102 protein-coding genes, 1 tRNA gene and 2 pseudogenes (2 of these 105 running past the window's edge) are annotated in these 114,858 nt (G+C 62.4%); 59 read left to right on the top strand and 46 right to left on the bottom strand.

Annotated features, from left to right (window positions below; genetic code table 11):
* The 7 genes from EN859_RS14330 to puuE form a co-directional block, all read right to left on the bottom strand.
* On the bottom strand, window positions 1-933 hold the 5' portion of the coding sequence (locus EN859_RS14330) for an ABC transporter permease (RefSeq protein ID WP_127853454.1). 27 nt of this gene lie to the left of the window's left edge; the window shows 933 of its 960 coding nt (coding positions 1-933); the start codon lies at window positions 931-933; the stop codon falls past the left edge of the window.
* Between the two features lie 16 nt (window positions 934-949).
* Window positions 950-2,536: an ABC transporter substrate-binding protein gene (locus EN859_RS14325; protein WP_127853455.1), complete on the bottom strand. Its 1,587-nt coding sequence runs from the start codon at window positions 2,534-2,536 to the stop codon at window positions 950-952.
* 154 nt (window positions 2,537-2,690) lie between these two features.
* Entirely contained in the window at window positions 2,691-4,676 is a 1,986-nt protein-coding gene (locus EN859_RS14320) for a CocE/NonD family hydrolase (protein ID WP_127853456.1), read from the bottom strand.
* An 84-nt stretch (window positions 4,677-4,760) separates the two neighbouring features.
* Window positions 4,761-5,354 (bottom strand): nucleoside deaminase, encoded by a 594-nt coding sequence (locus EN859_RS14315; RefSeq protein ID WP_127853457.1) that lies wholly within the window; start codon window positions 5,352-5,354, stop codon window positions 4,761-4,763.
* Entirely contained in the window at window positions 5,354-5,857 is a 504-nt protein-coding gene (locus tag EN859_RS14310) for an ureidoglycolate lyase (RefSeq protein WP_127853458.1), read from the bottom strand. Before EN859_RS14310 ends, EN859_RS14315 begins: the two co-directional genes overlap by 1 nt.
* Complete coding sequence (locus tag EN859_RS14305; protein WP_127853459.1) at window positions 5,854-6,717, bottom strand: bifunctional allantoicase/(S)-ureidoglycine aminohydrolase; 864 nt, start codon at window positions 6,715-6,717, stop codon at window positions 5,854-5,856. Before EN859_RS14305 ends, EN859_RS14310 begins: the two co-directional genes overlap by 4 nt.
* A 49-nt stretch (window positions 6,718-6,766) precedes the next feature.
* A complete protein-coding gene (puuE, locus tag EN859_RS14300) occupies window positions 6,767-8,200 on the bottom strand; it encodes an allantoinase PuuE (protein ID WP_127853460.1) in 1,434 nt (477 codons plus the stop codon).
* 174 nt (window positions 8,201-8,374) lie between these two features.
* Between puuE and uraH the strand changes: the two genes are divergently transcribed.
* From uraH to xdhC, 4 genes are all read left to right on the top strand, one after another.
* Window positions 8,375-8,749 (top strand): hydroxyisourate hydrolase, encoded by a 375-nt coding sequence (gene uraH, locus EN859_RS14295; protein WP_127853461.1) that lies wholly within the window; start codon window positions 8,375-8,377, stop codon window positions 8,747-8,749.
* 3 nt (window positions 8,750-8,752) lie between these two features.
* On the top strand, window positions 8,753-10,234 hold the full coding sequence (xdhA, locus tag EN859_RS14290; protein WP_127853462.1) for a xanthine dehydrogenase small subunit: 1,482 nt from the start codon (window positions 8,753-8,755) through the stop codon (window positions 10,232-10,234).
* Window positions 10,234-12,585: a xanthine dehydrogenase molybdopterin binding subunit gene (gene xdhB / locus EN859_RS14285; RefSeq protein ID WP_127853463.1), complete on the top strand. Its 2,352-nt coding sequence runs from the start codon at window positions 10,234-10,236 to the stop codon at window positions 12,583-12,585. Before xdhA ends, xdhB begins: the two co-directional genes overlap by 1 nt.
* Window positions 12,586-12,662: 77 nt before the next feature.
* Window positions 12,663-13,658: a xanthine dehydrogenase accessory protein XdhC gene (xdhC, locus tag EN859_RS14280; protein ID WP_127853464.1), complete on the top strand. Its 996-nt coding sequence runs from the start codon at window positions 12,663-12,665 to the stop codon at window positions 13,656-13,658.
* A 12-nt stretch (window positions 13,659-13,670) separates the two neighbouring features.
* Here the strand turns inward: xdhC and dps are convergent, their stop codons facing one another.
* From dps to EN859_RS14260, 4 genes are all read right to left on the bottom strand, one after another.
* Entirely contained in the window at window positions 13,671-14,159 is a 489-nt protein-coding gene (gene dps, locus EN859_RS14275; RefSeq protein ID WP_127853465.1) for a DNA starvation/stationary phase protection protein Dps, read from the bottom strand.
* Window positions 14,160-14,320: 161 nt separating this feature from the next.
* The gene (locus EN859_RS14270) at window positions 14,321-15,589 is read right to left on the bottom strand and encodes an LLM class flavin-dependent oxidoreductase (protein WP_127853466.1); all 1,269 of its coding nucleotides are present in this window, start codon (window positions 15,587-15,589) and stop codon (window positions 14,321-14,323) included.
* On the bottom strand, window positions 15,586-16,668 hold the full coding sequence (locus EN859_RS14265; RefSeq protein ID WP_245525572.1) for an LLM class flavin-dependent oxidoreductase: 1,083 nt from the start codon (window positions 16,666-16,668) through the stop codon (window positions 15,586-15,588). Before EN859_RS14265 ends, EN859_RS14270 begins: the two co-directional genes overlap by 4 nt.
* A complete protein-coding gene (locus EN859_RS14260; RefSeq protein ID WP_127853467.1) occupies window positions 16,665-17,585 on the bottom strand; it encodes a LysR family transcriptional regulator in 921 nt (306 codons plus the stop codon). Before EN859_RS14260 ends, EN859_RS14265 begins: the two co-directional genes overlap by 4 nt.
* Window positions 17,586-17,822: 237 nt before the next feature.
* Between EN859_RS14260 and EN859_RS14255 the strand changes: the two genes are divergently transcribed.
* From EN859_RS14255 to EN859_RS14240, 4 genes are all read left to right on the top strand, one after another.
* Entirely contained in the window at window positions 17,823-19,040 is a 1,218-nt protein-coding gene (locus EN859_RS14255; protein ID WP_127853468.1) for a urate hydroxylase PuuD, read from the top strand.
* Between the two features lie 4 nt (window positions 19,041-19,044).
* The gene (guaD, locus tag EN859_RS14250; protein WP_127853469.1) at window positions 19,045-20,355 is read left to right on the top strand and encodes a guanine deaminase; all 1,311 of its coding nucleotides are present in this window, start codon (window positions 19,045-19,047) and stop codon (window positions 20,353-20,355) included.
* Between the two features lie 156 nt (window positions 20,356-20,511).
* The gene (locus EN859_RS14245) at window positions 20,512-21,015 is read left to right on the top strand and encodes a heme-degrading domain-containing protein (protein WP_127853470.1); all 504 of its coding nucleotides are present in this window, start codon (window positions 20,512-20,514) and stop codon (window positions 21,013-21,015) included.
* The gene (locus tag EN859_RS14240; RefSeq protein WP_127853471.1) at window positions 21,012-22,271 is read left to right on the top strand and encodes a glycerate kinase; all 1,260 of its coding nucleotides are present in this window, start codon (window positions 21,012-21,014) and stop codon (window positions 22,269-22,271) included. The genes EN859_RS14245 and EN859_RS14240 overlap by 4 nt, the downstream gene beginning before the upstream one ends.
* Window positions 22,272-22,273: 2 nt before the next feature.
* Here the strand turns inward: EN859_RS14240 and EN859_RS14235 are convergent, their stop codons facing one another.
* The 5 genes from EN859_RS14235 to EN859_RS14215 form a co-directional block, all read right to left on the bottom strand.
* A complete protein-coding gene (locus EN859_RS14235) occupies window positions 22,274-22,975 on the bottom strand; it encodes a UdgX family uracil-DNA binding protein (protein ID WP_281015612.1) in 702 nt (233 codons plus the stop codon).
* A 60-nt stretch (window positions 22,976-23,035) separates the two neighbouring features.
* Entirely contained in the window at window positions 23,036-24,421 is a 1,386-nt protein-coding gene (locus EN859_RS14230) for a glutamine synthetase family protein (protein ID WP_189501962.1), read from the bottom strand.
* A gap of 32 nt (window positions 24,422-24,453) precedes the next feature.
* Window positions 24,454-25,836: an aspartate aminotransferase family protein gene (locus tag EN859_RS14225; RefSeq protein ID WP_127853474.1), complete on the bottom strand. Its 1,383-nt coding sequence runs from the start codon at window positions 25,834-25,836 to the stop codon at window positions 24,454-24,456.
* A gap of 180 nt (window positions 25,837-26,016) precedes the next feature.
* A complete protein-coding gene (locus EN859_RS14220) occupies window positions 26,017-26,991 on the bottom strand; it encodes a WD40 repeat domain-containing protein (RefSeq protein ID WP_127853475.1) in 975 nt (324 codons plus the stop codon).
* A 169-nt stretch (window positions 26,992-27,160) separates the two neighbouring features.
* Entirely contained in the window at window positions 27,161-28,195 is a 1,035-nt protein-coding gene (locus EN859_RS14215; protein WP_127853476.1) for a GTP-binding protein, read from the bottom strand.
* Between the two features lie 178 nt (window positions 28,196-28,373).
* Here EN859_RS14215 and EN859_RS14210 point away from each other — a divergent pair, with 178 nt between their 5' ends.
* Window positions 28,374-29,099 carry an intradiol ring-cleavage dioxygenase gene (locus EN859_RS14210; RefSeq protein WP_127853477.1) on the top strand — a complete coding sequence of 242 codons (726 nt, stop codon included), beginning with the start codon at window positions 28,374-28,376 and terminating at the stop codon, window positions 29,097-29,099.
* Between the two features lie 205 nt (window positions 29,100-29,304).
* On the top strand, window positions 29,305-29,775 hold the full coding sequence (locus tag EN859_RS14205) for a MarR family winged helix-turn-helix transcriptional regulator (protein ID WP_127853590.1): 471 nt from the start codon (window positions 29,305-29,307) through the stop codon (window positions 29,773-29,775).
* Between the two features lie 9 nt (window positions 29,776-29,784).
* Here the strand turns inward: EN859_RS14205 and EN859_RS14200 are convergent, their stop codons facing one another.
* Window positions 29,785-30,657, bottom strand: a complete 873-nt coding sequence (locus EN859_RS14200) for an AraC family transcriptional regulator (RefSeq protein ID WP_127853478.1) — start codon at window positions 30,655-30,657, stop codon at window positions 29,785-29,787.
* Window positions 30,658-30,708: 51 nt separating this feature from the next.
* Between EN859_RS14200 and EN859_RS14195 the strand changes: the two genes are divergently transcribed.
* The 5 genes from EN859_RS14195 (at window position 30,709) to EN859_RS14175 (ending at window position 34,883) form a co-directional block, all read left to right on the top strand.
* Window positions 30,709-31,116 (top strand): DUF2000 family protein, encoded by a 408-nt coding sequence (locus EN859_RS14195; RefSeq protein ID WP_127853479.1) that lies wholly within the window; start codon window positions 30,709-30,711, stop codon window positions 31,114-31,116.
* Window positions 31,117-31,360: 244 nt separating this feature from the next.
* Window positions 31,361-32,245 carry a DMT family transporter gene (locus EN859_RS14190; RefSeq protein ID WP_189501960.1) on the top strand — a complete coding sequence of 295 codons (885 nt, stop codon included), beginning with the start codon at window positions 31,361-31,363 and terminating at the stop codon, window positions 32,243-32,245.
* Between the two features lie 71 nt (window positions 32,246-32,316).
* Window positions 32,317-33,339, top strand: coding sequence for a LacI family DNA-binding transcriptional regulator (locus EN859_RS14185; protein ID WP_127853481.1), 1,023 nt, complete (start codon window positions 32,317-32,319; stop codon window positions 33,337-33,339).
* The gene (locus EN859_RS14180) at window positions 33,336-34,316 is read left to right on the top strand and encodes a 2-hydroxyacid dehydrogenase (protein ID WP_127853482.1); all 981 of its coding nucleotides are present in this window, start codon (window positions 33,336-33,338) and stop codon (window positions 34,314-34,316) included. The genes EN859_RS14185 and EN859_RS14180 overlap by 4 nt, the downstream gene beginning before the upstream one ends.
* A 177-nt stretch (window positions 34,317-34,493) precedes the next feature.
* Window positions 34,494-34,883: a hypothetical protein gene (locus tag EN859_RS14175; protein ID WP_189501957.1), complete on the top strand. Its 390-nt coding sequence runs from the start codon at window positions 34,494-34,496 to the stop codon at window positions 34,881-34,883.
* A 164-nt stretch (window positions 34,884-35,047) separates the two neighbouring features.
* Here EN859_RS14175 and EN859_RS14170 read toward each other — a convergent pair whose 3' ends face one another.
* On the bottom strand, window positions 35,048-35,575 hold the full coding sequence (locus tag EN859_RS14170) for a glutathione S-transferase family protein (protein ID WP_245525571.1): 528 nt from the start codon (window positions 35,573-35,575) through the stop codon (window positions 35,048-35,050).
* A 482-nt stretch (window positions 35,576-36,057) separates the two neighbouring features.
* Between EN859_RS14170 and EN859_RS14165 the strand changes: the two genes are divergently transcribed.
* The gene (locus EN859_RS14165; protein WP_189501956.1) at window positions 36,058-36,912 is read left to right on the top strand and encodes an rRNA adenine N-6-methyltransferase family protein; all 855 of its coding nucleotides are present in this window, start codon (window positions 36,058-36,060) and stop codon (window positions 36,910-36,912) included.
* 95 nt (window positions 36,913-37,007) lie between these two features.
* Here EN859_RS14165 and EN859_RS14160 read toward each other — a convergent pair whose 3' ends face one another.
* Window positions 37,008-37,781 (bottom strand): gamma-glutamyl-gamma-aminobutyrate hydrolase family protein, encoded by a 774-nt coding sequence (locus EN859_RS14160; RefSeq protein WP_127853485.1) that lies wholly within the window; start codon window positions 37,779-37,781, stop codon window positions 37,008-37,010.
* Between the two features lie 289 nt (window positions 37,782-38,070).
* Here EN859_RS14160 and EN859_RS14155 point away from each other — a divergent pair, with 289 nt between their 5' ends.
* Window positions 38,071-39,180: a TRAP transporter substrate-binding protein gene (locus EN859_RS14155; protein WP_127853486.1), complete on the top strand. Its 1,110-nt coding sequence runs from the start codon at window positions 38,071-38,073 to the stop codon at window positions 39,178-39,180.
* Between the two features lie 89 nt (window positions 39,181-39,269).
* On the opposite strand, the gene EN859_RS14150 is transcribed toward EN859_RS14155, so the two are convergent.
* From EN859_RS14150 to EN859_RS14135, 4 genes are all read right to left on the bottom strand, one after another.
* On the bottom strand, window positions 39,270-40,292 hold the full coding sequence (locus tag EN859_RS14150; protein ID WP_127853487.1) for a zinc-dependent alcohol dehydrogenase family protein: 1,023 nt from the start codon (window positions 40,290-40,292) through the stop codon (window positions 39,270-39,272).
* A 119-nt stretch (window positions 40,293-40,411) separates the two neighbouring features.
* Window positions 40,412-42,217 (bottom strand): TRAP transporter large permease subunit, encoded by a 1,806-nt coding sequence (locus EN859_RS14145; protein WP_189501953.1) that lies wholly within the window; start codon window positions 42,215-42,217, stop codon window positions 40,412-40,414.
* Window positions 42,214-42,819: a TRAP transporter small permease subunit gene (locus EN859_RS14140; protein WP_127853488.1), complete on the bottom strand. Its 606-nt coding sequence runs from the start codon at window positions 42,817-42,819 to the stop codon at window positions 42,214-42,216. The genes EN859_RS14145 and EN859_RS14140 overlap by 4 nt, the downstream gene beginning before the upstream one ends.
* 180 nt (window positions 42,820-42,999) lie before the next feature.
* A complete protein-coding gene (locus EN859_RS14135; RefSeq protein ID WP_127853489.1) occupies window positions 43,000-43,905 on the bottom strand; it encodes a branched-chain amino acid ABC transporter permease in 906 nt (301 codons plus the stop codon).
* A 149-nt stretch (window positions 43,906-44,054) separates the two neighbouring features.
* Here EN859_RS14135 and EN859_RS14130 point away from each other — a divergent pair, with 149 nt between their 5' ends.
* The 4 genes from EN859_RS14130 to EN859_RS14115 all read left to right on the top strand — a co-directional run bounded on the left by EN859_RS14130 (window position 44,055) and on the right by EN859_RS14115 (window position 51,349).
* A complete protein-coding gene (locus EN859_RS14130; RefSeq protein ID WP_127853490.1) occupies window positions 44,055-44,663 on the top strand; it encodes a CGNR zinc finger domain-containing protein in 609 nt (202 codons plus the stop codon).
* On the top strand, window positions 44,656-45,186 hold the full coding sequence (locus tag EN859_RS14125; RefSeq protein ID WP_127853491.1) for a hypothetical protein: 531 nt from the start codon (window positions 44,656-44,658) through the stop codon (window positions 45,184-45,186). The genes EN859_RS14130 and EN859_RS14125 overlap by 8 nt, the downstream gene beginning before the upstream one ends.
* A gap of 181 nt (window positions 45,187-45,367) precedes the next feature.
* Window positions 45,368-48,886, top strand: a complete 3,519-nt coding sequence (locus EN859_RS14120; RefSeq protein ID WP_348632922.1) for an indolepyruvate ferredoxin oxidoreductase family protein — start codon at window positions 45,368-45,370, stop codon at window positions 48,884-48,886.
* A 150-nt stretch (window positions 48,887-49,036) separates the two neighbouring features.
* Complete coding sequence (locus tag EN859_RS14115; RefSeq protein ID WP_127853592.1) at window positions 49,037-51,349, top strand: EAL domain-containing protein; 2,313 nt, start codon at window positions 49,037-49,039, stop codon at window positions 51,347-51,349.
* A 222-nt stretch (window positions 51,350-51,571) separates the two neighbouring features.
* Here EN859_RS14115 and EN859_RS39240 read toward each other — a convergent pair whose 3' ends face one another.
* A complete protein-coding gene (locus tag EN859_RS39240; protein WP_245525570.1) occupies window positions 51,572-51,925 on the bottom strand; it encodes a hypothetical protein in 354 nt (117 codons plus the stop codon).
* Between EN859_RS39240 and EN859_RS39235 the strand changes: the two genes are divergently transcribed.
* From EN859_RS39235 to EN859_RS14085, 6 genes are all read left to right on the top strand, one after another.
* Window positions 51,926-52,282, top strand: coding sequence for a hypothetical protein (locus tag EN859_RS39235; protein WP_245525569.1), 357 nt, complete (start codon window positions 51,926-51,928; stop codon window positions 52,280-52,282).
* Window positions 52,283-52,392: 110 nt separating this feature from the next.
* Complete coding sequence (locus tag EN859_RS14105) at window positions 52,393-52,542, top strand: DUF3096 domain-containing protein (protein ID WP_127853494.1); 150 nt, start codon at window positions 52,393-52,395, stop codon at window positions 52,540-52,542.
* Window positions 52,543-52,737: 195 nt separating this feature from the next.
* Entirely contained in the window at window positions 52,738-52,962 is a 225-nt protein-coding gene (locus tag EN859_RS14100; protein WP_127853495.1) for an aa3-type cytochrome c oxidase subunit IV, read from the top strand.
* A gap of 85 nt (window positions 52,963-53,047) precedes the next feature.
* Window positions 53,048-54,298, top strand: a complete 1,251-nt coding sequence (locus EN859_RS14095; RefSeq protein WP_127853496.1) for a Re/Si-specific NAD(P)(+) transhydrogenase subunit alpha — start codon at window positions 53,048-53,050, stop codon at window positions 54,296-54,298.
* Entirely contained in the window at window positions 54,298-54,720 is a 423-nt protein-coding gene (locus tag EN859_RS14090; RefSeq protein WP_127853497.1) for a proton-translocating transhydrogenase family protein, read from the top strand. The genes EN859_RS14095 and EN859_RS14090 overlap by 1 nt, the downstream gene beginning before the upstream one ends.
* Before the next feature lie 6 nt (window positions 54,721-54,726).
* The gene (locus tag EN859_RS14085; RefSeq protein ID WP_127853498.1) at window positions 54,727-56,124 is read left to right on the top strand and encodes an NAD(P)(+) transhydrogenase (Re/Si-specific) subunit beta; all 1,398 of its coding nucleotides are present in this window, start codon (window positions 54,727-54,729) and stop codon (window positions 56,122-56,124) included.
* A 96-nt stretch (window positions 56,125-56,220) separates the two neighbouring features.
* Here the strand turns inward: EN859_RS14085 and gyrB are convergent, their stop codons facing one another.
* Both gyrB and EN859_RS14075 read right to left on the bottom strand, forming a co-directional pair.
* On the bottom strand, window positions 56,221-58,692 hold the full coding sequence (gyrB, locus tag EN859_RS14080; RefSeq protein ID WP_127853499.1) for a DNA topoisomerase (ATP-hydrolyzing) subunit B: 2,472 nt from the start codon (window positions 58,690-58,692) through the stop codon (window positions 56,221-56,223).
* Window positions 58,693-58,986: 294 nt separating this feature from the next.
* Window positions 58,987-59,556: an NADPH-dependent FMN reductase gene (locus EN859_RS14075; RefSeq protein WP_127853500.1), complete on the bottom strand. Its 570-nt coding sequence runs from the start codon at window positions 59,554-59,556 to the stop codon at window positions 58,987-58,989.
* Window positions 59,557-59,738: 182 nt separating this feature from the next.
* On the opposite strand from EN859_RS14075, the gene EN859_RS14070 reads away from it, so the two are divergent.
* Window positions 59,739-61,112, top strand: coding sequence for a cytochrome P450 (locus tag EN859_RS14070; protein ID WP_127853501.1), 1,374 nt, complete (start codon window positions 59,739-59,741; stop codon window positions 61,110-61,112).
* An 18-nt stretch (window positions 61,113-61,130) separates the two neighbouring features.
* Here the strand turns inward: EN859_RS14070 and EN859_RS14065 are convergent, their stop codons facing one another.
* Together EN859_RS14065 and EN859_RS14060 are read right to left on the bottom strand one after the other, a co-directional pair.
* Window positions 61,131-62,105 (bottom strand): complex I NDUFA9 subunit family protein, encoded by a 975-nt coding sequence (locus tag EN859_RS14065; RefSeq protein ID WP_127853502.1) that lies wholly within the window; start codon window positions 62,103-62,105, stop codon window positions 61,131-61,133.
* A gap of 346 nt (window positions 62,106-62,451) precedes the next feature.
* Entirely contained in the window at window positions 62,452-62,904 is a 453-nt protein-coding gene (locus EN859_RS14060; RefSeq protein ID WP_245525575.1) for a GtrA family protein, read from the bottom strand.
* 107 nt (window positions 62,905-63,011) lie between these two features.
* Here EN859_RS14060 and EN859_RS39230 point away from each other — a divergent pair, with 107 nt between their 5' ends.
* From EN859_RS39230 to EN859_RS14045, 3 genes are read left to right on the top strand one after another with little or no spacing between them, the layout of a single operon-like run.
* Window positions 63,012-63,428, top strand: coding sequence for a hypothetical protein (locus EN859_RS39230; protein WP_135913532.1), 417 nt, complete (start codon window positions 63,012-63,014; stop codon window positions 63,426-63,428).
* Window positions 63,391-64,860 carry a GMC family oxidoreductase gene (locus EN859_RS14050; RefSeq protein ID WP_127853505.1) on the top strand — a complete coding sequence of 490 codons (1,470 nt, stop codon included), beginning with the start codon at window positions 63,391-63,393 and terminating at the stop codon, window positions 64,858-64,860. The genes EN859_RS39230 and EN859_RS14050 overlap by 38 nt, the downstream gene beginning before the upstream one ends.
* Window positions 64,861-65,925, top strand: a complete 1,065-nt coding sequence (locus tag EN859_RS14045) for an NAD(P)-dependent oxidoreductase (protein WP_245525568.1) — start codon at window positions 64,861-64,863, stop codon at window positions 65,923-65,925.
* Here EN859_RS14045 and EN859_RS14040 read toward each other — a convergent pair whose 3' ends face one another.
* Genes EN859_RS14040 through EN859_RS14030 form a run of 3 tightly spaced genes read right to left on the bottom strand, consistent with a single transcriptional unit; the run spans window position 65,926 to window position 69,092 of the window.
* Window positions 65,926-66,636 carry an HAD family hydrolase gene (locus tag EN859_RS14040; protein WP_127853506.1) on the bottom strand — a complete coding sequence of 237 codons (711 nt, stop codon included), beginning with the start codon at window positions 66,634-66,636 and terminating at the stop codon, window positions 65,926-65,928.
* 5 nt (window positions 66,637-66,641) lie between these two features.
* A complete protein-coding gene (locus EN859_RS14035; protein ID WP_127853507.1) occupies window positions 66,642-67,649 on the bottom strand; it encodes a UbiA family prenyltransferase in 1,008 nt (335 codons plus the stop codon).
* Between the two features lie 48 nt (window positions 67,650-67,697).
* Window positions 67,698-69,092, bottom strand: a complete 1,395-nt coding sequence (locus tag EN859_RS14030; RefSeq protein WP_127853508.1) for a glycosyltransferase family 39 protein — start codon at window positions 69,090-69,092, stop codon at window positions 67,698-67,700.
* Window positions 69,093-69,711: 619 nt separating this feature from the next.
* Between EN859_RS14030 and EN859_RS14025 the strand changes: the two genes are divergently transcribed.
* Window positions 69,712-69,987, top strand: coding sequence for a hypothetical protein (locus tag EN859_RS14025; RefSeq protein WP_127853509.1), 276 nt, complete (start codon window positions 69,712-69,714; stop codon window positions 69,985-69,987).
* A gap of 67 nt (window positions 69,988-70,054) precedes the next feature.
* On the opposite strand, the gene EN859_RS14020 is transcribed toward EN859_RS14025, so the two are convergent.
* The 5 genes from EN859_RS14020 to EN859_RS14000 all read right to left on the bottom strand — a co-directional run bounded on the left by EN859_RS14020 (window position 70,055) and on the right by EN859_RS14000 (window position 74,389).
* Window positions 70,055-71,056 carry an Ldh family oxidoreductase gene (locus EN859_RS14020; protein WP_189501966.1) on the bottom strand — a complete coding sequence of 334 codons (1,002 nt, stop codon included), beginning with the start codon at window positions 71,054-71,056 and terminating at the stop codon, window positions 70,055-70,057.
* Between the two features lie 21 nt (window positions 71,057-71,077).
* Complete coding sequence (locus EN859_RS14015) at window positions 71,078-71,887, bottom strand: ABC transporter permease (protein ID WP_127853511.1); 810 nt, start codon at window positions 71,885-71,887, stop codon at window positions 71,078-71,080.
* Window positions 71,887-72,552: an ABC transporter permease gene (locus tag EN859_RS14010; RefSeq protein WP_127853512.1), complete on the bottom strand. Its 666-nt coding sequence runs from the start codon at window positions 72,550-72,552 to the stop codon at window positions 71,887-71,889. The genes EN859_RS14015 and EN859_RS14010 overlap by 1 nt, the downstream gene beginning before the upstream one ends.
* Before the next feature lie 201 nt (window positions 72,553-72,753).
* Entirely contained in the window at window positions 72,754-73,548 is a 795-nt protein-coding gene (locus EN859_RS14005; RefSeq protein ID WP_127853513.1) for a transporter substrate-binding domain-containing protein, read from the bottom strand.
* A 52-nt stretch (window positions 73,549-73,600) separates the two neighbouring features.
* Window positions 73,601-74,389, bottom strand: coding sequence for an ABC transporter ATP-binding protein (locus EN859_RS14000; protein WP_189501951.1), 789 nt, complete (start codon window positions 74,387-74,389; stop codon window positions 73,601-73,603).
* Window positions 74,390-74,634: 245 nt separating this feature from the next.
* On the opposite strand from EN859_RS14000, the gene EN859_RS13995 reads away from it, so the two are divergent.
* From EN859_RS13995 to EN859_RS13985, 3 genes are all read left to right on the top strand, one after another.
* A complete protein-coding gene (locus tag EN859_RS13995) occupies window positions 74,635-75,486 on the top strand; it encodes an arginine deiminase family protein (RefSeq protein WP_127853594.1) in 852 nt (283 codons plus the stop codon).
* Window positions 75,487-75,548: 62 nt separating this feature from the next.
* Window positions 75,549-77,129, top strand: a complete 1,581-nt coding sequence (locus EN859_RS13990) for a 5-guanidino-2-oxopentanoate decarboxylase (RefSeq protein ID WP_127853515.1) — start codon at window positions 75,549-75,551, stop codon at window positions 77,127-77,129.
* Window positions 77,130-77,289: 160 nt separating this feature from the next.
* Window positions 77,290-77,997 carry an SDR family NAD(P)-dependent oxidoreductase gene (locus EN859_RS13985; RefSeq protein WP_127853516.1) on the top strand — a complete coding sequence of 236 codons (708 nt, stop codon included), beginning with the start codon at window positions 77,290-77,292 and terminating at the stop codon, window positions 77,995-77,997.
* A gap of 86 nt (window positions 77,998-78,083) precedes the next feature.
* Here EN859_RS13985 and rpsA read toward each other — a convergent pair whose 3' ends face one another.
* From rpsA to aroA, 3 genes are all read right to left on the bottom strand, one after another.
* Window positions 78,084-79,781: a 30S ribosomal protein S1 gene (gene rpsA, locus EN859_RS13980; protein WP_127853517.1), complete on the bottom strand. Its 1,698-nt coding sequence runs from the start codon at window positions 79,779-79,781 to the stop codon at window positions 78,084-78,086.
* Between the two features lie 203 nt (window positions 79,782-79,984).
* The gene (cmk, locus tag EN859_RS13975; RefSeq protein WP_127853518.1) at window positions 79,985-80,635 is read right to left on the bottom strand and encodes a (d)CMP kinase; all 651 of its coding nucleotides are present in this window, start codon (window positions 80,633-80,635) and stop codon (window positions 79,985-79,987) included.
* A gap of 281 nt (window positions 80,636-80,916) precedes the next feature.
* Window positions 80,917-82,275 carry a 3-phosphoshikimate 1-carboxyvinyltransferase gene (gene aroA / locus EN859_RS13965; RefSeq protein WP_127853519.1) on the bottom strand — a complete coding sequence of 453 codons (1,359 nt, stop codon included), beginning with the start codon at window positions 82,273-82,275 and terminating at the stop codon, window positions 80,917-80,919.
* Window positions 82,276-82,469: 194 nt separating this feature from the next.
* Here aroA and EN859_RS13960 point away from each other — a divergent pair, with 194 nt between their 5' ends.
* From EN859_RS13960 to EN859_RS13915, 10 genes and pseudogenes are all read left to right on the top strand, one after another.
* A complete protein-coding gene (locus tag EN859_RS13960; protein WP_127853520.1) occupies window positions 82,470-82,859 on the top strand; it encodes a TIGR02300 family protein in 390 nt (129 codons plus the stop codon).
* A 172-nt stretch (window positions 82,860-83,031) separates the two neighbouring features.
* Window positions 83,032-83,107, top strand: a tRNA-Ala gene (locus EN859_RS13955).
* 328 nt (window positions 83,108-83,435) lie between these two features.
* Window positions 83,436-83,645 (top strand): annotated as a pseudogene (locus EN859_RS13950) (sugar ABC transporter substrate-binding protein); the annotation flags it as partial.
* A 74-nt stretch (window positions 83,646-83,719) separates the two neighbouring features.
* Window positions 83,720-84,547: a phosphogluconate dehydrogenase C-terminal domain-containing protein gene (locus tag EN859_RS13945; protein WP_127853521.1), complete on the top strand. Its 828-nt coding sequence runs from the start codon at window positions 83,720-83,722 to the stop codon at window positions 84,545-84,547.
* 281 nt (window positions 84,548-84,828) lie between these two features.
* On the top strand, window positions 84,829-85,770 hold the full coding sequence (locus tag EN859_RS13940; RefSeq protein ID WP_127853522.1) for a D-ribose ABC transporter substrate-binding protein: 942 nt from the start codon (window positions 84,829-84,831) through the stop codon (window positions 85,768-85,770).
* A gap of 100 nt (window positions 85,771-85,870) precedes the next feature.
* A complete protein-coding gene (locus tag EN859_RS13935; protein WP_127853523.1) occupies window positions 85,871-86,515 on the top strand; it encodes a DUF2291 family protein in 645 nt (214 codons plus the stop codon).
* Window positions 86,512-88,068 (top strand): sugar ABC transporter ATP-binding protein, encoded by a 1,557-nt coding sequence (locus tag EN859_RS13930; RefSeq protein WP_127853524.1) that lies wholly within the window; start codon window positions 86,512-86,514, stop codon window positions 88,066-88,068. Before EN859_RS13935 ends, EN859_RS13930 begins: the two co-directional genes overlap by 4 nt.
* On the top strand, window positions 88,061-89,125 hold the full coding sequence (locus EN859_RS13925) for an ABC transporter permease (RefSeq protein ID WP_127853525.1): 1,065 nt from the start codon (window positions 88,061-88,063) through the stop codon (window positions 89,123-89,125). The genes EN859_RS13930 and EN859_RS13925 overlap by 8 nt, the downstream gene beginning before the upstream one ends.
* A gap of 2 nt (window positions 89,126-89,127) precedes the next feature.
* Complete coding sequence (locus EN859_RS13920) at window positions 89,128-90,162, top strand: Gfo/Idh/MocA family oxidoreductase (protein ID WP_127853526.1); 1,035 nt, start codon at window positions 89,128-89,130, stop codon at window positions 90,160-90,162.
* Window positions 90,159-92,093, top strand: coding sequence for a hypothetical protein (locus EN859_RS13915; RefSeq protein ID WP_127853527.1), 1,935 nt, complete (start codon window positions 90,159-90,161; stop codon window positions 92,091-92,093). Before EN859_RS13920 ends, EN859_RS13915 begins: the two co-directional genes overlap by 4 nt.
* Window positions 92,094-92,095: 2 nt before the next feature.
* Here the strand turns inward: EN859_RS13915 and EN859_RS13910 are convergent, their stop codons facing one another.
* A complete protein-coding gene (locus EN859_RS13910; protein ID WP_127853528.1) occupies window positions 92,096-92,809 on the bottom strand; it encodes a transcriptional regulator NanR in 714 nt (237 codons plus the stop codon).
* 187 nt (window positions 92,810-92,996) lie between these two features.
* Here EN859_RS13910 and oiaX point away from each other — a divergent pair, with 187 nt between their 5' ends.
* The 5 genes from oiaX to EN859_RS13885 all read left to right on the top strand — a co-directional run bounded on the left by oiaX (window position 92,997) and on the right by EN859_RS13885 (window position 98,483).
* A complete protein-coding gene (gene oiaX / locus EN859_RS13905; protein ID WP_127853529.1) occupies window positions 92,997-94,247 on the top strand; it encodes a 3-oxo-isoapionate-4-phosphate decarboxylase OiaX in 1,251 nt (416 codons plus the stop codon).
* A gap of 9 nt (window positions 94,248-94,256) precedes the next feature.
* Entirely contained in the window at window positions 94,257-95,591 is a 1,335-nt protein-coding gene (locus EN859_RS13900) for a four-carbon acid sugar kinase family protein (protein ID WP_127853530.1), read from the top strand.
* Between the two features lie 173 nt (window positions 95,592-95,764).
* Entirely contained in the window at window positions 95,765-96,250 is a 486-nt protein-coding gene (locus tag EN859_RS13895) for a hypothetical protein (RefSeq protein ID WP_127853531.1), read from the top strand.
* A gap of 174 nt (window positions 96,251-96,424) precedes the next feature.
* Window positions 96,425-97,864: an aldehyde dehydrogenase family protein gene (locus EN859_RS13890; protein ID WP_127853532.1), complete on the top strand. Its 1,440-nt coding sequence runs from the start codon at window positions 96,425-96,427 to the stop codon at window positions 97,862-97,864.
* A gap of 37 nt (window positions 97,865-97,901) precedes the next feature.
* A complete protein-coding gene (locus tag EN859_RS13885) occupies window positions 97,902-98,483 on the top strand; it encodes a DUF1349 domain-containing protein (protein WP_127853533.1) in 582 nt (193 codons plus the stop codon).
* A 47-nt stretch (window positions 98,484-98,530) separates the two neighbouring features.
* Here EN859_RS13885 and EN859_RS13880 read toward each other — a convergent pair whose 3' ends face one another.
* Window positions 98,531-99,283 carry an SDR family NAD(P)-dependent oxidoreductase gene (locus EN859_RS13880; RefSeq protein WP_127853534.1) on the bottom strand — a complete coding sequence of 251 codons (753 nt, stop codon included), beginning with the start codon at window positions 99,281-99,283 and terminating at the stop codon, window positions 98,531-98,533.
* A gap of 451 nt (window positions 99,284-99,734) precedes the next feature.
* Here EN859_RS13880 and EN859_RS13875 point away from each other — a divergent pair, with 451 nt between their 5' ends.
* Window positions 99,735-101,000, top strand: a complete 1,266-nt coding sequence (locus EN859_RS13875; RefSeq protein WP_127853535.1) for an O-antigen ligase — start codon at window positions 99,735-99,737, stop codon at window positions 100,998-101,000.
* Between the two features lie 234 nt (window positions 101,001-101,234).
* On the opposite strand, the gene EN859_RS13870 is transcribed toward EN859_RS13875, so the two are convergent.
* The 3 genes from EN859_RS13870 to EN859_RS13860 form a co-directional block, all read right to left on the bottom strand.
* Window positions 101,235-102,323, bottom strand: coding sequence for an acyltransferase (locus EN859_RS13870; protein ID WP_127853536.1), 1,089 nt, complete (start codon window positions 102,321-102,323; stop codon window positions 101,235-101,237).
* 149 nt (window positions 102,324-102,472) lie between these two features.
* On the bottom strand, window positions 102,473-103,633 hold the full coding sequence (locus tag EN859_RS13865; RefSeq protein ID WP_127853595.1) for a polysaccharide biosynthesis/export family protein: 1,161 nt from the start codon (window positions 103,631-103,633) through the stop codon (window positions 102,473-102,475).
* A gap of 227 nt (window positions 103,634-103,860) precedes the next feature.
* A complete protein-coding gene (locus EN859_RS13860) occupies window positions 103,861-104,538 on the bottom strand; it encodes a sugar transferase (protein ID WP_127853537.1) in 678 nt (225 codons plus the stop codon).
* Window positions 104,539-105,069: 531 nt separating this feature from the next.
* Between EN859_RS13860 and EN859_RS13855 the strand changes: the two genes are divergently transcribed.
* A complete protein-coding gene (locus tag EN859_RS13855; RefSeq protein WP_245525567.1) occupies window positions 105,070-105,417 on the top strand; it encodes an exopolysaccharide production repressor exox in 348 nt (115 codons plus the stop codon).
* 74 nt (window positions 105,418-105,491) lie between these two features.
* On the opposite strand, the gene EN859_RS13850 is transcribed toward EN859_RS13855, so the two are convergent.
* Window positions 105,492-105,674, bottom strand: coding sequence for a hypothetical protein (locus EN859_RS13850; protein WP_245525566.1), 183 nt, complete (start codon window positions 105,672-105,674; stop codon window positions 105,492-105,494).
* A 332-nt stretch (window positions 105,675-106,006) separates the two neighbouring features.
* On the opposite strand from EN859_RS13850, the gene EN859_RS13845 reads away from it, so the two are divergent.
* The 7 genes from EN859_RS13845 (at window position 106,007) to EN859_RS13815 (ending at window position 113,862) form a co-directional block, all read left to right on the top strand.
* Entirely contained in the window at window positions 106,007-107,020 is a 1,014-nt protein-coding gene (locus tag EN859_RS13845; protein WP_127853538.1) for a glycosyltransferase family 2 protein, read from the top strand.
* 126 nt (window positions 107,021-107,146) lie between these two features.
* Window positions 107,147-107,548, top strand: coding sequence for a hypothetical protein (locus EN859_RS13840; RefSeq protein WP_127853597.1), 402 nt, complete (start codon window positions 107,147-107,149; stop codon window positions 107,546-107,548).
* Window positions 107,549-107,701: 153 nt separating this feature from the next.
* Window positions 107,702-108,568 carry a family 16 glycosylhydrolase gene (locus tag EN859_RS13835; RefSeq protein ID WP_127853539.1) on the top strand — a complete coding sequence of 289 codons (867 nt, stop codon included), beginning with the start codon at window positions 107,702-107,704 and terminating at the stop codon, window positions 108,566-108,568.
* 67 nt (window positions 108,569-108,635) lie between these two features.
* Window positions 108,636-109,967 carry a UDP-glucose/GDP-mannose dehydrogenase family protein gene (locus tag EN859_RS13830; RefSeq protein WP_127853540.1) on the top strand — a complete coding sequence of 444 codons (1,332 nt, stop codon included), beginning with the start codon at window positions 108,636-108,638 and terminating at the stop codon, window positions 109,965-109,967.
* Window positions 109,968-109,998: 31 nt separating this feature from the next.
* Window positions 109,999-111,078 carry a glycosyltransferase gene (locus tag EN859_RS13825; RefSeq protein WP_127853541.1) on the top strand — a complete coding sequence of 360 codons (1,080 nt, stop codon included), beginning with the start codon at window positions 109,999-110,001 and terminating at the stop codon, window positions 111,076-111,078.
* 154 nt (window positions 111,079-111,232) lie between these two features.
* The gene (locus EN859_RS13820) at window positions 111,233-112,402 is read left to right on the top strand and encodes a glycosyltransferase (RefSeq protein WP_127853542.1); all 1,170 of its coding nucleotides are present in this window, start codon (window positions 111,233-111,235) and stop codon (window positions 112,400-112,402) included.
* Window positions 112,399-113,862 (top strand): lipopolysaccharide biosynthesis protein, encoded by a 1,464-nt coding sequence (locus EN859_RS13815; RefSeq protein WP_127853543.1) that lies wholly within the window; start codon window positions 112,399-112,401, stop codon window positions 113,860-113,862. Before EN859_RS13820 ends, EN859_RS13815 begins: the two co-directional genes overlap by 4 nt.
* 225 nt (window positions 113,863-114,087) lie before the next feature.
* On the opposite strand, the pseudogene EN859_RS13810 reads toward EN859_RS13815, so the two are convergent.
* A pseudogene (locus EN859_RS13810) lies at window positions 114,088-114,858 on the bottom strand (polysaccharide pyruvyl transferase family protein) (its annotated part continues 282 nt past the right edge of the window); the annotation flags it as partial.

Raw genomic sequence — 114,858 nt, 5'->3', positions numbered from 1 at the left:
GGCGACGATCGCCGCTATATCCGCAACGATGTTCAGGCTGATGTAGACGGCGGCGAAGATCAGGCCGACCGCTTGCACCACCGGCACATCACGCTTGGTAACGTGGTCGACCAGATATTGCCCCATGCCGGGGTAGACGAAGATCACCTCGACCACGACGACGCCGACGATCAGATAGGCGAGATTGAGCATGACGACGTTGATGATCGGCGCAATCGCGTTGGGGAAGGCGTGCTTGCGGATCACGGCGAATGCCGAGAGCCCCTTGAGCTCCGCCGTTTCCACATAGGCCGACTGCATGACGTTTAGGATCGCGGCGCGCGTCATGCGCATCATGTGCGCGAGCACCACCAGCGTCAGCGCCGTCGCCGGCAGCGCGATCGCTTGCAGGCGCTCGCCGAGAGGCATGCCATCATAGACCGTCGAAATGCCAGGGAACCATTGATGCTGCACAGCGAAGAAAAAGACCAGCACATAGCCGATGAAGAATTCGGGAAACGAGGTCGAGGCAAGTGCCAGCCCGGAGATCAGCTTGTCGACCCAGCCGTTGCGGTAGCGCACCGCGATCAGGCCGAGGATGATCGCCAGCGGCACCGCCACGATCGCCGCCCAGAAGGCAAGGAACAGCGTGTTCCACAACCGTCCCTTGATCGATGTCGCAATGTCTTGCCCGCTCGACATCGCGGTGCCGAGATCGCCGGTGAGCACACCGCCGAGCCAGCGGAAATAGCGGACAATAGCCGGATCGTTGAGGCCGAGCTGCTCACGTAGATTGGCGAGCGACTCCGGTGTCGCTGATTGCCCGAGAATGGCTTGCGCGACGTCGCCGGGCAGGATCTGGGTGCCGGCGAAGATCAGGACCGATACGGCCAACAGCAGCAGGATGCCCAGCGCGATGCGCTGGGCGACCAGTTTCACGATGGGTGAGGACATATCCGCAAGGCCGGGCTCAGGCTTCGAGCCAGCACTTCGCCAAAGCGTAGCCGTTGCACAGCTCCTGATGCGGATCTTCCACCCAGCCGGCGACCTTGGCGCCCGTCGCGTCGATGAACTGATTGAACATCGGCAGGATCAGGCCGCCCTCGTCGCGCACCATGACCGCCATGTCGTGGTATATCGCCTTGCGCTTGGCCTCGTCGAGCTCGGCGCGCGCCGCCAGCACCATCTTGTCGAAATCCGGGCGCTTGAAACGCGTGTCGTTCCAGTCGGCCGTCGACAGATAGGCGGTCGAATACATCTGGTCCTGGGTCGAGCGCCCGCCCCAGTAGGACGCGCAGAAGGGCTGCTTGTTCCAGACCTCCGACCAATAGCCGTCGCCTGGCTCGCGCTTGACCTCCAGCTTGATGCCGGCCTTGGCCGCGCTCTGCTGGTAGAGCTGCGCTGCGTCGACGGCTCCGGGGAAGGCGACATCCGAGGTGCGCAACAGGATCGAGCCGTCATGGCCCGACTTCTTGTAGTGGAACTTGGCTTTGTCCGGATCGTACTTGCGCTGCTCGATCTCGGTGAACAGCGGGTAGGAAGCGTTGATTGGGAAGTCGTTGCCGAGCGAGCCGTAGCCACGCAGCACCTTCTTCAGCATTTCCTCGCGGTCGATTGCCAACTTCAGCGCCATGCGCAGGTCGTTATTGTCGAACGGCGCCGTGTTGCAATGCATGATGAAGACGTAGTGGCCGGGTCCCGAATGGTTGCGGATGGTGACGCCAGGCACGCGCTTGATCAGGTCGACGATCTTCGGCTCGACGCGGTTGATCATGTTGACCTGGCCGCCCTGCAGAGCCGCGGTACGCGCGGTCGCGTCGTTGATGACGATGATCTCGATCTGGTCGGCATGGCCCATCTTGTCGCCCTGCCAGTAGTTGGCGAAGCGCTCGCCGCCATGGCGCACGCCGGGCTCGTTGGTGGTCACCTTGTACGGGCCGGCGGAGATGCCGGCGTCGGCCTTGTCCTTGCCGCCATTCGGCTGGACGATCAGGTGATAGTCGCTGAGCAGGTAGGGAAGGTCGGCATTCGGTTCCTTCAGCGTCAGCACGACTTCCTTGCCGCTGGCCTTGATGGTCTCGATGCCCTTCATGTAGCCGAGTGCGCCGGACTTCGACTTCTCGTCCGAATGGCGTTCGAGCGTGGCGGCCACGTCCTCTGCGGTCACCGTCTTGCCGTTGTGGAATTCGACACCGTCGCGGATCTTCAGCGTCCACACCTTGGCGTCGTCCGACGAGCCGATCTCCTCCGCGATGCGGTTCTCGAGTTTGCCCTCCGGGGAAAGCTCGACAATCATTTCGCCCCACATCTTGCCGAAGGCGAACGGCACCTGCGTCATGAACAGGGCCGGGTCGAGGCTGTTGGTGGATTCGCCACCGACCAGGCCGGCTTTCAGTGTGCCCCCCTTGACCGGACCGGCGGCGCGCGCTGCGCTTGAAAGCAGCGAGTTGGCGAAGGTCGCGGTGACGCCGAGCGCTGCCGCACGGCCGAGAAAATCGCGACGGCTCAGTTTGCCGGAAGCGACGCGATGGCTCAGAAATTCCAGTTCATTAGACATATTGAGTTCCTCACTCTGTTGGTGCGACCTTTTGGTCGTTTTTCTCGTTTCTTGTGAGGAGAATAATGACTGCAAGGGAAAGCGACAAGCAAGACCGAATGCGACATGCCGTGGCGTAAATCGCACGTCGCAATTGGACCAATCCCGTCAGGGCTCAAAGCAGGGCGCGGGCGACTTGCTCCTCGAAATTGCGCTCGAAAACTAGTTCCTCGCCTTCATAGGCCTCGATTCTGGCGGTCAGCACGAAGTTTTGTGCGTCGGAACGCATTTCGGCAAAGGTTTCGGTGCGCACCGACCATCCATTTCGCGACAGCGTCTGCGTCCAGTGCGTCTTGCCCGAGGCCGACAGCGGATCATCGGGATGGATCGACCAGGTCTCGCGGGCGATGCTGCCATTGGCGAGGCCGTGGGCCAGATCGCGCACCTCGCCGAAATCGTCGACGATGGAAAGCGTGACTATTCCCGTCTTCTCGTCGCGATCGACATGGCGCTCGGAATTGGCGGCGCGGACCGTCTCCGTCGCCCAGGGCGCGGCGGCCTCGGGCGTGGGGAACGCGACCTCGTCGCCTTCCGCCGGCGGGCGCAGCGGCAGCATCAGCGTCGCGGCCTTAAGCTCGAGCCGGACCGGCTCCGGCGATGGCCAAATCATCGGCCAGTAGGCGTTTGAAACGGCAATGCGCAGGCGGTGGCCGGCCGGCACGCGGTAGGCGCATTGGTCGAGCACGACCCGCGCCGGCACCGTATCGCCCGGCACCAGCGCCTCCGGGAATTCGTGCGACTTGTGGTGCGTGAGGTTGAGCACGCCGTAGGAGATCAGCTCCGAGGCGCCATCGGGATGCACGTCGCAGAGCCGCACCGCGATGTTGGCCTGGCGCCGGTCCGACGACACCCTCACCAGGACTTCGGGGGCGCCGACGATGTCAATCGCTTCGCTCAGTGCCGGTCGGTCGAAACACACCGACAGCGCATCGTCCGGGCGCTGGTCACCAGGCAGTTCCGGGCCGAAGGTGAAGGGAAAATATTCACCGCCGGCAAGGCCGCAGCTTTGCGGCGAGGCGACGATGGCGGGTTTGCCGTCCTTTGGGATAAGCTCGATCGCCTGCGTCTTGATATTGGCCGAGGGCCATACCGGCTCGGCGACCCAGCGGCCCGGCCGCTCGGGATGCCAGCGCGCGGGCCGAACGCTGTCCATCACATAGGCGCGATAGGCGGGATCGGTTTCGACGCCGGTGTCGGCGTCTTTCAGCCAGCGGTCCAACCAGCGCAACGCCTCCTGCAGGAAGCCGATGCGGGGTTCGGGCGCGGCGTAATGCGGGTATTTGTGGATCCACGGACCGACGATGCCTTTGACCGGCGCCTCGATATTGGTCGCGAGATGGGAGATGGTGTTGCGATAGCCGTCATGCCAGCCGCCGATCGACAGCACCGCGGCATGGATGGCTGAATAGTCCTCGCAGATCGAGCCCCGCGTCCAATAGGCGTCGCGATGCTGGTGGCTGAGCCACAGCGGCGCGAGAAAAGGCTGGTTCTCCAGCCGGGTCAGCCACAGGTCACGCCATCTGTTGTCACCGGCGATCAGCGGGTCCGGCGGCCGCGACGAATAGGACAGCATGGTCGAGGCCCAGCCGAAATTCTCGATCAGCAGGCAGCCGCCCTTGTAATGGATGTCGTCGGCATAGCGGTCGACGGTCGAGCACAGACTGATGACCGCCTTCAGCGCCGGCGGCTGCATTGCCGCCACCTGCAGGCAGTTGAAGCCGCCCCAGGAAATGCCCATCATGCCGACACTGCCGTTGCACCAGGGCTGGGCTGCCGCCCAGGCGATGACATCGCAGGCGTCCTGCAATTCCTGCTCGGAATATTCGTCGTCCATCAGCCCTTCGGAATCGCCGTTGCCGCGCATGTCGACGCGGATCGAGGCGTAGCCGTGGCCAGCGAAATAGGGATGCGTCAGCTGATCGCGATAAATCGTGCCGTCGCGCTTGCGATACGGCAAATGCTCGAGGATCGCCGGCACCGGATCGTCGGCGGCATCGACCGGCATCCACACCCGCGCCGACAGCCGGCAACCGTCCGGCATGACGATCCCCATATCCGGAAATTCGACGACCTTGCGGGGAAATTCAGTGACGGTTTTCATGCGGACGACTCCAAGGTCGCCAGATGATGGAGCCCATGCGATCTCGTCGTGGGCCAGCCAACGAATTCGGCTGGTCAATCCGCGTCAACTCAGCGGAATGTCGTTCTCGGCCTTGCTCGCCTGGTAGGCGTCGGACAGTTGGTCGTAGCGGGCGGAGATCTTGTCGATCCGCGCTTCCAGCCGCTGGCGCTCGGCCTCAGGTAGCGACCGCACCAGCCGGCGGATCGAAAAGCTCTTCCAGTAGGCGTTCTCGCCATTGTAGCCGCTGGGGTCGAGCGTGAAGACCTCCTTCAGGATCTTCAGGTCATGCGGGATGGCGAAACTGTCGCGCGAATCCTCATGGCTGAACAGATAGTAGAAATTGTCGAAACCGGTCCAGGTGATCGCCGACAGGCATAGCGAACAGGGCTCGTGCGTGGCGAGGAAGATGGCGTCCCTGGTGTCGACGCGCTCGGCCTTAGGCATTTCGTAAAAGCGCTTCAGGCAGTGTACCTCGCCGTGCCAGAGCGGGTTTTCGGTCTCGTTGTTGGTTTCGGCGAGCACAAGCGAGCGGTCGTCCTTGCGCAGGATCGCCGCGCCGAACAGCTTGTTGCCGTGGGCGACGCCTGCGGCCGTCTTCGGCACGATGTCGTGCTCGATGACGTCGAGCAGGCGGTCGATCAGCGAAATGTCGGTCATCATTGGCTCCCGTCGGGGAGATGGATCTCATAGGCGTGCGAGAAATGGCACTCTTCGAGGTTGGAGCCGTCACCGCCACGGTCGACGACCAGGAAATCCTGGGCTTCGCCGATCGGCGTCAGCACGCCGTGCCACAGATTGCGCGGATAGTTGACGCCCTGTCCGGGCGCGGTGATGAAGGCGTGCGGTTCGCCGGGGCCTTCGCCGCCGTCATGGCAGACGACAACCAGGAACGGCCGCGGCGATAGCGGGATAAAGGCTTGGCTGCCGAACGGATGGCGCTCGACCATCGTCAGCTTCAGCGGCAAGTCGTAAGGCGTGCCGCGCACCATGGAGATCAGCACGCGCGCATTCGGCCCTAGCGCTTGTGCCGTGGCGAGGTCGTGATAGCGCTCGGCCTTGCCGCCATTGATCGGATAGTGGTTGTCGCCAGCCATATCGATGACATCGCCGAATTCGGCAAAGCTCTCGCGGGTCAGCGGCCGCGCGACGATGCGGCTCATGACGTGCGTCCCGCCAGGCCGGCGCCGCCGAGCTTGGCGTGGCGATTGACGTCCTTATAGAGCAGATAGCGGCATTTTCCCGGACCGCCGGCATAGCAAGCCTGCGGGCAGAACGCGCGTAGCCACATATAGTCGCCGGCCTCGACCTCGACCCAGTCCTGGTTGAGGCGGTAGACCGCCTTGCCCTCCAGCACGTAGAGGCCGTGCTCCATGACATGCGTCTCGGCAAACGGGATGACCGCGCCGGGCTCGAGGGTGACGATGGTGACATGCATGTCGTGGCGCATGTCGGCAGGGTCGACGAAACGCGTCGTCGCCCATCTACCGTCGGTTCCGGGCATCGGGCTCGGCGCAATGTCCTGTTCGTTGCTGAAGAAAGCTTGCGGAACGTCTATACCTTCGACGGCGTCGTAGGCCTTGCGGATCCAGTGGAAGCGGACCGCAGCGCCGCTCTCATTGCGGACTGTCCATCCGCTGGCCGGCGGCAGGAAGGCAAAGCCGCCCGGCCGCAGAAGATGCTTGCTGCCGGCAACCGAAACGCTCAGCTCGCCCTCGACCACGAACAGCGCACCCTCGGCGCCGGCATCCGGTTCCGGCCGGTCGCTGCCGCCGCCGGGCGCCAGCTCGACAATGTATTGCGAGAACGTCTCGGCAAATCCGGACAGCGGGCGCGACAACACCCAGACCCGGGCCTGGTCCCAGAACGGCAAGGCGCTGGTGACAATGTCCTGCATCACACCCCTGGGAATGACGGCATAGGCCTCGGTAAAGACGGCGCGGCCGGTCAGCAGCTCGCTCTGGCCGGGGTGACCGCCCTGTGGCGCGTAATAGGTTCGGTCCGGCATCTTGATCGTATCCATAAGTTCAAAGCCTGTTGTGGAAGCCAAGGCCTACTGTGGAAGCCAAGGTCTACTGTGGAAGCATGTCCTTCAGCCGGAGCAGCGCAATCCGCTCCACCTGTTTGCAAGCGGTTTCGAATTCGACGCCGCGGCTGTTGCCGATGCGTGCCTCGAACTCCGCCAGGATCTCCTCCTTGGTCTTGCCTTTCACCGCGATGATAAAGGGAAAGCCGAAGGTGGTGACGTAGGCGGCATTGAGTTTGGAGAACAGCTCGCGCTCCTTGTCGGTCAGTGCGTCGAGCCCGGCGGAAGCCTGTTCCCTGGCCGATTCGGCCGTCAGCCTCCTGGCCTGAGCCAATTTGCCGGCAAGATCGGGATGGGCGTTGAGCACGGAGAGCCGCTCCGCCTCGCTGGCTGCGCGAAACGCCCGGCAGAGTGCGTTGTGCAGCCCGCCGGCACTGTCGTGCGCTGGCCCGAGTTCCAGCTCATAGGCACGTTCGGCGATCCACGGCGAATGCTCGAACATGCCGCCGAAAGTGTGGACGAAGGCCTCGAATTCCATTTTCGACGGGCGCAAGGTCGACAGCCGGAATGGATGGGTTTCTTGCCAGTGCTTTGCGATGTCGATACGCCGCGCCAGCCAGACCTTGTCGTGCAATTTGACGTAATCAACGAAGCGCTTCAGTGCCGCGACCCGGCCCGGCCGCCCGACAAGGCGACAGTGCAGGCCGATATTCATCATGCGCGGCCGCCCTTGCTTGCCCTCGGCATAGAGCGTGTCGAAACTGTCTTTCAGGTAGGCAAAGAACTGGTCACCCGAATTGAAACCTTGTGGCGTGGCAAAGCGCATGTCGTTGGCGTCGAGCGTATAGGGGATGATGAGCTGCGGCTTCGCCGAGCCGTCCGGTCCGTTATGCTCGAACCAGTAGGGCAACTCGTCGTCATAGGTATCCGACACATAGTCGAAGCCGCCTTCTTCCGCAGCCAGCCGCACGGTGTTGATCGACGTGCGGCCGGTGTACCAGCCGGTCGGGCGTGCGCCTGTCACCTCGTAGTGCAGCCGGATCGCCTCTTCCATGTCACCGCGCTCGTCTTCCGCGGCGTGGTCGCGGTAGTCGATCCATTTCAGCCCGTGCGAGGCGATTTCCCAGCCGGCCTCCTGCATCGCCGCGACCTGGTCGGGCGAACGCGCCAGCGCGGTGGCGACGCCATAGCAGGTGACCGGCACCTGCGCCTCGGTGAACAGGCGCAGCAAGCGCCAGAAACCGGCGCGGGCGCCATATTCGTAGATCGATTCCATGTTCCAGTGGCGCTGGCCGGTCCAGGGCGCCGCGCCGACGATCTCGGACAGGAAGGCTTCCGAAGCTTTGTCGCCATGCAGGACGCAGTTCTCGCCGCCTTCCTCGTAATTGACGACGAACTGCACCGCGACATGAGCGCCGCCAGGCCATTTCGGATCCGGAGGATTGACTCCGTAGCCACGCATGTTTCGTAGGTAACGCATTGTCGCTCCTGCCGGATGGTGTGATCAGGATAGTCGAAAAGGTCGCTTGCGCATTCCCCCGAAAATTTTTGAAAGTGTTTTTGTCGCGCTCCGCTCGACCGGGACTTATGCATCGCCTTTAATTGGCGCACAATTCATCAGCAATGTTCGACTGTACCGCAATGGGAGCAGCCAGTGGCAGAAACGTCGAAAGCCGACGGCGGGCGTCTGACGACGCATGTCCTCGACACCGCGACCGGCAGGCCCGCGGCAGGCCTATCGATCGAGCTTCATCGCATCGATGGTAATGAGCGGACGCATCTGAAGACGGTCGTCACCAACGCTGACGGCCGCTGCGATGCACCGCTGCTTGCCGGCGCGGAATTCCGCACCGGTGAATACGAGCTGGTCTTTGCCGCCGGCGAGTATCTGCGCCGACAGGGCGCGAAACTGACGGAGCCAGCCTTCCTCGACAGCGTACCGATCCGCTTCGGCATGGCCGAGCCGGTGCACTATCATGTGCCGCTGCTCATATCGCCCTATGGCTATTCGACCTATCGGGGGAGCTGAGACATGGCCAAGGTCAAGACACGCAACGAAATCCGTTTCATCCTCAATGGCGAGGATATCGCGCTCGGCATGGTCGCTCCCGACGAGACCTTGCTCGACTGGCTTCGGCTCGACCGCGCGCTGCGCGGCACCAAGGAGGGCTGCGCCGAGGGTGATTGCGGCGCCTGCACCGTGCTAGTCGGCAGGCTCTCTGCCGGCCGGCTGGTCTATGAAAGCGTCAACGCCTGCATCCGTTTCCTCGGCTCGCTCGATGGCACGCATGTCGTGACCGTCGAGCATCTGCGCGGCGACGGCGAAAAGCTGCATCCGGTGCAGCAGGCGATGGTTGATTTCCACGGCTCGCAATGCGGCTTCTGCACGCCGGGCTTCGTCATGTCGCTGTACGCGCTGTGGATGCGGTCGCCGGAGCCGTCGGATGCGGCCATCGAAAAGGCGCTACAGGGCAATCTCTGCCGCTGCACCGGTTACGAGGCGATCGTGCGCGCCGCGCGCGCCATCTCAAGCTACGGCAAGGCGGCAAAGGACCCACTGGCAGCCGAGCGCAAGGCAGTCACCGCCAAGCTCGCGGCCATGAAAGACGGTTCGCGCATCGAGATCGGCGCCGGCAAGCAGCGGCTGGTCGTGCCGGCCGATGCCGATGATCTCGCCGCTGTGTTCGACAACGAGCCGGGCGCCACCCTCGTTGCCGGCTCGACCGATGTCGGCCTGTGGGTGACCAAGCATATGCGCGCTATCTCGCCGGCGATCTTCATCGGCAATCTCGACGGGCTGTGCGCAATCTCCGAGGACAAAGGCGTCATTTCGATCGGCGCCGGTGTCACCTATAGCGAAGCCTTCTCGATGTTGGCGAAGCGCATTCCCGCGCTCGGGCCGCTGTTTGATCGAATCGGCGGCGACCAGGTGCGCAACATGGGGACTATCGGCGGCAACATCGCCAACGGTTCGCCGATCGGCGACACGCCGCCGCCGCTGATCGCCTTGGGCGCGCGGCTGATACTGCGCCGCGGCGACAAGCGGCGAACGATCCCGCTCGAAGACTTCTTCATTGCCTATGGCAAGCAGGACCGGCGGCCGGGCGAATTCGTTGAGGCCGTGCATGTCCCGGTGCCGGCCAGGGGAACGAAATTCGCCGTCTACAAGATCACCAAGCGCCGTGACGAGGACATCACCGCCGCGCTCGGCGCGTTTTTCCTGACGCTGGCGAGGGACGGCAGGGTGGCGGACATCCGCATCGCTTATGGCGGCATGGCGGCGACGCCGAAGCGAGCTTTCGGCGTGGAGAAGGCACTGCTCGGCAAGCCTTGGACGGAGGAGACGGTGCAGGTGGCGATGGGCGAATACGCAAACGACTTCACCCCGCTCACCGACATGCGGGCGAGCGCCGAATACCGGGCCTTGGCGGCGCGCAACCTTTTGCTGCGCTTCTTTGTCGAGACCAGCGGCACCAAGGTGCCGATCCAGGTTTCACGGCACGAGGCGGCGTGATGAACAAGCACACGACCGCCAACCTGAAGGCGCAAAAAATCTCCGGCGGCGTCGCCACCGACCAGCGCCATGATTCCGCGCACAAGCATGTCAGCGGCACGGCCGTCTATATCGACGACATGCCGGAACCATCCGGCACGCTGCATGGCTGCCTCGGGCTTTCGACCGCCACGCACGCCACCATCACCAGCATGGACCTGTCGGCGGTGCGCGCAGCGCCCGGCGTCGTCGATGTGCTGACGGCAAAAGACGTGCCGGGCGAGAACGACATATCGCCGACCGGCCGTCACGACGAACCGGTGCTGGCAGACGGCAAGGTGCAATTCTTCGGCCAGCCGATCTTCTGCGTCATTGCCGAAACCCGCGAGCAGGCACGCCGCGCCACGAGACTGGCCAAGGTCGAGTACAAGGAATTGCCCTTCATCACCGACATCGGTGCGCTTGACCGAAAGAAAGACAAGCTCGTCACGCCACCGCTCATTCTGAAGCGCGGCGACGCCGCGGCTGCGATCAAAGCGGCGCCGCGCCGGCTGAAAGGGCAGATGCGCATCGGCGGCCAGGAGCATTTCTACCTCGAGGGCCACATCGCCATGGCCATTCCCGGCGAGGACCAGGACGTCACCATCTATTCCTCGACCCAGCATCCGAGCGAAATCCAGCATATGGTCAGCCATGCGCTCGGCGTGCCGAGCCATGCGGTGACGGTGGAGATCCGCCGCATGGGCGGCGGCTTCGGCGGCAAGGAAACGCAAGGCAACCAGTTTGCCGCGCTCGCCGCCATCGCCGCGAAGAAGCATCACCGCGCCGTGAAAATCCGGCCCGACCGCGACGACGACATGATCGCTACCGGCAAGCGCCATGATTTCCTCGTCGACTACGAGGTCGGCTTCGACGACGAGGGCAATATCCTCGGCGTCGACTTCATGTTCGCGGCGCGCTGCGGCTTCTCGGCGGACCTCTCCGGCCCGGTCACCGACCGCGCCTTGTTCCATTGCGACAACACTTATTTCTGGCCGGCGGTGCACGCGCAGTCGGCGCCGCTCTACACCAACACCGTGTCGAACACCGCCTTTCGCGGCTTCGGCGGCCCGCAGGGCATGGTCGCCGCCGAGCGCGTCATTGATGAAGTGGCCTTTGCTGTCGGCAAGGATCCGCTCGAAATCCGCAAGAAGAATTTCTACGGCACCAGCGACCGCAACATCACGCCTTACCACCAGACGGTCGAGGACAACATCATCCACCGCATCGTCGCCGAGTTGGAAGCGAGTTCCGACTATGCGAGGCGTCGCCGCACCATCGACGCGTTCAACGCCAACAGCCGCTTTATCAAGCGCGGGCTGGCGCTGACGCCGGTCAAGTTCGGCATCTCGTTCACCGCCACGCACTACAACCAGGCCGGCGCGCTTGTGCATGTCTACACCGACGGTTCCGTGCATCTGAACCACGGCGGCACCGAGATGGGGCAGGGCCTCTATGTCAAGGTTGCGCAGGTGGTGGCGGAGGAATTCCAGATCGACATCGACCAGGTGAAGATCACCGCGACGACGACCGGCAAGGTGCCGAACACCTCGGCCACCGCCGCCTCCTCCGGCTCCGACCTCAACGGCATGGCGGCGCAGAACGCTGCCCGGCAGATCAGGGATCGGCTGACCAATTTCGCCGCCGAAAAATACCAGGTGCCGCGCGATCAGGTGCTTTTCCTGCCCAACCGGGTGCGCATCGGCAATCAGGAGATCGCCTTCGCCGATCTCGTCAGGCAGGCTTATATGGCCCGTATCCAACTTTCGGCGGCGGGCTTCTACAAGACGCCGAAGATCCACTGGGACCGTGACAAGGGCGAGGGCCGTCCGTTCTACTATTTCGCTTATGGCGCCGCGTGCTCGGAAGTCTCGGTCGACGCGCTGACCGGCGAATATGTGGTCGAGCGCACCGACATCCTGCACGAAACCGGCCGCTCGCTGAACCGCGCCATCGACCTCGGCCAGGTCGAGGGCGGCTTCATCCAGGGCATGGGCTGGCTGACGACGGAGGAACTTTGGTGGGACGACAAGGGCCGGCTGCGCACCCATGCGCCGTCGACCTACAAGATCCCGCTCGCCTCGGACCGGCCGAAGATCTTCAACGTGACGTTGGCCGACTGGCCGGAGGCGAGTGAGCCGACGGTTCACCGCTCCAAGGCGGTCGGCGAGCCACCTCTGCCGCTCGGCATGTCGGTGCTGCATGCGCTGTCGGATGCGGTGGCGAGCGTCGCCGACCACAGGATCTGCCCGCGCCTCGATCCACCGGCGACGCCGGAGCATGTGCTGATGGCGATCGAACGGCTGAAGCGGGAGGCCAAGGGTAGCGCCTGAGTTCGGCCGCCCCAGAGCCGGGCAGAACGTGCAATCCGAGCCGAGAAACTGTATATTCCTAGCCGGGAATACAAAAGATGAACTCGAAAGTGCAAAGCCTGAAAGCCTTTCTTGCCGATGCCGGCCGCGTCGCGCTGGTCGAGGTTGCGGCGACGAAAGGCTCTACGCCGCGCGAGAAGGGCGCCTTCATGCTGGTCTCGGCAACGGGTATCTTCGGCACCATCGGCGGCGGTCAGCTCGAATATATGGCGATCGACAAGGCGCGGCAGATACTTTTCTCCCCCCTTGAGGGGGAGATGGCAGTGGAGCAGCCAGAGGGGGTCGGTAGAAGGAGTGCGCGACCTGAGAAAATGTCGAGCACTGCCGCGGCGACCCCACCCGACGGCTTCGCCACCACCCTCCCCTCAAGCGGGAGGGTTACCCGCGCCACGCTCGATATCCCGCTCGGGCCCGAAATCGGCCAGTGCTGCGGCGGCAGGGTCGAGATATCGATCCGGTTGGTCGATAAGGCCCTTGCTGCCGAATTGGTGCGCAATGCCGAAGCCGAGGAAACGCATCTGCCCCACGTCTACATCTTCGGTGGCGGCCATGTCGGCCAGGCGCTGGCTTCGGCCCTGGCCCTGTTGCCGGTGCATGTCGTCGTCGTCGAGACGCGGGCCGAGGCGCTGGAAGGCATGCCGGAAACGATCGAAACCAGCCTGACGCCGATGCCCGAGGCAATGGTGCGCGAGGCTCCGGCCGGCTCCGCCTTCGTCGTCCTCACCCACGACCACGCGCTGGATTTCCTGATCGTCGCCGAGGCGCTGAAACGCGATGATGCCGCCTATGTCGGCATGATCGGCTCCAAGACCAAGAAGGCGACGTTCAAGAACTGGTTCCTGAAGTCGGCGGATGGCGGCGATGCGGAATTTGCCCGCCTCGTCTCGCCGATCGGCGGCGATGCGGTCAAGGACAAGCGTCCGCAGGTGATCGCCGCACTTGCCGCCGCCGAGATCATGACGGCACTGGCCATCCGCGCAACGGCATCAGCCGCTCCGCGTCCGGCCTTGCACGGCAAGGCGATGGCCGGCTGACGCTCTCTCCGGCTATTCGTTTTCCTGTGTGTGCGCTTCCAGGAACCACAGCAATTTGTCGAGCGCACGCGAATAGGCGGTGAAGATGTCGGCGGTGTCGGCGTCGCCGGCACCCGCTGCTTCGTCGATCGCCGCCCGCGTCAGCTTGGCGGTCGCGGCATAGCGGTCGATCAGCGCCGCCAGATGATGCCTGGTCTTGTGGATGTCGGTCGGGTAGGGCTTCAGCATGGTGGCCTTCGACACCTCCTGCGACGTGCCAAGCGCGGTACCGCCGAGTTGCACCGCACGTTCGGCAATGGTGTCGACATGGTCGTCGATCTCCTTGCGGAACATGTCCAGCATCTCATGAATGGCAATGAACTGCGGACCCTTGACGTTCCAGTGCGCCTGCTTGGTGATCAGCGCCAGGTCGATGGCGTCGGCAAGGCGGGCATTGAGAAGATCGATACACTCTTTCTTGGCGTTGGATTTCAGGTCGTTCCTGGTGACGATGGCATCCATGGTTGGCTCCTGTAGCGGTTTCATCCGCGTCGGTTGCAGAGGGGGCTGCATGTGGAAGGGGTGGCCTCGAATTGCGGAGCAGACGCCCTCACCGTCGCGCGACCGGTACGGCCCAAAACGGCGATGCGCCACTTTCGTTCCGCTTGGCGGAGCTGCTCATTCTACATCGGGCGTTTCAAGCCCAGATGTTCGCGCAGCGTGTGGCCTTGATAATCCTTGCGGAACAGGCCGCGCCTCTGCAGCTCTGGCACGACGAGCGCGGCAAAGCTGTCGAGTTCGCCAGGAAAATAGGATGGCATGACGTTGAAACCGTCTGCCGCGCCGCCCTCGAACCGTGCCTGGAGCTCGTCGGCGACCTGGACCGGCGTTCCGACGACGCGCCAGTGGCCGCGAGCGCCGGCGAAGTGGCGCGCCAAATCCCGGATGGAGAGGTTGTCCCGGCGTGACTGCTCGATGACGAGAGCTTGCCGGCTCTGCATTCCCTCGCTTGCCGGAAGCTCCGGCAACGGTCCGTCTATGGGATAGCGCCACAGATCGGATATGCTGAGATAGCTGGAAAGCAGCGCAACGCCGACATCGTCGGGGATCAGTTGCTGCAGTTCCTCATGCTTTGCCCGGGCTTCCGCTTCGGTCGCCGCAACGATCGGTGCGACGCCCGGCATGATCTTGATGTCGTCCGGCTCGCGCCCATAGGCCGCCAGGCGCCCCTTGAGATCGTCGTAGAAGGCTTTCGCCTCCTCGAATGTCTGCGCCGCAGTGAACACGACATCAGCGGTGCGGGCGGCAAGGTTCCTGCCCTCGTCCGACGCTCCGGCCTGGACCATGACCGGTGCGCCCTGGGGTGAGCGCGGCAGGTCGAGCGGGTCCCGCACCGAAAAGCTTTTGCCTTGGTGATCGCGTCCGGCAACATCGCCGGTGCCCCGCCAGAGGTCTTCGACCACGGCAGCGAATTCGCGCGCCCGCTCGTAGCGGTCCGCGTGTGGGCGCAGGCCGGTTGAGCCGAAATTGGCGGCTTCGATGTGGCTGGCGGAGGTGACCAGGTTCCAGCCGGCTCGCCCGCCGCTCAGCTGGTCGAGCGAAGAAAACGCGCGCGCCAGCCCATAGGGCTCGTTGTAGCTTGTCGATGCCGTCGCCACGAGACCGATGCGGTTCGTCTGGACAGCGAGTGCGGCCAGCAGGCTGATCGGCTCAAAGCCGATCGAGCGTGACGTCTGGCTGGCGATGCCGGCATTGGCCTCGCGCACGCCGGCGGCATCCTCGCAGAAGATGAGGTCGAATTTCGCCGCCTCCGCCGTCCGCGCCAGCTGGATGTAATGTTCGATGTCGACACCCGCCATCACATGCGCCTGCGGATGGCGCCACGCAGCAATGTGATGGCCGGTTGCCCACAGAAAGGCGCCGAGCTTCATCTGGCGTCGACGGGCGGTCATTGGTCATCCCCCGGGTCAAGTCCGAGATGGGAGCGCAGCGTGGCATTGCGATAGTCCGACTGGAGAAGGCCGCGACGACGAAGCTCCGGCAGCACGAGATCGACGAAATCGTCGAGCGCCGACGGCGGCATGAGGATGTTGAAACCGTCGCAAGCTTTCGACCGGAAGCACTCTTCGAGCCCGTCGGCGACGGCCTCCGGCCCGGCCGCGATTTCAGCACCGCGGGCTTCCGCCTGTGCTCCTGTACCGTCGATCACCGGCGCGACGTTCATCAGCACCTTCAGCGCGCCCGGACTGCGCCCGCAGGCAAGCGCGCGGCGCTTCAGATCGTCATGGAGCGCTTTCGCGGGCTCGGCCGTTTGCTCGTCGAGCAAGATGACATCGGCGACGCGGGCGCCGATGTCTATGTCAGGCTCCGACAGGCCGGTCATGACAAGCACCGGTGTATCCTGCGGCGAGCGTGCAACGTTCAGCGGCCCACGTACGGAAAAATACTCGCCCTTATGGTCGAGAAGGTGCATCTTTTCGGGATTGAAGAAGCGGCCGCCGCGCTTGTCGAACAGCAGGGCATCCGCATCCCAGCCTCTCCACAAGCCCTGGACAATGTCGATGAATTCCTCCGCGCGCCGGCGAAAATCGTCGCGGGAAAATCCTTGCGGGCGGCTGAAATTTGCCGCCTCGCGCGGTTCAGGAACTATCGTCGCATTCCATCCGGCACGGCCATGGCTGATGATGTCGAGCGAGGCGAAACGGCGCGCCAGATTGTAGGGTTGGTGGGCAACCGTCGATGCCCCGGCGACCAGGCCGATCCTGTCGGTCACCGTCGCCAGTGCCGCCAGCAGGGTCGTCGCTTCGAACGGCACCTGCCCGTTCGGTGCGTCGCTGCCAGCAACCGGCGCAGAATCGGCAAGCAGCACCATGTCCAGCCCTGCTGCTTCGGCCTTTTGCACGAACCGGGCCAGATGGCTGAAATCCGGACCGGCGGCGGCCGGCACCTCGGAAGAAGTTCTTCGCGGCAACAGCGAAACGGCGAGATGCATCGTAGCGCCGTTGCCACGGTAGTTCGAGCTACGCATCATTTGCCTGCCAGAATATCCTTGATCAGCCGTTGGCAGCGCTCGGCCATGAAGTCGAGCAGCAGTCGCACTTTCGGGTCCTGCAGCTTCCTGTGCGGATAGATGGCGGCGAGCTGCACCGGCGTCGGCGGCGTTTTGCTCAAAATTACCTTCAGCCGCTGGTCGCGGATGAACGGCTCGACCTCAAAGCGTGGCTTGTTGATGATGCCACGTCCGGACAGCGCCCAGCCGGTCAGCACGTCGCCATCGTCGGTGTCGTAAGGCCCGTGTACCTCGAATTTCTGCGGCCCATTGGCCGTCTGCAGCGTCCACACATATTCGCGCGCGCCGGCATAGCGCAGCATCAAGCAGTCGTGCTTCTTGCCGATCAGCTCCTGTGGCTCGGTCGGTTCGCCGCGCGCCTCGAGATATTTCGGCGCCGCCACCAGCACCCGTTCGCATTCCATGATGCCGCGCATCCTGAGACTGGAATCCTCGATGATGCCCAGCCGGAAGGCAACGTCGATACCTTCCTTCATGATATCGACATTATGGTCGGAAAGCCGCAGCCTCACTTCGATATCGGGATATTTGTCGTGGAAATCGGGAATGCCGGATGCCACCAGCCGCCGGCCGAGGCCGAGCGGCGCCGTCACCCGGATGGTGCCGCGCGGCTGGCCGGACAAGGCGCTGACCGCGGCTTCCGCCTCGGTGATCGCCTCCAGCACCTGCTTGGCGCCGGAGTAGAATACCGTGCCATGCTCGGTCGGCATCAATTGCCGCGTCGTGCGGTTGAACAGCCTGACGCCGAGGTGTTTTTCCAGCTCCTTGATACGGTTGGAGGCGACCGCCGGCGAAATGCGCATGTCGCGGCCGGCAGCCGACAGATTGCCGAGCTCGACGACACGGACGAAGACGGCGATGTTGTCGAGATAGGCCATGCAATCACCTTCGCCGGTTGTCGGCGATCAGCCTAGCGCATGACCCCGAAAATCGGAATCGATTTTCGGAAAGGATCATGCGCCAGATAAAAAGTGCTACAGCGTCCTTTGCGCGTCCAAGTGGACGCGCGCCGCTGTAGTATTTTCCAATTTTTTTTGAAAGTCATCGTGCAGCTCGGCTCTTTCCGTTTGCGCTCCAGTCCGTAAAGTCACCTGATCGGCAGGGACGATCTTTCAATGATGGATTTCGCGATTTTCTGGGACTGGCTGAGTTTCGCCGTGCGCTGGCTGCATCTCATCACCGGCATTGCCTGGATCGGCTCGTCCTTCTATTTCGTCGCGCTCGATCTCGGCTTGCGCCAGCGACCGGGCATGCCTGCCGGCGCCTTCGGCGAGGAGTGGCAGGTGCATGGCGGCGGCTTCTACCACATCCAGAAATATCTGGTGGCGCCAGCCGAAATGCCCGAGCACCTGACCTGGTTCAAATGGGAATCCTACGCCACCTGGCTGTCGGGCTTCGCCATGCTGTGCGTTGTCTATTATGCCGGGGCGGACCTGTTCCTGATCGATCCGAATGTGCTCGCCATGTCGGTGCCGGTCGGCATCTTGCTGTCGCTGGCGACCATCGGCGTCGGCTGGGTGGTCTATGATCTCCTATGCCGTTCGCCGCTCGGCAGGAGCGACACCGGCCTGATGCTGGTGCTCTATGGCGTGCTGGTGTTCATCGCCTGGGGGCTCACCCATCTGTTCACTGGCCGCGCTGCCTTCCTGCATCTTGGCGCCATCACCGCAACCATCATGTCGGCCAACGTCTTCATGGTCATCATCCCCAACCAGAAGATCGTCGTTGCTGACCTCATCGCCGGCAGGAAGCCCGATCCGAAATACGGCAAGATCGCCAAGCAGCGCTCGCTGCACAACAACTACCTGACGCTGCCTGTGCTGTTCCTGATGCTGTCGAACCACTACCCGCTGGCATTCGGCACCCAGTTCAACTGGGTCATCGCCTCGCTGGTGTTCATCATCGGCGTGCTGATCCGGCACTATTTCAACACCGTGCATGCGCGCAAGGGCAACCCGACCTGGACCTGGCTGGCCGCCGCCATCCTGTTCGTCGTCATCATCTGGCTGTCGACGGTGCCGAAGGCGCTGACCGGCGAGGTCAAGGCATCCTCGACGGCCGAGCTCTACGTCGCCTCGGCGCATTTCCCCGCCGTGCGCGACACCGTGCTCGGCCGCTGCTCGATGTGCCATGCAACAGAGCCGTCCTACGAAGGCATCTACCATGCACCGAAGGGCGTGATGCTGGATACGGATGCCGGCATCGCCGAGCACGCCCGTGAGATCTACCTGCAGGCCGGACGCAGCCACGCCATGCCGCCGGCCAACGTCACCCAGATCACCGACAAGGAACGGGCGCTCTTGGTGGCCTGGTTTGAAGGTGCGGGAAAGTAAAAGCATGACCACACTTCTGCGCGGCCGCACGCTGTCCTTCCTGCGCTGGCCCGAAAGCATCGACGATCATTCCGCCTGGCGCTACGAGGACGACGGCGGCCTGCTCGTCCGCGACGGCAGGATCGTTGCCGCAGGCGCCTATGCCGATGTTGAGAGGAAGGCGGGCGAAGGGGCGAAAAAGATCGACCATCGGCCGCATCTGCTGCTGCCGGGGTTCATCGATGCGCATGCGCATTTTCCCCAGATGCAGGTCATCGCTTCCTACGGCGCCGAGCTGCTCGACTGGCTGAACACCTACACCTTTCCCGAGGAAACCAAATTCCGGAACGCCCAGCATGGCCGTCGCATCGCCAGGCTGTTCCTCGATGAGATGCTGCGCCACGGCACGACGACGGTCGCCGCCTATTGCTCGGTGCACAAGGGCTCGGCCGAGGCGTTCTTCGCCGAGTCGCATGACCGCAACATGCTCAACATCGCCGGCAAAGTGATGATGGACCGCAACGCGCCGGAGGGCGTGCTCGACACGCCGCAGTCGGGGTATGATGACAGCAAGGCGCTGATCAAGGAATGGCACGGCAAGGGGCGCCAGCACTATGCCATAACGCCGCGCTTCGCCATCACCTCTTCACCCGAGCAGATGGAAATGGCGGGCGCGCTGTGCCGCGAATATCCCGGCCTGCACGTGCAGACGCATCTGTCGGAAAACCACGCCGAGATCGCCCTTACCCAGCAACTCTATCCGCAGGCGCGCGACTATACCGACGTCTACGAGCATTATGGGCTGCTGGGTCGCAAGAGCCTGTTCGGCCACTGCATCCATCTTTCGGAACGTGAGGCGGATGCGCTTTCGGATACGGGCTCGGTGGTGGTGTTCTGCCCGACCTCCAACCTGTTCCTCGGCTCGGGCCTGTTCGACTACCAGCGCTATCGCCGTCGCGAAAAGCCGCTAAGGATCGCGGCTGCCACCGACGTCGGCGGCGGCACCAACTATTCGATGCTGCGCACCATGGACGAGGGCTACAAGATCATCGCGCTGAACGGCGAGAAGCTCAACCCGTTCCAGTCCTTCTGGCAGCTCACCCGTGGTAATGCCGAGGCGCTGTCGGTCGCGGAAAAGGTCGGCACGCTGGAGGAAGGGACAGACGCCGACATCGTCGTCCTCGACGCCTGCGCCACGCCGGCGATGCTGCTCAGGATGGAGACGGCGGAGACGCTGGCGGAGGAACTGTTTCTGCTGCAAACGCTTGGCGACGACCGCGCCGTACGCGAGGTCTATATCGCTGGCCGGGCGGCGAAGTCGGACATGGCGGCATAGGTATGTTGAGATTCAGGTGATGCCGACGGCTTGCCCTGAATCTCGACACAGCTGAAGCAACCGGCTTCATGCCCGGCAAATTTGGAAGTGGCGCTGACGCTTGACCCGACAGAGCTTGTCGTACAAACGAGCCGTGACAATTCCGGAGGATGAAAAATGGCCGTTGCGGACGATATCGCTCTGATCAAGAAACAAGAAACCACGCTCGTTTTCTCGGCCTTTGACGAGGCCGTCGCTTTCCAGATAGGCTCGGCGATCCGCGACCGGGCTTTGGCCGAAAACCTGCCGATCATCGTCGATGTCAGAACCTTCGACCGGCCGCTGTTCTATGCGGCAATGCCGGGCTCGAACGCGTCCAATCCCGATTGGGCGCGGCGCAAGATCAACGTCGTGCGGCGGTTCCTGAAAAGCACCTATCGCATGGTATTGGAGCAGCAGCGCCCCGACCGCAGCTTCAAGGTCGGCGAGGGTTTGGACATTGCCGACTACGTGCTGGCCGGCGGCGGCTTTCCGGTGACCGTCAAGGGCGCCGGCGTCATCGGCGTCGTTGCCGTCTCAGGGCTACCGGAGCGCGAGGATCACGGTGTCGTCGTCGATGCGCTATGTGCCCACCTCGGCATCGACGCGCACAAGCTGGCGTTGCCGCCGGAAGCAAAATGACAGACCCCAAATCCTTCCTGACGTCCATCTTCAACGCCGCCGTCGCCGCCGCCGACCCGGAAAAGACGATCCGCAGTCATTTGCCGGCGAGGCCGAAGGGCCGCACCATCGTTGTCGGCGCCGGCAAGGGCTCGGCGCAGATGGCGGCTGCCTTCGAGAAGGTATGGGACGGCCCGATCGAAGGGCTGGTCGTCACCCGCTATGGCTATGGCGCGAAATGCGAGCGCATCGAGATCGTCGAGGCGGCGCATCCGGTGCCGGACGCCGCCGGCCTCGAAGCCTCGCGCCGGCTGCTCGAGAAGGTGCGCGGGCTGACATCGGACGATCTGGTGGTGGCGCTGATCTCGGGGGGCGGCTCGGCGCTGCTGCCCTCGCCCGCCGCCAGCCTGACGCTGGCCGACGAGATCGCGGTCAACGAGGCGCTACTCGCCTCCGGCGCGCCGATCGCCGCCATGAATACCATCCGCAAGCATGTTTCGACCATCAAGGGCGGCAGGCTGGCGGCCGCCACCTACCCGGCTAAGGTGGTCTCGCTTGTGGTATCAGACATTCCCGGAGACAATCCGGCGCTGGTCGCCTCCGGCCCGACCGTTCCCGATTCAGGCAGCCGTGAAGAGGCGCTGGCATCGATCGCCGCCTATGGGATGAAGCTGCCGGCCTCGGTCATGGCGCATATCAATTCGCCGGCCGCAGATGCGCCGCGCCCGGAGGATCCGCGCTTTTCGCGCAACGAAGTGCATCTGATCGCCTCGGCCGGCGTGTCGCTGGAAGCGGCTGCGGCGGAAGCCGGGCGGCAAGGCATCGAGGCGGTCATCCTCTCCGATTCCATCGAGGGTGAAGCGCGCGAGGTCGGCGGCATCCATGCCGCGATCGCCCGCGAAGTCGCGACGCGCAACCGGCCTTTCCAAAAACCGGTGCTGATCCTGTCCGGCGGCGAAACGACGGTGACCTTGCGGGCGAAAGGCAAGGGCGGCCGCAACTCGGAATTCTTGCTCGCCTTCGCCGTCGGCATCAGCGGCGCGCAAGGCATTCATGCGCTGGCCGCCGACACCGACGGCATCGACGGTTCGGAAGACAATGCCGGCGCCTTCGCCGACGGCTCGACGGTGTCGCGGATGCGGACGGCTGGCGTCGATGCCAAGGCCATGCTCGCCGGCAACGATGCCTGGACGGCATTCCATGCCATCGGCGATCTTTTCGTGCCCGGCCCGACCGGGACGAATGTCAATGATCTGAGGGCGATCCTGATCAGATAGGCTTAAGCGGCCATCAGCGTCTTCACCGCCCTCATGTCCTGCAAGAACCGCTCGCGTTCGGCTTGCTTGTCCTCCGCTTCCTGTATGCGCAGCAGCAGGGACGGGTGGATGGTGATGAACACGCGCAGGCCGTCGGCACGTTCCACGACCTTGCCGCGCATCTTCATGATTGGCACAGCCTTGCCGAGCAGCGACTGCGCCGCTGTTGCGCCGAGCGCCACCGCCAGATTGGGCTTGATCAGATCGAGCTCTTTGTCGAGCCACCAGCGGCAGGCCTGCACCTCGCCGGCATTCGGCTTGGAGTGGATGCGCCGCTTGCCGCGCGGCTCGAACTTGAAATGCTTGACCGCATTGGTGACGTAGACTTTCAGCCGATCGACGCCGGCGTCGTCCAGGATTGCATCGAAGACCCTGCCCGCCGGACCGACGAAAGGTTTGCCGACCAGATCCTCCTGATCGCCAGGCTGTTCGCCGACGAAAATCACCTTGGCATTCTCCGGCCCTTCGCCGAACACCGTCTGCGTCGCGTTGCGCCATAGCGGGCAGCGGCGGCAGGTTTTCGCCACCTCGCTCAGTTCGGCAATCGTGGTTGCGCCGTCGACCTCCGCCGCCTCAGGCGGCCCACGCTTCGGCCAGCCTCTTGCCTGCACCTTGTCGTGATGTGGCGCGGGATTTGTCGGCATCCTGTCCGCTCCTGTGACCAGATGCGGAATGAGCGAACCCACAGAAAGGTTCCGCCGAAGTTGGTTCGACGCAGACGCGCCCTACACCTCATGCAGATAGAGGTGATAGTCCAGCTCGCTGACCGTGCGCGCCACGCGCAGATATTCTGATTGCTTGATCGCCACGAAGGTCCGGTGCAGGTCTTCGCCCAACGCCCCTTTGAGGAAGGTCGACGCCCTCGCCGCCTCGATGGCGGCGCGCCAATCCACCGGCATGGTGGTGCGCGTGACTGCCGATTCATAGCCATTGCCGGTGGTTTCGGGGCCGGGATCGAGGCCTTCGTCGAGGCCCTTGACGATGCCGGCCAACACCGTTGCCGCCACCAGATAGGGGTTGGCATCGACGCCGGAAGGGCGGTGCTCGATGCGGCGGTTTTTCGCATCACCCGCCGGCACGCGCAGAGCCACCGAACGGTTGTTGACGCCCCAGGTCGGCGCCACCGGAGCGTAGGACTGCGAGACAAAGCGCCGCCATGAGTTCGCATGCGGCGCGAACACCAGCATCGATTCCGCCATGGTCTGGATGAGGCCGCCGAGGCCGCGCAGCAGCGGCAAGGACCAGGTCTCGCCGCCAGCCTCCGTGAACACGTTCCTGCCGGCATCGTCGAGCAGCGAAACGTGGAAATGCATGCCGGAGCCGGCATATTGCTCGATCGGCTTGGCCATGAAGCAAGCGGTGACGCCATGGCGGCGCGCCTGCGCCCGCACCAGCCGCTTCAGCATGACGAGGTCGTCGGCCGCCCGCATCACATCCTTGCGGTAGTTCAGCGTCAGCTCGTACTGGCCGGGCGCATATTCCGAAATGACCGTCTCGGCCGGAATGCCTTGCGTCCTGGCCGCGGCATAGATGTCGGAAAACAGCGGTTCCATGCCGTGCAAATGGTCGACGGAATAGACCTCGGTCTTGGCAGAACGGCGGCCATCAAGCACAGCGTGCGCCGGCCGCACCTTGCCGTCGGCATCGCGCTCGTTGGCGAGCAGGAAGAATTCGAGCTCGAAGGCGCCGGCCGGATGCAGGCCCTTGGCCGTCAGTATGTCCACCTGCCTTGCAAGCGCCAGCCGCGGATCGGAGGACATCGGCTGGCCGTCGAGATGGTACATCGTCATCAGCACCTGGCCGCGCGCCGGCTGCGTGCCGAACAACGGCACCAGCGTGCCGGGGATCGGCCATGCCCGCAGGTCGCCATCGCCTGTCGTCCAGATCAGCCCGGTCTCGTGAACATCCTCGCCGGTGATGTCTAGGCCGAGGATCGAGATCGGCATGTGCCGGCCATTCTCATAGATGCTCTTCAACTCATGCCGGCGCACGATCTTGCCGCGCCCGACGCCATTGGCGTCGGTCAGGACGATGTCGAAGGCCTCGATTTCGGGATGGGCGTCGAGAAAGCCTTGCGCCTCGGCGGGCGTCGAGCCCGAAGGTGAGGTCATGATGGCACTCAAGGTTTGCTTTGGCGCTTGTCTCATGCCGCAAGCCTTGCTGCAACCGCGCCGAAAGCGGTGATCAGCCGGTTCACCTGGAGGGCGGTGGTCGCCGGCGAAATCAGCATCATGTTATGGAAGGGCGCGATCAGCACGCCGTGATTAACCAGCGCGACATGGATCGCCGCTTCGAGCTCCGGCGCGTGCGCAGCTTCCGCCTCGCCGCCGTTCCTCAGTGGGTCGGGCGCGCAGATGAACTCGACGCGGGCGCCGACACGGCTGACATGCCAGGGCAGGCGGCAGCGGTCGATGACGGCTGTCAACCCGGCGTCGAGCCGCCGTGCCAGATGGTCCATATGAGCGTAATTCTTGTCGGTCATCACCTCTTCCAGCGTGGCGCGCATCGCTGCGAATTGCAACGGATTGGCCGACAGCGTCGTTCCCATGCCGGAATAACCCGGCTCCTTGGTCCTGAAATAGGCGGCATAGCGCGAGGCGACGTCTTCGCTCATGCCCCAGATACTTGCCGGCACGCCACCAGCGATCGGCTTGCCGAGCACGAACAGGTCCGGCTGCAGCCCGTATTTCCTGGTAAAGCCGCCGGGGCCGGTCGAGATCGTGTGCGTCTCGTCGATCAGCAGCAGCGTGCCGGCCGCGCACGTCAGCTTGCGCAGTGCCTCGTGGAAGCCGGGCTCGGGTAGCACCATACAGCAGTTGGTCAGCACCGGCTCGGTGATGACACAGGCGATATCCTTGTCGCGCAGTGCCACCTCCAGCGCTGGCAGATCGTTGAACTCGATGATGTCAGTCGCCCGCGTCAGGTCGCGGAATTCGCCGGCCAGGCCCGGCCGGTTGAACGGCCTGCCGCCGACCAGCCGCACCATCGTCTCGTCGACCGAGCCGTGATAGCAGCCGTTGAAGACCAGGATTTTTTCCCTGGTTGTCACCGCGCGGGCAACACGCAGCGCAAAGCGGTTGGCATCGGTCGCCGTCGTCGCGATCTGCCAGAAGGGCAGGCCGAAATGCTGCTGCAGCAACGGGCCGATGGCGAGCGCATCTTCGGAAGGCAGCATGTAGGTCAAGCCGCGCCCGGCCTGCCTGCGGATGGCGCGGGCGACCGGCGGCGGCGAATGGCCGAACATCGAGCCGGTGTCGCCGAGGCAGAAATCGTCAAGCCGGTTGCCGTCGATATCGGTGATGGTAGCGCCTTTGGCGCTGTCGACGAGGATCGGGAACGGCGTCGGCCAGTCGTTCATCCAATGCATCGGCACGCCGCCGAAGAAACCGGGCAGGCCATTGCCGATCTTCGCCGCCGATTTTGGCCGCGCCTTGCGGAAAATCGCAGCTTCAGCCTCGCGCACCTCGGCGATACGGGCGGGGCTGACCCCTCCGATCGAAGGTTTTGAATTGTCGAAGATGTTCATCAAGGGCCTCTCGTCAGCCACTTTAGCCAATCGGCATCCAGAACCGCAATTGGCCGCAAGGGCTTTATAACTGGCGCTATTCACTTGCCATCTATGATGCCGCGGCCGACGCCAATAAGGACGGCAAGCCGGTTGAATTGACCGGCAAAGTGTCGTGCGGAGCCGAGTAAAAAGCCTAGGTCACGCCGAGATATCGATGACACCGCAATCGCCGACAGCACTACCGAAGGCAACGCGGCGCTCCTGCCTGTCCCACATCATCGAGGTGATAGCGCCCTTGCCCGGCCGGCGCAAAAGCACCTCCTTGGCGTCGGCGAAACGCACCGCCATCACCATGCCGTCGTCATAGCCGACGGCAACGACATCCTGGCTCGGATGGCAGGCGACCACGGTCACCATAGCATTGCCGCGCGTGCCGAGTTCCAGCGGCGCCTTGCCCATCGGCCCGTCCTTGCCCGAAAACGGCCAGACGATCGCCGCCGGCGCGCCGGAACTTGCCAGCCATTTTCCCTTAGGCGCCCACGACAGGCTTTTGACCTTGCCGGGATAACCGCTCATGCGCATGTGCTTGCCGTCGGCGAGCTTCCAGCCATGCAGCGCGTTTTCCTGCATGGTGGTGACCAGGAAAGCGCCGTCCGGCGAGAAGGTGATGCCGGTGTGGGCGCCGGCCCATTCGAGCTCGACCGGCTTGCCTTCGGCTGCCGGGAAATGCAGCGTCGCGCCATTGTAGCGGGCGACGCCGAAGCGCATGCCCTTGGGCGAGAACGCCAGCCCCTCGACCGAACGCGGATGCGCGAATTCCCTGATCTTGCCGTCGGCAAAGCGCACGAAGGCGGTCTTGCCCGAGGCATAGGCGACGGCGCCTTGCGGCCCGGCGGCGACGCTGGTGATCCACTTTTTGCCCGCGGTTGCCAGTTCTGTGGCGTTGCCGCCAGCGGTGACGGCAAACACCTTGCCGTCCTCGCCGCCGGTGATCAGCCGGTCGTTGGCAACATCGTGGAAGGCGGCGAGCAGCCCGTCATTGGCCTGCACCGTCTTGTGGCCGTGGTCGAGCCGGTGGATCGCGCCGTCGGCCAGCGCAAAATGCGGCACGTCGCCAAGAAAAACGGCGGCGACGCAATGGCCTTCGAGATCAAGCGGGGCGACGGTTGGCATGAGCGGCTATTCCATTCAAGATTTCTGCTGCCCTTCACCCTTACCCTCTCGCCGCAAGGACGGGGAGGGGGTTGCCAGCATTGCGGCCCTCTTCTCCCTGTCACTATAGGGGGAAGGTGTCGGTAGGCCGATGAGGGGCAGCGCTAACGCTACAAATTTGGTCTGGAAATCAGGCGGCAGCCTGACAGGCCTCAAAACTCTTCCTCAGCCGCTCGGCATCAAGCTCGCGGCCGATGAAGACCAGCCGGCTCTCGTGCTTCTCGCCGTCTTTCCAGGCGCGCTGGTGGTCGCCCTCGATGATCATGTGGACGCCCTGGATGACGTAGCGCTCATCATCGCCCTTGAAAGCGAGAATACCCTTCAGCCGCAGGATGTTCGGGCCTTCCATCTGGGTGATCTTCTCGATCCACGGGAAGAATTTTTTCGGGTCCAGCTCGCCGCCGCGCAGCGACACCGATTGCACCGTTACGTCATGGATGTCGGAGGCGTGAGCGTGATGGTGGTGGTCATGCCCGTCATGGTCATGATGGTGATGATCGTGGCCGTCATGGGACTCCAGGAAATGCGGATCGTTCTCCAGTGCCCGCGAGAGGTCGAAGGCGCCACGGTCGAGCACCTCGCCCAGCGCCACGCCGGCGCGCGTGGTGCGATGGATCCTTGCCGCCGGGTTGATGGCACGGATCGTCGCCTCGACCTTGCTCAGCTCTTCCGGCGTGACCAGATCGGTCTTGTTGAGCACGACGACATCGGCGAAGGCGATCTGGTCCTCGGCCTCCCTGGAATCCGTCAGCCGAAGCGGCAGATGCTTGGCGTCGACCAGCGCCACCACCGCATCGAGCCTGGTCTTGGAGCGGACGTCGTCATCCATGAAGAAGGTCTGTGCCACCGGCACCGGATCGGCGAGACCGGTCGTCTCGACGACGATGGCGTCGAAGCGGCCGGGCCGGCGCATCAGGCCTTCGACAACGCGGATCAGGTCGCCACGCACAGTGCAGCAGACGCAGCCATTGTTCATCTCGTAGATTTCCTCATCGGATTCCACGATCAATTCGTTGTCGATGCCGATCTCGCCGAACTCGTTGACGATGACGGCGTAGCGCTTGCCATGGTTTTCCGAAAGGATGCGGTTCAGCAGCGTCGTCTTGCCGGCGCCGAGATAGCCGGTGAGAACAGTTACGGGAATCTGCGTCTGTACGTCGCTCATGTCGGGGCCTCGTAAAGGATTGTTGGCTCCATATAGGATGCCCCCGGCCGTTTTGCACGCGGCAAACCGATAGGCCAAAAGGTCTGCCGACATTACCGAACTTTCATTGGCACGAGCGGACGCTGCGGCCTAGATACGCAGGCGGGAGGCTGCTCGAACCGCATTAAAGAGGCGCCAGATGTCCGACAAGCTATCCTCCTTGAACAGGCGTCAGGCGTTGAGCCTCATCGCCGTCACCGCCGGCGGCGGCGTTTTCCTGCCGGCCGCAGCGATGGCCGCGCAATCCTCGCCGTACGCCGGGCTTGCCCTGTTCGACGCCGGCGCCGGCGTCTGCGCCATCACCCCGGAGGTGACCGAGGGGCCGTTTTACTTCGACCCGAAGCTCGAACGCGTCGACATCACCGAGGGAAAGAAGGGCATCGCCCTCAATGTGCGGCTGCAGATCGTCGACGCGGCCTGTCGTCCGCTTGCCGGCGCGCGCGTCGATATCTGGCATTGCGACGCGCAAGGGCATTATTCCGGCTATCCCGGACAAGGCGACGGCCAGGATGTCGACACCTCCGGCCAGACTTTTCTGCGCGGCTGGCAGAAGAGCGACGACAGCGGCATCGTTTCCTTCGCCACCATCTATCCCGGCTGGTATCGCGGCCGCACCACCCACATCCACTTCAAGGTCTTTCCTGACGACAATTCGGTGATGACCGGCCAGCTGTTTTTCCCCGACAGCCTCAGCGATCAGATCTTCGCCACGGTCGCGCCCTACAACGACCGTTCCGGCAAACGCGACACGTCGAACGCGCAAGACGGCATCGCACAACAGGCCGGACCACGCTCTCAGGCGGCGCTGCGTGAGATGGCGGATGCCTATCAGGCCTTGATGATCGTCGCCGTGAAGGCCGGCTGAGCCAGTTTGATGCCGGCTGGAAAATCCTCCCGCGCCAAAAGTCGTTTGTCATCTAACTGAAATAAACATCTGGCATTCACCACGGCGGGCGCAATGCTTGCCGGCAAAGCTGTTTCACGGCGCCGGAATCTTTTTGATCGTCGATTGCCAACCGGGCGGCTGCGCCTATGCTGGCCGCACCGGTTCGGCCGAAGAGGGGATGACCATGGCCAAGGCGGACAAGACTGCGACAATGAGCCGGCTGCATTCGGCGGCGCGGCTGGCACGCACGGCACTCGCGGCGCGGCTTTTGGCGCACGGCTTCTATGCCGGCCAGGACCAGATCATGCTGGCGCTCGACCGCGAGGACGGCCAGACGCCCGGCACTCTTGCCGGCCGTCTCGGCGTGCGCCCGCCGACCATCACCAAGACCATAAACCGGCTGCAGGCGCAGGGCTTCCTGGAGAAGCGCGCCTCGATGAACGATGCCCGCCAGGCTCATATCTTTCTCACCGACACCGGCCGCGAAATCATTCACGCCATCGAGAAATCGGTGAAGAAGACCGAGAAGCAGGCGCTGAAGGGCCTCGACAAGAAGGACCAGAAGACGTTGTTCAAATTGCTTGCCCGCATCGAGGCGAACCTTTCGAACGAGGAGCTGGTGCTCATCGACGACGATATCGACCTCGACGAATGATACGCGGCCTCAGGCGGCCGCTGCCGGCGGGCGGCGGGTCAGTGTCGACCAGCGTCCCGGCGTGACGCCGAACGCCTTCTTGAAATGCCTGATAAAATGGCTCTGGTCGCTGAAGCCGGCCGCAATGGCGATCTGCACCAACGGCTCGTTGGCCTCGATCATGCGGCGTGCCCGTTGCAGCCGGCGCATCAAAAGAAACCGGTGTGGGCTGGTCGAGAAGGTGGCGCGAAAATGCCGCGACAAGGCATACCGGTCGAGTCCGGTGATCGCTTCCAGCTCGTTGGAACGCACGGTCCGCGCGAAATTTTCCTCCAGATAGTCGCGCGCCAGGCTGGCGGCGCGCCATGCCGTTTTCGCCACCGGCTTCGCCGGCCGGCCGGCATGCCGAGCCAGGCTTTGTGTCAGTTGCGTGATGAAATCGACGACAAACAGCTCGTCCAGTTCCTGGTCCAGCGGTCCCAGCGCCGAAAGCAGCGTCGCACAGAAAACCCGGTCGCTCACCACGGCGTCGCTGACGAAAGGTAGTGAGGCGCCGCCGAGGCAGTCCAGCATCAGCGACGGCTCCAGATAGAGCATCCGGTAACGCAGGCCCTCTTCCGTGCCCGCGCCGCCATCGTGCAATTCGTCGGGATGGAGCACGATGACCTGGCCAGGCAGGCTATGATGCGTCGCGCCGCGGTAGCGGAAGCTCTGCACGCCATGCAGCGTCACCCCGATCGCATAGGTATCGTGGCGATGCAGATCGAAGGCATTGCCGTGGAACCGCGCCTCGATGCGCTCCATGCCGGCAGCACCGGGCGCCGGCACGATGCAGTTTTCGGCTGCATCGACGCACAAACGTCCAAGACCCTGAAGGGCCTCCCGGTCTAGATCGTGCGGCATCGCTTCATTCACATCTCGAATTGGCCCCACTCTTGAACTGGCAACTGTCTCATGTTCGATATTAAATTTGCAATCGTGCTCAAGGACGATCTTCCCGTCTGGCAGAAGCTCAATGTCACCGCCTTCCTGACCAGCGGCATCGTCGCGCAATTTCCCGACATCATCGGCGAGCCCTACCGCGACCGCGCCGGCAACATCTACAACCCGCTCTCGATCCAGCCCGTCATCGTACTTTCGGCCGATAGCCAGACGCTCGGCACGATCCATCGGCGGGCGCTGGAGCGCGGCGTGACGACATCGCTCTATGTCGACGAGATGTTTTCGACCGGTCACGACGTGGCGAACCGCGCTGTCTTCGCAGAATTTTCGCCGGGCGATGCCAAGGTCGTCGGTATCGCGCTTCGTGCCGAAAAGAAGCTCGTCGACAAGATCACCAGGGGCGCTCGCATGCACGCCTGATGCATGCCGCCCAAAAGTGCGTGGCGGTTTTGGGACAACGGCATGAAAAAAACAAAGGCTGAGCCTGTCGGAAGTGCTTGTTGTACCAGGCTCTTTTGGCCCGGCGAGGGGCGATAATCGGCTTGCCGGCGGGCGACAATTCCCGCAAAAGGTGGTTCATTACCCTTGCTTCCCTTCCGGCCTGAAATTGAGTGCTTCCCCAAGACAAGACGATAGCGCGACGCCTCCGGCGGCGATGCTCTGCATGCTTTGCGTCTACATATTCTTCACCTTCCTCGACACCAGCAGCAAATACCTTGTCCTGGCCGGCGTCTCGGCGCTGATCGTCGCCTGGGTCCGCTTCGCCGTCCATGTCCTGCTTGTCGGCCTCTTCCTGCGCGGATGGCGCGAGCCGTCGCGTTTTCGCGCCAGCAACCTGGCGGCGCATATCCTGCGCGGCGCCTTCCTGTTCGGATCGACCATATGCAACGTCATGGCGCTGCGGACGTTGCAACTGGCCGAAACCACTTCGATCTACTTCTTCGCGCCAATGGTCATCACCGCGCTTGCCGGTCCGCTGCTCGGCGAATGGGCGGGCTGGCGGCGCTGGCTGGCGATCCTGAGCGGCTTTGTCGGCGTCCTCATCATCACCCGGCCGGGCGTCGGCGTTTTCGGCATCGGGCATCTCTTCGCGCTCGGCTCGATGCTGTCGAACTGCTTCTACGTCATCATGACGCGCCGGATGTCGGCGACCGAAACCTCCGAGAGCCTCATCCTGTTTTCGGCACTGGCGCCAGCCGTGCTGCTCCTGCCCATGCTGCCGTTTTCGCTTTCCCTGCCGCAGGATGGCTGGCACTGGTTCATTCTGCTGATGCTCGGCGTGTTCGGCGCCATCGGCCACTGGCTCCTGGTCCAGGCCTATCGTCTCGCCACTACCACGGCTCTGGCACCCTATCCCTATTCGCAGATGATCTGGATGATTGTTTCCGGTTGGATCGTCTTCAACCAGTTTCCCGACCGCTGGACGCTGCTGGGCGCTGCCATCATCGTCGCCAGCGGCCTCTATATCGTTCATCGCGAGCACCGGCTTCGCCTGCGCAGCCGCGCGACGCTCGATGCGGAGGCAGAAGCACTGGCAAAAAAACTTTGATTTGCTCCCGATCGATGGCATAAGAGCCCGCCTTTAAACAGTTTAAAATTGAGCTCGGGGAGCGAAGCGCGCTGGCACAGAAGATCAAGCTTTCGACGATCGCGGACGCGCTTGGCGTGTCCACGGCCACGGTCTCGCTTGCGCTGCGCGACAGCCCGCTGGTTGCCGGCGCCACCCGCGACCGCATCAAGGAACACGCCCGCGCCATCGGCTATATCTACAACCGCCGTGCCGCCAGCCTGCGTACCTCGCGCTCGGGCATTGTCGGCGTCGTCGTCCACGACATCATGAACCCCTTCTTCGCCGAGATACTGCGTTCGATCGAAAGCGAGCTCGACCGCAGCCGGCAGACCTTCATCCTGTCGAATCATTACGATCAGCTCGAAAAGCAGCGCACCTTCATCGACACGCTGCTACAACTCGGCGCCGACGGCGTCATCATGTCGCCGGCCATCGGCACGCCGCCCGAAGACATCATCATGGCCGAGGAAAACGGCCTGCCGGCGGTGCTGATCGCGCGCACCGTCGAAGGGGCCGACGTGCCGGTCTTTCGCGGCGACGACGCCTACGGCACCGGCCTTGCCACCAACCACCTGATCTCGCTCGGCCACAAGCGCATCGCCATGGTCGGCGGCACCGACCAGACCTCGACCGGCCGCGACCGCTACCAGGGCTATGTCAACGCCATGGAGGCGGCCGGGCTGGAGGTCAGGCCGTCCTGGCGCATCGCCGGACCGCGCACCAAGCAGGCCGGCTTCGAGGCCGCCGGGCAGTTCCTGGCGCTGAAGGACAAGCCGACCGCCGCCTGCTGCTGGAACGACCTCGTCGCCATCGGCCTGATGAACGGCATTGCGCGCGCCGGGCTGGTGCCGGGCATTGACATCTCGGTCACCGGCTATGACGATCTCGAGGAAGCGGCGATCGCAACGCCGGCGCTGACCACGGTGTGGAACGGCCAGCGCGAGGTCGGCCGCCGCGCCGCCAGCGCACTGCTCGACAAGCTCAACGGCCAGATGGTGCGGCCGTCGCAGGAACTGATCAAGCCGGAACTGCATGTGCGCCAGTCGACCGGCAAGCCGGTGGAACGTGCATGACAAACGCCGAACAGCAAGCGGTCGCCATTCTGGTGCCGGGCCAATTCAACGACCACGCGGTCGGCCGCATCGACCGGACCTTCAGCCGCGTGTGGATCGAACGGGCCGATCCGTCGCTGGTTAGCGATGACATGCGCAAGGCAGTGCGCGGCATCGCCGCGTTCGGCGGTATCAGCGCGGCCCTCATCGATGCGCTGCCGCACCTCGAGATCATCGCCAATTTCGGCGTCGGCTATGATTCGGTCGATGCCCGCCACGCCGCACAGCGCGGCATCATGGTCACCAACACGCCTGACGTGCTGACCGAGGAGGTGGCCGACACCGCGCTCGGCCTGCTGATCAACACCGTCCGCGACCTGCCGCGCGCCGAGACATGGCTGCGCGACGGCAGCTGGATGCGCCACGGTAACTATCACTTGAGCCGGCTGACCTTGCGCGGCCGCCGTGCCGGTATCTTCGGCATGGGCCGCATCGGCCGCGCCATTGCACGCCGGCTGGAGGCCTTCGGCCTGCCGATCGCCTATCACAACCGGCACCAGGTCGAAGACCTGCCCTACGAATACCACGGCACCCTGAAGGGCCTCGCCGAGGCGGTCGATACGCTGATCTCGGTGGCGCCCGGCGGCGCCTCAACGGAAAAAGCAGTCAATGCCGAGATACTGTCGGCGCTCGGCCCGAACGGTGTCTTCATCAACATCGGCCGCGGCAGCACGGTTGACGAGGCTGCCCTTGCCGCAGCCCTTGCCAACGGCACCATTGCCGCCGCTGGGCTCGATGTCTTCGCCGACGAACCGAATGTGCCGCCAGCGCTGCTCGCCGCCCCCAACACCTCGCTGTTGCCACATGTCGGCTCGGCCTCGGAACATACGCGCCGCGCCATGGCCGACCTTTGCGTCGACAACCTGGTTTCCTGGTTTTCGGAAAGGAAGGCGCTGACGCCGGTGCCGGAGACGGCGGACGTCAAAGCGCGAGCTTGAGCGGCAGGCCGCCACACTTATTAACGCCGGCTTAACGCTTTGGAATCATTCTGCATACTTCGTTATGCATGTAATCCAAAAATACGCAGCGGTTTGGGGCGACATGCGTGGGCAAGATCTGAGGCGCGCCGCATGATCCTTTCAAACGCGACGCGCTTCGAAAGCACGGAGAAAAGAGTGAAGACGCTTCCTGCTTTGATAGCGGCCGCCGCGCTGTTCGGCGGCGTCCAGCTTTTTCACGGCGGCACGGGTGAAAGCCGTGCGGCCAATGACGCGGTGCCGTCCAGCAATTTCAAACTGACGGCCAATGGCGACGAGGCGGCTTGCGCGATCAGGCGTGGTGCCGAAGTTTCGAACGGCCTGTCGCTGTTGACCGTCGCTTCGAATTGCCGCCGGCTGCTGCCCGGTATCGAGCGGGCGAAATTCTGGCGCGAGCAGGAGGACGGCACGGTGGCCTTCAGCGCCAACGGCAACGATCCGATCGTCACTTTCGCCGTTGCCGACGGCGACGGCTATGAATCCTACGCGCCGGCCCTGCCGCTGCTGTCGCTGGCGGCCGGACCATGAGCATGTTGTGCATACAATTGACCTAACGAGCGTGAAACTCGGTTTGGCCATACGGCTTGCCTAGCCGTGAGAAGCCGCACCAAGTTTAGTTTTGGCCGCCCACGCCATAACGTTTTCTCGGCCCTTGGCGTCGCGCTCTGTGACGCTCCGTCGTGCATTGCCTCTTACTTATCGCCCGTAGCGAAATGCGCCATCTGGCCGTCGTAGGCTCTTTTGAAAGCAGGACGCGCGCAGGCTCGATCGACGTAGGATCGTATTGCCGGAAAATCACCGGCAGCCATTACCTTCGGTTTCCGAAGCACGTCCGTCATCAGGATATCGGCAACGGTAAACTGTCCAGCGGCAAGCCACTCACGCTGCACCAGCACAGCTTTCAGTTGTTTCAAGCGCTGGAGCATCCAGTTTTCGAGCGGGTTGCTCGTGTCATTGGACATGCCGACGAACCACCAAGGCACCGTAACCATCTCAATTGAATTGAGCGCGGCAATCGTCCATTCCAGCGTCTCTGCCTCGCCCTTGGGGTTGCGAGGCATCAACTTTTCACTTTTTCGCGCCAGATACAGAAGACATGCCCCGCTTTCGAACACGGTTATGCCGCCATCTTCTACGAAAGGCACTTGGCCAAAAGGCTGACGCGAAAAGTGCTCTGGTCCGCGGTTATTGAACGAGACGGACCTGACCTCGTAGTCCAAACCAGCCTCTTCGCATGCCCAGCGCAGTCTGATGTTTCGAACATAGCCACGGGGACCAGATTTGCCCTCAGGCCTAATCGTATGTCCAGATAGTCAACGCCTCGGTCATGCTGCCTCTCCACCAGCACTATCCACAGCCTACGCCTCCCGATCAAAATCGACGTCTGGACTGTGTTTCATATGCGGAAGACCGTTTTCATCTATGCCCACAACGTCCGAAAGGGTCACAAGCTACAGGGAGCGAGAGAGGTTTAGCGACTAAACTTTTGCCGCCTTGTCCCGAATTGGACCACAACCACTGCAGAGGGTCTTTCGCCCACATCATGAACATGAAGCACCCTCCAGACATAAGGTGTTTCTAAATGACCGCGGTGGGTGGGCAGCAGTCATAGTGGGGTTGCCATTTTATGCGCAGAAAGGATCCTTTGCTGTCGTTCGGTTTTCTGCGAGCATGGGCACAATCCGGAAGCCGACATTCCATAATGACGAGAACCGATAGTAGTGAAGAGCGCCGATGGTTTGCCGAAGACCTACGCGTTTCATCACCCGTCGTGCACAACCCTGCCATCATCGACGCATTCGCCAAAGTCCCGCGAGAGGAATACCTCGGTAACGGCCCTTGGCGTATCCATTCGAGATTGCAAGTCGGGGCAGTCCATACGAGCCCTTCAGCCGCACTTCATGAGATTTACCACGACGTTTTGGTCTCGCTTGACGAAAGGCGCGGATTGAACAGCGGACTGCCGTCGCTTTGGGCTTTTGTTTTCGACCATCTGAACATGGCTCCCGGCCAGACTATCCTTCAGGTGGGCGCTGGTGTCGGCTATTTCACCGCCATTCTCGCTGAGCTGACGGGTTCTGAAGGACGCGTGATTGCGTATGAGATCGACGAAGAACTCGCTCGGCGCGCGCAAAGCAATCTTGCTCACTATGCCCATGTCAAAGTGATATCCGGTGACGCCACACAGGCAGTTGATCTGCCAAACCTCGATGTCGTGGTCGCCTTTGCCGGAGTGACACACGTGCCGGAACGGTGGCTTTCAAATCTGTCCGACGCCGGTCGGATGGCGCTGCCTTTCACGGGTGAAGACCAATGGGGCTTCATGATGCTTCTGGAAAGGGCTGGCGATACGTTCCCCGTAAAATCACTTGTGCCTTGTGGTTTCTACCATTGCGGCGGAGCCAGGCGCAGTGACGAAGAAAAGGCTTTGACGGCCGCCCTCAAGGCTGCACGAGGCAAGGACACCGATCTCGCGCAATACCATCGAGCGCGACCAGAAAATGGCATCGAAGATGCTTGGCTGGTCACAGACGCATACTGGATTTCGAAAGCCTAGCGTGGCCGGGCACTCGAAGCGTCCGTAATGCGCTCACTTCGGCCATGCTTGATGGAATCGAATCAACTCCGGCTGAGTGATTTCCGCAGACTGATCTATTCCGCGGCTGCACGCGCGCCGGATTTCGCCGCCTGATGCAGGCGTACCGCGTCGCCGAAGGCACGGAAAATCTTTACCGAGATGCTGTCCGACTTGACCCAGTATTCGGGATGCCATTGCACGCCGACGGCGAAGGCGCGAGCGTCCCTGACGGAGACAGCCTCGACCGTACCGTCGGCGGCGACCGCCTCCACCTGCAGCTTCGGTCCCAGCCGGTCGATCGCTTGGCGATGCACCGAGTTGACCATGATGTCGCCCGCGCCGAAGACGCCGGCCAGGCAGCTGCCGGGCTTTATCGTCACATTCTGGCGGATGGCGAAGCGTTCGTCCTGATTGTCGCTCACCGGCGCGCGATGATCGAGCGATCCTTCCCGCTCCTGGATTTCGGCGGCCAGCGTGCCGCCCAGCGCCACGTTCATCTCCTGGATGCCGCGGCAGATGGCGAGCAGCGGCACGCCACGCTCGACCGCCCTACGGATCAGCGGCAGCGTCGTGGCGTCGCGGGCGGAATCGTAGGGGCCATTCTTCTCGCTGGCGTCGCCGCCATAGAGCGAGGGATGCACGTTCGACTTCGAGCCGGTGACCATGACACCATCGACCGACGACAGAAGTTCATCGAAATCGAGCCGGTCGCCGAAGGACGGCACCAGCACCGGGAACACGCCGGCACCCGAAAGCGCTGCCTCCAGATACTGCTGCGGGGCGGCATGCCAGGTGTAGTTGTCGAACTGTCGGACGTCGGTCGAGATGGCGACGAGCGGCTGGTGCATTTTGGATTCGGGTTCCATTCGGTGCGAAAACCTGTTCTGCCTGCAAAATAGGCGATCCGAAGGCGCTTTGCCATGGCAAGTTTCGCCGTGCTGCATGGGCCACGAAACGTTTGTTAGACTATAGTTGCAGGATGTGCGTCGGCGAGGTGAATTTCCCGGAAATGCCGCCCTCAAACCCAGCTGCCGTGCTGGACTCGACCCCTTGCCTGTGTATTGTTCGGCTCGAAGCCGATCCGGGCACTGAGGACGTCCCGAACGTCGGTCTGTTGATCCAAAAGGGAGGAACTGCATGGATCGTCGTTCATTCATCCGCAAGGCCGGCACGGCCGGTGTAGGAGCAGCCGCCGCGACGGTAGCGCTTGCCGCGCCCGCTGTCGCCCAATCCAATCCGAAAGTGACCTGGCGCCTGGCGTCGTCCTTCCCGAAATCGCTCGATACGATCTACGGCGGCGCCGAGGTCTTTTCCAAGATGCTTTCGGACGCAACCGACGGCAACTTCCAGGTCCAGGTGTTTGCCTCCGGCGAGCTCGTGCCCGGCCTGCAGGCTGCGGATGCGACCACGGCCGGCACGGTCGAGGCCTGCCATACCGTGGCATATTATTACTGGGGCAAGGACCCGACTTGGGCACTGGGTGCCGCGGTGCCGTTCTCGCTCAACGCGCGTGGCATCAATGCCTGGCACTACCATGGCGGCGGCATCGACCTGTTCAACGAATTCCTGGCCACCCAGGGGCTTTTCGGCCTGCCGGGCGGCAACACCGGCGTGCAGATGGGTGGCTGGTTCCGCAAGGAGATCAACACGGTCGCCGACCTTTCCGGCCTCAAGATGCGTATCGGCGGCTTTGCCGGCAAAGTGGTGCAGAGGCTCGGCGTCGTGCCGCAGCAGATCGCCGGCGGCGACATCTATCCGGCGCTGGAAAAAGGCACCATCGACGCTGCCGAATGGGTTGGCCCCTATGACGACGAGAAGCTCGGCTTCTACAAGGTCGCGCCCTATTACTACTATCCTGGCTGGTGGGAAGGCGGGCCGACCGTCCACCTTATGTTCAACAAGGCGAAATACGAAGAGCTCTCGCCGGCTTACAAAGCCCTGGTTCACGCCGCCGCACAGGCGGCCGACGCCAACATGCTGCAGAAATATGATTATCTGAATCCTACGGCTGTAAAACGTCTAGTGGCCGGCGGAGCGAAGTTGCGCCCGTTCAGCCAGGACATCATGGCCGCCTGCTTCGAAAAGGCAAACGAGGTCTATGGTGAAATGGAGGCCTCGAACGCCCCGTTCAAGAAGATCTGGGACTCGATCAAGGCGTTCCGCAAGGAGCACTATCTCTGGGCGCAGGTGGCGGAATACAACTACGACACCTTCATGATGGTCCAGCAGCGCAACGGCAAGCTCTGACAATTTAGCGGCTATGGCGCCACACCTCGTTCGGGAGGCGTGGCGCCATGGTCCTCTGGTTTGTCACGACCCTTGCCGAAACAGACCAATTAGCCGGGCATCACCAGGACCTTGACTTCACCGGCTGCCGGCGGATTGGCGATCACCGCTGCCGCGTCTTCAAGTGTCACCTGCCTGGAGATCAACCTGTCGATCTCGATCGCGCCCGAGGCGATGAGATTGGCGGCCCGGCGGTGGGTAAAGGGATTGAGGAAGGAACCCAGTACCTTCAGCTCGCGAAACAGCAGGTCGAAGGGCTCGAACGCCGCTCTCATGCCTTGCGGCATGACGCCGATGATGACGACAGTGCCACCGGCCCTGGCCAGCCGCATCGACTGCTCGACTGTCTCTTGCACGCCAGCGCATTCGAACACCACGTCGACACCGCCTGGCATCAGCCCGGACGGACCAGTCACGGCCTCGAAAAAGCCGGGGCTATTGGGATCGATCGTCGCCGTCGCACCCAGATCCTCGGCAAGCGCGCGCCGCGAGGCCTGGCGCGTCGACAGGATGATGGTCGACGCTCCGGCAAGCTTCGCCAGTTGCACGGTGAGCAGGCCGATCACGCCGCCGCCAAGCACGGCGACTGAAAAGCCGGGCCTGATCTTGGCCAGGTCCACGCCATGCAGGCAGCAGCCAAGCGGTTCGCAGAACGCGCCATGCGTCGGCTTCAGGTTTTTTGGCAGGACGAAGGCCTGCTTCTGCGGCAGCACGAGATACTCGGCAAAGCCGCCGTCGCGATGGATACCGATGGCATTAAGATTGCTGCACAGGTTGACCCGACCGGCATGACAATTGGGACAGCGCCCACAGGCGATGTTGGGATCGCCGGTGGCGCGATCGCCGACGGAAAAGCCGGACACGGCGGCTCCAATCGCCTCGATGATGCCGGAGAATTCATGTCCGGGCGTCACCGGCGGCGTGCAGGGAAATTCACCATGGAAGAGATGCCGGTCGGTGCCGCAGACGCCGCATGCTTCAATCCGCACCAGAAGGTCGTCCGGCCCGGCGGACGGTTTGTCGAGCTCGCGCAGGGTGATGCTGCCCACTGCCTCCAGCCGCACCGCTTTCATGACTGTAGCACCCCTGGCGCATGACCCCGAAATCGGGATCGATTTCGGAAAGGATCATGCGCAAATAAATATTCTACAGCGTCCTTTGCGCGTCCGAAAGGACGCGCGGCGCTATGGCATCAATTGAAGTTAGGTGGCTGCGACAGGTCCGGCGCCGCCGGTGCCGCTGGTTTGGCAGGGGGCGTTTCGTCGAAACTCGGCGGTTGCGACAGATCCGTTCCTGACGATGGTGCCGGGGTCGTGCCGCCATTGGCTGGTGGGCTATTGCCGTCGGCCGGCGGCGTGCCGGGCGGCGACAGGCCAAGGCCCGGCAATTCCGGCACCTGGAGGTTGATCGTGCCCGGATCGACGACGATGCCCTTGTAGTGCATCACCATCTGCGGGAAGGCGATGGTCAGCCCAATCATGACAACCTGGATGCAAACGAAGGGCACCGCGCCCCAATAGATCTGGCCGGTGGTGATCGGCTGCACCGTCTTGCCGGTGAGGCGGTCGAGATAGGGCACGCGGGCGGCGACCGAACGCAGGTAGAACAGCGCGAAGCCGAAGGGCGGGTGCATGAAGCTGGTCTGCATGTTGACGCCGAGCAGCACCCCAAACCAGATCAGGTCGATGCCGAGCTTGTCGGCAGCCGGCGCCAGCAGCGGCACGATAATGAAAGCGAGCTCGAAGAAGTCCAGGAAGAAGGCGAGGAAGAAGACGAGCATGTTGACGCCAATCAGGAAGCCGACCTTGCCACCCGGCAGCGATGTCAAAAGGTGCTCCACCCAGACATGGCCGTTGACGCCGTAGAAGGTGAGCGAAAATACCCGCGCGCCGATCAGGATGAACAGCACGAACGACGACAGCCTTGTCGTCGAGGCCAGTGCCTGTTTGACCACGTCGAGCGACAATCGCCCCTTCATTGCCGCCATGGCCAGAGCGCCGACCGCGCCCATGGCGCCGCCTTCGGTTGGCGTGGCGATGCCGAGAAAAATGGTGCCTAGCACCAGGAAGATCAGCGCCAGCGGCGGGATCAGCACGATGACCACCTGCTGCGCCAGCCTGGACATCACATTGATGTTCAGGCCCTTGTCGGCGATCGCCACCACATAGATGAAGATCACGCCAATGGTGGCACCGAGGATGTCGGCATTGTCGCCATGCGTCGGCGCAAGATAGCGATAGGCCGCGTAGGAAACCACGATCGTTGCCAGCAGCGCCGCCAGCAACGACAGCACGCCATGGCCGAGCGTGCGGGCTTTCAGCGGCAGCGCCGGCATCGACTTCGGCCGGACGATCGACATGATCAGGATGTAGGCCATGTAGATGCCGGTCAGGATGAGGCCGGGGATCAGCGCGCCCTTGTACATGTCGCCGACCGAGCGGCCGAGTTGGTCGGCAAGCACGATCAGCACCAGCGACGGCGGGATGATCTGGGCGAGCGTGCCGGACGCCGCGATGACGCCGGACGCCAGCCGCCGGTCGTAGCCGTAACGCAGCATGATCGGCAGCGAGATCAGTCCCATGGCGATGACGGAGGCTGCCACCACGCCGGTGGTTGCGGCCAGCAGCGCGCCGACGAAGATCACGGCATAGGCGAGGCCGCCGCGGATCGGCCCGAACAGCTGGCCGATCGTTTCGAGCAGGTCTTCGGCCATGCCCGATCGTTCGAGCACGATGCCCATGAAGGTGAAGAACGGGATGGCCAATAGCGTGTCGTTCGACATCACCCGGCTGCCGTAGAAATTATCCGGCAGTGCGTGGAGCAGCGGCCACGCGAGATTGATCGAACCGCCCGAATAGGGCGACAGCAGGACGCCGATGAAGAAGAACATCAGGCCGTTGGCGGCGAGCGAGAAGGCGACCGGATAGCCGATCAGCAGGAAGATGATCAGCGAGGCGAACATGATCGGCGCCATGTTCTGGGCGATGAACTCCATCATGAGCGCACCTCGTCGGCCAGCGCTTTCGCATCTTCGGCGAGCGCTTTCGCTTCGAGCTCGGCCTGCTCATGCACCGATATGAACGGAGTGGGATCATCCATGTGGCCGCGCATGATGGCGATCTTCTTGATGATCTCGGAAATGCCCTGGAGCGCCAGCAGGAAGAAGCCGGCCAGCAGGATGGCCTTTGCAGGCCAGATGATCAGCCCGCCGGAATTGTTCGACATTTCGCCGCTGCGAAACGACAGCGACACATAGGGAACGAAATAGACCACCATCAGCGTCACGAACGGCATCAGGAAAAAGACGTGGCCGAGAAGGTCGATCCAGTGCTGCACGCGGCGCGAGAACATGCCGTAGACGATGTCGATGCGGATGTGGTCGTTCTGCTTCAGTGTGTAGGCGGCGGCCAGCATGAAGGCGGCGCCGAACAGGTACCATTGCAGCTCCAGCCAGGCATTCGAAGACATGTCGAAGACCTTGCGGATGACGGCATTGGCGGCGCTTACGAGGATTGCCAGCAGGATCAGCCACGAGACCCATTTGCCGACGAACTCGTTGAGGCGGTCGATGCCCCGTGACAGAGCGAGCGGCCCTTCCATGCATTCCTCCCTTGTGTCAGTGGCGTGCTGGTTCCCTTTCCGTCGCGCCGCTGTGGCCCAACGGTATGCAGTGCGTGGCCCGGCGGGTCAACACGGGAGAGATCGGTAAACGCTGTTGTGAGACAAGAGTGAGCAAAAACCGCTGGATGACCGTGCGGCATGCAACCAAAGTCTGACAGGTCAGACGATCTTGGCGGTGTCGCGGCCGGCGCCGACAAGCATCAGCATGACGACAAGGAACGCATACATCCAGGCGTCGCGCCATTCGATCGGGAAGTAGCCGGCCCACAGCGATTCGGCCATGCCGAAAGCGGCTGCGCCAAGCGCTGCACGCGACGGCGAGAGATAGCCGCCGACAGCGGTCACGAACAGGATCTTCAGCCCGTAGACCAGCCCGGTGCCGAAGCTGATATTGCCGTAATAGAAGCCGGCAAGCACACCGGCCAGCGCCGCGCAGAGGCCGCCGAAGAGCACCGCGTGCCGGAAGACGGCGCGCACGTCGACGCCGCACATGGCCGCGGCCTTGGGATCGTCGGATACGGCGCGCCAGCTCCGGCCGAAGCTCGAATATGCGAAGGCCCATGCGGCCAGCACAATGGCCGCCAGCACGGCCGCGCAGTCGAGCAGCTGGATCAGCGTCAGCGTCGCCTTGAAGCCTGCATTCTGCGCGAAAATGACCGGTTGAGCCAGCATCGGCGGCAACCACAGATCGTGCGTGTCGGCGGCAATGCGGCTTGCTTCCGAAAGCACCAGCAATATGCCCAGCGTCGTCACCACGATCGCGTTGGGCGCGCGATCGGCCAAGGGTTCGAAGACGCTGCGCGACAGGACGTGGCTGATCAGCGCCGCATAAAGGAAAGCCGCCACGACACCGAGCGCAACGGAAGCAAACAATGTCAGCCATAGCGCCTGATAGCCGAAGGCTGCGGTGAGGATCATCGCATGCCCGCAAAAAGCGAACAGCGCGCCATAGGCGAGATTGGTCCGGTGCAGGATGCCATTGGTCAGCACGTAGCCGAAGGCAAGCAGCGCATAGAGCGCGCCGGAATGCAGGCCGTTCAGAACCTGTTGGAAGAAATAGAGCATGCAAGACCCTCGGAGCATGCCGCCCAAAGTGCGAAGCGGTTTGGGACGACGACATGCTCAAAACAAAGGTGGCGACGGCCGCACCCGTAAGGAGCGTCGCATTCGGAATCTAACTTGTCAAATGCGATTTATCGGTTAGATTTCAGCGCATGACGGTATCCTGGACGCCACACCGCTTCACTGGCGGCATTCTTGCGCTCGATGCGGCAAACACCGTCGTGTTGCGTGACGATCCGGAAAAGACCTTCGATCGTTTCGACGATCCGGCCGAGATTGCCCGGTTCGCAGACGCGGCAAGCGCCTTTCGCGCCGCAGAACTTGGCGGCAGGCGGCTGGCAGCGCCGTCGCCGGCGGAAATCGCGCCGGTGGTGCTGTCGATTCGCGAGGCGACCGACAGCCTGTTTCGCCGCGCAGTGTCGAAAGGCGCGATTGCCACCGGCGAGCTGCCAGGCTTCCTCAAGGCCTGCGCCGATGGCCTGGCGCGCAGCCGCACCGAAATTGGCGCGCCGGGAAAGCCTTTCGGCGATCCGGCGACGCCGATCGCCTTCGAGGCGGCGCTGGCCGTCTCGGCGCTGTCGCTGCTGCGTGAAGATACCATCGCCAGGTTGAGGATCTGTCCCAATTGCAGCTGGCTGTTTGTCGACCGCAGCCGCAATTCCAGCCGCCTTTGGTGCGATATGGCGGTATGCGGCAACCGTCAGAAGGCAAGCCGTCACTATCGCCGCCGCACGGCGGCCAGGGAGGTCATCAATGTTTAGCAAACTTTCGCGTTCGATCGTTTTCGGCGTAGCCTTGCTTGCAGCCGCGGCCGTTGGTGCCTGCCGCGATTCCGGCAAGGATCAGTTGTTCGCCATTTCCGGGAAGCTGTTCGAATTCAACTACCGCCTGGGCATCGCCACCTATGTCATCACCCTCAATCCGCTGCGGCCTGTGGGTGAAGGCCAGGTCGCGGTGGTCAGCTTCCAGAACCCGGCCGGCGGCGATCCGATCATCGTCAACCAGAAGATATGGCCGAAGCTGCCGCATGTGACGCTGACCAGCCCGCCGCTTTCCTGTGTTGTCAAGGACAAGCCCTATGCGGTGTCGATCCGCATCGAGGATTCCAGCGGTAAATTGTTGCAGAGCTTCGAGACCACGCTGACCTCGTCGCTCGACCAGTCGGTCCTGCCCGACCGGCCTCTGGTCGCCGGGCCAGTCTACGAACTCAACAAGGACCTGGCCGGCCACGTCGACGGTAAGCTGCCGGGCGAGCCGAAGCCCGATTGTCCGAAGGCGGCCTGACGCGTTTTCGCCCGCTCGATGCACCGCCGGAACATCCTTTGCTCTGGCGCGGCGGCCGGGCAGTTTTCATACGCTGGCTGGCGCGCGCTGGATCGTTCATTGCGCATTGGCTGGCGCTCTCGATTTTGTTTGACCTGCCCGGCAAGGGAAGAAAGACTGCGGCATCCGACTCCGACGTTGGCTGCGTGTTTCGAGCGCGCCTCCGCAGAGGAAATGCCTGATGACGCTGCATGATGTCGCGCTCGACGACAAGTTTGATCTCGGAAAGGAGCGCATCTTCCTTTCTGGCGCGCAGGCGGTCATCCGCATGCTTTTGATGCAGCGCGAACGCGACCGACGGGCCGGACTGAACACCGCCGGCTTTGTCTCCGGCTATCGCGGCTCGCCGCTCGGCGGGCTCGACATGCAGTTGTGGAAGGCCAAGAAGCAGCTGGCCCAGTCGGATATCGTCTTCCAGCCCGGCCTCAACGAAGAACTCGCGGCGACGGCTTGCTGGGGTTCGCAGCAGACCGAATTGCTGGGCGAGGGCACCCATGACGGTGTGTTCTCGGTCTGGTACGGCAAAGGGCCCGGTGTTGACCGCTCCGGCGACGTGTTTCGCCACGCCAACCTCGCCGGCTCATCGAAACATGGCGGCGTCCTTGCCCTGATGGGCGACGACCACATGGCCGAATCCTCGACCAACGCCCACGCCACCGAATTCCTGTTCGTCGACACCATGGTGCCGATCCTCAATCCGGCCGGCGTCCAGGAGATCATCGACTACGGGCTCTACGGCTTTGCCATGTCGCGCTTCGCCGGCACTTGGGCGGCGATCAAATGCGTCAAGGACAACATCGAATCGACGGCCTCCGTCGATGCCTCGCTCGACCGGCTTGATATCGTCATCCCCGAATTCGACATGCCGCCCGGCGGCCTCAACATCCGCCACGAGATCGACATGCTCGGCCAGGAGGAGCGGCTGCATGAACACAAGCGTGCCGCCGCGTCGGCCTTCATCCACGCCAACGGGCTGAACAGGATCGTCTATTCGGGCGGCCGCAACCCGAAGCTTGGCATCGTCACCATCGGCAAGAGCTATCTCGACGTCCGCCAGGCGCTGGAAGACATCGGCATCGACGAGGCGGCCGCCAACCGCATCGGTATCCGGCTGTTCAAGGTCGGTTGCCCGTGGCCGCTCGACCTTCAGCACATTGCCGACTTTTCCCGCGGTCTCGACACCATCGTCGTCGTCGAGGAGAAACGATCGCTGATCGAGGTGCAACTGCGCGAAAGCCTCTACGGCACCGCGACGCAGCCGGTCATCGTCGGCAAGAAGGACGAGCGCGGCGACTGGCTGTTTCCGGCCAAGGGCGCGCTCGATCCTAACGAGATCGCCATTGCGCTCGGCGAGAGGATACTGAGGACGATCGGCCCGTCGGAAGAAATCGCCGCACGGGTGGCAAAACTGCGCCAGTTCCAGGCGATGCTCGCCGACACCACCGACATCGCCTCGCGCACGCCCTTCTTCTGTTCCGGCTGCCCGCACAATTCCTCGACCAAGGTGCCGGAGGGCTCGATCGCCGCCGCCGGCATCGGCTGTCACTTCATGGCGCTGTGGATGGACCGTAATACCGTCGGCTTCACCGCCATGGGCGGCGAGGGTGCGCAATGGGTCGGCCAGGCACCGTTTTCGAAGCGCGACCACATCTTCCAGAATCTCGGCGACGGCACATACAATCACTCCGGTGTGCTGGCGATCCGCTTTGCGCTGTCGACGGATGCCAACATCACCTACAAGATCCTCTACAACGACGCCGTCGCCATGACCGGCGGCCAGCCGCACGAAGGCGGCCTGACTGTGGACATGATCGTCAGGCAGGTACGGGCCGAAGGTGTCGGGCGCATCGCCATCGTCACCGACGAGCCGGGAAAATATACCGGCAAGGCCGAATTCCCCGCCGGCGTCACCGTCCATCACCGCGACGACCTCGGCCTCGTGCAGCGCCAATTGCGTGCGGTCAAGGGCGTGTCGGTGCTGCTCTACGACCAGACCTGCGCTGCCGAGAAGCGCCGCCGCCGCAAGCGCGGCACCTTCCCCGATCCCGACAAGCGTGTCTTCATCAACGAACTGGTTTGCGAGGGTTGCGGCGATTGCGGGGTGCAGTCGAACTGCGTCTCGATCCAGCCGGTCGAGACCGAATTCGGCCGCAAGCGCAGGATCGACCAGTCGAGCTGCAACAAGGATTTCTCTTGCGTCAACGGCTTCTGCCCGTCCTTCGTCACCGTGCATGGCGCCAGGATCAGGAGGGCCGATGGCATCGCCGGCAAGGCCGACCCGCTCGCCGGCGTGCCGACGCCGGCAGAATTCCCGCTCGGCGAGCAAGGCTGGGCGGCGATCATCGACGGCGTCGGCGGTACAGGCGTCGTCACCATCGGGGCAGTGCTCGGCATGGCCGCCCATCTCGAAGACAAGGGCTGTGGCATGATCGACATGGCCGGCCTTGCCCAGAAGGGCGGCTCGGTGTTCACCCATGTGCGCATCGCCCGCACCCCGGACGATATCCATGCCATCCGCGTTTCTGCGGGGAAGGCCGACCTCGTTCTTGGCTGCGATCTTGTCGTGTCCGGCGCCAAGAAGGTGCTCGCCGCCGTGCGCGAGGGCCACACCATCTTCCTTGCCAACACTGCCGAGATCATGCCTGGCGAGTTCGCCCGATCGGCCGATTTCTCGCTGCCCGTCGAGCGGCTGAAAAAGGCGATTCGTGCCGCCGCCGGCGACGACAGAACGCATTTCTTCGACGCCACCCGCACCGCCACCGCGCTGTTCGGCAATTCGCTCGGCGCCAACATGTTCATGCTCGGCTTCGCCTTCCAGCACGGCGGCCTGCCGCTGTCGGCCGAGGCGGTCGAGAAAGCGATCGAACTCAACGGCGAGGCGGTGGCAATGAACATCGCCGCCTTCCGCTGGGGCCGCCGCGCTGCCCACCAGCCCGATTTCGTGCGCAGCCTCGTCGCCCAGCCCGGCAAGGCCACTGAGAGCACCGCAATTGCCGAGACGCTGGACGACATCATTGCCCGCCGCGTCGCCTTTCTGACCGCCTATCAGAATGCCGCCTACGGCAAGCGCTATGCCGACAAGCTGGCTGCGTTGCGCCAGGCCGAAGCCAAGGCCGTGCCGGGTTCGACCACGGTGACCGAGGCCGCCGCGAGGAACCTGTTCAAGCTGATGGCGATCAAGGACGAATATGAGGTGGCGCGGCTCTATACCGACGGCTCCTTCGCCGCCGAATTGGGAAAACAGTTCCAGAGCTACGAGAAGCTAGAATTCCATCTCGCCCCGCCGATCATGGGCCGCCGCGGCAATGACGGTAAGCCGAGGAAGTCGAGTTTCGGCCCGTGGATGATGAAGGCGTTCCGGCTGCTTGCGGCGATGAGAGGCCTGCGCGGCACCGCCTTCGACCTGTTCGGCTACAGCGCCGAAAGGCGCTTGGAACGGCAGCTTCTTGCCCAATATGAGGCCGATCTGGAGCTTGTCGCCGGCACGTTGGCGCCGGGCAAGGTCGAGGCCGCTGCCGCTCTTGCCTCGGTGCCCGCGCTCATCCGCGGCTATGGCCATGTCCGGCAAGCCAGTGCCGAAAAGGCGGCCGGCGAACGCTCAAGACTGCTCGAGCGCCTGGCAAATACACCGGCGAGGCCTGAACTTCAGGCCGCCGAATGAGCCCGGGCCCTGATACGCCTTGTTTACCTGAACAATAGTTTCTTTGCCTTCCGTTGGGTCAACGGCTTGACGGCAGGGGTCGAAACGGCCTCTCTAAACCTTTCTTAAGGCGGATATGACATGACTGCGGTTCGTGCGGCACCGCAGGCTATGCAAGAAAACAAAACCGTAGAGATAGGTGAGGACGTCTATGCAGGGTTCGTGCGATCGTTGTTCAACGATCCCGGAATCCTGCTGATCGGCGCTTTTTGCCACGGACTCATCGGTATTCTTGTCTACTTCAGCTCAAAGCAGCCCGTCTACCTCGCGCTTGCCGCGACCATGCTCGCCGCTGGCCTTTACCGCTATTACGGCATCCGCAAAGGTCAGCGCGAAGGCAATTTCAATACCTTTGAGTCAGCCAAGAAATGGGAACGCTACTATCTGGTCGGCGGTACCATCCAGGCTTTCTTCATGGGGCTGTTCTGCTTCACCACCATCTATCTCATCCCGGACATATTCGGGGAAAGTGCCGCGATCGCCGTCATAATGGGCTCGACGGTGACGATCGTCGGGCGCAATTACGGCTCCAAAACCATGGTCGCGGTTCAGGCTTTTACGGTCGTGCTGCCGATTGCGGTCGGACTGATGCTCAAGGGCGATGTCGACAATTTCATCCTCGGCCTCTACATCGTGCCGTTCATCTTCATCATCACTCGAATGGCCAATCACGTTCGCACCGTGCTTTTTAATGCCATTTCGGAGCGCAAAACCGCAGCCAGGCTCGCAGAGCGTTTCAACCGCGCGCTCAACACCATGTCGCATGGTCTCGTTATGCTTGGCCCCGACGGCAAGGTGGTCGTCGGCAACGCCGAAGCCGCGCATCTCATGTCGCTCAAATCGCCGGACCAGTTGCTCGGGCGATCGATCCACTCCCTGCTCTTGCGCGGCGTTGCTGGTGGAATGCTGGCGCCGAAGGACTGCCGCTACGTCGAGGCGCAGCTGACGCGCGCGCTGCGCGAGGGTCGCGACCGCAAGGTGCTGGTTTCCTTCTCCACCGGCCAGCACTACGAGTTTTCGGCGCGCGAAGGCAGCCAGGATCTGGGCGTCATTACCTTCGAGGATGTCACCGCCCGCGTTGATGCTGAAGAAAAAATCCGCTTCATGGCGCGCTACGACAACCTCACTGGCCTGCCAAATCGCGCCTATTTCCATGAGCTGGTCGGTGAGTCCATGGCGTCCGGCGAACGCGATCGTCTCTGCGGGCTCGCCGTGCTCGACCTCGACGATTTCAAGAGCGTCAACGACACTCTAGGCCATCCGGTCGGCGATGGGCTGATCTATGCCGTGGCGGAGCGGCTGGCCGCCATCGCCGGACAAGGCGTCATGGTCAGCCGTTTCGGCGGCGACGAGTTCATGATCTTCTTCGATCGCGTCGAGGACGAAAGCCATCTGACCGGCCTGCTCGACGGGATTTTCGGCGACCTGCAGGGCGAGATCGATGTCGCCGGCCACGGGCTACGGATCCAGGCCAGCGCAGGCGCGGTGCTGTCGCGGGTCGAGGACACCGATGTCGACGCCATGATCGTCAAGGCGGATCTTGCCCTCTACAAGGCCAAGGAACTTGGCAAGAACAACTGGCGGCTGTTCGAGGCGTCGATGGACGCAGCTTTCCGCAACCGCCAGCTGATGAAGGCGGATCTGCGCAGCGCTGTGGAAAGCAAGGGGTTGCGGGTGGTCTATCAGCCGATCGTGGCGATGAGCACGATGCGCATCGCCAGTTGCGAGGCGTTGTGTCGGTGGGACCATCCCGATCTCGGGCCGATTTCGCCCAGCATCTTCATTCCCCTGGCCGAGGAAATGGGCATCATTTCCGAGATCAGTACTTTTGTCCTTCAGGCGGCATGCGCCGAATGTGCCAAATGGCCCGGCCAGACCAGCGTCTCGGTCAATCTTTCCGCCAAGGATTTTCGCAACCGCGACGTCGTCCAGAGGGTCCGTGATGCGCTGGCTGGTTCCGGCCTCGCCGCGGGCCGCCTGGAGATCGAAGTCACCGAGACCGCGTTGCTCGACGACAAGTCGCTGACACGCCAGTACATCGAGGAATTGAAGCAGCTCGGCGTGCGTATCGCGCTCGACGATTTCGGTACAGGCTATTCAAGCCTGAGCTATCTCCACAAGCTGCCGCTCGACAAGATCAAGATCGACCGCTCGTTCCTGATGGACGTAACCCAGAGCCCGCGTTCGCTCGACCTGTTGAAGGGAATCGTCGACCTGACCCGCGTCTTGGGCCTGACCGTAACCATCGAAGGGGTCGAGACCTTCGAGCAGCTCAAGATTCTGGTGCACTCGGTGAAGCCGGACCTTGTCCAGGGCTTCCTCTTCGGCGCCGCTCTCAGTGCATCGGGCATCGAAACCATGTCCAACGTGACCTGGCCCTTCGCCGCGGAATTGCGGTCAGTCCCGAAGCTCGCGACCACCTGATCTCGATAGCGCTTGAAAGGCCCGTTCAAAAGGCGTTGTGTTATCTAAGCGTTAACTGATTGTTAACGTTAACGTTCGGTAAACGCTGACGGTCAGAGTTTCATCTTCTTGTTCTTTCCGTTGTCCGGTATTGTCCTCCTGCGGCGGTACGAGGGGAAATATATGGACACGCAACGGTCAGGTCTGCGTTCGGCGGCTTCGGCGATAAAATCTCAGCCTCCCTCATTGTTCGCGCGCAACGTCCTGGACGTTTTGGAACGCGTCGAATACCGGCGCTGTGAAAGCGGGGAGGATCTCGAAGCGGTCTACCGGCTGCGTTACAAGGCCTTTCATGCACACGGTCTGCTTGACACCATCGTCGAACAGAAACTTTCTGATCACCTTGATGAAGCCCGCAATTGCTATTGTTTCGGCGTGTTCATGGACGGCGAGCTTGTCAGTACCGTCAGGCTCCACCACATTACCGGTGAGACCCCAGAAGCGCCGATCATGACCGTATTCGGCGATAGATTGCTCCTGCGGCTGGCGCGGGGCGAAACCTTTATCGATCCCAGCAGACTGGCGATCGACCCGCAAATGTCATCGGCCAACCGGGCTCTGCCCTACGTCACGCTGAGGCTCGCGGTCATCGCCAACACATTTTTCAACGCGACAAGCTGCATTTCGATGATCAGGGAAGAGCACACGTCGTTCTACCATCGCATCTTCGGGTCGGTGCAGATCGGCGAACCGCGCATCTACCCGCCCTTCACCATGCCTATCTTCTTCTACGAATCGGTTTGCGAGCAGAACATGGCGCCGACGCTGCAGCGGTTTCCATTCTTCCAATCGACGGCGCTGGAGCGCCGCATGCTGTTCGCAAAAGCGCCGGCCGGCGAACTCGCGCCGCTGACCATCCTGCCCACCGCCAAATATTTTCGCGAAGCCGCCTGAGCCTTCATGGTAGGCGGAGCTTTCGGGCCGCATCGACGTTGTGGATGGCAGCAGGTGCCGTCGACGCATTCGCGTGAACGAAAATTGGCCTCACCGAAAGGGAACCCTATATGACCATTTCCACGCTCGCGCTTACCCCGCTGATCTCGCTTATTGCCGGGATTCTGATCCTGGTGATGCCGCGGCTGCTGAACTACATCGTCGCCCTCTATTTGATCGTCGTCGGGCTGCTCGGGCTGTTTCCGCATCTGGCAGGCTGAAAGTCGGCGCCAACGCGGCGCACGCTAGCCCTGCACAAGCGCAAGACGGCGGCCGAATTCACGCCGGGCTGCGCCAGCTCACGGCTTTCAACTTTCCTTTGAGGCTGTTGTCGCCGGCGATGCGGCAATAGCGCCATTGCCCTCGGCCCGGCTTTTCGCTATGTGCCTCAAAGATGTCTTCGAAGGGGTATTCCTATGGCTGATCACACGCCGACCGGTCCTGTCGAACTGGGCGCGAAGATGGACTATGCCGAGCATGATCGGACCTATGCGGGCTTCGTCATGCTCGCCAAATACGGGTCGCTCTTTTGCCTCGCCGTGCTCCTGTCGATGGCTTTCGGCTTCTTCGCCGGTGGCTTCTTCTCGGCCGTCATCCTGTTCGTTCTGATCCTGGCCGTAGGCGCCTTCATTCTCCGGTAAATTCCTAAAGACCCTTGCCCGGGATGTCGCCGGAAGTCCGGCCGGCGCCTTGCGGAAACAGGTTCCAGCCGAAAGGATCATTGCGGTGGGACAGACGGTTTTCATCCCTCGGGAGCTCGATGCGAACGAGCCGCGCGTTGCTGCCTCGCCGGACACGGTAAAGCGGCTGGCGGGGTTGGGTTTCGACGTGACTGTCGAAGCTGGCGCCGGCACGGCGTCCCGCATTCCGGACGAGGAGTTCGCCAAAGCGGGCGCTGCGATCGGCAAGGCCGGCGATGTCGCCAAGGCCGATGTGGTGCTGAAAGTGCGCCGCCCAGGCGAGGCGGAGCTGAAGGCCTACCGGCCGGGAACCGCCGTCATCGCCATCATGGATCCCTACGGCAACGATGCCGGTGTCGCCGCTCTGGCGAGCGCCGGTGTCACCGCTTTCTCGATGGAGTTCATGCCGCGCATTACCCGCGCCCAGTCCATGGATGTGTTGTCCTCGCAGGCTAACTTAGCCGGCTACCAGGCAGTGATCGACGCGGCTTCGGAATACGACCGGGCGTTGCCGATGATGATGACGGCAGCGGGCACGGTACCGGCGGCGAAGGTCTTCATCATGGGCGTCGGCGTCGCCGGCCTGCAGGCGATCGCGACGGCAAGGCGGCTTGGCGCCGTCGTTACCGCCACCGATGTTCGTCCTGCCGCCAAGGAGCAGGTCGCTTCGCTCGGCGCAAAGTTCCTCGCGATCGAGGACGAGGAGTTCAAGGCTGCCGAGACTGCCGGCGGCTACGCCAAGGAAATGTCGAAGGAATACCAGGCCAAGCAGGCGGCACTGACCGCAGAGCATATCGCCAAGCAGGACATCGTCATCACCGCGGCGCTGATACCCGGTCGTCCGGCGCCGAAGCTGGTCTCGGCGGCCATGGTCGCTTCGATGAAGCCAGGCTCGGTGATCGTCGACCTTGCGGTCGAACGCGGCGGCAATGTCGAAGGCGCCGCATCAGGTCAGGTTGTCACCACGGCCAATGGCGTCAAGATCGTCGGCCATCTCAACGTGCCGGGTCGCGTCGCCGCCTCTGCCTCGCTGCTTTACGCCAGGAACCTCTTTGCGTTCGTCGAGACGCTGGTCGACAAGGCCACGAAGACACTTGCCATCAACCGCGACGATGAATTGGTCAAGGCGACGATGCTGACAGATGGCGGCCAGGTCGTGCATCCGGCCTTCGCTGGCAAGCCGGCGATGATGATTGCCTCGTCCGAGCATGCGAGGCCTGCCGCCGCAAAGAAACCGGCGGCGCCAAAGAAACCAGCCGCAGCCAGGAAGCCCAAGACTAGCGGGGGGATCGCGTGATGGACCAGACCTTGCAGCAGGCCCTCGACCAGCTCGACCAGGCGACCGCCGCCGTCCGGCTTGCAGTACAGAACCTGGCCACTGCGCCCGGCGCTGAGGCAGCCGGTGATGCTGCGCACGCGCTGTCCGGCGGCGCCATCGATCCGTTCGTCTTCCGCTTCGCCATTTTTGTCCTGGCGATCTTCGTCGGCTACTACGTCGTCTGGTCCGTCACACCGGCGCTGCACACGCCGCTGATGGCCGTCACCAACGCTATTTCCTCGGTCATCGTCGTCGGCGCGCTACTCGCCGTCGGCATCTCTGCGTCCGGCGTCGCCACCGGCTTCGGCTTCGTTGCGCTGATGCTGGTCTCGGTCAACATCTTCGGCGGCTTCCTCGTCACCCAGCGTATGCTGGCCATGTACAAGAAGAAGGACAAGTAGAGCGCAATGAACGCCAACTTCGCCTCCTTCCTCTATCTGGTCTCCGGCATCCTGTTCATCCTTGCATTGCGCGGCCTGTCGCATCCGACCACCAGCCGCCAGGGCAACATGTACGGCATGATCGGGATGGGCATCGCTCTTTGCACGACGTTGGCGCTGGCGACCCCTTCGGCCGGGCGCTTCAGCCTCATCGTGTTCGGCCTGGCCGTCGGCGGCTCCGTCGGCGCCGTCACCGCCCGGCGCATCGCCATGACCTCGATGCCGCAACTGGTTGCGGCCTTCCACTCCCTGGTCGGCCTTGCCGCCGTCATGGTGGCCGCTGCCGCCATCTATGCGCCGGAGAGCTTCGGCATCGGCACCGTCGCCGACATCCACGCCCAGGCGCTGATCGAGATGAGCCTTGGCGTCGCCATCGGCGCCATCACATTCACCGGCTCGGTCATCGCCTTCCTCAAGCTCGACGGCCGCATGTCGGGCAAGCCGATCATGATCGGCGGCCGCCACTTCATCAACGCGGCGCTTGGCATCGCGCTGGTCGTGCTGATCGTGCTGCTGGTCACCACCGAGTCCAGGCTGGTGTTCTGGCTGATCGTCGCGGCCTCGCTTGTCCTTGGCGTCCTTCTCATCATCCCGATCGGCGGCGCCGACATGCCGGTGGTCGTCTCGATGCTGAATTCCTATTCGGGCTGGGCCGCGGCAGCGCTCGGCTTCACGCTCGGCAACCTGGCGCTGATCATCACCGGCGCTCTGGTCGGCTCGTCCGGCGCGATCCTGTCTTACATCATGTGCAAGGGCATGAACCGGTCATTCATCTCCGTCATCCTTGGCGGCTTCGGCGGCGAGACCGCAATAGCTGCTAACGACGGCATCGAGCGCACGGTCAAGCAGGGTTCTGCCGATGATGCCGCCTATCTGATGATGAACGCCCAGAAGGTCATCATCGTGCCTGGCTATGGCATGGCGGTCGCCCAGGCGCAGCACGCGCTGCGCGAGATGGCCGACAAGCTCAAGGCCAACGGCGTCGATGTCAAATACGCCATTCACCCGGTCGCCGGCCGCATGCCCGGCCACATGAACGTGCTGCTCGCCGAGGCCAACGTGCCTTACGACGAGGTGTTCGAGCTCGAGGACATCAACTCCGAATTCGCACAGGCCGACGTCGCCTATGTCATCGGCGCCAACGACGTCACCAACCCGTCCGCCCGCGACGACAAGTCCTCGCCGATCTTCGGCATGCCGATCCTCGACGTCGACAAGGCGCGCACCTGCCTGTTCGTCAAGCGCTCGCTCGGCTCCGGCTATGCCGGCATCGACAACACGCTGTTCTACAAGGACGGCACGATGATGCTGCTCGGCGACGCCAAGAAGATGACCGAGGAGATCGTCAAGGCCATGGATCACTGATCCGGCCAAGCGCCTCGTCAAGATGATCAGACGAAAAAGCCCGGCGCGAGCCGGGCTTTTCATTCTGGGAGATCGGCGGCATCGCCAGCGGGTAGCTCAAATATCCAGATTGGCGACCGACAGCGCATTGTCCTGGATGAACTCGCGCCGGGGTTCGACCTCGTCGCCCATCAGCCGCGAGAACAGCGAGTCGGCATCGGTGGCGTCGGTGACCTTGACCTGCAGCAGCGAGCGTACGTTCGGGTCGAGCGTGGTTTCCCAGAGTTGCTCGGCATTCATCTCGCCAAGCCCCTTGTAGCGCTGCATGGTCAGGCCCTTGCGGCCGGTCGCAAACACAGCGTTGAGCAGCGCCAGCGGCCCCGAGATGGTTTCGGAAACGTCCCTGCGCCGCAGCACCGGCGGCTCGCCGTAAATTTCGGCGAGGCGCGGTGCATAACGGTCGAGCTGGCGTGCATCGGCCGAATTGATCAGCCCGAGATCGAGATGCGCGAATTCCTTGACGCTGCGCACCGTGCGCTCGAACACATAGCCGCCGGTGCCTTCGTTGGAGGTCGACGTACGGCCGGTCCAGCCGCGTTCGGTATCCTCGGCGATGATGTCGAGGCGCCGGGCGACGCGCTCGGCCATGGCGTTGGCGCGGCCGAGATCGGCAAAGACGTCCGGGTTGAGCGCGCCGGCGATCGCCGCCTGCTCGACCACGCCTCTGTTATAGCGCGTGTGCAGCCCGTTGATGAGTTGGCGCACCGCCAGCGCATCGTCAATGGCGCTGCGCAGGTCCTGTCCGGCCCGCACCTCGCCGGAGCTCAGCGAAAGCGATGCCTCCTCAAGCCCCGAATTGATCAGGAATTCCTCGAACGCACCTTCATCCTTGATGTATTGCGAACTCTTGCCCCGCGTCACTTTGTAGAGCGGTGGCTGGGCGATGTAGAGATGGCCGCGCTCGATCAGTTCCGGCATCTGCCGGAAAAAGAAGGTGAGCAACAGGGTGCGGATGTGGGCGCCGTCGACATCGGCGTCGGTCATCAGGATGATCTTGTGGTAACGCAGCTTGTCGGCGTTGAACTCGTCCTTGCCGATCGAGGTGCCGAGCGCGGTGATCAGCGTGCCGATCATGTCGGAGCCGAGCATGCGGTCGAAACGGGCACGCTCGACATTGAGGATCTTGCCGCGCAGCGGAAGAATGGCCTGGTTCTGGCGCGAGCGCCCGCCCTTGGCCGAGCCGCCGGCGCTGTCGCCCTCGACGATGAAGATTTCGGATTTTGCCGGGTCGCGTTCCTGGCAGTCAGCAAGCTTGCCGGGCAGCGAGGTGACGCCGAGCGAGCTCTTGCGGGTGATGTCGCGCGCCTTGCGCGCGGCTTCGCGAGCGGCTGCTGCCTGGATGACCTTCTCGACGACCACCTTGCCCTCGGCCGGATGCTCCTCGAGCCAGGTGCCGAGCGCCTCGTTGACCAGCCCCTCCACCACCGGGCGAACTTCGGACGACACCAGCTTGTCCTTGGTCTGCGAGGAGAATTTCGGATCGGGAACCTTGACCGACAGCACCGCCGTCAGCCCTTCACGGCAATCGTCGCCGATCAGCGCCACCTTCTCCTTCTTGGTGAGGCCCGAAGCTTCGCCATAGCCGGTTATCTGGCGCGTCAGCGCGCCACGGAACCCGGCCAGGTGCGTGCCGCCGTCGCGCTGCGGGATGTTGTTGGTGAAGGCCAGCACATTCTCGTGGTAGCTGTCGTTCCACCACATGGCGACCTCGACGGTGATGCCGTCACGCTCGGCCTTGATGGCGATCGGCTTCTCGATCAGCGGTTTCTTGACGCGATCGAGATATTTGACGAACTCTTCGAGACCGCCGTCATAGTGCAGCTCATGGCGCACGACATCGGCATGGCGGGCGTCGGTCAAGAGGATGCGCACGCCGGAATTCAGGAAAGCCAATTCGCGCAGCCGGTGCTCCAGCGTGCCGAAATCGAACTCGACCATGGTGAAGGTCGCGGTCGACGGAAAGAAGGTGATCTCGGTGCCGCTGCGTCCCTCATAGGTACCGGGAAGCTTGTGCTGTTCGTACGTGCCGGTGACCCTCAGCGGTGCATCGGCGTTGCCATGAGTGAAGCTCATCTCGTAGACTTGGCCGTTGCGGCGGATCTTCAGCTTCAGCCAGGCCGACAGGGCGTTGACCACCGACACGCCGACGCCATGCAGGCCGCCCGACACCTTGTAGGAATTCTGGTCGAACTTGCCGCCGGCATGCAGCTGCGTCATGATCACTTCGGCCGCCGAAATGCCTTCGCCGGTGTGGATATCGGTCGGAATGCCGCGGCCATTGTCGATAACCGTCACCGAACCGTCGGGGTTGAGCGTCACCGTGACGAGGTCGGCATGGCCGGCCAGCGCCTCGTCGATGGCGTTGTCTACCACCTCGTAGACCATGTGATGCAGGCCCGAGCCGTCGTCGGTGTCGCCAATATACATGCCGGGCCGCTTGCGGACGGCATCCAACCCCTTCAAAACCTTGATGGAATCGGCGCCATACTCGGCTTCTACGCCGGTGGCGATGTCGGTCTGGTCGCTCATGAAAACCTGTCTGATTGATGCCGCATGTCCCGCGCGAAAAATCGGCTCCGAATCGCGCGGCTCTGATGCGCTAGATATAGGCGCAAAAGGCGGTTTTTCCAAGGTTTGCAAGCATTTCCGAACGTAAGGGCCGGCTATCATGCTCTTGCCAGCCGATCGCGCAGGAATTTGAACATGGACTGGTATTGCGGCGCTAGCTGTCCACTCGGTCGAGCCTGAGCGTCGAGCGCCTGGACAGGACGGCCTTTCGGTCCCGCACGTTGCAGCACGAGCAGTCCGGCTGTTTTGTGCCCCTTAGCCGGCCCGCATCGGCTTCAGCGCCTCGCTCCAGCGCAGCAGTTCGTCGAGCATGGCCTTGGCGCCGCCAAGCACCTGTTCGCTGGGTTGGAAAGCACCGTCCTCGTCGAGCAGTTTCTGGTAAAGCGGCAGCGCCACGCCCTCGGGGATCGGCATCACCCCTACCGCGGTCAGCAACTGCTTGACTGCTTGCGCCGCGCGCAAGCCGCCGGAGACACCGCCATAGCTGAGGATGGCGGCAGGCTTGTATCGCCATTCCCTGAGCAGATAGTCGACCGCGTTGACGATCGCGGGTGCTGCAAAATAATTGTATTCCGGAGCCACGAAAACAAAGGCGTCGGCGGCGTCGATTGCCCCCGACCAAGCTTTCGTGTGGTCCTTCTCGTATTTGGCGAGCCTCGGATGGTGCGGTTCGTCCAGCAGCGGCAGGCCGAACGTGGCGATGTCGGTCAGCACCGGCTCGAATTTTCCGTGCTGGCGCGCGAAGCCCTCCAGCCAGTTCGCGAAAACCGGCCCGGCGCGTCCAGGCCGGGTGCTGCCGATGATGATGTTCAACTGGTGTTTCAAGGCGGGCTCCTGCGGTTGGCGGTATCTGTTGGTAACTGCCACTAAGGCATGCGGCCATCGGCAACAAGCACGCACGCATTGACGATCTGTCACGTTCCGGAGAGCGGGGGTGCCCGGCCATACTGCTCAGCCGCGTGGACGCCCGCTTTGCCGGCCACTACATTAGGGGCGGAGCACCCACTATGGACACTCAGCCCGCCCCCTTCGTTCCGCCGGCGCCGAAGCCGCGCACATCGCCGCCCTCGACGCTGGAGATGATGCGCATCGTCTACCGCAATCCGCTCGAACTGTGGGGCGAGCCGACCTACAACGAACCCTGGATATCGGTGACAGGCATCGGCGGGCCGCTGGTCGTTGCCAACGATCCCGGCCTCATCCGCCACGTGCTGGTCGACAATGCCAAGAACTACAAGATGGCGACGGTGCGCCAGATGATCCTGCGGCCGATCCTGCGCGACGGCCTGCTGACCGCCGAAGGCGAAGTGTGGAGGCGCTCGCGCAAGGCGATGGCGCCGGTGTTCACGCCGCGCCACATCTTCGGCTTTGCCGCCCCGATGCTGAAACGCACGCTGGAGTTCGTCACGCGCTACGAGGACGGCGGCACGTCGGACATCGCCCACGACATGACGCTGCTCACCTTCGATATTCTCGCCGAAACGCTGTTTTCGGGTGAGATATCAGGCGAGCCCGGCAGCTTCGGCAAGGAGATCGACCGCCTTTTCGAGACCATGGGCCGGGTCGATCCGCTCGACCTGTTGCGGGCACCCGACTGGCTGCCGCGCCTGACCCGAATTCGCGGCCGCAAGACCATGGCCTATTTTCGCAAGATCGTCACCGACACCGTCAAGATGCGCGAGGAGCGCGTCAAGCACAATCCTGATGCGGTGCCGCAGGACTTTCTCACCCTGCTGCTGCGCGCCGAAGGACCGGACGGGCTGACGCGCGCCGAGGTCGAGGACAACATCATCACCTTCATCGGCGCCGGCCACGAGACCACGGCGCGTGCCCTGGGCTGGACGCTCTATTGCCTTGCCGAGGCGCCTTGGGAGCGGGAAAAGATCGAACGCGAGATCGACGCCGTGCTGGCGCGCGAACCCGACCCGACGAAATGGCTCGACGCCATGCCGCTCACCCGCGCCGCCTTCGAGGAGGCGCTCAGGCTCTATCCGCCGGCGCCGTCGATCAACCGCGAGCCGATCGAGCCGGAGACCTGGAACAAGCTCTACATACCGAGGCGAGCCGCCGTGCTGGTGATGCCGTGGGTCGTCCACCGTCATCGCAAGCTGTGGGATCGGCCGGATGCCTTCATGCCCGAGCGGTTCCATCCGGGGAATCGCGAAAAGATCGACCGTTTCCAGTATCTGCCGTTCGGCGCCGGCCCTCGCGTCTGCATCGGCGCCAGCTTTGCCATGCAGGAAGCGATCATCGCCTTGGCCATCATGCTGTCGCGCTTCCGCTTTGATGCTACCGCCGAGACCAGGCCTTGGCCGGTGCAGAAACTGACGACGCAGCCGCAGGGCGGCCTGCCGATGCAGGTCACGCGGCGGGTTTTGTAAGCGCCGAAGGATCAGCAGTTACGCCGCAGACTTGCGCTGGAATTGGCCGGCGGCGCGGTAGCGCCAGAGGTAGCTCGGCAGGACCGAACCGATCGACTGCGGCTGGATGCCGATGCCGGTGAGCGTCCTGTTGTCCCTGGCGGCCGCATCCGACACGATGTTGTGCTCGCGCAACTGCAGGACCTGGTCCTTGGTCAGCAGCGGATTGGGCAGCAGGCCGAGGATCGACGCTTGCATGTTCGCCACCCACCACGGCACCGGCACCAGAAACCGCTTGCGGTCGATCACGGCAAGCATTTCTGCCATGCATTGCTTGAAAGTGAGCACCTGCGGCCCGCCGAGTTCGTAGATCTGACCACCCTTGACCTCGCCCTCGACCGAGCGCGCCACCGCCTCGGCGACATCGCCGACATAGACTGGCTGGAATTTGGTCTGGCCGCCGCCGATCAGCGGCAGGACGGGCGAAAGGCGCGCCATGCTGGCGAAGCGGTTGAAGAAGCGGTCCTCAGGCCCGAAATTGATCGACGGCCGGAAGATCACCGCGTCCTCGATCGTCTCCAGAACCGCCTTTTCGCCAAGCGCCTTGGTGCGCGCATAATTCGATTGCGAGTTGAGATCGGCACCCAAAGCCGAGATGTGGGTGAGGCCTGCGCCAACGGCGCGCGCGGCTTCGGCGATCGCGCGTGCCCCGAATTCATGCACGGCGCCGAATCTCTGCCGGCCACTCTCGTGCAGGATGGCCACCAGGTTGACGACATGGTCGGCGCCTTGCACGGCGCGGTCGACCGACCAGCGCACGCGAACATTGGCCTGCACCGGCTGGATCTGGCCGACATTGCCGAGCGGCTGCAGATGGCCGGCGAGATCCGGCCGCCGGCAGGCGACCCTGATGCGGTAGCCGCGCTTGGCCAGCGCCCGCACGACGTGGCGGCCGACAAAGCCGGAGCCGCCGAACACGACGACGAGCTTGGGGGTCTGCAGGACTTCGGTCATCAATGGCTCCGGCGCAGTTTCCAGATTGCTGGGGGCTTGGCTGAAGCCGTTTTCTTAATCCGTTTTGCGCCAAACGCAAAGAGCGACCAGAGGTCGCCCAGAGGTCGCTACGCGAAGGTTCAGCGACTTCGCAACAAATCGAATCTCGCCGCGCTGCCGGGCGGCGAGGTGTTAGCTAATGGCCTGAAAAGAAAGGTTTCTTCGGAGGGTAGTGCTCTATCCATCTGGGCTTACGGGGTGCCGACACGAGTCAGGGCCGGTGGAAGCGTCAATGCGGCGGACTAAAACATCGAACGAGGCCGCAAGCTCATCCGAGTGGTTGAAGTTAACCCGCCCCGGTACTGCGTTAACGGTCGGTTCTCTGAAATATTAGTATCTTGCTAGCGCTGTAGTTGATGAAAAAAACAATAAGCAAAGATATACATTGCGCAACTAAATAATGCATTACACTAGCCAATATCGTGAAAATAATAACGTTAATCACTGCTCCGATGGTCGACACGCCTACGAACTTTGGCATTGCAACCCAGTGCGGCTCGAAGGAGCGAAATGTGTAGCGGCTCTGAAGAAAGTAATTGACGACAACGGCGATGTAAAAAGCCGTCGTAGAGGCGATTGCCTTGTCGAGCTGAGCGACTTCCACGAGCGCTGCGAGTGCTGCAACCTGCAACATTGCGGCCATCGCACCGAAGACGAAGTATCGAAACAACCTGGAGTCCAGAAAGTGGTTCATGGAGCGCTTTTCACGACGATATCGAACGGCGAGCGGGAGATTGTGGCGGATCGCGTTGCCGATCATAGGCGCCAAGAATGATTCGGTAGCTTTTGCCCATCAGACCAGCTAAAAATGCCTATTGTAAAATCATCCCAGTTATCAGGGCGACGCCGGATTTAGAGGCAGGCTTGATGAAGGACGTGAGTCGCAGTGCCTCTCAGTTCGAGCGTGCCATTCTGGCGCTTGGCGAGACCATAGCATGGGAAAGGCGTTCCGGCGACGATGGGAACGCCGCGCTCGGTAAGGGCGCAGCAGACTTTCTCCTGTCTGTACACCGGCGGATGCCGGACTTTTTGAGGCCGCCATTCCATATCCTTGTTCTGGTGTTTGATGTGTGGCCCTTGTTGCGGAAAGGCCGGCTCTTTCACCAGTTGCCCCTCGACGACCGTTTGGCCGAACTGGATTCATGGAGGCGATCTCGCCTCGAAATCCGGCGCCGCTTCGTCGAGTTCTACGCATCCTTGGGCGTCTTCAGCGTGTATTCGGATTTATACGGGCGGGACTATCAATATGGCGATCTTCCCCCGGGGGAACGGGCTCGGTCCTGACAAAATTGCTGCAGATGTAGTTGTGATCGGCTCCGGTCCTGGCGGAGCGGTGACCGCCTCGATGTGTGCCGAAGCGGGGAAATTCGTCGTGATGCTTGAGGAGGGGCAGAATCTGCCTCTGGAATCCGCCCCACATTTTTCCCGTGAGGAGATACTGCAGAAATACCGAAATGCTGGCGTGAACATCGGCTTCGGCGCCGCGAAGATTGCCTATGTCGAAGGGTGCTGTGTCGGCGGCGGAAGCGAGGTCAACCGGGGCCTTTATCATCGCGCTCCTGAGGCGGTTTTCGATCGCTGGCGGAGCGATTACCGGGTCGACGCTTTAAGCCTCTCTGAACTCACGCCGCACTTCGCGGCGTGTGAGAAGGTGGCAAAGGTTGAATACCTGCCGGGGCCGGCGCCGCAGCTGTCGACGCGGCTCGAGGAAGGTGCGCATAGGCTTGGGTGGGCTTGCCTTGAGGTTCCCCGCCTCTACGCTTACGCCACCGATGCAACCGGTGCCCCTGGCCGCAAGCAATCAATGTCGGAGACCTTCGTCCCACGTTTCCTTGAGGCGGGCGGAGAACTCATGCCTGACACCTGCGCCACGAGGATCGCTCGCTCCGCCGGGCGCTGGACGGTGCACGCGCGGCGCTCGAATCCAACGGACTCTCAAGAGATTGAGCTGACAGCGAAAACAGTCTTTGTCGCCGGCGGCGCAGTGCAGACGCCGTTGCTCCTGCGACGGTCCGGCATCAGACGCAATGTTGGCGACAGCTTGCGTTTCCACCCGATGCTGAAGGTGGTCGCGCTATTTGCAGACGAAATCAACACGCCTGGCGAACTGGAGCCCGTGCATCAGATCAAGGAGTTCGATCCTCGCTTCAGCATGGGCTGTTCGATGAGCAAGCGCCCAGCCCTGGCTCTTGCCATGGCCGCCCATCCGCAGATGATGGAAGCGGTCGACCGCGATTGGCGCCGAATGGCCATATATTACGTGCAGAGCACGGGCGGCATCGGTCGGGTGAGAAGTTTCCCCGGCTTCCGCGACCCTTTCGTGCGCGTGGAACTGAGCCCGCTGGATCTCAAGGAACTCGCTGAGGGGCTCACGCGGCTCGCCGAAGTTCTCTTTGCTGCGGGCGCGCAGGCCGTTTACCCGAGTATTCCCGGCTATCCTGTCCTCTTTTCGCCAGCCGATATTCCAAAGCTGCCGCAAACGCTCCCGCCAAAGCAGGCGAACGTGACGACGATGCATCTGTTTTCGTCGTGCCCGATGGGGGAGGACATGCACAAATGCGCTACTAGTTCTTTCGGTCGTGTGCATGGCGCCGACAACCTCTTTATCGCCGACGCATCTCTGCTTTGCGGCCCGACCGTTGTGAACCCGCAAGGCACGGTGATGGCTGTCGCGCACCGCAATGTCACGCGCGCGATCGAGGATCGCGCGATCTGATTGAAGCGCTCCGTCGATCGGGGCCAAGGGGGATTGATGCGACACCTTATCACCGGCGGATCGGGTTTTATCGGCAACCTCACTGCGCGGCGGCTGCGCGACCGAGGGGATCATGTCCGGGTCCTCGACGTGTGGGAAGACCAGTCAAGGCCGGCGGATATCGAGTTCACTAACTGTTCAGTGCTCGACCGCGATGGGGTCCGCGCCGCAATGCGTGATATCGATATCGTTCATCACAATGCCGCTCTCGTAGCGCAGACGGATGCCGGCCGAGATTACTGGACCGTCAACGTGGAAGGGACCCGTATTGTCGCTGAAGAAGCAGCCAAGGCCGGCGCCAAGGCTCTGATTCATGTCAGTTCCACGGCGGCTTACGGCATCCCTCCCTCCGGACCCATTACCGCGCAAACGCCGCTTCGACCTGTCGAGCCCTACGGCAGGTCAAAGTTCGCTGGCGAGCAAGTGGCGGACGAAATCTGCAAGACGAGCGGCATGACCCTGATCACCATCCGCCCCCGGGCAACACTAGGCGGCGGCCGGCTCGGCATCTTCCAGATTCTATTCGAGTGGATCAGGGAAAATCGGGCGGTCTATGTCATCGGAAGCGGGGATATCAAGTTCCAGTTCATCCACGCACACGACCTCATGGACTTCTACATGCTCGCCTTGAACGCCGGCAAGAGTGGGACCTACAATGTCGGAACGGATCGCTTCGGTACGCTGCGGGGCGATCTGGAGGCCTTGATCCGCTATGCCGGCAGCACATCAAAAGTGAAGAGCCTGCCCACCGCGCTCACCATCAACACTCTCCGCGCGCTTCATTGGATGCGCGTCTCGCCGCTGGTTCCGTGGCACTATCTGACCTATCACAAGGAATGCTATTTCGACGTCGAGCCGCTTCTGGCAATGGGATGGCGTCCAAAATACTCCAACGAAGCCATGCTGCAGGAGAGCTATGACTGGTATTGCCAAAGCCTGACAAAGGCAGTGGCGGGCTCGCCGCAAAGCCCGCACAGGACGCCGATCAAGCAGGGCGCGCTCTGGCTTCTGAAGATGATATCTTGATCATTTGTTGGTAGCTCGGCCTATCAGAGGCTGGAAGGCTTCGTCCTCATAGTCGCGGAACGTATCAATACCGGTGATGGGGTTCCGGCTTCGGATAAGCGCGCGCATGCCGTGTTGCTTCGCGACGGCCCAGTCACGGTCTACTCTGTCGCCGATCATGATAGCAGCCTGCGCCGGTACGCCCGCCCGATCCAGAACGCGCTGCAAGCCTGCGGGATGGGGTTTCAGGACCCCGACATCCGGATCGCCGGAGGAGACGATAATGTCGGCGCTCAGCCCGAGCGCCTGCAGCTTTTCACGTGCCGGATAGTCTGAAAGAACGGCGAGCGTCTTCCTTTGCGCCATAAGCGCCGTGAATACCCGCTCGACGCCGCGATAACGGCATCCACGCAGGACATCGAGTGGTCGGCGGTCAATCCATTCTTCGACGATCGCTTTGACGGCATCCACGGAGCGTCCTGTGCGGTGCGCCGTGAGCTCATATTGTTGCGTGGCAAAATCAGTGGCCAGCGTCTCTCCGAGCTTTTCCCGGCAATCGCGAAAGGCTTTGAGAACCTGGAGAACGGCAAGGCTGCGCGAGTTCGCCGCATGAAGAGCCAGACGCAACAGCATGACAGCGCGCAGGCGCCGTTGATCGTAGAGGGTGCCGTCGAGATCAAAGACGGCGAGGCGTATCTGGTCCCACTCCACAGGCCCGTTCGGCAAGGTCATCGCGTTCAGCGCGAGGGAGAAATCGATGCAAAGAATGGTGTGGCCACGAAGTCGAGAGACGGTATGTCGACGAGGGTGGCGAAAATGAAGACAGCGACGGTGACAGCAAGCATGACGTCCAGACGGCGCGAATGGAACAGTCTCTCCGGGCGTTGCACGATGGAGCCAGGGCGGCTCGCGAGCCAAAGGTAGACCGCGAAGAGACCACTGACAAAGGGAAATACAAGAATGTATTCCACCCTGTATTTAACCAGGAATATGCCCATCAGGAATGCCGACATCATCGCATAGACGAAGCAGGAGACCGTCAGGCTTTCTTGTGTGTAAAAACGGAAAGAGCGCCTATACTGCGCAAGTACAGAGACGCCCGAGGTCGCAGCTATATCGCGGTACTCGCCAAGCCGCTTTGCGGCCATCAGAAACGCGCCAGCCATCCAATAGGCAGCCAGTACGCTGATCGGCGGCACTGTTCCGTCCTCAATCATGGCCCAACCGAGCAGGAAGCGAATTGGATTGTTCAGGCACTCCATCAGCACGTCCAGATAAGGCTTGTCCTTGGCTCTAACGGGAGGGACGTTGTAAAGAATCCCAGAGGCCAGAAACGCGATCGAGGTGATGAAGAACAGCGTACCGATCAGATATGCCAGGATCAGCCCCGCAATAGCGAAAAGCAGATACTCGCCGTAGACGATGCTTGGCTGCAGCGCCACGGTCACCGAGCGCCGCTGCGACTTGGTGGGATGGGCGGCGTCGTGCTTCCGATCCAGCCATTCGTTGATGACATAATTTGCCGAGGCGATGCAGACTGCGCTGAGAAGACCAATGGGCACGCTGAACAAAAGCGTATTGGGGTCCGGGGGGCGTAGCGCGCAGGCGAGGATCAGTCCCGGCAGAATGAACACGTGCTTGGTTACATGATCTAACCGGGCAAGGGACAGATAGTCGCTCAGCGTAGCTCGTGGAAGCGCTCTCGACAACTCGATCTGTGGCGTGATTTCCTGGCTTGCAGACATGCCCATTTTCCTCGCCATGAGGTCCCATTTTCCCTGCGCCGATGGCGCCTACTCCGCGTCTGTCGTCTCCGCCTGATAGATGCGGCCATCGGCCTCTGAGCGAACAAGCCTCAGCTTCGCCAGCTTGACAAGCTCGTCCTCCGTCGCGAGGAAAAAGCGCCAGTCGATCTCGTCCACGAACACCGCGTAGGCTCCTTGCTCAACCAGGGCTCGATGGAAACTTTGGAGTTGCTCCTCGAAGGAACCTTGGTCGCTCTCCAGGCCGGTGCGCCTCTCGCTATGAGCTGGGATCCAGTCGGTCCAGCGTCGCGTCAGAAAATTGAGCGGGTCGCAGGCGTTGGTATAGATCGTTGCGTTTGCCGGCAATGCGCGGACAGCCGCTACAATGGGCGACGATTTCCAGGCGCGACTTTGGAAGCCAATGCCTTCGTCATACGCTTCTCTCGTCTGCGCGGCGCTGCGAAGCACATTCAATGCGAGGGGTACAAGAAGCGCCGCGACAATCAGCCGGTTCAGCATCGGAGTAGCGCCCGCATGACTGCGAAAACGTGCTGCTGCTACGACGAACACAAAAACCAGGCTCACGTAAAACGGCAGGGAGTACCGGCTGTTCAGCTGAAGGTTTGCTTCAACGAACACTGAAAGAATAATGAACACAAAATAGAATATCGCAAAAAAGCCAAAGCTTAGGATAAGCATATCCTGTTCATTTGGCTTCGACACGAGCCAGTTGCATCTTGCTGTTCGCGCCACGATTGCCATCGCGCCCACCATCACCGCAAAAACTATCGGAATACGAATAAGCTGCGGAACTTGACTGGGTAGCAGGAAGCTCGACAATACGGATAGGCCGGCAATCCAGAGGTCGCTGTCAGGATTTCCGTAAAACCAAAATGCCCGTCCGACGGCTCGACCTGCCAAAATCTTGCTGGCCGCAGCCCAGAAAACGAAGATGCCCGCGCTGACAACGAAAAAAATGGCAACGTCAAGCAGGCGTCTCCGCATATCTCGCTGAGAGTTGCAAAAAAGCGCAATTACCGAAAACGAAGCGCCGAGCGGCGGCGCGACGAAGCGGGCGAGCATCGCGAAGCCGACGGATGCGGAGCACGCCACCAAGAAGCGCCGATCCGACTTCTCCATGTAGGCGACGAAGAACCACGTCGCGAGGAACACGAGCGCTAGGAACAGCGCTTCCGACATCGCAATGGTGTTGACCCAAAGGAATGTCGGACTGACGATGACCAGCAGCGTTCCTACGATGACAAACAGCGGCTGATTACGAATGGCGTGATGGAAGAGGCCGAATACAAGGAACGTGTTGAGGCCGTATAGGACGAAGCCCAGGCCGAGAGCCACATGTTCAAGCTCGAGTCCGAGGAGGTTTCCCGCAGTCAAGAGCCAGGGATAGAGCGGCGCGTCATAGGGCGTGCTGACGAGCTGCATATACCTTGTTGAATCTGGCAGTATGCCAATACCATGCCGCGTATTGAGCAAAAAAAGCACTGCAGCCAAGGCGAGAAGGGCCAACAGTCCGACGTGAGTGCGGAGTCTATCCGCTGCCCAGCCGCCACCCGCAATGTACCGATCGGCCAAAACCCGCCCCTTTGTACGGCAATCCGCACAACCCCGCGTAGTTAAGGTTCAACTACCATTGACCGGGTAATTTGAATGACAATCGCTAAATTAGCAAGCACTGCTGTTCGCCATCCGACGACTTGACCGTATGCGAAAAAGCAGAAAACCCTGCCGGAGCGGGGTCTTTCGGGTGGCACCCATATTCGGGTCCGACAAGGCCTGAGACGGTATCATGACGGCGTGAGGCAGGTGCGCCCGCCCCAGCCCTGGACATCCGACATAGTGCTACCGATCTTCTTGCAAGCCGCGATGAAGTCGGCGCTGCAGTTGGCGCATTCGCGTAGCTGTTCTCGCAGGAGTGATCCTCGGTGCTGCCCGGGGCGGTGATGACGCCGGGGAGCCTGTGTGGCGCGCCCCTGGGAACCTTTGTTCAGCTGGCGATTTTGGATGTAGGGTGTGCTTCCGAATGGCCAGGAGGATATTGCCGATGACGACGAAATCCTTGGCGATCTGTGCTCTCGTTGTCGGCATGGGCTGCAGTATTTCCAGCTCGGCCTTCCCCCGAGACCTGCATCGCCACCACCGAGCTCAACCCGAACGATACGTTCCCGCCAATGGCGATATCATCGACATCCTGTTCGGCGGCCCGCGCTACTACGACAACCGGATGTTTACAACGGCCGCCGGAGCCTGTTCCTATCAGCGGGTAGGGCCGGACGCGAATGCGTTGAACGTCATCAACGACCACCATTGCGGAAAATAGGCAGCAGGCGGCAACACGCGCCGGCCGAACGGCCTGGCCTCCAATTTATTGGGCAAAATGAATTTCCTCAGGAAGAATAGCGCGAAGCGAATTCGGAAATGCGCTGCACCACCGCTTTGGGCGCCGTTATGCCCCGTGCTGCCGCCTTCTCGGCCGCCTCGGCGCGGGCGCGGCCGGGTACATGAACGCCGTAGCGTCGCCGCAGCCGGTCGAGCTGGTCCTTCATGCGTTTTTCGAAATCCGGGTCGAGCAGCTTGGGCTCGACGGCAAGCACGAAGAGGCCGGTTCCGGGACTGTCCGGCCCACCGCTGAACCATGGCGCATCGAGCGACCAGTTGGCACCCGACAGGCCGGCTGCCAGCACTTCGACCATCAGTGCGATGTTGGCGCCGCGCTGGCCGCCGAAGGCAAGCATCGCGCCTTTCATGGCGGCCGCTGGATCGGTGGTCGGATTGCCACTGACGTCCAGCGCCCAGCCTTCGGGAATTTTCTTGCCGTCCTCGGCCGCCTTGCGGATGTTGACGAAGGCTGTGGCACTCGACGACTGGTCGATGACCAGCGGCGGACCGTCGGCGGCGGGAGCGGCAAACGACATCGGATTGGTGCAGTAGACCGGCTTGACCGAGCCCGAACCGGCAAGCACCGCCGGCCCGTTGGTCGCGGCGAACGAGACCAGCCCCTGTGCGGCCAGCCGGCCGGTGAAATAGCCGAGCGCGCCGCATGTATAGGCGTTCTTCTGTGAAAAGATGGCGACGCCGAACAGCCTTGCGGCCTTGGCGAGATCATCGATCGTGCGATCGAAGCCGGTGTGCGCAAGGCCGCCGCGTGCGTCGGCGAGATAGACCGCCAGCGCCGGCCTGGTGACCACCGGGTTGGCGTTGCCGTCGATGCGGCCGGCCTCCAGCGCTTCGAGATAATCGATGAAATGCGACAGCCCGACCGTCGACAGGCCTTCCGCCTCGGCTGCGACGATGGACGCGGCGAGCGACCGTGCCGCCTCCTCATTGGCGCCGGCGCCGAGCGCTGCCATCCGGCACAGCCCGGTTGCCTGGTCGAGACTGAGTTGCATCATGGCTGGCCCTGAGCTGCTTTAACCGATCTTGTTCGGGATCCGCGCCTCGATCCTGCTGAAGGCGAGGACGAGAATGCCGGTGATCGCCATATAGATCAACGCCAGCAGCAGCAAGGGTTCATAGGTGAGGTAGGTGACCTGACGCACCTTCGATGAGACCGCGAATATGTCGATCACGCTGATGGTCGCCACCAGCGGTGTCGACTTCAACTGCAGCACGGTTTCGCCGGTCAGCGTCGGCAGCGCCCGGTAGATGGCCTGTGGCAGCCAGATGCGCCGGAATGTCTTCCAGCGGCTCATGCCGAAGGCGCGGGCCGCCTCCAGCTGCCCTTTCGGCACGCCGGCAAAGGCGCCCCGCATCACCTCGCCCTCGTAGCCGGCGAAGGACATCGTCAGCGCCAGTACGCCATATGGCCATGCTTGCCGCAGATACGGCCACATCCACGACTGGCGGATCCAGGGGTACTGCGGAAACAGCGACCCCAGCCCATAGTAGAGCAGCCACAGCTGCAGCAGCAGCGGCGTGCCCCTGATGATGGTGCAGAAGACCTTGGCGGGCGCGGCGAACCAGAAGGAGCCGGCTGCCTGCGCCAGCCCGAGCGGCACGGCGAGCAGGAAGCCCAGTATGCAGGTGACGGCGAGGATCCACAGCGAGCGCCAGAGGCCGAACAGTGCCATTTCGTAATATTGCGGCAGCCAGTCCCAGCGCATGAAGAAAGCGGCACCCAGAACCAGCGCCAGCGCTGTCAGGATCAGCACGATGCGATGCGGCTGCAGCCACAGCGAAGTGCGTGCCGCCACGCTGGTGATGGTCGCTTCGCTTGTCATCAACGTGCCTCCTTGAGCGAAGGCATGCCGCGCCGGGACCAGGCCTCGATGCGGCCGATGACCAGGTTCGAAAACAGCGACAGCAGCAGGTAAAGCACGCCGGCGGCGACGTAGAATATGAGATAGGCCTTGGTGACGCCCGCGGCCTGCCGTGTTTCGAGCGTCAGCTCATTGAAGCCGACGACCGCCAGCAGGGCGGTGTCCTTGGTGGCGATCAGCCACAGATTGGCAAGGCCGGGAATGGCGAAAGGCAGCATCGCCGGCAGTGTGATGCGCCTGAGAAGAAGGCCGGGGGACATGCCATAGGCTCTAGCTGCTTCGATCTGGCCTTGCGGAATGGCAAGGATCGCACCGCGTATCACCTCGGTCGAATAGGCGCCCTGGACAAAGCCGAGCACGGCGATGCCGGCCGCAAGCCCGCTGATATCGATGCGCTGATAGCCTATTGCCGTCAGCAGCTGGTTTATCAGGTCGGTGCCGGCGTAATAGAGCAGCAGGATCAGCACCAGTTCCGGCACGGCGCGGACGATGGTCGTGTAGACGGCCAGCAGGTCGCGCACCACCGGACCGCCATAGAGCTTGCCGTAGGCACCGCCCGTACCGATCAAGAGACCGAGGCAAGTGGCGCCGACTGCGATCTCGATGGAGTGGAGCAGGCCGCGCAGGAGATTTCCGCCCCAGCCCGGCGGCGTGGGCGAGAGAAGCTCTATGATGCCGGCCGCCGAGGCCGGAAGAAATGCGTCGATCAGCTTCGCCCCCGAATCGCTGGCGATCTTCGTCAGCGGAAAGCTTGTGTTGGATTGGGTTCAACGAAGCCACACAGCGCGGCAGCGCGCCGTGTGGCTTTCGCTCATGGATACAAGCTGTCAGTTCGACTGCGTTTCGTCGCCATAGATGTCGAAATCGAAGTATTTCTTGCTGATCACGTCATATTTGCCGTTGGCGCGGATGGCCTTGATGGCGGCGTTGATCTTGTCCTTCAGCTCGGTGTCTTCCTTGCGGACGCCGGCGCCGACGCCAGGCCCGAGGATGGCCAGATCCGGCGCGACCATGCCCTTCAGATCGCAGCATTGCTTGCCCTGGTCCGATTTCAGGAACGCATCGAGCGCGATAGAATCGGCCTGCACCGCATCGAGGCGGCCGGCGGCAAGATCCTGGTTGGCTTCGTCCTGGGTCTGGTATTCCTTGATTTCAGCCGCTTCGGTGAAATGCTTCTTGGCGTAGTCGGCATGTACGGTCGAGACCTGCACGCCGACCACCTTGCCCTTGAGGTCTTCGGGCGTGGAGCCGAACTTCTGGTCCTTCGGCCCGATGATGGCGGTCGGGGTGTTGTAATATTTGTCGGAGAAGTCGATTGTCTTCTTGCGTTCGTCGGTGATCGACATCGAGCTGGCAATGACGTCGATCTTCTTGGTCGTCAGCGCCGGGATGATGCCGTCCCAGGCAACAGGCGTGATGACGCAATCGAGTTTCTCCTCGGCGCAGACGGCGTCTATGAACTCGATCTCCCAGCCGACCCACTTGCCCGAAGCGTCCGGCGAGGTGAAGGGCGGATAAGGTTCGGCGGCAACACCGAACTTGACCTGATCGGCCTTGGTCACACCCATCGCGGCGAGGCCGAGCAACAGCGCTGCGGCAACTGTCTTCAGAACAGTCTTCATTTAAAGAACTCCCAGTTTGTTGTTGTTCCCGGTTTTTTCGTCCGCCCCCGGCCTAGCCGATGTTGCGGATGAATTGCTTGAGCCTTTCGGATTTGGGGGTGCCGAAGATCTGTTCCGGCGGCCCCTCTTCCTCGACCAGCCCGTTGTAGAGATAGACGACATGCGTCGCGACCTCGCGGGCGAACTTCATCTCGTGGGTGACCAGCACCATGGTGCGGCCTTCGCGCGCCAGATCGCCGATCACCTTCAGCACTTCGCCGACCAGCTCAGGGTCGAGCGCCGAGGTCGGCTCGTCGAACAGCATGACACGCGGATGGATGGCCAGCGCCCGGGCGATCGCAGCGCGTTGTTGCTGGCCGCCCGACAGATAGGCCGGATAGACGTCGCGCTTTTCGGCCAGGCCAACGCGGGCGAGCAGCTTTTCAGCCTGGGCGATCGCCTCGTCGCGCTTGACGCCGAGCACGTGTACCGGAACCTCGATCACGTTCTCGATCAGCGTCATGTGGCTCCACAGGTTGAAATTCTGGAACACCATGCCGAGCTTGGAGCGGATGCGTTCGATCTGCTTGCGGTCGGCGGGAACCGTATGGCCGTGGCTGTCGGCCTTCAGCTTGATCTCTTCGCCATTGACGCGAATGATGCCGCTGGTCGGGTTCTCCAGGCAGTTGATGCAGCGTAGCAAGGTCGACTTGCCGGAGCCGCTGCCGCCGATGATGGCGATCACCTCGCCGTCGCGCGCCGACAGCGAGACACCCTTCAGCACGTGCAGTTTGCCGAATTTCTTGTGCAGGTTCTCGACATGGATGGCTTCGGCGGCGCCGTTCTGCGCCGTGTGTTTCACAGCAGGTTCCGTGCCTTGCGCCGTCACCTTTTCGGTGCCTCGCGGAGCGGCCGGACCCGTCGCTGCTGAAATCTTTTACCCATTAACCGTCACTGGACAGAGTTCTCATTCTCAAGATGGACCGTTCGGCTTGCCTCCGTCAACTACGGTTTTTGGACCATTGATCACGGCTTGCTGAGTGGCTATTGGCAGGCAAGGGGCGTGTCGCGGAGAATTTGGTGGGCAAAGCATACGGGTCGCAATCGATGGCTGGGCCGCTGCAGCGCGTGCTGATGCGTTCTGCTGCCAGCGCCATGCGCGACGCCAAGGCATCGGAGTGGCACTATGGTCCGGGTTTCGATCCGCAAAAGGCCGCCGCCCAGCATGACGAACTGACGAAGCTGGTCGCACGGGCCGGCGCCGAGATCGAATGGCTGACCGACGCCGATGACGGGCTTGCCGATTCCGTCTTTACCCACGATCCGTCGCTGATGACCGACCATGGCGCCATCATTCTTGCCATGGGCAAGGCGCTGCGCCGGGCCGAACCCAGCCTGCACGAGACGGCCTACAGGCGTATGGGTGTGCCCGTCCTCGGCCGCATCGAGCACCCCGGCCAGGTCGAGGGTGGCGACTGCGTATGGGTGGACTCAAGGACGCTGGCCGTCGGACGCGGCGTGCGCACCAACCAGGAGGGGATCCAGCAGCTTTCGAACCTGCTCACGCCGAAGGGCATTCAGGTCTATGGCTTCGACCTGCCGCTCTGGCATGGAGAGGAAGCCTGCCTGCACCTGATGTCGGTGATCAGCCCGCTCGCCGACGACCTGGCACTAATCTACGCGCCGCTTCTGCCGGCCGCCTTCTACCAGATGCTGCGCGCACGCGGCATTCGCCTGGTCGAAGGCGACGCCGACGAATTCTTTGCCTCCAAGGGCCTCAGCCTCAACGTGCTGCCGACCTCACCGCGCCAGGTAATCGCCGTCGCCGGGTTTCCGAAAACCGCGGCTGCCATGGAAGCAGCCGACTGCATGGTCGAGACCTTCGAGGCGGATGCGCTATGCATCGCCTGCGAAGGCGGTCCGACCTGCCTCACAAGACCGGTGCTTAGAGCCTTTTGACCTGAATCGTCTCGCCGCCCGGAAACAGAACTGTTTGATTTAAGCCAGAGGCGCTCTAGACAATGACGACAGTAGGCGAAGCGCTCATCACCTTGCTCGAAGCCCATGGCGTCGACACCGTCTTCGGTATTCCCGGTGTGCATACTGTCGAACTCTATCGCGGGCTGGCACGGTCGAAGATCCGCCATGTCACGCCGCGCCATGAGCAGGGCGCCGGCTTCATGGCCGACGGCTATGCGCGCGCCAGCGGCAGGCCGGGCGTGGCCTTCGTCATCACCGGGCCGGGGCTGACCAACACCATCACCGCGATGGGCCAGGCGCGCGCCGATTCGGTGCCGATGCTGGTGGTCTCCGGCGTCAATGCCACAGCGACGCTGGGCAAGGGCCTCGGCCACCTGCACGAACTGCCCGACCAGCGCGGCATGATGGAGAAGGTCGCGCTGTTTTCGTACCGTGTCACCGAGGCCGGTGAGCTGCCCGGCGTGCTCGCCCGCGCCTTTGCGCTGTTTTCATCTTCGCGCCCCGGTCCGGTCCATATCGAGATTCCGACCGACATCATGGTCAATCCGGCCGACGGTATTTCTGCCATGCCGGCAAACGCCGGGCCGCCGGAGCCGGACGCGGCGGCGATAACGGAGGCGGCAAGGCTTTGCGTTGCTGCCCGCCGTCCACTCATCCTTGCCGGCGGCGGCGCCAAGCGAGCCGAAGCGCCGTTGCAGCGCCTGGCCGAGAGGCTGGGCGCGCCGGTCGTCACCACCGCCAACGGCCGTGGCCTGATGTTTTCGCACCCGCTTGGCGTGCCGGCGAGCCCCAGCCTGACGCCGGTACAGGCGCTGATGGCCGACGCCGACCTTGTCATCGCCGCCGGCACCGAATTCGGTCCGACCGACTATGATATGTATGGCGACGACAGCTTCGTCTTGCCAGCCAATCTGATCCGCATCGACATCGGCGCCGACCAGCTTGCCCGCCGACCGGCCAGGATTTCCATCCGGGCCGATTGCCGTGCCGCGCTCGACGCGCTGCTTGCCGAAATCGGCAAGGGCCAAGCGTCATCGGCCGACGGCCCGGCCCGCGCCGCGGCGACACGCGAGGCAGCTTTTGCCGCAATTGGCCCGGCCATCCAGGCGCAGATGCGCGCCGTCGAGGCGATCCGCGATGCACTGCCCGGCTCGATCATCGTCGGCGATTCGACGCAGCCGGTCTACGCCGCTAACCTCTACTACGATCATGACCGGCCGGGCGGCTGGTTCAACGCTGCCACCGGCTTCGGCGCGCTGGGCTACGGCCCGCCCGCGGCGATCGGTGCCGCCCTTGCCGTGCCCGATGCACCGGTCGTTTGTCTCACCGGCGACGGCGGCTTCCAGTTCACCTTGCCGGAACTGGGCGCTGCGCTCGACGCCGCGGCGCCGGTGATCTTCGTCGTCTGGAACAACCGCGGCTACCGCGAGATCGAAACGTCGATGCTCGACGCTGGTGTCGAGCCGGTCGGCGTGTCGCCGGCGCCGCCGGATTTCTGTAAGCTGGCCGAAGCCTACGGCATTGCCGCGGACCGGCTTGCTGGTATTGGCGGTCTGGCGGACGCACTCAAGCGCGCGCGGGCAACCGGACTGCCGCACGTCATCGAAATCACTGTCGATTGAATGCCGTGGGCATCCGCCCCAGGATGCGGCCCACCAAGGCTGGCCGACGAGCTGAGGCGACAAAAGCGACCCAACGTCATCGAGATTTCTGTTGAGTGACGGCGCGAAAGGCGCGAGTTTCGGCGGCGGCGGCGCGCATGATCACCGGAGCAGTCGGAAGATGACAAATACACTGGACGGCAGGCATATCGTGGTGACCGGCGGCACTGGAGCGCTGGGCGGCGCGGTTGTGGGAAAACTGCTGGAGCAGGGCGCGATCTGCCATGTGCCCAATGCCCATGCTGCCGCGCCTTCGCATTTTCCTTTCCCGGCGCATGACCGCGTCAGGCTGGCGCACAACGTCGATCTCGCCGACCCCGCCAAGGTCGATGCGTTCTACGCCAGCGTTCCGGATCTGTGGGCATCCATCCATCTGGCCGGCGGCTTCACCGGTGCGCCGGTCGAGAAGATCGAACCCGCCTCCTTTGCCGAAATGATGGACACCAATGCCCGCACGACTTTCCTGTGCTGCCGCGCGGCGGTGCGTTCGATGCTGGCATCTTCCGTGGCGGGCCGCATCGTCAATGTCACGGCGCGCGCCGGCCTCGACGCACGGCGCGGTTCCGGCATGGTCGCCTACGCGGCAAGCAAGGCTGCGGTCGCGGCAATGACGGTGGCGATGGCCGAAGAGCTGAAGGGCAAGGGCATCCTGGTCAATGCAGTGGCGCCGTCGACACTCGACACGCCCGCCAACCGGGCCGATATGCCCAATGCCGATTTCAGCAAATGGGTCAGCCTCGAAGCGGCTGCCGAGGCAATCGCCTATCTCGCCTCGCCCGCCAATCAGGCGATGAGCGGCACGCTGGTGCCGCTTTATGGGCGGGCCTGAACATCAAAAAACCCCGCCGGATCGCTCCGGCGGGGTTTTTGAACTTAGCGACCGCGCGCAAGGCGCGGCGTGTTGTTCTTAGTTGTCTAGTTGCCCTGCTTCTTCAGCGCGGCACCCAGGATGTCGCCCAGCGAAGCGCCGGAGTCGGTCGAGCCGTATTGAGCCACCGCTTCCTTCTCCTCGGCGATTTCCAGCGCCTTGATCGAGACCTGCAGCTTGCGGGTCTTCTTGTCGAAGGCGATGACGCGGGCGTCGACTTTCTGGCCGACGGTGAAGCGCTCGGGGCGTTGCTCGTCGCGGTCACGGCTGAGGTCGGAGCGCTTGATGAAGGTCTCGATGCCGCTGTCGACCAGCTGCACTTCCAGGCCGCCATCCTTGACGCCGGTGACTTCGCAGGTGACGACGGCGTTCTTGCGCAGTTCGCCTGAAGTCGCCGCTTCGCCGACCGTGTCCTTGGCCAGCTGCTTGATGCCGAGCGAGATGCGTTCTTTCTCGATGTCGACGTCGAGCACCTGCGCCTTGACCATGTCGCCGCGATTGTACTCCTCGATCACCTGCTCGCCCGGACGGGTCCAGTCGAGATCGGAAAGATGGACCATGCCGTCGACATCGCCCTCGAGGCCGATGAACAGGCCGAACTCGGTCTTGTTCTTGACCTCGCCCTCGACCTGGCTGCCGACCGGATGGCTGCGCGCGAAGGCTTCCCACGGGTTCTCCAGCGTCTGCTTGAGGCCGAGCGAGATGCGGCGCTTGGCCGGATCGACCTCGAGCACCACCACGTCGACTTCCTGCGTCGTCGACAGGATCTTGCCGGGATGCACGTTCTTCTTCGTCCACGACATTTCCGAAACGTGGATGAGGCCCTCGATGCCCGGCTCCAGCTCGACGAACGCGCCGTAGTCGGTGATGTTGGTGACGGTGCCCTTGATCTTCTTGCCGATCGGAAACTTGGTGCCGATCTCGGACCACGGATCGCTCTCGAGCTGCTTCATGCCGAGCGAGATGCGGTGGGTTTCCTGGTTGATGCGGATGATCTGCACCTTGACCGTCTGGCCGATGTTGAGGATCTCGGTCGGATGGTTGACGCGGCGCCATGCCATGTCGGTGACATGCAGCAGGCCGTCGATGCCGCCGAGGTCGACGAACGCACCATAGTCGGTGATGTTCTTGACGACGCCTTCGACCACCTGGCCTTCTTCGAGGTTCTGCACGATTTCCGAACGCTGTTCGGCGCGGCTTTCCTCGAGCACGGTGCGGCGCGACACCACGATATTGCCGCGGCGGCGATCCATCTTGAGGATCTCGAACGGCTGCGGGTTGTGCATCAGTGGGGAAACGTCGCGGATCGGGCGGATATCGACCTGGCTGCGCGGCAGGAACGCCACGGCGCCGTCGAGGTCGACGGTGAAGCCACCCTTGACCTGGTTGAAGATGACGCCTTCGACGCGCTCACCCTTGGTGAACTTTTCTTCGAGACGGACCCAGCTCTCTTCGCGGCGGGCCTTTTCACGCGACAGCATCGCTTCGCCAAGCGCGTTCTCGATGCGCTCGACATAGACCTCGACCGTGTCGCCGACCTTGAGCGTCGTATCCTTGCCCTTGACGCCGAATTCCTTCAGCGGCACGCGGCCTTCGACCTTGAGGCCGACATCGATGATGGCCATGTCCTTTTCGATCGCGGTGATCGTGCCCTTGACGACCTGGCCCTCGCCGGAGTGGCCGGCGGTAAATGATTCTTCGAGCAGGCTCGCGAAATCATCGCGAGTGGGATTTGCAGCTGACATAGTTTCTCCTGGAATGCCCCGCATCTGTCGCGGGGCGGGCGCCGTGGGTTAGCGTTGCGTTGGCCTGCCGGCGTTCCGGGCTGCAAAAGCCCTTGGCCGCCTGAGCGGCAATTCCGGCGCATGAAGAATGCTGGCAGGCTGATTACCGCCCGATATGGGTATCTTTTCGTCGCCGGCAATCGGCAGCGGGAGAGAAACCCGGCTCAGGCTTTGTTTCTTTTGGCCAGAACGTCGTCGATGATCGTCTTGGCCGCCAGGAACGCGGCTTCTATAGCCATTTCCGACGTGTCGAGCAAGTGCGCGTCGGCGGCCGGCTTCAAGGGCGAGGAGGCCCTGCCCATGTCGCGCTCGTCGCGACGCACGATATCGGCAAGGATTTCGTCGAAATTTGCGGTGCCGCCGATGCTTTCGATTTCGTCCAGTCGGCGTTTCGCCCGCACCTCGGCGCTCGCCGTCACATAGAGTTTTATGTCGGCGTCCGGACAGACGACGGTGCCGATGTCGCGGCCGTCGAGCACGGCGCCAGGCGGCGCCTTGGCGAATTCACGCTGCTTTTCGACCAGTATGCGCCGCACGGTCGGGATCACCGCCACTTTCGAGGCCGCCTCGCCGATAGCATGCGCCGACAGCACCGACCGGTCGAGCTTTGCCAGGTCAACCTGTCGGGCTGCGGTTTCGGCCGCCGAGACATTATCGAGCGGCAGGCCGAGCTGAAGCAGCGCGTAGGCCACCGCGCGATAGGCGAGGCCGGTGTCGAGCAGGTTCAGCCGGTAATGGTCGGCCAGCCGCCGCGCCAGCGTGCCCTTGCCGGCGCCGGCGGGGCCATCGATGGCTATGGTGAAGACGTGTGTCATCGGCCGACCACCATAACCGAGATCGAACAGCGCAGCGGTCCAGACAGGTGTAGCGATCCTTCGCGCCCCCCTCTGTGCTGCCGGACATCTCCCCCACAAGGGGGGAGATTGGCAGCTTCAGCGCTCCGCTGATTCCCGCAATGTTGGAGGTTGGCGAAAGCAGTAATGACGGCCAATCTCCCTCCTAGTGGGGGAGATGCCCGGCAGGGCAGAGGGGGGCGCTGTCCCTCCGACGTTCCAGTTTGGCCCCAATCTCCAAGGTTTGTGATTGCCATCGGCTGTCACTCGATCTCCGCGCCCAGCCCCTTCATCAGCCCCATGAATTCGGGAAAGCTCGTCGCAATCATCGCCTGGTCGTCGATGGTGACAGGCTTTTCCGTTGCCAGTCCCATCACCAGAAAACTCATGGCGATGCGATGGTCGAGATGGGTCTGGACGATTGTGCTCTGTCCATTGGGGTGCTGGCCCAGTCCCTTGCCGCCCGGTTTTCCGCGCACGGCCAGTGTGGCTTCGCCCTCGGTGCAATCAACCCCATTGAGCTTCAGCCCGTTTGCCACCGCCGACAGCCGGTCGGATTCCTTCACGCGCAATTCTTCCAGCCCCTGCATCAGTGTTTCGCCCTCGGCGAAGCTCGCCGCGACCGCAAGCACTGGATACTCGTCGATCATCGTCGGCGCCCGCTCTGGCGGCACGGTGACGCCCGTCAGCTCGGAATAGCGCACGCGCAGATCGGCGACATCCTCGCCGCCTTCACTGCGTGGATTGAGGACGTCGATCCGGCCGCCCATTTCCTGCAGTGTCAAGAGAAGACCGGTGCGAGTCGGGTTCATCAGCACGTTTTGGATTGTAATGTCGGAGCCCGGCACGATTAGCGCCGCCACCAGCGGGAAACCGGCCGAGGAAGGGTCGCCTGGCACCGCGATGGTCTGACCGGTGAGTTTGCCCTGGCCCTCGATGAAGATGTGGCGCACGCCGCGCTCGTCGGTCTCGACCGACAGATTGGCGCCAAATCCCCTGAGCATCTTTTCGGTGTGGTCGCGCGTCATCACCGGTTCGACGACGGTGGTGACGCCCGGCGTGTTCAGCCCCGCGAGCAACACTGCCGATTTTACCTGCGCCGAGGCCATCGGCACGCGGTAGGTGATCGGTGCGGCGTGCTTGGGGCCACGCAGCGTGATCGGCATGCGGTCGCCGGGCGTCGCCTTCAGCACCTGCACGCCCATCTGGCGCAGCGGTTCGAGCACGCGGCCCATCGGCCGGCCGGACAAAGAGGCGTCGCCGATGAAGGTCGTTTCCATGTCATAGGTACCGACCAGGCCCATGGTCAGGCGCGAGCCGGTGCCGGCATTGCCGAAATCAAGCGGGCCTTCCGGCTGCAGCAGCGCGCCGTTGCCGGTGCCGCGGATCACCCATTCGGCCCCGCGCTTTTCCATATGCGCGCCCATCGCCTTCATGGCGGCGCCGGTGCGCATCACATCCTCCCCCTCCAGCAGCCCGGTGATGCGGGTTTCGCCGGAGGCGAGGCCGCCGAACATGAAGGAGCGGTGCGAGATCGACTTGTCGCCCGGCACTCGTGCGGCGCCGGAAAGTGCTGGCGATTTGCGGGCGGTGGCCGGTTTTGGGGCGGCAGTATGCGACATGGTTTTTCCCTGGATGAAAACGCCGTTTGCCGGCATTTTCTTTTGGCTTGGGCGGTCTCGTATCATGACGGACCGAAATGGTCATCCCCTTGCGAGAAGCCGCTCAACGCACCAATTTGTGACGCTGGCATTAGGCTTTGACAGCGCCGTAAACTGTGGTTATGGGGACCAAAGTTTTATCGACGAGGCTTGCTGTGGCAAAACCCGAACTTGGCACCAAACGCATCGACCCCGAGACGGGTCGAAAATTCTATGACCTGAACAAGGACCCGATCGTCTCGCCTTACACCGGCAAGAGCTATCCACGCTCCTATTTCGAGGAAGGCAAGATCGCTGCCCTCGAGGAGGAAGAGGAAGTCGCCGAGAAGGAAACAGACGCCGAGGAGGAAGAAGGCGCCGAGGTCGTCTCGCTCGAAGAGGCTGACGAGGAGGCCAAAGGCGACGATCTTCCCGATCTTGGCGATGACGAGGACGACGTGGAACTCGGCGACGACGAGGACGACACTTTCCTCGCTGACGAAGAGGAAGAAGACGACGATGTCGCCGACATGATCGGCGTTGGCGATGACGACGACGAAGTCTGATCCGGCTTCGGGCGCAAGCGCTTGCCGGCTTTCGCCGCCTGTGACGAAAAAGCGGCCTTTGAAGGCTTGATATTGACGAATGGCGGGGTTAGAAGCCGCCTGCACTAACGGCGCGGTCTCAACCCGCGCCGGATCTCTTCGCCGGCAACGGCGCCGGCTGACTGCCGGGAGTGGGGCCATAGCTCAGTTGGGAGAGCGCTTGAATGGCATTCAAGAGGTCGTCGGTTCGATTCCGATTGGCTCCACCAAACAGTCTCTTTCCCACCCCATAGTTTCAAGGCTTGGCAGATTGCTCAGGTTCCTCCGGACCTTGGCCGGCCGTTCCGCAAACGCGTGGCCTGGAGATGCAGGATCCGCTGGATTTTTGGCGCTTTTGCGGATCCGTCTCGCAAAGCCCGCCGCTCGTTTCAGATGTTTCTCGCGTCGCGCTACTCACGCAAGGCATCTTCGAGTGGAATCTCGCGCTTGCCTATTTGGTATGCTGGTATAATATGTACCTGACATAGCGTGTTCCTCTGGGTTTGCGCGGTGCTCGGGTGGCAAGCCAAGCCGATCGTGTCTTTTGGGAGGAATATCATGAGATTTGTAACTGTGGCGGCGCTTGCCAGCGCCGCGCTGGCAAGCGTGCTGCCGGCGATGGCGTCTCCGGACGCGCCGGTGATCGCGCTCGCCAACGCCTATTACGGCAACACCTGGCGACACCAGATGGTAGAGGCGTTCGAGGCTTCGGCCAAGGAAGCGAAGGCTGCCGGGCAGATCGCCGACTACATCGTCATGAACGGCGAGGTTCCCCCATCTACCAAATTGCCAAATCATGACGATCGGCAGAGCCGTCGTTGGAAATCAGGAGTAACGAATAAATGACAACGATTGCTTTGTTCGGTGCCGGCGGGAAAATGGGTTACCGCCTGTCGACCAACTTTCGCGGCTCCCCCTACACGATACGCCATGTCGAGGTCAGCGAGGCCGGCCGCGAGCGCCTGAAGTTGGGGCTGGGCATAGAGGCGGTCGGCGCCGATGAGGCGCTCAGCGACGCCGAGGTGGTGATCTTGGCGGTTCCCGACACCCATATCGGCAAGGTCGCGGCGAGCATCGAGAGCAAGCTTGTAGCCGGCACGATGGTGGTCGTGCTCGACGCGGCAGCGCCGTTCGCCGGCCACCTGCCGAAGCGGCCCGACCTGACCTACTTCGTCACCCATCCCTGTCATCCGCCGATCTTCAACGACGAAACCGACATGGCGGCAAAGAAGGATTATTTCGGCGGCGTCAAAGCCAGGCAGCATATCGTCAGCGCATTGATGCAGGGACCGGAGCAGGACTTCGCCAAGGGCGAGGCGATCGCCAAGCTCATTTGGGCTCCGGTGATGCGCTCGCATCGCGTCACCGTCGATCAGATGGCGCTGCTCGAGCCGGGCCTTTCGGAAACAGTATGCGCCTCGCTGCTCGTCGTCATGAAGGAAGCCGTCGATGAGGTCGTCGCGCGCGGCGTCGACAAGCAGGCAGCGCTCGACTTCCTGCTTGGCCATATGAACGTGCTCGGCGCCGTCATCTTCGGCGAAACCAAGGGCGTGTTCTCCGACGCCTGCAACAAGGCGATAGAGTTCGGCAAGCCGGTGCTGATGCGCGATGACTGGAAGCGGGTCTTCGAGCCGGAAGAGATTGCCGCGAGCATTCAGCGTATCACCTGAACGCTGCTCATCAGATACAGATCATCTGAATTCGTGGTTGACTCATTATACCAGTTGGCCTAGCTATTTATGGGCTCGGGCCACCCAGGCTTCGAGCGGAAATTCGGCCTGGACGAGCGGGAGGACGGGCTGGGGCCGGGGTTCGGCGATCCGCATAGGGGTAAGCCGGCAACAAATGGTTCTTGAAACTGGCGGTCGCGGTCGGCGCGCCGCCTGAGGAATTGAAGTGCAGACAGTGCCTGAGTTGATCAAGGCGCATTTTTTCAAAATGGGAGGAATTCATGAAACTCACACGCAGAATGACACTTGCGGCTTTCGCCGGCATGCTGGCACTTGGCACGGCCGCACCCGCCTATGCAGCCGATCTCATCGCCATCATCACGCCCTCGCACGACAATCCGTTCTTCAAGGCGGAAGCCGTCGGCGCCGAAGCCAAGGCCAAGGAACTTGGTTATGAAGCGCTGGTGCTCGTCCATGACGACGACGCCAACAAGCAGTCCGAACTGATCGACACGGCGATCGGCCGCGGCGCCAAGGCGATCATCCTCGACAATGCCGGCGCCGACGCCACCGTCGCCGCCGTGCAGAAGGCCAAGGACGCCGGCGTTCCTTCGTTCCTGATCGATCGCGAGATCAACGCCACCGGCGTCGCCGTCGCGCAGATCGTCTCCAACAATTACCAGGGCGCCCAGCTCGGCGCGCAGGAATTCGTCAAGCTGATGGGCGAGAAGGGCAACTTCGTTGAGCTGGTCGGCAAGGAATCCGACACCAATGCCGGCATCCGTTCCAAGGGCTACCACGACGTCATCGACGACTATCCGGACCTGAAGATGGTCGCACAGCAATCGGCCAACTGGAGCCAGACCGAAGCCTATTCCAAGATGGAATCGATCCTCCAGGCCAATCCGGACATCAAGGGCGTCATCTCTGGCAACGACACGATGGCGATGGGCGCCTATGCGGCGCTTGCGGCGGCAAACCGCAAGGACGTCATCGTCGTCGGTTTCGACGGATCGAACGACGTCCGCGACTCGATCACCTCGGGCGGCATCAAGGCGACGGTGCTGCAGCCGGCCTTTGCGCAGGCGCAGATGGCGGTCGAGCAGGCCAACGACTTCATCAAGAACAAGACGTCGCCCGCCAAGGAAAAGCAGTTGATGGACTGCGTCCTGGTCAATGGTGACAATGCTCCCAAGCTGGAGACTTTTGCGCTGACGAACTGAGCCGGCGTAACGTGAACAGCGAGGGGCGAACCCCGGGTTCGTCCCTCGCCTCCATTTTATCCTACCGGATGCTCCTGAACGCCATGCTGAACAGGCCGACATGTTTGACAAGCTGACTTGGCCGATTCTTGCCGTGACAGTCGCCATTGCCGTGACCGGCTGCAAAATCCTGCCGACGGCGTCCGGGGAAACCGGCGGCAGCGCTGCAGCCTTCAATCCCGACAAGAAGGTCGAGGAGATATGGGCTGCCAAGGTCGTGCCCTACCTCCAGCAGAAGGCCGGGCCGTTTCCCGAGGTTCATGCCCAAGCGAAAACCGATCCAGCGGCTGCCGGCGCCAAATATGGCAACCCGAATAAGCAGGCGAACTCGCCTTGGACCTTCGCGGTTCGCCTGGAAGGCAAGGTCGTTGCCGAAAACACGCAATCGCGCGCGGCGACGATGGATGTCGATGTCGACGGCGACGGCAAGGCAGATGCGCGGGTGCAGATCGGACCGGCGGTGCGGGGAACCGCCCTGCGCGACAGCCTCGATTTCGTCCAGTTCAACGATTTCACCAACCAGATCGACTTCGCCCAGTTCGGCAAGGCATTCAACGCCTATGCCGACAAGTCCGTGCTCTCGAAGCTGCCGCGCGAAGCGCTGGCTGGCCGAAGCGTCAAGGTTCTAGGCGCCTATACACTGGCAAGCGGCCAGGACCTGCCGCTGGTGACGCCGGCGGAGGTCGAGATCGGGCTGAAGCCATGAATGCTGCAACCGATCATGACGTCATTCTGAAGCTGGAGGATGTCTCCAAGGTCTATTCGGGCACCGTCGCGGTCAAGCGCGCGAATTTCGAGGTGCGCAAGGGCGCGGTCAACGTGCTGGTCGGCGAAAACGGCGCCGGCAAATCGACGCTGATGAAGATCATAGCCGGCGTCGAACAGCCGACGCTCGGCCGGATTCTCCTGGAAGGCGAGGAGGTTTCCTTCTCGTCATCTGGGGACGCAGTGAACCGCGGCATTGGCATGGTGTTCCAGGAGCTGAACCTGTTCGGCAATCTCACGGTCGCCGAAAACATCTTTGCCACCCGCGAGATCACCAACCGGTTCCGCAAGATCGACCGCAAGGAGCAGGAGCGCCGCGCGTCCGAATTTCTCGAACGCCTGGAAGCCGGCATCCGGCCGGACATGCTGGTCGAGGATCTGCGCATCGGCCAGCAGCAGCTGGTCGAGATCGCCAAGGCGGTCTCGCTCGATGCCCGCGTCCTGATCATGGACGAACCGACCTCGGCGCTGAGTGCGGCGGAAGTCGAGATCCTGTTCAAGGTGATTGCCGACCTCAAGGCGCGTGGCGTGGCGATCGTCTACATCTCGCATCGGCTCGAGGAGCTGATCCGCATCGGCGACTACATCACCGTGCTGCGCGACGGGCGCATCACGGGCCAGGAAGAAATGAAAAACGTCGACACGCAATGGATCGTGCGGCAGATGATCGGCTCGGACGCCAAGGACTTCGCCAAGGCCGACGGCCATCTCCCAGGTGAGGAGATATTCCGGGCCGAGGACATCTGTCTGCCGCGCGTGACCGGCGGACTTGCGGTCGACCACGTCTCGCTGTCGCTGCGCGCCGGCGAGATCTTGGGCATCTACGGTCTGATGGGGGCCGGACGCAGCGAGCTGTTCGACTGCATCATGGGCCGTCACGGCCATTCGACCGGAACGATATTCATCGCCGGCAAGCAGGTGCGGGAGCGCGACACGGCGCGGCGCATCCGGCGTGGGCTGGCGCTGATCCCCGAAGATCGCCAGCGCGAAGGGCTGGTGTCGATCCTCTCCGTCGCCAGCAACCTGACGCTGGCCAGCCTGTCGCGGTTCGTCCGTCTGTTCCACATCCGCGGAACCGATGAGAAGCAGGCGGTAACACGCATGGTGCGGGAACTGGCGATCAAAGTCGCCGACCCGGCACAAGAGGTCTCCTCGCTTTCGGGCGGCAACCAGCAGAAGGTGGTGATCAGCAAGGCGCTGCTTACCGGGCCGAAGGTGCTGCTGATGGATGAGCCGAGCCGCGGCATCGATGTCGGCGCCAAGGCCGACGTCTTCCGCACCATGCGCAAGCTTTCCCGCGACGGATTGGGCATTCTGTTCGCCACCTCCGATCTCGACGAGGTGATGGCGCTGTCGGACCGGATCGCGGTGATGAGCAATGGAAGATTGACCGGCATGTTCGACCGCGCCGAGGCGACGGAGGCTGCCATCGTCGCCGCCTCCGCGCTCGGCCACGGACCGGTCCCGCAGATGGAGAGCAACGCCCATGACTGATATCCCGGCCAAGGCGGCCGTTGCGTCCGCCTCGAGCGGCTCCTTGCTGCTGACGCTGATGAAGCTCAGGACGTTCATCGCGCTGATCGCCGTGCTGGTCTTCTTCTCGATCGCCGCGCCGAATTTCCTGTCGGCCGCCAACCTGATCCTGATGTCGAAGCATGTGGCGCTGAACGCATTCCTTGCCATGGGCATGACCTTCGTCATCATCACCGGCGGCATCGACTTGTCGGTCGGCTCGATCGTCGGCCTCTGCGGCATGGTGGCCGGCTACCTCGTGCTCAACGGCATCGACCTGCAGATCGGCTACACGATCTATTTCAACGTCCTCGAGATCGCGCTGATCACGCTCGCGGTCGGCATACTGATCGGCGCCGTCAACGGCTTGCTGATCACCAGGCTGAACGTCGCGCCGTTCATCGCCACGCTCGGCGTGCTCTATGTCTCGCGCGGCCTGGCGCTGCTGTCGTCCGATGGCCGCACCTTCCCCAACCTCGTCGGCAAGCCGGAACTCGGCACTACGGGATTCGGCTTCCTTGGCGCCGGCCGGCTGCTCGGGCTGCCGGTCTCGATCTGGATCCTGGTCGTCGTTGCGCTGGGTGCCGCCTATCTCGCCAAGTACACTCCGCTTGGCCGTCATATCTTCGCGGTTGGCGGCAACGAACGGGCGGCGCGCATTTCCGGCGTCCGCGTCAATTTGGTGAAGATGTTCGTCTACATGTTCTCCGGTTTCTGCGCGGCGATCGTCGGCCTGATCATCTCGTCCGAGCTGATGGCCTCGCACCCGGCGACCGGCGAAAGCTTCGAGCTCAACGCCATCGCGGCGGCGGTGCTTGGCGGCACCTCGATGTCGGGCGGCCGCGGCACGATCGGCGGCACCATCGTCGGCGCCTTCGTCATAGGCATCCTCTCCGACGGGCTGGTGATGATGGGCGTCAGTTCGTTCTGGCAGATGGTGATCAAGGGCCTCGTCATCATCGTCGCGGTCGTCGTCGACCAGGCGCAGCGCCGGCTGCAAAGCCGTGTGACGCTGATGCAGATGGCGAAGGCTGGCTGATCATGACGGAACTGCATGGAGCGCTGATCGGCTGCGGCTTCTTTGCCGTCAACCAGATGCATGCCTGGCATGATATAGCCGGCGCCTCGATCGTCGCCATCTGCGACCGTGACCCGGAACGGTTAGCGATTGTCGGTGACCAGTTCGGCATCACGCGGCGCTATGCTGACGCGGCCGCATTGTTTGCCGGCGAAGATCTGGATTTCGTCGATATCGCCACCACCGCCCCCAGCCATCGCCCGCTTGTCGAAATGGCGGCACAGCACCGTGTTCCGGCGATCTGCCAAAAACCGCTCGCGCCGTCGCTTGCCGACGCCAAGGCCATGGTGAAGGCCTGCGCCGATGCCGGCGTGCCGTTGATGGTGCACGAGAATTTTCGCTGGCAGTCGCCGATCCAGGCGGTGCGCGCCGTGCTCGATAGCGGCGACATCGGCACGCCCTTCTTCGGACGCATCTCCTTCCGCTCCGGCTATGACGTATTTTCAGGCCAACCCTACCTGGCGACGGGAAAGCGCTTCATCATCGAGGACCTCGGCATCCACATCCTCGACATCGCCCGCTTTCTGCTGGGCGACGTGTCGACGATCACTGCGCGAACGGCCCGTATCAATCCTGACATAGCCGGCGAGGATGTCGCAACGATGCTGATGGATCACAAGGGCGGCGCGACATCTGTGGTCGACTGCAGCTACGCGACCAGGCTTGCCACCGAGCCGTTTCCCGAGACGCTGATCGAACTCGACGGCAGCGACGGCACGATCCGGCTCGGGCACGGTTACCGGCTGACCGTCACCGGCAGGAACGGAACGGTGGTTAGCGACGTCTCACCGCCGCTGCTCTCCTGGGCATCGCGGCCATGGCACAACATCCAGGAAAGTGTCGTCACCATTCAACGGCACTGGGTCGATTGCCTTGCGAACGGCACCGAGCCCGCCACCTCGGGCGTGGACAATCTCAAGACATTTGCGCTGGTCGAGGCGGCTTACGACAGCGCGGCGAGCCGTGAAACCGTACAACTCGACGCCTTGCTGAAATGACAGCCGACGCCTTCCTGCTCTACGGCACGCACGCGGTTGGAACCGAACCGGTCAGGCTTCGCGCCGGCGCGATCACCGCGGACTTCGTCAACGGCAACCTGCGCACCATCCGCCATGGTGGCATCGAAGTGCTGCGCGCCATCGCCTATATCGTCAGGGATCGTGACTGGGGTACTTATGAGCCTGAACTGACGGACCTTGTCATCGACCAGGACGCCGGCGTCTTCACTGTCAGCTATTCGGCAATGTGCGTCGGACCGGGCGGAAGCCGGCTCGGTTTTCGCGCCACGATCAAGGGCTCCGCCAACGGCCGTTTGGCCTTCGACGTGAGCGCACTTCCCGAAAGCGATTTCGAGACCAATCGCTGCGGTTTCTGCATCCTGCATCCGATCGCCGGCCTGGCCGGCAGCCCGGTCACTGTCGAGCACACCGACGGCAGCGTGGTGGCGACAAAGCTTCCGCTGCTGATCGACCCCTGGCAGCCCCTGAAGAATTTGCGGGCGATCACCCATGCGGTTCGGGCCGGCGTCTCCGCCGAGTGCCGGATGGAAGGCGATGTGTTCGAGATGGAGGACCAGCGCAACTGGTCGGATGCGTCTTACAAGACCTATGTCCGGCCGCTTGAGCTGCCATGGCCCTATGTGCTGCCCGCCAGCCAGCCCGTCCGCCAGACGGTCAGCCTGCGCATCACCGGCGACGGCAAGATGCCGGCTGCCGCAGCAGGCGACGAACCGGTCCGTGTCGAGCTCGGCCAAGCCGGACCGGCGCTGCCGGACATCGGCGTCATCATCTACCCGGATGATGTCGATGCAGCACTTGCAAGCCTGCCGATGTTGTCCGCTCTCGGCCCGCAGCAACTGATGTTCCATTACGATCCGACGCGTGGCCATGGCCTCGACGCCTTGCAGTCCTACGCCAGGCTCGCCGCAGCCTATCCGGCCGAGAAAACCCTCGAATGCGTAGTCTCCTGCGCGGGCGATCTCGACACTGAGCTTTCGGGTGTCGCCGACATGGTGCGCAAGGCCGGGCTGAGGCTCTCGGCAATTGCCGTCTCGCCTTCGGTTGACCGGCAGTCGACGCCGCCTGGCAGCGCGTGGCCGCAATGCCCGCCGATCGAGGACGTCTATGCCGCGGCGTGGCGTGCCTTTCCCGACATCCGCCTCGGCGGCGGCATGTTCAGCTATTTCACCGAACTCAACCGCAAGCGTGTGCCGGCAGGTTTGCTCGATTTCGTCACCCACTGCACCTGTCCGATCGTCCATGCCGCCGACGATCTCAGCGTCATGCAGTCGCTGGAGGCGCTGCCTTTTATCACCGCGTCTGCGCGGGCGATCTTCGCGGCAAAGCCCTACCGGATCGGCCCGTCGACCATCGCCATGCGCCAGAACCCCTATGGCGGCGCGACCAAGGCCAATCCGCACGGTCAGCGCATCGCCATGACCGACCGGGATCCTCGCCACACAGGCCTGTTTGCTGCGGCATGGACGATCGGCTATGCCGCCCGAGTCGCACCGGCGGGGCTGGAGATGCTCACGCCCTGTGGCTTCACCGGACCGTTCGGCGTGCTGGCCTCGTCGGGTGAACCGGCTGAAGAAGATGCACCTCGGCCGATTTTCCACGCCGTGAAAGGCCTTTGCGAACTGGCTGGCCACACGCATGTGGCGGCAACGTCTACTGACGAAGGACGGGTGGCAGCATTGGCCGGCCGCTCCCCGGCGGGCAGGACTGTCGTGTGGCTGGCGAACCTGACACCGGACGACGTTGCGGTCGATATTTCCGGGCTTGGCGCCGGTAGCGATTCCCCGGAAACCTGGGAAGGGGAGATTTGGGATGGAAGGATCGCAAGCGACATGCCCCCAGAGGGGTTGCTCGGCCGCACGGTTCTCTCAATGATGCCTTACGCTATCGCCCGGATTCGGCTGAACGGGTAAAATCAGTTGCCGGAATTCATCACATAGAGCGCACGCGAGCGTTCGAGGTGCTTGATCATCGCCTTCTCGGCGCCGTCAGCATCCCTCTTCTCGATGCAGCCGATGATCTCATCGTGTTCGGTCAGCGTGACATTTTCTCTGCCGGTCCAGATCAGCATTTCGGTGTGATATTCCTTCAGCCAGCCCAGCATCGCCTCGCTGACGGCAACATAGATCGGATTTCCCGATATTGCCGCGATCTGAGTATGGAACTTCATGTCGGCGGACATGAAGGCTTCGGAGTCGCCGCGAAAGCTCCGCTGTTCGCCAACGGTAGCCCGCAGCCGCTGCACGTCCTCGGCGGTGGCCTTTTCGGCGGCTTCCCTGACCACGCCGCGCTCGAAGAAGATGCGAGCGTTCTTGAGGTGCTCCAGCGTGTCCTTCGATGACGACAGGATGATCTTTGCCGCGCCGTCGACCTGCTTGATGATCGACTTGGCGGTCAATTGCAGCACCTTGGCTCGCTCGCCATGCGAAATCGCGACGAGGCCCATATTGCTCAATGCCTGCATCGCCTCGCGGATCGCTGGCCTGCCGACCTCGAAGCGCTCCATCAGTTCGCGCTCCGACGGCATATCGTCGCCCGGCTGCAGTTCGCCACTGGTGATCAAGCGCTTCAGTCTCAAAAAGACTTCGTCGGAAAGTTTGCGCCGGACGATCGGCTCCGAACGGTTCATCGTCGCGAATCACTCCCCTTGACCGGTCCCTGTCTAGCATTGTCGCTGCGACTCCCGGAATGCCCGGCCGCTTGTCGGCCACACCTCCCGAGCAGGATATCACTTGCAATACTTAGATACTCATTATACCAGATTTTGAGGGTCGGGGAATTTTTTTCGAGCCTCCTTCGGCCTGAGATAGCGGACCATGATCACCCTAACCTATCGCATCGAGACGTCCGGAAGCATCGAAGCGTTGGCCGCCAAGATTGCAAGCGATCAGTCGACGGGAACCTTCGTTGCACTACCCGGCGAGACCGAGGAGCTCAAGGCCCGGGTGGCGGCGCGTGTTTTGGCGATACGACGCCTGCCGGATGCCATTCAGCCGTCCATTCCCGAGGCGAGCGACGGGCCTTTCAAGCGCGCGGATGTCGACATCGCGTTTCCGCTGGATGCCATCGGCACCGACCTCTCGGCGCTGATGACCATAGCCATCGGCGGCACCTATTCGATCAGGGGCCTGTCCGGCATTCGCGTCATCGACATGAAACTGCCGGAAGAGTACCGCGGCGCGCATCCTGGTCCGCAGTTCGGCGTCGCCGGTAGTCGCAGACTGACCGGCGTCGAGGACCGTCCGATCATCGGAACGATCGTCAAGCCGGCGCTCGGGCTGCGGCCGCACGGGACGGCCGAGATGGTTGGCGAACTGATTGCCGCCGGTGTCGATTTCATCAAGGATGACGAGAAGCTGATGAGCCCGGCCTATTCGCCCTTGCCGGAACGGGTGAAGGCGATCATGCCGCTCGTCCTCGACCACGAGCAGAAGACCGGTAAGAAGGTGATGTATGCCTTCGGCATCTCGCATGCCGACCCGGACGAGATGCTGCGCAACCACGATCTGGTGGCGAAGGCCGGCGGCAATTGCGCGGTGGTCAACATCAATTCCGTCGGCTTCGGCGGCATGGCTTTCCTGAGAAAGCGCTCCAGCCTGATGATCCATGCCCATCGCAACGGCTGGGACATCCTCACCCGCCATCCCGGCCTCGGCATGGACTTCAAGGTCTGGCAGCAGTTCTGGCGGCTGCTCGGCGTCGATCAGTTCCAGATCAACGGCATCGCCTCGAAATACTGGGAGCCGGACTGGTCCTTCGTCGAGTCCTTCAGGGCGGTGACGACGCCGATCTTCTCTTCGGACGACTGCGCACTGCCGGTCGTGTGCTCCGGTCAGTGGGGTGGACAGGCGCCCGAAACCTACGAACGAACCGGCCGGACGGTCGATCTCCTCTATCTCTGCGGCGGCGGCATCGTCAGCCACCCGGATGGGCCGGGTGCCGGCGTCCGCGCCGTGCAGCAAGCCTGGCAGGCAGCGGTTGATGATATTCCGCTCTCGGACTTCGCCTTGCGCCATGCCGAACTGGCAAGGTCGATCGAAAAGTTCGGCGACGGCAAAGCGGCCTGAAGCGACGCCATGCAAAACCTGCTTCTCAGCTACTATGGCGACGACCTCACCGGCTCGACCGATGTCATGGAGGCGCTTGAGCTCGGCGGCGTGCCGACCGTGCTGTTCATGCGCCAGCCGGACGAAGCCCTGCTTTCGCAGTTCACGCATTGCCAGGCCATCGGATTGGCGGGCACCAGCCGCAGCGAGACACCGCAGTGGATGGACACGCATCTGCGGGACGCCTTCGCCTGGCTGAAGAGCCGCAACGCCGAGATCTGCCATTACAAGGTCTGCTCGACCTTCGATTCCAGCCCGGCGATCGGCAATATCGGCCGGGCAATCGAGATCGGCCGCTCGGTTTTCCGGCAGTGTAGTGTGCCGCTGGTGGTCGGCGCGCCGCAGCTCAAGCGTTTCACCGCCTTTGGCCACCTGTTCGCGGCCTATCGTGAAAAATACTTCCGCATCGACCGCCATCCGGTGATGAGCCGCCACCCGACCACGCCGATGGACGAATCCGACCTGCTGATCCATCTGTCGCGGCAGACGAACCTCACCTCAGGGCTGATCGACCTGGCGACGCTGCAATCGGCGTCCCGGTCGGAAGCGTTCGATCGCCTTGTGGAAAATGGCAACGAAATCGTGCTGTTCGATGTCGACAGCCGTGAAACGCAGAGACTTGCCGGCAAGGAGATATGGCGGGCTCGCAAGCCGGGCGGTTACTTCGTCGTCGGCTCGTCGGGCATCGAATATGCGCTGCTGGGCGAGTGGGCGTCGAACCGGGCCATCCGTGCCGAGCCCGGCTTTTTGCCACCGGGTGTGGCCGACCGAATCGCGGTGGTCTCGGGGAGTTGTTCACCGACGACGGAACGTCAGATCCGGCATGCGCTGGCGGATGGTTTCGACGGCATTGAGCTCGACCCGGTCGAACTGGTCTCGGAGGCTTCCTGCGCGGCGATCGCGCGCGCGGTTTCAGCTGGCCGCGCCAGCCTGCAAGCCGGTCGCAGCGTCGTCCTCTACACCGCCCTTGGCCCCGCGGCCGACAGGGGCGCCGAGATCGACCGCCAGGAAGGCGCCCGCCACAAGCTTGGCCGCGGCCTCGGCGAGCTTCTTCGTGAGCTGACGATCGAGCAGCAATTGCGGCGCGTGGTCATTGCCGGCGGCGACACGTCGAGCCACGCACTCGGCCAGATGGGCGTCGATGCCCTGACGGTGCGCATGCCGCTGCCGGCCTCGCCAGGCTCCCCGCTTTGCGTTGCCCATTCGCGCGACAAGGCCATCAACGGGCTGGAAATTGCCCTCAAGGGCGGCCAGGTCGGAACCGATCGCTATTTTTGCGCCATCCGCGATGGCGTCGGCGGCTGATGGTGCAGCCTTTCGCGCGAGGCACAGGCTCCTTTGAAAATCTCGACAGGTAGCGCTGTCACGACTAGGGGCAATTCCCGATCCTGCCATCCACAGCCTCTAAAGCTTACGAGCAATTTACAAACCGTGGGCTACAAACGTCCTTGTTTTGATTCGCCTGGACAAGGAACGGTATGAGCAAGGCCCTGACTTCATTCGCATTGGTCGCCGTGCTGACGGCTTTGCTGATGGCGTTGAGCCTGGCCGTCGCCCGCCATGGCTATCCATACGGCGTGATCGGTGTGAAACGCCTGGAGGGCATCGCCGATGCCGGGTCGTTTCTGCCGCTGGCCGCTGTCTATTTCTTCAGCGCGCTGCTGATGATGATCCTGCCTATCAGGGCCGCCGGCATCGTTCTCATAAATGCCGCCGACGCGATCTTCTGGGCGACGATTGTGCTGTTTGCGGCCATTGTCGGAGGTCTCCTCGCCAGGTGGGCTTTCGGGCAGGGCGGCGCCCTGTGGGCATTGCTCAACTGGCGCTTCCTGTTCGTCGCCGCTATCGTCGGATGCCATCTGACCATGAACGAGCTTCGGCGGAACATCCTGCTGAGAAGTTTGTTCTTCGTCATCTTTGCCGCAGTGACGCTTGCCTGTCTGTTCTGGTCCTTCACTGCCTGACAAAGAAACCGATTTCACGTTCAGCCCCGGAGGGCAACGCGTCGGCTTCCAGCGCTGCTTGTGATCGGCTATCCAGATATTCAGAAGGCGGCCCTCACGGTGTCATCATTTGTCTGATAAATGGCTCGGTCAGACAGTGCCACCAGAAAAACCACCACAAGGAAAGACAGCAACATGACCCTGTTTCGTAAAAATCTGATCGACGGCGAGTGGGTGGGCGACGCCGGCTCCCGCAACATCAATCCATCCAATACAGGCGATGTCGTTGGCGAATACGCATCCGCAGGCCCGGAGCAGGCCCGGCAGGCGATTGCAGCGGCAAAAGCCGCCTTTGCGGGCTGGTCGCGCTCGGCGCCGCTGGCGCGCCATGCGGTGCTGAAGAAGGCGTCGGACGAGATCACCGCGCGGAAAGATGAAATCGGCCGGTCGTTGGCGCGCGAGGAAGGCAAGACGCTGGTCGAAGGCGTTGGCGAGACCGTGCGGGCCGCCCAGATTTTCGATTTCTTTGCCGGCGAGACGCTGCGCCTTTCGGGCGAACTGGTCCCGAGCGTTCGGCCGGGCGTCGGCGTCGAAATCACGCGGGAAGCGGTCGGCGTGGTCGGCATCATCACCCCGTGGAATTTCCCGATCGCCATTCCGGCGTGGAAGATCGCTCCGGCCCTGGCCTACGGCAACACCATCGTCTTCAAACCGGCCGAACTCGTTCCCGAGAGCGCCTGGACCATTGTCGACATCCTGCACCGCGCCGGCCTGCCCAGGGGCGTGCTCAACCTCGTCATGGGCAAGGGATCGGTGGTCGGCCAGGCCATGCTCGACAGCCCCGACCTCAACGCCATCACCTTCACCGGCTCGGTCGCCACCGGCAAGCGCGTGGCTGCCGCCAGCGTCGAGCACATGCGCAAGTTCCAGCTTGAAATGGGCGGTAAGAACCCGCTCGTCGTGCTCGATGATGCCGATCTTGCCGTCGCCGTCGATTGTGCGATCAACGGCGCCTATTTCTCGACCGGCCAGCGCTGCACGGCGTCGTCGCGCCTGGTGGTGACGGAAGGCATTCACGACCGCTTCGTCGATGCCCTCAAGGATCGCCTGGCCAAGCTGGTCATTGGCGATGCGCTCGATGCGAAAACCCAGATCGGCCCTGTCGTCGACCAGAGTCAGCTGAAGCAGGATGAGGACTATATTGCCATTGGCAGCAAGGAGGGCGCTAGCCTCGCCTTCGGCGGCGAGCGGCTCGATCGTGAAACGCCCGGCTTCTATCTCAGGCCGGCGCTGTTCACCGAGACAACCAACGCCATGCGGATTTCGCGCGAGGAGATTTTCGGGCCGGTCGCCAACGTCATCCGCGTCAAGGACTATGACGAGGCGCTGGCGGTGGCCAACGACACGCCTTTCGGGCTGACATCAGGCATCTGTACCTCGAGCCTCAAGCACGCCACGCATTTCAAGCGCAATTCGGAGGCGGGCATGGTGATGGTCAATCTGCCAACGGCCGGCGTCGACTTCCATGTTCCATTCGGCGGACGCAAGGGATCGAGCTACGGCCCGCGCGAGCAGGGCAGATATGCGGCCGAGTTCTACACCACGGTGAAGACCGCCTACACGTTCGCCGGCTGATCAAGCCACGAGGACACGCAGCGCGGCGGGCAAGCCAATGACATTTCAGAACACCGACCTGACCTGGCTTAATCCGCCGCCGCATCACGCTTTCGGCGACAACACTGTGCATGTGCGCACCGGCAAAGAGACCGACTTCTGGCGCGAGACCTTCTACGGCTTCTGGCGCGACAACGGCCACTTTCTTTATCGGCAGGTGGAGGGCGATTTCAGCGCCGGAGTCACGGTCAAGGGAAACTACGAGGTGCTCTACGACCAGGCCGGATTGATGGTCCGGCTGAGCCAAACGCACTGGATCAAGGCCGGCATCGAATACACCGACGGGCTGATGTATTTTTCCGTCGTCGTCACCAACGATGCTTCCGATTGGTCGCTGGCCAGTATCCCCGCCGATCCAAACGGGGTGAGGATCCGCCTGACCCGCCATGCCGAGACCATCCGGGTCCAGTATCTGGATGCGTCCAACGGTCACTGGAAGCCGGTGCGGCTCGCCTATTTCCCGCCCTCGAAGACGGTTGATGTCGGCATGATGTGCTGCTCGCCGCAGCGCGAGGGCTTCGAGGTTACATTCAGCGATTTTTCGGTCGGCCCGGCGATCTCGAAGGAACTTCACGACTGAGGCACTCGCAGAAGCCGGGCAGGTGGCTCTTCGCAGGCCCGGACGCCTCAATACGTCGCACGACCTCCGGAAACGTCGAACACGGCGGCGGTCGTGAAGGAGCATTCCTCGGAAGCGATCCAGCAGATCAGCGCCGCCACCTCCTCGACCTCGCCAAACCGCGCCATCGGTATCTTGGACAGCATGAAGTCGATGTGCTGCTGGCTCATCTGCTGGAAGATCGCTGTGCGCACGGCCGCCGGCGTGACGCAGTTCACCGTCACCCTGGTTTTGGCCAACTCCTTGCCGAGCGACTTGGTCAGGCCGATCACCGCCGCCTTGGACGTGCTGTAGGCCGATGCGTTGGGGTTTCCCTCCTTGCCGGCAATCGAGGCGATGTTGACGATCCTACCGTAATTGCGTTCGAGCATGTGCGGGGCCAACGCCTTGTTGCAGAAGAAGACGCCGTTGATGTTGATGTCGATGACGCGGCGCCAGTCCTCCACCGAATAGTCCCATGTCGTCATGTTCGGCCCGGTGATCGCCGCGCTGGTGACCAGGATGTCGACACCGCCAAAAACCCGGATCGTCTGCCCGGCGGCGGCTTCGACCGCCGCGGGATCGGCGACGTCGACGGTTACGCCGTGCAGGTCGGGAATGATAGCCTTGGCGTTTTCGATCTGGGCAGGATCGCGATCCCAGATCGAAACGCGCCCGCCTTCCGCGGCGATCCTTTGCGCGACAGCCAGGCCGATGCCGGAGGCGCCGCCGGTTATCACAGCCGAACGTCCGGCAAATCGCCCCGCGAAGCTCATTGGCATGTGGTCCTCTCCTGTTACTCTATTCTGGTGGGCGCTGGCCGGTTGCCATTGGAGGCGAATGTGAAGTCAACGACGGATAAGTTCAAGCGGGGATCCGGAGCCCCCGAATGGGTCATGGTGGACAGAACAAGCCGCATTTGTGCCATCCATCCGTGTTACATGGTTCCATGGCCGGTGCTATTTGCCCGTGACAACATTAGCCCCGTGACAACATTAGCCATTGAGTGACAGGCGATAGGGCGGTAAGTTATATTGCACTGCACAATGGGCGCCGCAGATTGGGCTCCAGAGCATCGGACCCAAAAGCGGTGAACCGGTTTTGGGAAATCCGAACCTCAAAACGAGAAGATAGAGCGGCGGAAACGACTCGACCTGAAGGTCCGCCACAAGCCGGCCAATAGGCGCTTAAGCCCGGTTGAAAGGCTGCGTAGACGGGAAATCCGGTACCGATATGAAGATTCCAAAATCCCTGTTGGTCGAACCGGACAAGAGCCATATCTATGGATGCTTCGCGGTCATCGTCTCGGTCTTTGCCTTCGCCTACTCCACCAATTTCGGCAAGATTCTCATCCTCGCCTATTACGCGGTCTGGCTTCCCCTCATATTTGTCGATTACCGCAGGTTCTTGCGGCATCTCTCCAGCGCCTGGCTGCCGCTGACATTCGCGGCCTATATCTGCTTCTCGGTGTTCTGGTCGCATGCGCCTGGCATCACCGCGCGGGCGGGTGTCCAGTATTTCTCGCATATCCTCTGCGCCTACGTTGCCGCACGCACGGTGAGCGTGCGGACACTCGTCGTGGGCTCGCTGATCGGGGTTTTTGTCGTCCTGCTTTATTCGCTGCGGGTCGGCAGCTATGCGCTCGACACCATCGACGGGACCACTAATTTCGTCGGCGCCTTCGGTTCCAAAAACCAGGTTGGCTTCTTCTCGTCGCTCGGCATCTACCTCTGCTTTGTCTTTGTCGTGTTTTACCGGCGCGGCTGGCCGAGCCTGGTCTGGACGGCGCCGATCGGCCTGCTGTCGGTCTATATGCTGGTCATTTGCCATTCCGCCACCTCGGTAGCATCGCTGCCGGCAGCTTTGGCGGTCGTCATCCTGCTTGCCATGAGCAAGGTGCTGTCGCGCCGCTATCGGCGGGTGCTTTTCGCCGTTGGCACATGCGCGGTGGTGGCGTCGGTCATGGCCGCGTTGAACCTTGGCCTGCTGGATTTCGTGCTTGGCATTTTCGGGAAGGATTCGACGCTCACCGGGCGGACTTACCTGTGGGAGCAGGGCTGGGAGGCCGCACAGCAATTCCCTATCCTCGGCTATGGCTATGCCGCCTATTGGGTGCAGGGTTTCGCCGAGGCCGAACGGCTGTGGGCCGAGTTCTTCATCACGACCCGCACCGGCTTCCACTTCCACAACACCTATATCGAGACCCTGGTCGAACTCGGCTTTATCGGGGTGGCGCTGATTTCGATAGTAATCCTGCGAGCCTTCTACGGACACGTATCGGCGGTGATATTCCGCGACTGGCAGGCCGATTCGGTCGTTCTCGCTGGCGCGGTGGGCCTCATGCTGCTCCGCTCCTTCTTTGAGGTCGAAATCCTCGGCCCCTATTTCATGGCGTCATTCGTCGTCTACTACAGCCTGTTCAAGTTGCGCGGCTTGGCCGTTGCCCGGACGCAGCGGGCGCGCATTGCAATCCAGGAAGCGAAAGCCGCAAACGGCTGAACGCCAGTTCCCATTGATGGAATCCAACCCGGACGGTCAAAGCCGACCCCGGAAAGACTCTATCGTGTCGCGCGTCCTTTTGGACGCGCGGCAGGCCGCTGCCGTGGCACTTTGATTTTGCGCCGGATCCTTTTCCGAAGCTTCGGTTCGGGGTCGCGTACGCTCCGTACCGCCGCTCCATCCGTTTGAGCATCGGATTTCCCAAAACCGATCCCGCTTTTGGGTCCGATGCTTTTAGGCTATGGCACGCGAGCGATGCATTTGCCGCTGCAGAAACCGTCGCACCGGTTCATCGAAGATGCGGGTTCCGATGTCGGCGATGACTGTGACTGCGACGGCCATGGCGATGCCGAACCATGGATGGTTTGCGAACGGATCGATGGACGCGGCCTTGCCCGCTCCGGCGATGATCATCAGCATTGGCGTGTGAATGATGTAGATCGGATAGGAAATACGCCCGAGCCAGCTGTAGAGCCTTGAGCAGCGCGGATGGGTTGGCGCCGAGGCTCCAACCATGACCATGACCGGAAACAAGAGCACGATGCAGATCAGGTCATAGGCCGGGCGCAGCGCGCCGCCCGGTGCGATGGCAAAAACCACCAGTGTCAGCGCAATCGCAGCCTCGACCCAGTAGCCTGTCTGCAGAAAGCTCAAATGGCCTTGGTAGCGGCTCATCGATCGGCACAGAAGCACGCCCAGAAAAAACGAGAAACATACGCGTGGCAGCCCGCTGATGATGGTCTGTCCGGTCATGCCGAAGTCGAGCGTGCCGGCCAGAAACGCAGCGAGGACCAGCAATGCAAGGCTGCCTGCAATGAGCGCCGCCAGCAGCCTTTTCGACAACACGAAGAAAAGCAGAAAATAGGCGATGTTTACGAGAAGCTCGAAAAACAGCGACCATGAGGCGGGATTGAGCGGAAAGATCGTGTGATAGGCCTTGCCGACCAGGGGGATGAACAGCATGCCTGTCGTCAACATGGTGGCGATGTCGGAAAGGGGCAGATATTCCGAAGGTATGAGCCTGTTCTTGATCAGCAGATAGAAAAAGCCCAGCAGCGTGCCGGCAAGGTAAAGCGGATAGAGACGTATCAGCCGGATCAACAGGAATGTGCCGAACCCCATCCCGGTTTCGATCTTCCTGTCGTACGCGTGGGCGATGACGAAACCGCTGAGCAGGAAGAACAGGTCGACCGCGAGGTAGCTTGAGGGAAGGACCTTGCCGTCGGAAATGAACGGCGAGAAATGGTAGAGCATCACGCTTATGGCAGCCACGCCGCGCATCGCGTCGAGGTTGAGGTACACGTGGCGGGTTGCCGGCTGCATTCTATGCCTTCATCAGCGGATCGGTGCGCGATTTATGCGACTGGTTTCCTCCACCCAGCCGGGCGGCACTCGAACTTCTTTTCAACCCTTACCGGCCAGCGGTCACTCCGACCCAGCGTTCATTCCGACAAAGCCGTCCGAGCCAACGCCTATTGGCTGGTCATCGGCGCCAGCTTCACCTTGATCACGTCTCCGGGCAGCACGGGCGTATCTTCGGTGGCGTCGATTTCGCTTGTCTTGCCATTGACCGCCCGGACAAGGGCATACAACAAGTTGGGCTGGTCGTTGTCGCCGGTCGGCATGAGTGCCGGGTCCATGGCCTCGGCCATCAGATCCTTCTGCGTGTTCAGCCTGAGGACCGCTTCGTTCAAGTCGGACTCGGTCTGCTGCCGGTCGGCGGCAAGCCCCGCATTCTGGCTGTTTTCCAGATCGATGGCGTCCTGCGTGGCCTTGCTGATCGCTTGCTTGGCGGTGAGGATGGCCGTGTCGTAATCCAAGATCTGGCCTTCCAGGTCGGCGATCGTTTGCTGCGAATTCAGAACCCGCGTGTTGACGACCAAGCCCTTTTGCGCCAGCGAGCCGATGCCGCTCAGCTGTTGCTTTGCCAGGTCGACCTGCCGTTGCTGGTTGACGATCTTCTTCTGCAGCGAATCGATCTCGCTCTGCAGCAGCTTCTTCAAATCGTCGAGTGCTTGTAGGCGCAGCTTTAGCTTTTTCTGATCGGCCGTCAGGATCGCCATCTCGTCGGCAACGATGCCCGGCAGCTTCGGGTCGTCGGCAACTTCCTTCGGCACTTCAAATGTGGGCTTGTCGGCAAGCTCGGCTTCAATGCGGGCGCGCTTGACGATCAGGCGAACCCGCTGATCCGCGTAAACGTCATGGCTGCCCTTGGCGGTGATCAGGTCGCGGTCGGCCCGCAGGTTGGTATTGCGCCTTATGCCGCCGGCAACGCTGATCGCTTTGAGGACGGTCAACTCGGGCACGTAAGGATACTGGCCGGGCGTTTGTACCTCGCCTGAAATGTAGAACGGCCGGTATTGAGCCATTTCAACCGAGGCTTCCGGCCTGTCCGACAGCGCGAGCTTGCGCTGCAGCGCCTCGCCGATCGCTGCCGCGACTTCCGAAGTGGTCTTGCCGGCCGCCGGCAACTCGCCCACGAACGGTACCGACAAGGTTCCGGCGGGGCCGACCGAATATTCTCCGTTTACGGCCGACCAGTCGCGGAACGTGCCTTCAACGGTCTGCCATTCGGCGACGCGGATGTTGAGCTTGTCCTGCGAGCTGAGGCGATACTCGTCTGCCGCCGCCATTTGAGGAACGGCCAACGACAGTGCGGCGCAGGCGGCGACGAGCCGGACCTGCGCCTTTGGGTTGGTGAGAGTGCTGCGAAGGAGTCCGAGAATGTCTGTTTTCAATTGAACGTTTCCGATCCGCTTTTGCCCCCATCGCCCGATGAGCTTGCTGCAGAACCCTTGGCCACCGAATGCTTGGCCGAAGACAACCGCCGCGGTGCAAAAAACCGGTCGGCTCCGGCCGGTCAATAGCAGCCGCGCGACATCCAAACGGCAGGTACGGTCTTTATGATGATGCGAATGTCCTCGAACAGCGACCAGTTCTCGACGTAGTGGCGGTCGAACGCGACACGGCTGTCGTAGGAAACGTCGTTGCGTCCGCTGACCTGCCAGAGCCCGGTCAGACCGGGGCGCGATTTCAGGTAATAGACGGCGGCGCTGCCATAGATCTCCAGTTCGTCGCGTACGACGGGGCGAGGCCCGACAAGGCTCATATCGCCCTGCAGGATGTTGATGATCTGCGGCAATTCATCGAGGCTGAGCTTCCTCAACACAGCTCCGACCCGCGTCACGCGCGGGTCGTTCTTCAGCTTGCGGGTGGCTATCCATTCGGCGTGTGCCTCAGGGTTGGCGGCCAGATACGCAGCCAGCACCCGTTCACCGTCCGGGACCATGGTGCGGAACTTGAGGCAGGGAAAAATCCGTCCTCCCCGACCGATCCGCTTATGGCCGTAAAAGATCGGCCCGCCGTCGGACAACTTGACGAGAAGCGCAACCATCACAAACAGCGGGCTGAGAGCTACCAGGCCGATCAGTGAACCAACAATATCAAAACTGCGTTTAAGCAGGCCGCCGATCGGTGGCGGAAAATCAATGCCAGCCTGCGAAAAGCCCGCGTTGGCCGACTTGGCGATGTCCCTCATGCCGAAACTCCATACGTTGAACGAATGGTTTACGGCAAGATATCAAAAAAATGCTGCAGCGCAACACACAATTTCCCATCGCATTGAAATAGTCACGTCATGAATTGACTAAATAATGAACTCACGCTGCCGAAAAATTCGCCTTTGTGGCACGTTTGTGACAATCTATGAGCAAAGCCAGACGATCTAGTGCTTTTTTAGGGCCGATTTTAGGCATATCGTTTTTTACCGCGGCCACGGAACATAGAGGTGCTTTCGAATCTCTTAAAGCGCAGGCTATTTCGTGTAAAATACTATTTAATATTGTAGTTTTTACTGAAGTGGAATCTATCTCCTAAAATTGGCCATGATGCCTATGTGTGCGTCGCAGCATGGCAGTGTCGATGCCGCAAGCCCATTCAAAATTATTTGCGTTTGGCCTTGCCGTGAGTTCCCCACCTTAATAGACTCGCAAACTGTTTCTGTTAGAGTCTGCATAGGTCGGAAAGGCTGGAAGCAACCGGTCGAAAGCGAGTAGCCTGATAAGCTCGCGTGACGAATGGGGAGATACTCGGGTGGGTAAGTCATCGCTTTTGCATGCTCGTGCCGGTTGACGGATCGTCGAGTATGTCATTGCCAAAATTCATCGTTGGAATGCTTTTCGCGCTCGCGATTGTGGTCGCGTGGTCCTTTATCGAAGGCGATTCGCCCGGCACGACCGTGCTTCGCGTTGTCACCTGCGCCGTCATCATTCAGCTTGGCTACTTCCTGCTGGTCTTTGTCATGGTTGCCAGGAGCGTCCCGACATCGGCCGACAAGGTTCGTGGGGCCGGAAGAAACCTGAAAGCGGACAAGGCTGCGGAAGGCGAGAAGTTCGGCGCCAGGCGAAGCACTCACTGACTGTACCTGACTGATCGCTCCTGACCGCCCTCGATCGTCCCTGGCCGCTCAACGGTTCGAGATGCCGGACGGCCTCAGCTCGCGCCAGCCGGCTCTCTCTCGGGTTGCTCGCCCGACAGCATCCTGGACAGCCGGCTTCCGGACTTTTCCTTCAATCTGCGATACTGCCCAACCTCCACGATCTGGCCATTTTCGATTGCGACCACCCAGTCGGCGAAAATCATCGACGGCCGGTGCGCAATGGTCAGGATTGTCATCGACCCACGCAACCCATCGATCGACTTGGCGATCAGCGACTGGTTCTGCCTCCGGTTGCAGAAGGGGGAGCGCAGAAGGAAAAACTGGACGTCGCAAACGATTTTAGCGATGCTTTGCTTCGCACTGCAGCATAAATGATGCGTCGAGGGGATTTTTTCCCAGAGACTTTGTCAGCATTGGCCCTGCAGGAAGGTTCCCACAAAGGGCGCGCCACTGAATGCGCCGACGAAGTGTCCTATTTTCGAAAGACCGGGCAATCAGTGAAGATGGGCACCGTTACGGCAAGGGGCGAGGGCATTCGGAGTGAACTGTGCAACCGAGAGGCGAACCTATGACAGGATCCCAAGTCTGTGTGATCATAGCGGCCCGCAATGCGGCCCGGACAATCCCGGCCGCCATTGCCTCGGCGCTGCGCGAGCCGGAAGTGGCGGAGGTCGTCGTTGTCGATGACGCCTCCACCGACGACACCGCGAAAGTGGCCCGCGCCGCCGATGACGGCAGCGGCCGGCTTTCAGTCATGCGCCTTGACGTCAACCGCGGTCCCTCCTTCGCCCGCAACGCAGCGATTGCCGGCTCCAAATCACCGTTCGTCAGCATTCTCGACGCCGATGATTTCTTCCTCGAGGGCAGGTTCCGCGAGCTGTTCGCCAGTACCGACTGGGATTTTGCGGCGGATAACATCATGCTCATCAGAGACGATGTGGCGACCGATGTGTCGAAGGTCGTCGCGCCACCTTTCTCGGCTGACCCGGAGTTCCTCACCTTCGAACGCTTCATCGAAGGCAACATCTCCAAGCGCCGCATCCAGCGAGGCGAATTGGGCTTCCTCAAGCCGGTCATCAGCAGGGCTTTCCTCGACCGGCATAGGCTGCGCTACGATGAAAAGCTGCGTCTGGGCGAAGACTACGAACTCTACGCGCGCGCGGTCGCCTGCGGGGCGCGTTTCAAGATCATCCGGTCTTGCGGCTATGGCGCGATCGTTCGCGCCGATTCGCTGAGCGGCCGGCACAAGACGCAGGATCTCAAGCGCCTGGCTGATGCGGACCTGGCGCTGCTGGCGATCGACAATTTGCCGGAAGGCTCGAAGGCGGTGCTCAGAAGGCACGAACGGCAGGTCCGCGACAAATACCGGTTGCGGAATTTCCTCGACGTCAAGGCCCAGCGCGGGTTGGCATCGGCCGCGGCCTATGCCTTGACCAGTCAATCCAACCTCATCCCCATCGTTCGTGGCGTGGCCGCCGACAAGCTGGATGCGTTGTTTCGCCGCGCCGGTCTTGGCTCGAAGCAGCAGGCGCCACCCATGCGTTTCCTTATGGCCGGCACCAGCGCGCACGCAAAAAAGTAAGTTCACCCCTCACCGCGGCAACGTCCTGAAACGTTGAAAAAGCCTCTTTCTGAAACTGGGAGGTTGCCTACTTGTCGCGAGGATGGCATGTATGTTGCGGTGCAGCAATTTAGGAAGGCCAACCGGATGGCTTCGATATTTGGCTTCAGATCCAGGGACCCGGCCCGGGACCGGCAGACAGATCTCTCGCGTTTTGATCGTCTGGCAAAACTGCTCGATCAGATCGCGGGCGAGATCGAGGCGGAGAAAACCGGGCTTGAGAATCGCTATCGGTCGAAGGCGACGAACGCCGCCTTTCTGGTCGAGGCGATGGAGAATGGTTCGGCATCCGCGAGCCGATCGTCAGAGGTCACTGAATTGACGAATTCGATCCTGAACTGCGAGCGGCGCATCGCGGCCCTGACGCGCCAGAACAGCTTGATGAAGGAACTGCGTCATTCGATCGACGGTATCATCGACGAGAATGGCGCGTATGGTTCAGATCGGCCGGCTGAATTCGTCAACCGTGCCCGTACGGGCACGACTTGACGGCACTATCCTGTCTGGCGTCCGGTCCGGTCGCCGACATTTGCACGCGGCAATATGAAGGAGCTTTGGAGGCGGAGGATCAAGACGGCTCGTTTCGCACGCGAGCCAGTAGTTACTTTGGGTTGGGGCACACAGCACAAAGGTGAGTTTGGTATGAACGCAGATCCGAAGAGTACCTCCATCATGACCGATGGTATGCTGGTCACGTGCCGTATCCGGCAAGGGAACCTGTGGAGGCTGTGCGCGGGTGGCACGCTTCTGCTCGCCGTTCTCGCGAGCCTGGCCGCGGCGGCGGTCCCGTCCCGTGCTCAAGATATGCCGAGCTCGCCCTCGTTCGTCGACGATTTCAAGAGTTTCGACCGTACACGCTGGTTCGTTTCCGACGGCTGGACGAACGGCAAACATCAGAACTGTACCTGGTCGAAAGGCCTAGTCGGACTTTCCGACGGCATGCTGACGCTCGGTTTCGAGAAGCGGAAGCTTAAGGATCGCGAGTTTGCCTGCGGCGAGATCCAGACGAAGAAGCGCTTCGGCTATGGCGTCTACGAGGCGCGCATGAAGACGGATACGGGGTCCGGCCTCAACGCAGCCTTCTTCTCCTATATTGGCCCCGCGGACAAGCAGCCGTGGGACGAGATCGACTTCGAGGTGCTGACCAGGGACACGTCGAAGGTCCAGGTGAACACCTACATTTCAGGCAAACCGAAGAATGAGAAGCTTGCCGATGTCGAGGGCGGCACCGACAAGGGTTTTAACGACTACGGCTTCGTCTGGGAGAAGGACCGGCTGCGCTTTTATGTCAACGGCAAGCTCGTCCAGGAGGTGACGAACCCCGCCGAACTGCCGACCCACCCGCAGAAAATATTCTTCAGCCTCTGGGGCAGCGACACGCTGACCAACTGGATGGGCCCGTTTTCGGATCCTGGCCGCAAGGTCACGATGCAGGTCGACCGCGTCGCGTTCACGGCACTGGGCCAGCCGTGCCAGTTCCCGGAGTCGCTGGCATGCAGCATAAAGTAACTCGATAACGCACATCTGAACCGGCCGGACCAAAGAGGTCCGAGATATTGAACAGGAACCAAACCGAATGAACTTGACGGTCTTTGGAATAGGCTATGTGGGTCTCGTGCAGGCCGCCGTGCTTGCGGAAGTCGGGCACCACGTGGTGTGCGTCGATGTCGACGAGAAGAAAGTCGAACGGCTCAACCAGGGCTTTGTCCCGATCTTCGAACCTGGGCTCGAAAATCTCGTCAAGGAGAACTACGCCGCCGGCCGCATTAAATTCACCACCGATGCTGCGGCCGCGGTCAAGCATGGCGATATCCAGATGATCGCAGTTGGCACACCACCCGGCGAGGATGGTTCGGCCGACCTCAAATATGTGCTGGCGGTTGCCGAGGCCATTGGCCGCGAGATGGAGGCGCCCAAGATCGTCGTCGGCAAGTCGACCGTGCCGGTCGGCACCTGCGAGAAAGTCAAGGCCAGGATCGCCGAGACGCTGAAGGCGCGCGGGCGCGACGATCTGACTTTCGATGTTGCTTCCAATCCGGAATTTCTCAAGGAAGGCTCTGCGGTTGCCGACTGCATGAAACCGGATCGTATCATCGTCGGCACCAGCAGCGAGGAGACAGCGGCGATCATGCGCGAGCTTTACGCCCCGTTCAACCGCAACCACGAGAAGATGATCGTGATGGACGTGCGCAGCGCCGAATTCACCAAATACGCCGCCAATTGCATGCTGGCGACCAAGATCAGTTTCATGAACGAGATGGCCAATCTGGCCGAACAGCTAGGCGCCGACATCGAGGAAGTCCGCAAGGGCATCGGCAGCGATCCGCGCATCGGCTATCACTTCATCTACCCTGGTCTGGGCTATGGCGGCTCGTGCTTCCCGAAGGATGTGCGCGCCCTGATCAGGACCGCCGAAGGCGTCAAGTTCGACGCCAAGCTGCTGCGCGCGGTCGAGGAGCGCAACAACGAGCAGAAGTCGGTTCTGTTCGATAAGGTGAACCGCTGCTTCAAGGGCAATCTCAAGGGCAAGACCTTTGCCCTGTGGGGCCTGGCCTTCAAGCCCAACACCGACGACATGCGGGAGGCTCCGGCACGGACCCTGATGGAGGCGCTCTGGAAGGCCGGCGCCAAGGTGCAGGCCTATGACCCCGAGGCGATGCAGGAATGCCAGGCCATCTATGGACAGCGCGACGACCTGCTGTTGTGCGGCACCAAGGAGGCTGCGCTGCGCGGCGCCGATGCGCTGCTGATTGCAACCGAATGGAAGAGCTTCCGCGCGCCGTCCTTCGACGCACTGAAGGATGCGCTGACCACGCCGATCATCTTCGACGGCCGCAATCTGTACGACCCGAAGGTCATCGCTCGCCACGGCATCGAATACCACAGCATTGGCAGGATGGCGGCATAACGACAGGGCAGCACAACAAGGAGCCAAGCCCATGAAAGTTCTGTTTGCAGGCGGCAACGGCTACACGCCGCAATTCAGCGGTGGCGTTCAGTCGAGCACACACCATCTGGTCGAGCAATTGCGCGAGCACGGCCATGAAGCCTCCGTTCTGGCGGCGCTGTTCGGCGAAGGTATCTTCGGGTTCAAGGCACGCGCCAAGATGAAGCTGCTTCGCCAGCGCGCGGTCATCGACAATTTTCCGGGCTATCCGGTGGTGCGGGCGTGGTTCCCATGGGAAGCAGCAGGCTTCGCGGTCGAAAGGCTTAGTCCTGATGTCGCGGTCGTGCAGTGCCACAAGTCGGTGCCGATCGGAAGGGAGCTGCAGGCGCTGGGCGTGCCGCTGGTCGTCTATCTGAGGAATGTCGAATTCCACGAACTGGCCGGTGACCTGCGCGAGCTGCATTCGGCGCTCTACATCGCCAACTCCGAATTTACCGCGCGCACCTACAAGGAAAAGTTCGGCATCGACTCGATCGTGATCCCGCCGACCATCAATCCCGGGCTTTACAGCACCCCGACGACCGGTGAATTCGTCACCTTGATCAATCCTTACAATGAAAAAGGCTTCGAACTCGCCGTGCGCATTGCCGGCGAATGTCCCGAAATCCCGTTCCTGTTCGTCGAGAGCTGGAAGCTTGACGATGACCACCGTGCGCAGATCGAACAGACGATCGCCCCGTTCGGCAACATTACCTTGGAGGGCCGTACCAGCGATATGAAAACAGTCTATGGCCGCACCAAGATCCTGCTTGCGCCCAGCAAATGGGAAGAGGCCTGGGGCCGGGTGGCATCCGAAGCCCATTGCAGCGGCATTCCTGTCGTTGGATCCCGGCGCGGCGGCTTACCGGAAGCGATTGGCACTGGCGGCGTGGTGCTCGACTACGACGCTCCGCTCAACGACTGGGTCGCGGCGGTCAAGCGATTGTGGAGCGACAAGGCCGAATACGACAGGCTGTCGACGGCGGCGCAGCGGTTTTCTGAGCGGCCGCAGATGAACCCAGACAGCCAATTCGCGACGTTCCTGAACGTTCTCGACAACGCCAGGCGAAGCGGCCTGGAACGTGCCGCCTAAAGCATTGGACCCAAAAGTGGGAACCGGTTGCGACAATCCAGTGCTCGAACTAGAGGAACAAGAAGAACAGGAAGGTGGAGCGGCCGAAACGACTCGACTTGAAGGTCGCCGCTCTGGTGTAGCGAATCCGGCCGACCGAAAGACTATCAAATCGGTGAAGGTTTGCTTTGTAGTCGACAAGTTCCCCTCATTGTCGGAGACTTTCGTCCTCGACCAGATAGCCGGATGCCTTGAGCACGGAATGGAAGTCGGCGTCATCTGCAACGAGACTTCCTTCGGCAAGGACAGCAATATCGACGATCCGCGCTGGCAGGCACTGCCTGGAAAGGTCGTATGCTGGTGGGGTGGTCTGGGTCGCTATCGCCCACTGCTCAGAAAATGGTCCGGCAGGTTCTGGGATAAGCTCTCGACCGCTATCGACATCGCCCATGCGCGTAAATTGCAGAACGCCGACGTGATCGTCGCTCATTTTGGCACCAACGGCATGCGCGTCGCCCGCGCCATGAAACGGGGCAGGATTTCCGCTCCGCTGGTGACCATATTCCACGGCCGCGATGTCGGCGAGCCGCTGCATGACAACACGCTCACGCGCTACAAGGACGTCTTCGAAAAAGGGGTTCTGCAACTGCCGGTGAACGCGTTTTTCCGCGATGCCTTGATCGAGGTCGGTGCACCGCCGGCGCAGGTCATGGTTCATCATATGGGCGTTCGGCCGGGTGACATCGACTATCGGTGGCGCTCCTGGGACAAGGGCACACTGTCGTTCATCTCCGTCTGCCGCCTGACCGAAAAGAAGGGCATCGAATATGCGCTTCGCGCGCTCGCCAGCCTGCCGCAACGCGACTGGGTCTATTCGGTGATCGGCGGCGGCGAACTGCTGGAGGCGTTGAAGGTGATCGCCGCAGAACTCGGCATCGCCGACAGGGTGACCTTCCTGGGGCCGCGTCCGCACGTCGAAGTCAAGCAGCGCCTGCGCGACGCCCATGTGTTCCTGCTACCCAGCGTTGCTGCGCGCGATGGCGATCTGGAGGGTATTCCGGTTGCCTTGATGGAAGCGATGGCTGCCGGACTGATTGTGGTCAGCACATATCATTCGGGGATTCCCGAGCTGATCGAGGATCACAAGACAGGTTTCCTCGCGCCGGAGCGAAACGTTCCAGCGCTTGCCGCCAAGCTGGTCTGGGTGGCCGAGCACCCGGAGGAATGCGAGCGTATCGCCCTTGCCGCACGCCGCAAGGTCGAGCAAGATTTCAACGCAGATGTGCTGAACGAACGTTTTTCGCAGATCGTCACGCAGCTGGGCGAAGCCAGGCTCTGCGCATGAACGCCAATCCGCCCCCCCAATTCGGTCGTGTCGCATTGCGCGGCGGAGTGGTAACGATTGGCGCGCAAGGCTTCAAGATGGCGATCCAGTTTCTCTCCGTCATCATACTTGCCCGCCTGCTCGTTCCCGAAGATTTCGGTCTGGTGGCTTCCGTCGGACCGATCGTGGCCTTTGTCGGACTGCTTCAAAATCTCGGTCTCCAACAGGCAGTCGTTCAGCGCAAGAACATCAGCGAGCAGCAGCTCAACCAGGTATTCTGGATCAGCGCGCTCGTCGGGCTGGGCAGCACCGTGGTGGTGGCTGGCATGGCGCCCGCCATCGCCGCGTTCTACGGCGATCAGCGCATGTCCGGAATCACCCTTGGCTCTGCCTTGCCGCTGCTCCTCGGCAGCGTTGCCGCGGTACCGCTGGCGCTGATGAACCGCCACCTGCAATTCGGCCAGCTTGCAATAAACGATGTAGTAAGCGCCGCCGCCGGTTTCCTGGCCGCAGCGCTTGCTGCCTATGCGGGGCTTGGCTACTGGTCGCTGGTTATCGGCCCGGCGGTCTCTGCTGTTGTCGCGCTGGCGGCCGCATGGCGGGTGGCGCGATGGACGCCGTCGCGGCCCGACCTGAAAGTCGATGCCGACATATTGTCGTTCGGCGCCAATTTGACGGGCTTCAACCTTGCCAACTTCTTCTCGCGCAATCTCGACAACATCCTCATCGGAAAATATTCGGGCGCGGTCGAGCTGGGTTATTACGACCGTGCCTACAAGCTGCTGCTGTTCCCGCTGCAGAACATCAACCAGCCGCTGACACGCGTGATGGTGCCGCTGCTTAGCCGCATCCATGAGGACAAGGCTCGGTTTCGCGACATCTATGTCAGGACCAACTGGATGCTGGCGGCCGTTACCATGCCCGGCATCGCGGCGCTGACGCTGACCTCCGAGCAGGTGGTGGGGCTGCTCTTCGGCGAGCGCTGGACGGCGGTGGCGCCGATTTTCGCCTGGCTGGGCATCGCCAGCCTGATCCAGTCCGTTTCAAGCACGACCGGATGGATATTCATCTGCCAGGGCAGGACGAAGACTATGTTCCAGTGGGGTATTTATTCGTCGCTGACCACCGTTGCCGCCTTCATCATCGGCTTGCACTGGGGCGCCGTCGGCGTTGCCGCGGCCTATGCCATCAGCGGTTACGTGCTGCGCGTGCCGGTGCTTGCGGTGCTGGTACATCGCGTCGGCCCGGTGACTGCGGCAGACTTCCTGGTCATGCAGGGGCTTTTCATCGTCTCGTCACTGCTCGCCTGGCTCGCGTACCAATGGCTGCCGGTGTCGCTGACCGGCCATTCAGACCTGCTCGCGGTCTTTCTGGCGCTTGCCCTCAACTACGGCATCGGTCTCATCCTCATGCTTGTCCTTGGCCAGTCGCGCAAGGCGCTGATCACCACCCTTTCCAACGCTGCTCGCAATATCCGCTGAGCGATCGGCGATCAGCGGCGCCAGCAGCTCCACAGCCGACATTGCCGAAGCATGTTCTTCGAGGACGGCCTGGAGGCTGGTCCGGCGATAAAGGTCGAGATTTCCTGCAAATCTGCCGAGCTTCTCGCTCGCCTCTTGTGGCGTCACGGTGTCGATGTCGAGCAGCACGTCGGCGACACCGATGCGGCTGGCGACTTCCTTGGTCTTGAATTCATAGGCGATTGGCAGCACCGGCGTGCCGACGCAGAGCGACATGATCATCATGTGCATGCGCGTGGCGACGACGAAGTCGAAGCCTTTCACCAACGCCATCAGCTGGTCCGGCGTGTGGAACGAAGCGTCCACGGTGATATGTTTGGCGATCTCCGGAGCGAGCTCGGCAACGATCGCCCGTGCCGTCTTGGAATCGTCATGGGCGTATTCGGGTACGCCCTGGCAGGTGGAGACGAAGGTCACTTCCTTGGCATGGTCCCTGACAAGAATGGTCGCGATCTCGCGGATCGAATCGAGATAGCGGCGCATGCCGCCTTCGCCATCGCTAACGTAGTTCCAGTGGCGAACGGAAATGGCGACGCGGCCCGTCGTCTCTGGCGGTTGGGCCGAGGCCAGACGTTTTCCGATCCTGTCGGTATCGGCCAGGGCAAAGACGGCGTCGGCCACCACGTGGCACTTGCCGGGATCTTTCACCAGACCGAGGATATGGTTTCGGGATCGTTCGTCGCGCAGCAGGATGAGCGGGCTGCGGTCGAAAATCGGGGCCAATTCCTGGCGGTTGTAGCTTTTGTTGAAAGGGCCGAGCGATTGCGTGAAGAAGACCGGATCCTTGCCGAGGATCGCATCGATCCGGAACTGGTTGAGACGTCTTTCGAGATTGTAGTTCTCGACGAGATAGGTCCCGCCGGTCGTGATCACGAGGTCGGCGTCTTTGTAAATATCAAGACCGCGGCGGTCATTCCGGCTGAAGAAAGTGCCGAGGGCACCTTTGTGGTCAAATCG

Origin of the sequence: Mesorhizobium sp. M00.F.Ca.ET.216.01.1.1 (assembly GCF_004010325.2) — a bacterium.
Taxonomy (GTDB): Bacteria; Pseudomonadota; Alphaproteobacteria; order Rhizobiales; family Rhizobiaceae; genus Mesorhizobium.
The sequence above is the reverse complement of the archived record's forward strand: the minus strand, read 5'-3'. Positions and strand labels throughout refer to the sequence as shown.

Bases quoted from the DNA above. Each gene is read 5' to 3' on its own strand.
- EN859_RS14325 (WP_127853455.1), bottom strand. From the start codon at position 2,536: ATGTCTAATGAACTGGAATTTCTGAGCCATCGCGTCGCTTCCGGCAAA.
- EN859_RS14320 (WP_127853456.1), bottom strand. From the start codon at position 4,676: ATGAAAACCGTCACTGAATTTCCCCGCAAGGTCGTCGAATTTCCGGAT.
- EN859_RS14315 (WP_127853457.1), bottom strand. From the start codon at position 5,354: ATGACCGACATTTCGCTGATCGACCGCCTGCTCGACGTCATCGAGCAC.
- EN859_RS14310 (WP_127853458.1), bottom strand. From the start codon at position 5,857: ATGAGCCGCATCGTCGCGCGGCCGCTGACCCGCGAGAGCTTTGCCGAA.
- EN859_RS14305 (WP_127853459.1), bottom strand. From the start codon at position 6,717: ATGGATACGATCAAGATGCCGGACCGAACCTATTACGCGCCACAGGGC.
- puuE (WP_127853460.1), bottom strand. From the start codon at position 8,200: ATGCGTTACCTACGAAACATGCGTGGCTACGGAGTCAATCCTCCGGAT.
- xdhA (WP_127853462.1), top strand. From the start codon at position 8,753: ATGGCCAAGGTCAAGACACGCAACGAAATCCGTTTCATCCTCAATGGC.
- xdhB (WP_127853463.1), top strand. From the start codon at position 10,234: ATGAACAAGCACACGACCGCCAACCTGAAGGCGCAAAAAATCTCCGGC.
- xdhC (WP_127853464.1), top strand. From the start codon at position 12,663: ATGAACTCGAAAGTGCAAAGCCTGAAAGCCTTTCTTGCCGATGCCGGC.
- dps (WP_127853465.1), bottom strand. From the start codon at position 14,159: ATGGATGCCATCGTCACCAGGAACGACCTGAAATCCAACGCCAAGAAA.
- EN859_RS14270 (WP_127853466.1), bottom strand. From the start codon at position 15,589: ATGACCGCCCGTCGACGCCAGATGAAGCTCGGCGCCTTTCTGTGGGCA.
- EN859_RS14265 (WP_245525572.1), bottom strand. From the start codon at position 16,668: ATGATGCGTAGCTCGAACTACCGTGGCAACGGCGCTACGATGCATCTC.
- EN859_RS14260 (WP_127853467.1), bottom strand. From the start codon at position 17,585: ATGGCCTATCTCGACAACATCGCCGTCTTCGTCCGTGTCGTCGAGCTC.
- EN859_RS14255 (WP_127853468.1), top strand. From the start codon at position 17,823: ATGATGGATTTCGCGATTTTCTGGGACTGGCTGAGTTTCGCCGTGCGC.
- guaD (WP_127853469.1), top strand. From the start codon at position 19,045: ATGACCACACTTCTGCGCGGCCGCACGCTGTCCTTCCTGCGCTGGCCC.
- EN859_RS14245 (WP_127853470.1), top strand. From the start codon at position 20,512: ATGGCCGTTGCGGACGATATCGCTCTGATCAAGAAACAAGAAACCACG.
- EN859_RS14240 (WP_127853471.1), top strand. From the start codon at position 21,012: ATGACAGACCCCAAATCCTTCCTGACGTCCATCTTCAACGCCGCCGTC.
- EN859_RS14230 (WP_189501962.1), bottom strand. From the start codon at position 24,421: ATGACCTCACCTTCGGGCTCGACGCCCGCCGAGGCGCAAGGCTTTCTC.
- EN859_RS14225 (WP_127853474.1), bottom strand. From the start codon at position 25,836: ATGAACATCTTCGACAATTCAAAACCTTCGATCGGAGGGGTCAGCCCC.
- EN859_RS14220 (WP_127853475.1), bottom strand. From the start codon at position 26,991: ATGCCAACCGTCGCCCCGCTTGATCTCGAAGGCCATTGCGTCGCCGCC.
- EN859_RS14215 (WP_127853476.1), bottom strand. From the start codon at position 28,195: ATGAGCGACGTACAGACGCAGATTCCCGTAACTGTTCTCACCGGCTAT.
- EN859_RS14210 (WP_127853477.1), top strand. From the start codon at position 28,374: ATGTCCGACAAGCTATCCTCCTTGAACAGGCGTCAGGCGTTGAGCCTC.
- EN859_RS14205 (WP_127853590.1), top strand. From the start codon at position 29,305: ATGGCCAAGGCGGACAAGACTGCGACAATGAGCCGGCTGCATTCGGCG.
- EN859_RS14200 (WP_127853478.1), bottom strand. From the start codon at position 30,657: ATGCCGCACGATCTAGACCGGGAGGCCCTTCAGGGTCTTGGACGTTTG.
- EN859_RS14195 (WP_127853479.1), top strand. From the start codon at position 30,709: ATGTTCGATATTAAATTTGCAATCGTGCTCAAGGACGATCTTCCCGTC.
- EN859_RS14190 (WP_189501960.1), top strand. From the start codon at position 31,361: ATGCTTTGCGTCTACATATTCTTCACCTTCCTCGACACCAGCAGCAAA.
- EN859_RS14180 (WP_127853482.1), top strand. From the start codon at position 33,336: ATGACAAACGCCGAACAGCAAGCGGTCGCCATTCTGGTGCCGGGCCAA.
- EN859_RS14165 (WP_189501956.1), top strand. From the start codon at position 36,058: ATGACGAGAACCGATAGTAGTGAAGAGCGCCGATGGTTTGCCGAAGAC.
- EN859_RS14160 (WP_127853485.1), bottom strand. From the start codon at position 37,781: ATGCACCAGCCGCTCGTCGCCATCTCGACCGACGTCCGACAGTTCGAC.
- EN859_RS14155 (WP_127853486.1), top strand. From the start codon at position 38,071: ATGGATCGTCGTTCATTCATCCGCAAGGCCGGCACGGCCGGTGTAGGA.
- EN859_RS14150 (WP_127853487.1), bottom strand. From the start codon at position 40,292: ATGAAAGCGGTGCGGCTGGAGGCAGTGGGCAGCATCACCCTGCGCGAG.
- EN859_RS14145 (WP_189501953.1), bottom strand. From the start codon at position 42,217: ATGATGGAGTTCATCGCCCAGAACATGGCGCCGATCATGTTCGCCTCG.
- EN859_RS14140 (WP_127853488.1), bottom strand. From the start codon at position 42,819: ATGGAAGGGCCGCTCGCTCTGTCACGGGGCATCGACCGCCTCAACGAG.
- EN859_RS14135 (WP_127853489.1), bottom strand. From the start codon at position 43,905: ATGCTCTATTTCTTCCAACAGGTTCTGAACGGCCTGCATTCCGGCGCG.
- EN859_RS14130 (WP_127853490.1), top strand. From the start codon at position 44,055: ATGACGGTATCCTGGACGCCACACCGCTTCACTGGCGGCATTCTTGCG.
- EN859_RS14125 (WP_127853491.1), top strand. From the start codon at position 44,656: ATGTTTAGCAAACTTTCGCGTTCGATCGTTTTCGGCGTAGCCTTGCTT.
- EN859_RS14115 (WP_127853592.1), top strand. From the start codon at position 49,037: ATGCAAGAAAACAAAACCGTAGAGATAGGTGAGGACGTCTATGCAGGG.
- EN859_RS39235 (WP_245525569.1), top strand. From the start codon at position 51,926: ATGTCATCGGCCAACCGGGCTCTGCCCTACGTCACGCTGAGGCTCGCG.
- EN859_RS14105 (WP_127853494.1), top strand. From the start codon at position 52,393: ATGACCATTTCCACGCTCGCGCTTACCCCGCTGATCTCGCTTATTGCC.
- EN859_RS14100 (WP_127853495.1), top strand. From the start codon at position 52,738: ATGGCTGATCACACGCCGACCGGTCCTGTCGAACTGGGCGCGAAGATG.
- EN859_RS14090 (WP_127853497.1), top strand. From the start codon at position 54,298: ATGGACCAGACCTTGCAGCAGGCCCTCGACCAGCTCGACCAGGCGACC.
- EN859_RS14085 (WP_127853498.1), top strand. From the start codon at position 54,727: ATGAACGCCAACTTCGCCTCCTTCCTCTATCTGGTCTCCGGCATCCTG.
- gyrB (WP_127853499.1), bottom strand. From the start codon at position 58,692: ATGAGCGACCAGACCGACATCGCCACCGGCGTAGAAGCCGAGTATGGC.
- EN859_RS14070 (WP_127853501.1), top strand. From the start codon at position 59,739: ATGGACACTCAGCCCGCCCCCTTCGTTCCGCCGGCGCCGAAGCCGCGC.
- EN859_RS14065 (WP_127853502.1), bottom strand. From the start codon at position 62,105: ATGACCGAAGTCCTGCAGACCCCCAAGCTCGTCGTCGTGTTCGGCGGC.
- EN859_RS14060 (WP_245525575.1), bottom strand. From the start codon at position 62,904: ATGATCGGCAACGCGATCCGCCACAATCTCCCGCTCGCCGTTCGATAT.
- EN859_RS39230 (WP_135913532.1), top strand. From the start codon at position 63,012: ATGAAGGACGTGAGTCGCAGTGCCTCTCAGTTCGAGCGTGCCATTCTG.
- EN859_RS14050 (WP_127853505.1), top strand. From the start codon at position 63,391: ATGGCGATCTTCCCCCGGGGGAACGGGCTCGGTCCTGACAAAATTGCT.
- EN859_RS14040 (WP_127853506.1), bottom strand. From the start codon at position 66,636: ATGACCTTGCCGAACGGGCCTGTGGAGTGGGACCAGATACGCCTCGCC.
- EN859_RS14035 (WP_127853507.1), bottom strand. From the start codon at position 67,649: ATGTCTGCAAGCCAGGAAATCACGCCACAGATCGAGTTGTCGAGAGCG.
- EN859_RS14030 (WP_127853508.1), bottom strand. From the start codon at position 69,092: ATGCAGCTCGTCAGCACGCCCTATGACGCGCCGCTCTATCCCTGGCTC.
- EN859_RS14025 (WP_127853509.1), top strand. From the start codon at position 69,712: ATGACGACGAAATCCTTGGCGATCTGTGCTCTCGTTGTCGGCATGGGC.
- EN859_RS14020 (WP_189501966.1), bottom strand. From the start codon at position 71,056: ATGCAACTCAGTCTCGACCAGGCAACCGGGCTGTGCCGGATGGCAGCG.
- EN859_RS14015 (WP_127853511.1), bottom strand. From the start codon at position 71,887: ATGACAAGCGAAGCGACCATCACCAGCGTGGCGGCACGCACTTCGCTG.
- EN859_RS14005 (WP_127853513.1), bottom strand. From the start codon at position 73,548: ATGAAGACTGTTCTGAAGACAGTTGCCGCAGCGCTGTTGCTCGGCCTC.
- EN859_RS13995 (WP_127853594.1), top strand. From the start codon at position 74,635: ATGGCTGGGCCGCTGCAGCGCGTGCTGATGCGTTCTGCTGCCAGCGCC.
- EN859_RS13990 (WP_127853515.1), top strand. From the start codon at position 75,549: ATGACGACAGTAGGCGAAGCGCTCATCACCTTGCTCGAAGCCCATGGC.
- EN859_RS13985 (WP_127853516.1), top strand. From the start codon at position 77,290: ATGACAAATACACTGGACGGCAGGCATATCGTGGTGACCGGCGGCACT.
- rpsA (WP_127853517.1), bottom strand. From the start codon at position 79,781: ATGTCAGCTGCAAATCCCACTCGCGATGATTTCGCGAGCCTGCTCGAA.
- cmk (WP_127853518.1), bottom strand. From the start codon at position 80,635: ATGACACACGTCTTCACCATAGCCATCGATGGCCCCGCCGGCGCCGGC.
- aroA (WP_127853519.1), bottom strand. From the start codon at position 82,275: ATGTCGCATACTGCCGCCCCAAAACCGGCCACCGCCCGCAAATCGCCA.
- EN859_RS13945 (WP_127853521.1), top strand. From the start codon at position 83,720: ATGACAACGATTGCTTTGTTCGGTGCCGGCGGGAAAATGGGTTACCGC.
- EN859_RS13940 (WP_127853522.1), top strand. From the start codon at position 84,829: ATGAAACTCACACGCAGAATGACACTTGCGGCTTTCGCCGGCATGCTG.
- EN859_RS13935 (WP_127853523.1), top strand. From the start codon at position 85,871: ATGTTTGACAAGCTGACTTGGCCGATTCTTGCCGTGACAGTCGCCATT.
- EN859_RS13930 (WP_127853524.1), top strand. From the start codon at position 86,512: ATGAATGCTGCAACCGATCATGACGTCATTCTGAAGCTGGAGGATGTC.
- EN859_RS13925 (WP_127853525.1), top strand. From the start codon at position 88,061: ATGACTGATATCCCGGCCAAGGCGGCCGTTGCGTCCGCCTCGAGCGGC.
- EN859_RS13920 (WP_127853526.1), top strand. From the start codon at position 89,128: ATGACGGAACTGCATGGAGCGCTGATCGGCTGCGGCTTCTTTGCCGTC.
- EN859_RS13915 (WP_127853527.1), top strand. From the start codon at position 90,159: ATGACAGCCGACGCCTTCCTGCTCTACGGCACGCACGCGGTTGGAACC.
- EN859_RS13910 (WP_127853528.1), bottom strand. From the start codon at position 92,809: ATGAACCGTTCGGAGCCGATCGTCCGGCGCAAACTTTCCGACGAAGTC.
- oiaX (WP_127853529.1), top strand. From the start codon at position 92,997: ATGATCACCCTAACCTATCGCATCGAGACGTCCGGAAGCATCGAAGCG.
- EN859_RS13900 (WP_127853530.1), top strand. From the start codon at position 94,257: ATGCAAAACCTGCTTCTCAGCTACTATGGCGACGACCTCACCGGCTCG.
- EN859_RS13895 (WP_127853531.1), top strand. From the start codon at position 95,765: ATGAGCAAGGCCCTGACTTCATTCGCATTGGTCGCCGTGCTGACGGCT.
- EN859_RS13890 (WP_127853532.1), top strand. From the start codon at position 96,425: ATGACCCTGTTTCGTAAAAATCTGATCGACGGCGAGTGGGTGGGCGAC.
- EN859_RS13885 (WP_127853533.1), top strand. From the start codon at position 97,902: ATGACATTTCAGAACACCGACCTGACCTGGCTTAATCCGCCGCCGCAT.
- EN859_RS13880 (WP_127853534.1), bottom strand. From the start codon at position 99,283: ATGCCAATGAGCTTCGCGGGGCGATTTGCCGGACGTTCGGCTGTGATA.
- EN859_RS13875 (WP_127853535.1), top strand. From the start codon at position 99,735: ATGAAGATTCCAAAATCCCTGTTGGTCGAACCGGACAAGAGCCATATC.
- EN859_RS13870 (WP_127853536.1), bottom strand. From the start codon at position 102,323: ATGCAGCCGGCAACCCGCCACGTGTACCTCAACCTCGACGCGATGCGC.
- EN859_RS13865 (WP_127853595.1), bottom strand. From the start codon at position 103,633: ATGGCGGCGGCAGACGAGTATCGCCTCAGCTCGCAGGACAAGCTCAAC.
- EN859_RS13860 (WP_127853537.1), bottom strand. From the start codon at position 104,538: ATGAGGGACATCGCCAAGTCGGCCAACGCGGGCTTTTCGCAGGCTGGC.
- EN859_RS13850 (WP_245525566.1), bottom strand. From the start codon at position 105,674: ATGACAATCCTGACCATTGCGCACCGGCCGTCGATGATTTTCGCCGAC.
- EN859_RS13845 (WP_127853538.1), top strand. From the start codon at position 106,007: ATGACAGGATCCCAAGTCTGTGTGATCATAGCGGCCCGCAATGCGGCC.
- EN859_RS13840 (WP_127853597.1), top strand. From the start codon at position 107,147: ATGGCTTCGATATTTGGCTTCAGATCCAGGGACCCGGCCCGGGACCGG.
- EN859_RS13835 (WP_127853539.1), top strand. From the start codon at position 107,702: ATGAACGCAGATCCGAAGAGTACCTCCATCATGACCGATGGTATGCTG.
- EN859_RS13830 (WP_127853540.1), top strand. From the start codon at position 108,636: ATGAACTTGACGGTCTTTGGAATAGGCTATGTGGGTCTCGTGCAGGCC.
- EN859_RS13825 (WP_127853541.1), top strand. From the start codon at position 109,999: ATGAAAGTTCTGTTTGCAGGCGGCAACGGCTACACGCCGCAATTCAGC.
- EN859_RS13815 (WP_127853543.1), top strand. From the start codon at position 112,399: ATGAACGCCAATCCGCCCCCCCAATTCGGTCGTGTCGCATTGCGCGGC.